Source organism: Pseudomonas sp. Irchel s3f19, from assembly GCF_900187555.1.
In the GTDB taxonomy this organism is placed as follows: Bacteria; Pseudomonadota; Gammaproteobacteria; order Pseudomonadales; family Pseudomonadaceae; genus Aquipseudomonas; species Aquipseudomonas capeferrum.
The window spans coordinates 1-114,364 of the sequence record NZ_FYDW01000017.1 but is presented as its reverse complement, the minus strand read 5'-3'; the positions used below and the strand labels follow the sequence as shown (position 1 = coordinate 114,364).

The window sequence follows — 114,364 nt, the reverse complement described above, 5'->3', positions numbered from 1 at the left end:
CGCTGAGCGAGAAGTGGATCAAGCGGCAGGCACATGTCAGCGTTAAAGATCTGGAGGCGTCGATCGAGTACTACCTGGAAACCTACAACCAGAACCCGAAGCCATTTCGGTGGCACAAGAAGGCCGAGGACATCCTTGCCTCAGTCGCTCGCGCGGCGCGAGCGCTGGGCAAATGATTTTCAGCGGTATTTCTGAAACTCCACACTAGGTTGGGTCCGAAGGTAGACGGTTAAAACGTCATCTTGACCTGCAACCCAGCCGCTAGCGCATTGCCTCTTTGCTTGCCAAAGAAAGCCCCAGGCTCGATGTAGTACTGCACGTCCGGGCGCAGCAGTAGCCACGGTGTTACTTGTGCACCGTAATTGAGTTCCAGTACTTGCTCCCCGCTATCGAGCCCGGTAATGACGGCAGTGTCATCTGAGTAGGCCGCAGCAGCTTCCTGCACACCCCGCGTGCGCGGGTTGATAACGGCGCGGCCATAGCCAAAGGAAATGGAGTCTTGCGGGCGGCTGGCAAACGGCTTTTGTTTAACCAGGCCCAGCGAGTACCAGCGGCGCATTGGCGAGGTCGCGGCGTTGCTGGTGGCTGCTTGCCCGAACAACCTCAGCACACTGGCCGGGTCTTGCTCGTCGCGCCAGATCGCCTGATCCACCAGCAGGTAAGCGCCTGTACGGCTGCTGCTTTTGCCGGTGCCGCCAATCTTGGCGTAATCGGACGTGTCGTAGTACCAGCCAACTTTGTATTGGCCATTGAGGAATGCACGGTTATTGATGATCGCCTCCAGCGGCAAGATAGCGCCCGTCGTGCCGTTGCTGGGCATAGCGAACGCTTTGGAGACGCGCGCGTTGTACCCCGGGTTGACCTGGAACAGTGCCGTTTGCAGCGTCAGCGACGGGTTGACGTCATAGCGCAACTCGCCCCCCCAATGTGCGGTCGGGTAGTTGCCCCAGCCACTGCCGCTGGACATGGTCAGCGGATGCGCACAAAAGCCTGCACTGACAAAGTTGGCGAGGATCGGCATGCCGCCGAAATCGGTGCCCATGACCATGTAACCGAGCTTGGTGGACAGGTCGGGCGAGAACAGCGTGCGCTGGTAACTCAACTCGGTCAGCCGCGTATATTCGCCCCCGTAGACCTCTTGCGCGGACATGCGGTTGCCAATCAGGTCTTCGGTGGCGCTGTGGCCGCGACGATCGTTGAGCAGTACTTGCACGCGCCCGGCATCTGGGGTGTCGAGCAGTTTGCTCAAATCAAACTGAGCGCCCAAACGTATCTGTTGTGCATAGCGAGTACCGCGTTTGATACCGCCATGCAGGTTGGAAATGGTTTCCGAGGTGTAGTCGCCCGTCAGCTTGATACCCTGGTCTTCCAGCCTCTGACGCTGCCCGCCCCAGTTACCGGTGAGTGTAGGTTGGGTCATCAGGTGGGCAGTATCGGCCAATGCGCAGGGCAGTGGCAGAAGGCAAAGCGATAAACCGCTGCACAGGCTGCCGGCCAGCACGGCGCGGAGGGGTAATGACATTTTGCGCGGGTTCCTTGCTTGAGAAGTCGTTGAACAGTTCTGGCTTTTGCGTGATGGGCTGACTGGCGGGAAAAAAAATCCCCGCGAGCGGGGATTTTTCGTAGTGCACCAGAGCCGTTACGGCTTGCTGCCGTCAGGCAATGCGTAAGCGATGATGTAATCGCCCACATCTGGCGAGTGGCTCATGCCGCCAGCGGAAATCACCACATACTGCTTGCCGGTCGTGGGGGACTTGTAGATCAGCGGCGCTGCTACGGCACCTACTGGCAAGCGGGCCTTCCACACTTCTTTGCCGGTTGCCGAGTCGAGCGCACGCAGGTAGTAGTCCTGGGTGCCCGCGAAGAACACCAGGCCGGATGCCGTCGAAGTAGGGCCGCCGAGTGTCGGCATACCCAAAGGGATCTGCAGGTGCGTCTTGATGCCCAGTGGGCCGGTATCCTGAACCGTGCCCAGTGGCACCTGCCACACCAGTTTCTGGGTGTTGAGGTCAATCGCGCTCATGCTGCCAAACGGTGGCGTATTGCACGGTACGCCCAGTGGCGACTGGAGGATGTCGATCTTCACACCGCCATAGATGCCCGCGACCTGCGGCCGAATAGTGCCCATGAAGCCAGGCACCTCATCGGTCGACACTTTGTACTTGCGGGTGTTTTCCTGGGTTACCAACGACATGCGCAGTGGCATACGCATGTCGTTGACGAACATCATGCCGGTGTTTTCATCAATAGAAATGCCACCCCAGTTCATGCCACCCAACAGCCCTGGCCATTCGATGTACGGCTTTTCAGAGGGCGGTGTGAACGGGCCGACATACACCGAGTCCTTGAACATGATCCGGCAGTAGAGCTGGTCGAAAGTGGACACACCCCACATCGATTGCTCGGTCAGCGGGTCCGCGCCAATGACGGGCATACCCGCCGAGTACGGCTGGGTCGGTGACAGGTGTTCGCCTTCTGCGGCCGGTGAAGTGGGAACAGGGCGCTCCTGAACTTCAGTGACCGGCTGGCCAGTGCGGCGATCCAGCACGAAGATATGGCCGGTCTTGGTGGTCTGGATCAGCACCGGGGTCTTGGTGCCTTGGGCGTTTTTCATCTCGTACAGCACGGGTTGCGAAGGCAGGTCGTAGTCCCAGACATCATGATGGACAGTCTGGAAAACCCACTTGGCCTTACCTGTCGATGCATCGACCGCGACAATGGCTGTGCCGAACTTTTCTTTCACCTGGTTACGGTCGCCACCCCAATAGTCAGGTGGGCCATTGCCGGTAGGCAGGTAGACCAGATTCAGTTCTTTATCGTAGGTGGGAATGGTCCATACGTTAGGTGTTTCAAGCGCGAACTGATGGTCAGCCGCCGCAGTGTCGGTACCCTCAGGCGCACCGACATCCCAGGCCCATACCAACGAACCGCTCAGCACATCGAATGCACGCACGGCACCAGAAGGCTCGCCGGCCACGATGTCACGTACCCAGCCCCCCACCACTGTGAGGTGGCCCATGACCACAGGCAGAGACGTCGGGTGGTAGCGCTTGCTGTTTTCCGTTGGCCCCATGCCCTTCTTGAGGTCAACGTAACCGTCCTCGCCGAAGTTGGGGCAAAGGGTGCCGGTGTGTGCATCCAGGGCAAACAGCCGGGCATCGACCGACGATACCAGGATGCGCTGGCGGCATTGCTGGTCGCTGGCGTGAGAGGCTTTTACCTCGGCGCTGAGGCTGTCGTCCCGGTCGATGTCGTAATAGCCCACGCCACGGCAGGTCACATGCTCTTCGCTTTTGGCGTGAGGGTCGAACTTCCAGAGGGGTTTGCCGGTATCGCCATCAAGCGCGGTGATCAGGTTTTCCGGCGTGCACGAGTACAGGACGTTGCCGATCTGCAATGGCGTGTTCTCGTCGACACCCGCACCTGGGCCGCTGGTTCTGCGGCCGGTCCGGTAGGTCCAGGCAACTTGCAGGTCCTTGACGTTTTCCGGGGTGATTTGCGTGTAGGGCGCGAAGCGCGTGCCCGAGGCGCTGCGCCCAAAGAACTCCCAGTTTTCCGGGGCTGTGGAGGCAGCGTCTGGGGTTGTCAGGCTACCTGCTGCGATGGGGTTCGAGATGCCGCCATGTGGGAAGAAGGCGGCGATGAACGTGGCGATCAATGCCAGCAACAGGGCAAACCCGGAGCGATTGGCGGTTCGGCGTGTGCTCGAAGAGGTAGTGGGCAGTGCAGCGCCCACCCACAGGCTCAGGGTCAGGATGATGGCCGGGACCACCAGACGCGGCAGCAGTGGCCAGTAACTAAGTTGCCCCACTTCGTAAAATGCCCAGGCGCAGGTGGCCAGGAATATCAGAATCGAAAGTACAATACTGATACGCTTGCGCAAGCACACGGCTACGGCCAACACGGCGTAGGCAAGCCCCGCCAGCAGGTAGTAACTTGACCCGCCCAGTGCCAATAGTTTGCAACCGCCGTAAATCAAACCCAGCGCCACACACATTACAAGTAGCGCAAATAGCAGTCGAGCGGCACTGCTTAACGAGCGCCTCCCCGCGTTGGAACACGTGTCATCCGTCATGGTTGTGTAAGCTCTGTGGGTATATGCATGGTTGTTCCATCAGGGCGCAAGCACGCCGCCAGAGAAGTCAGGCTGCGCAGCCTGCCAATAGCAAGAATCGCCAAGATCATCAGCGTTGGATGAAAGGTCAGTTATTCAGGCAGGCCGCTAGAACGGCCCTGTTGGCACGAAACTTTGTAAAACGAACAATTATTCAACGTCAGCAACCTGAATACCGAGGTTTGACGTTGCTTAAATGATAAGTCCGACTATCCCCAGGATAAACCAACGCGTCTGCAACAGCTTTTATACGAACCTGTAACAATGACAAAGCCGCGCCATCGCGCGGCTTTGTCATTTCAACTTGGTCAGGCTTTGCAGATCAAGATTGCATCTTCGATACGGCAGCTTTCCTGTTTACCGTCATACCCCCAGTGAATGGAGGGGAGCGGGCCGCTTGCCACAGAACTGCCATCTTCGTTGAACACTTCAATAACCGCGTTCCACAAACTTGTGCGAGGTGTTTCGCTGCCGGGGTCCAGGCATAACAGGTGAGTGATCTGGAAATCACCCTCGTTTTCATAACCCTGATAACCGACCACCATCATCCAGTGGCCACTGCCACCAGGCCAGCGCACCCCGATAATCGGGGCAGACATGCAGTCGATTGAATCCTGGACCTGTTGAACAATGTCTTTTTTACTGCCAGTAACGTACTCAGCGCCCACCCCCACACCACTGAAGCACTCGACCAGCCTCAGCATGTCCTTGTGGTCGGTGCCTTCTGAAACCAGTGCGCCCAAACTACGTATTTCGGAACGAAAACGCCCTTCGCGGCTGTTGCCATGCCAGAGATACATGTTCCTGGCTTCGCCATAACCCATGACGCCCAGGGTAATCAGGGCCATCACCACACTGTATGGGCCACACGCACCGTCCAGTCCACCTTGGCGCAAATGCACCAACTGACCGCCACGAGCATAGGTCAGCGGCCCATCCGGGGAGACCATCAACCAGGGGCTGACTGTCATCTTGTTCATAGCGCGAATCCTTGCATGACGTGAGGTTAAATCGCAGTGAGCGGGGCGGCGGAAGATATCAATCGGCCACCATTCCGTCCACGCAGATCAACCGGCCGGCAAGTTTGCTGAAGATCAACGACCAAGGATTACAGGGTGGTTACGCGCATTTCTGCTTGGCGGGGGTTGTAGAACGTGGTGTCAGCCGGAATATCGCGCATCACCAGCGACATGGCCCCAATCACCACGTTATCGCCAATGCTGATCCGGTCGGCAACAATGCAGCTGCTGGCGCCCAGGCTGACGTTATCGCCAATGCGCAGCGCATACGCCTGCAGCCCAAGGGTCTTGATGCCGATCGAGCAATTCTGCCGAATGAAGAAATTGCGCCCGATGCTCACGTGACGGGTAATCACCACGCCAGGCAGGTGGGCGATGCGCAGCCCGGGCGCGATCTGTGCGCCGATGTCGATGTCTACGGCATACTTCAGATTAAGCCGCTGCTGCATGCGCTTGGCGTGCCGCCGGCCCAGGCCGCCTCGTGCATCCAGATACTGGGCCAGGCGGAAGGCGAAGAGAAAGCGCAGCTTGTTATCCTTGCGGGCGCGGCGCAGCACGTTGAACAACAGGCTGATACGGCGCCCGGGCTTTTTCTTGTTGGAGACTTCCAGTCGCCAGCATTCGAGCAGGTTTGCGAGGTTCATGGCGTGGCTCCACTGCGTACGGCCTGCCATGATGCCGAAACAAAGCCAGCGACGCAGCCTTGCCCTGGCGGCCACTGGCTGGCTAGGCTAGCGGGCCCACTGTAGAGACTTGCCATGTCGGATGCCCGCCCCATCACGCTGGATGAAATCGATCGCCAGCTGATCGCCCTGCTGCAGATCAATGCCCGCGAAAGCGTTGCCACCCTCGCCCGCCTGCTCGGTATCGCGCGCACCACGGTCAACTCGCGCCTGGAGCGGCTGGAGAAGAACAAGGTGATCTCAGGCTACGGCGTGCGCCTTGGCCAGCACGTGATCGGGGGTGGTTTGCAGGCGTATGTCGGGATCAAAGTGCAGCCCCGCTCCGGCAAGGAAGTGGTGCGGCGCTTGAGTGCCATGGGGCAGGTGCAGCAATTGTGCGCGGTGAGTGGCGAATTCGATTATGTGGCCTGGCTGCGGACCGATTCGCCAGAACAACTGGACCAGATGCTCGACCAGATCGGCAGTGTCGACGGGGTGGAAAAAACCACTACGTCGATCATCTTGAGCAGCAAGGTCGACCGCGGGCAGCCGCTCTGAAGTGGCTGGCGATCAGGCTTACTGACTGGCGAGTATGCCTCCTAAACCGTGGATTCTCCCGCCACGCTGGCCTGATTCGTCACAATGACTTTAATTGGATACATTTCGACCAAAACCACTACATTCCTCCAACACTCTGCACCTTAATTACGAACACCCCGCTCCCTAAAATGACCCCCAGGCATCTCCTATACTCAGGCTCCGCCCTCCGCGCAGCCCCTCTGGCAAGGTCACTTCATGAACAACAAGAACCGCCACCCCGCCGACGGCAAAAAACCCATCACCATCTTCGGCCCGGACTTCCCCTTCGCCTTCGATGACTGGCTGGAACACCCGGCTGGCCTGGGCAGCATCCCTGCCCAGCGGCATGGCGAAGAAGTGGCGATCGTGGGTGCCGGTATCGCCGGCCTGGTGGCGGCCTACGAGCTGATGAAGCTGGGCCTCAAACCAGTGGTCTATGAGGCCTCGAAGCTCGGTGGCCGGTTGCGCTCGCAAGCCTTCAACGGCACCGACGGAATCATCGCCGAGCTCGGCGGCATGCGCTTTCCGGTTTCTTCAACGGCCTTCTACCACTATGTGGACAAGCTGGGCCTGGAGACCAAACCCTTCCCCAACCCGCTGACGCCGGCCTCCGGCAGCACGGTGATCGACCTGGAAGGCCAGACCTACTACGCCGAGAAAGTCGCCGACCTGCCTGAGCTGTTCCATGAAGTGGCCAACGCCTGGGCCGACGCGCTGGAGAGCGGCGCTCAATTTGCCGACATCCAGCAGGCGATCCGCGACCGTGATGTACCGCGCCTCAAAGAACTGTGGAACACGCTGGTGCCCCTGTGGGACGACCGCACCTTCTACGACTTCGTCGCCACTTCGCGCTCATTCGCCAAGCTGAGCTTCCAGCACCGGGAGGTGTTCGGCCAGGTCGGCTTCGGCACCGGTGGCTGGGACTCGGACTTCCCCAATTCGATGCTGGAAATCTTCCGCGTGGTGATGACCAACTGCGACGATCACCAGCACCTGGTGGTGGGCGGCGTGGAGCAGGTGCCGCAAGGTATCTGGCGGCATGCGCCAGAGCGCTGCGCCCACTGGCCTGAAGGCACCAGCCTCAGCTCGTTACACGGGGGTGCGCCACGCACCGGGGTCAAACGCATCGCCCGTGCCGCCGATGGCCGGCTTGCGGTCACCGACAACTGGGGTGATACCCGCCATTACGCCGCCGTGCTCGCCACCTGCCAGACCTGGCTGCTGACCACCCAGATCGACTGCGAAGAATCGCTGTTCTCGCAGAAGATGTGGATGGCCCTGGACCGCACCCGCTACATGCAATCGTCGAAAACCTTCGTCATGGTCGACCGCCCGTTCTGGAAGGACAAAGACCCGCAAACCGGCCGCGATCTGATGAGCATGACCCTCACCGACCGCCTCACCCGGGGTACCTATCTGTTCGATAACGGCGACGACAAACCCGGTGTGATCTGCCTGTCCTACGCGTGGATGAGCGATGCGCTGAAAATGCTCCCGCACCCGGTCGAAAAGCGCGTGCAACTGGCCCTCGACGCCTTGAAGAAAATCTACCCGAAGACCGATATCGCCGGGCACATCATCGGCGACCCGATCACCATTTCCTGGGAGGCCGACCCGCACTTCCTCGGCGCCTTCAAGGGCGCGCTGCCGGGCCATTACCGCTACAACCAGCGCATGTACGCGCACTTCATGCAGCAGGACATGCCCGCCGAACAACGCGGCATGTTCATCGCCGGTGACGACGTGTCGTGGACGCCGGCCTGGGTAGAAGGCGCGGTGCAGACTTCGCTCAATGCCGTGTGGGGTATCATGAACCACTTCGGTGGCCAGACCCACCCGGACAACCCAGGCCCAGGCGATGTGTTCGATGAAATCGGCCCTATCGCGCTGGCCGACTGAAACAAGGAGGCGCCATGCGCATCGCTCTGTTCCAAGGCGCACCCAACCCACTGGACGTGCCAGGCAACCTGCAACGGCTGCAGCACCAGGCCCAACTGGCGGCTGAGCGCGGCGCTCAACTGCTGGTGTGCCCGGAGATGTTCCTGACCGGCTACAACATCGGCCTGGCCCAGGTCGAACGCCTGGCCGAGGCCAGTGATGGCCTAGCGGCCATGAATGTGGTGGAAATCGCCCAGGCCCATCGCATCGCGATCGTCTATGGCTACCCGGAGCGGGGCGATGACGGCGCGATCTATAACAGCGTGCAACTGATCGATGCCCAGGGTCGCAGCCTGTGCAACTACCGCAAGACGCATCTGTTCGGGGAGCTTGACCGGTCGATGTTCAGCGCAGGCGCCGATCACTTCCCGGTTGTGGAACTGGATGGCTGGAAAGTCGGCATGCTGATCTGCTATGACATCGAGTTCCCGGAGAACGCCCGGCGCCTGGCGCTGGCGGGCGCGGAACTGATCCTGGTGCCGACGGCGAACATGACGCCCTACGATTTCATCTGCCAGGTGACGGTACGGGCACGCGCACAGGAGAACCAGTGCTACCTGGTGTATGCGAACTACTGCGGGGCCGAGGATGAAATCCAGTATTGCGGGCAGAGCAGCATCATCGGCCCGGATGGCAGCCTGCTGGCCATGGCCGGGCGGGATGAATGCCAGTTGCTGGCGGAGCTTGCGCATGAGCGCGTGATAGAGGGGCGCAAGGCATTTCCCTACCTGACCGATTTGCGCCAGGAGCTGCATCTGAGTAAAGGCTGACCGGAGCCCCTCATGCCTGACGCTACGCGCCACCTCACCCTCGCCAACGGCCTGCAGCTGACCCTGCGCCATGCCCCGCGCCTCAAGCGCGCGGCGGCGGCGTTGCGGGTGCACGCGGGTAGCCACGATGCCCCGGCGCAATGGCCTGGGCTGGCCCACTTCCTTGAACACCTGTTCTTCCTCGGGACCCGTACATTCGCGCAGCAGCATGGGCTGATGCGCTACGTCCAGTCCCTCGGCGGCCAGGTCAACGCCAGCACCCGTGAGCGCACCACCGACTTCTTCTTCGAAGTCCCACCGGCGGCGCTGGCCGGTGGGCTGGAGCGCCTGTGCCAGATGTTGGTCGAGCCCGACCTTGGCATCGAGCGCCAGCGCCAAGAGCGTGAGGTGATTCACGCCGAGTTCATCGCCTGGTCACGTAACCCGCAGGCACAACAGCAGTTCGCCTTGCTGCAGTCGGTTTCGCCGCAGCATCCATTAAGCGGCTTTCATGCCGGCAACCGGTTTACCCTTGCCCTGCAGGACCCCGCGTTCCAACGGGCTCTCGGGATGTTTCACCAACGCTTCTACCAGGGCGGTCAGGTCACCCTGAGCCTGTGCGGCCCACAACCCTTGGATGCACTGGAGCGCCTGGGCCGGCAATTTGGCAGCCTGTTCCCGGCCGGTGGGCGTGTCGAGCAAGCAATGCCGCCGCCGCTGCTGGCGGCCGATCAGCCGTTCATCTTCGCCCATGAAGGCCTGCCCGAAGGTGGCGAACGCGCGCTTGGCTTACTGATCGACCTGCTAGGCGACAGCCGCCCGGGCGGATGGCTGAACGCGCTTCGCCAGCGCGGCTGGCTGCGGGGAGTCAAAGCCGAACCGCTGTATGCTTTCGCCGGGCAGATGCTCTGGCACATCGACTTGCAGCTCGGTACCGACGCCTCTGTCGACGAAGCTATCGCATTGCTGCACGGCTGGTTCGGCTTTATTCGCCAGAGCGACCTGCAGCACCTCAATGCCCAGTTCGGCCAACTGCAACGCAGCCGCGAGCGGGCCGCCAGCCCGCTTGAACTGGCACGACGGGACAGCGCAGACCAGCCTTTCGCAGCACTCGACAAGCAAGCTTTACGCGCACTGGAGGCACTGCTTGCCAGCCTCCCTTACGCCAGCCATGGTCAATGGCAGATACCCGCCGCCGACCCTCTGCTGACGGCCGAGCCGCTCGCCGCAAAGGCACCGTTACCCGCGGCATTGGCCATCAGCGACGCGCTGCCACCGACACGCGAGTACGCGGCGCTGTACCTGCGCTGGCACCTGCCTTCACCTCTTCGACGTGCGCTGTTTCCCATCCTGTGCCAGGCCTTGCGTCCCTTGCAGGAGCGCGCCGAACAGGTGGCGTTGCAACTGCAGTTCAGCGAAGCTGGCGAGTATTGGCAGCTACGTTGCGCCGGCCAACCCTCAGCGGTGCTCCGCGCCGTCGATGAAGCCCTCGCCTTGCTGAACGCGCCCTCACACGATAGCTGGCAAGGTCAGCCGAACCCAGAACCCGCGCAGATCCCGATCAGAGCCCTGCTCAAGCAACTGCCTGACGCCATTCTTGGCAGCAATGCCGAGCCGTTGCCGCCTTGCACACTCGACCAGCCACTGCTTGACCAGGTATGGGCAACTGCCCGCTGGCACGGCCTGGCGCTGGGCTTTGAAGAATTGGCCGCCCTTGGCGCCGTGCTGGGCGCCTGCCCAGGCCAGGGCGCCACAGCGACGCCACTGCCCATTTGGCAGGGCCGTCGCTGGGTTGACACTGCGCTCGCAGGCAGCGAAAACGCCCTGCTGCTGTTCTGCCCGGTGGCGGCCAACCAGCAAGCCAGCGGCCGCCTGCTCGCCCAGTTGTTGCAAGGGCCGGTGTACCAACGCCTACGGGTGGAGCTGCAATTGGGCTACGCCGTTTTCAGCGCCTTCCGTCAGATAGAAGGCTGCAATGGCCTGCTGTTCGGCGTGCAGTCGCCCCATGCCAGCCATGCCGAAATACTCGCTCACCTGCATGCGTTGCTAAGCCAGGGCGTGACACTGGACTGCACCGCCCGGCAAGCCTTGGCCGAGCAGTTCGTCGAATCGGCCATGGCCAATGCCGAGGTGGCCGAGTGGGCATGGCAGGCACACATGGCGATACAATCCGACAGGCTGAATGACCTGCACCGGTCTATCCTGATGACGCAACAGGCCGATCTGGACGTGCTCCTAGGCAGCCTTCTTGCCCACCGCGCCCCTTGGCTCTGCCTGGCCAATGCGGCCGCACCAGGCCCAGCTTGGTGAAGAGCAAAGGCGTATTGTTACGTGAACTGCAAGGGCGCTTTTCCAATAATTAACCTTTCAGTACAAATTTTTCTTGTAAGATAGCGCAATCTCAGTCAAGGGAACCTCCGGCGCCCGGCGGTACCCAACAAGTAGCTGACCAACCCAACCCGTTCGGAAGGAGTCATCCCATGTGGACCAAACCTGCATACACTGATCTGCGTATCGGCTTCGAAGTCACCATGTACTTCGCCAACCGCTAAGCTCTGCTTACGGTTCGACGCCTCGGCCCGCCGGGGCGTTTGTGTTTTTCGGATACGGTTTTCCGGTAGAGAGTGGCCATGTACATCCAGATTCTCGGTTCCGCCGCCGGCGGCGGCTTCCCCCAGTGGAACTGCAACTGCGTCAACTGCAAGGGCTATCGCGACGGCAGCCTGCGTGCCACGGCGCGCACCCAGTCGTCCATCGCGCTGTCCGACGACGGCGAGCACTGGGTCCTGTGCAACGCCTCGCCCGATATCCGCGCCCAGCTTCAGGCCTTTGCGCCGATGCAACCGGCCCGCGCCCTGCGCGATACCGGCATCAATGCCATCGTCTTGCTCGACAGCCAGATCGACCACACCACCGGCCTGCTCAGCCTGCGCGAAGGCTGCCCGCATCAGGTCTGGTGCACCGACATGGTCCACCAGGACCTGACCACCGGCTTCCCGCTGTTCAACATGCTCAGCCACTGGAACGGCGGCCTGCAGTGGAACCGCATCGAGCTGGAAGGCAGCTTCGTCATCGACGCCTGCCCCAACCTCCGGTTCACCCCCTTCCCCCTGCGCAGCGCCGCGCCGCCCTATTCACCGCACCGCTTCGACCCTCACCCGGGCGACAACCTGGGCCTGCTGGTCGAAGACACCCGCACCGGCGGCAAGCTGTTCTACGCCCCAGGCCTTGGCCAGGTCGACGACAAGCTGCTGGCGATGATGCACGGCGCCGACTGCCTGCTGGTCGACGGCACCTTGTGGGAAGACGATGAAATGCAGCGCCGTGGCGTCGGCACCCGCACCGGCCGCGAGATGGGCCACCTGGCGCAGAACGGGCCAGGCGGCATGCTCGAAGTGCTCGATGGCTTCCCGCGCCAGCGCAAGGTACTTATCCACATCAACAACACCAACCCGATTCTCGATGAAGACTCGCCTGAACGGGCCGAGGTCCAGCGTCGGGGCGTTGAAGTCGCCTTCGATGGCATGAGCATCGCGTTGTAAGGAGGCCTGATGAGCGACCCATTGCCGATGTCCCCTGCCGAGTTCGAGCAGGCCCTGCGCGCGAAAGGCGCCTACTACCACATTCATCACCCCTATCACGTGGCGATGTACCAGGGCCGCGCCACCCGCGAGCAAATACAGGGCTGGGTAGCCAACCGCTTCTACTACCAGGTCAACATCCCGATGAAGGATGCCGCGATCCTGGCCAACTGCCCGGACCGCGAAGTGCGCCGCGAGTGGATCCAGCGCCTGCTCGACCACGATGGCGCCCCTGGCGAAGACGGGGGTATCGAAGCCTGGCTGCGCCTTGGCCAGGCCGTTGGCCTGGACCCTGAGCAACTGCGCTCCCAGGAGCTTGTGCTGCCCGGCGTGCGCTTTGCCGTAGACGCCTACGTCAACTTTGCCCGCCGCGCCAGCTGGCAAGAGGCGGCCAGCAGCTCGCTGACCGAGCTGTTCGCCCCGCAGATCCACCAGTCGCGCCTGGACAGCTGGCCACAGCACTACCCCTGGATCGACCCGGCCGGCTACGAATACTTCCGCACCCGCCTGGGCCAGGCCCGGCGTGATGTCGAGCACGGGCTGGCGATTACCTTGCAGCACTACACCACCCGCGCGGGCCAGGAGCGTATGCTGGAGATCCTGCAGTTCAAGCTGGATATCCTCTGGAGCATGCTCGATGCCATGAGCATGGCCTACGAGCTGAACCGCCCGCCTTATCATTCGGTCACCCAGGAACGGGTCTGGCACAAGGGGATCGCCCTATGAGTTTCGATCGCAAGCAGGTGCCGAACTGGCGCCCCGGCTACCGCTTCCAGTACGAGCCGGCCCAGAAAGGCCATGTGCTGCTGTACCCCGAGGGCATGATCAAGCTCAACGACAGCGCCGCGCTGATCGGCGGCCTGATCGACGGCCAACGCGACGTCGCGGCGATCATTGCCGTACTGGCCCAGCAGTTCCCGGATGTCCCGGAAGTGGCCGACGACATCGAGCAGTTCATGGAGGTGGCCCGTGGCGAACACTGGATCGTCCTCGCCTGACCTGCCGGCCACGCCTGAGGTCGGCCTGCCGCTGTGGTTGCTGGCCGAGCTGACCTACCGCTGCCCGCTGCAATGCCCGTACTGCTCCAACCCGCTGGACTTCGCAGCCCAGGGCCAGGAGCTGAGCACCGCGCAGTGGTTCAAGGTGATGGCCGAGGCGCGCGAAATGGGCGCCGCGCAGATCGGCTTTTCCGGTGGCGAACCGCTGGTGCGCCAGGACCTCGCCGCGCTGATCGGCGAGGCGCGCCGGCTGGGCTACTACACCAACCTGATCACCTCGGGCATTGGCCTCACCGAAGCGCGCATCGCCGAGTTCAAGACCGCCGGCCTGGACCACATCCAGATCAGCTTCCAGGCCAGCGACGAGCAGGTCAACAACCTGCTGGCCGGCTCGAAGAAGGCCTTCGCGCAGAAGCTGGAGATGGCCCGTGCCGTAAAAGCCCACGGCTACCCGATGGTGCTCAACTTCGTTACCCATCGGCACAACATCGACAAGATCGACCGCATCATCGAGCTGTGCATTGCGCTCGAGGCCGACTTCGTCGAGCTTGCCACTTGCCAGTTCTATGGCTGGGCGCACCTCAACCGCCTGGGGCTGCTGCCGACTCGCGCACAGCTGCAGCGGGCCGAACGTATCACCAATGAATACCGTGACAAGCTCAAGGCCGAAGGCAACCCGTGCAAGCTGATCTTCGTCACCCCTGACTACTACGAAGAACGCCCCAAGGCCTGCATGAATGGCTGGGGCAACCTGTTCCTCACCATCACCCCGGACGGCACCGCCCTGCCCTGCCACGGCGCCCGCCAACTGCCGGTGCAGTTCCCCAACGTGCGTGACCACGACCTGCACCACATCTGGTACGACTCGTTCGGTTTCAACCGCTTTCGCGGTTACCAATGGATGCCTGAGCCCTGCCGCTCCTGCGACGAGAAGGAAAAGGACTTCGGCGGCTGCCGTTGCCAGGCCTTCATGCTCACCGGCGATGCCAGCAACGCCGACCCGGTGTGCGCAAAATCGGCGGATCACGGCATCATCCTCAAGGCCCGCGAGGAGGCAGAAACCGCCCAACTCGCCATTGAAGAGATGACCTTCCGCAATGATCGAAACTCCCGTGTCATCGCCCGCGGCTGAATTCAGCGCAGCCCAGGCCGTCGCCGCTGGTACCGACTTCGCCGAGCTCAAGGTCGGCCCCACCGGGTTGTTCTGGAACGAGTTTCGCCCGGCCGACGGTGCCTGCCGAATCTGGCACTGGCATCAACACCAGGCCCAGTGCCTGACGCCGGATGGTTTCAGCGTGCGCAGCCGGGTTTACGAATATGGCGGGGGCAGCTTTTGCCTCGGCGGTGAAGGGCTGGTCTTCGTCAACGAGAAAGATCAGCAGCTCTATACCCAGACGCTGGACGGTGCCGTACCCAAGCGGCTTACCGACGACCAGCAGTGCCGCTACGGCGATGTGCACTGGCACGACGGCCAAGTGCTGGCGGTCGAAGAGCGCCATGGGCAAACCGTGGAGCATCGCCTGATTGCCCTGCGCGAAGGCTCGCGCGAGGTGCTGGCTGAAGGCGCCGACTTCTACGCATCACCCACCGTGAGCAGTGATGGGCAGCGCCTGGCCTGGGTCGAATGGGACCGCCCGGCACAACCCTGGACACACACGCGCCTGCTACTTCGCCAACGCGACAGCAGCGGCGCATGGGGGCCTGCGTGTTGCGTGGCAGGCCAGGACGAGTCTCTGCAACAACCGCGTTTCGACGCGCAGGGCCGCTTGTATTGCCTGTCTGATCGCGACGGTTTCTGGCAGCCCTGGGGGGAAGTCGACGGGCACTGGCAGGCCCTGCCCGCCGAACCCGCCGACCATGCCTCGGCGCCCTGGCAACTTGGCGCCAGCAGTTGGCTGGCCCTGGGGCCGCAAAGCTATGTGGCCAGTTGGTTCGAGGGCGGTTTTGGGCAGTTGGGGCTGCGCACCGCCGAGCAACCGGTAGAACGTTTCGCCAGTGCCTACACGCGCTTTCGCAGCCTGGCCATGGATGACGGGCACCTCTATGCCATCGCCGCATCCCCCGTCAGCCCGGCGGCAGTCATTGCCATCGACCGCAGCAATCACGAGGTACGCGTGCTGGCAGGGGGTGCCGAGGTACTGCCCGCCGAAGCCATCAGCATGCCGCAGTCCATTCGCTACACCAGTGGCAACGGCATCGCCCATGGCTTCTTCTACCCGGCCATGCACGCCAAGGCGCCCGCGCCCCTGGTGGTGTTTATCCATGGCGGGCCGACGTCGGCCTGCTACCCGGCGCTCGACCCCCGCATCCAGTACTGGACCCAGCGCGGCTTCGCCGTCGCCGACCTGAATTACCGGGGCAGTACCGGCTATGGCCGGGACTATCGCCAGGCCCTGCACCTGCACTGGGGCGAGCGGGATGTCGAGGATGCTTGCGCGGCGGTCACGCACCTGGCCGGGCTGGGGCTGATCGACCCGCACAAGGCCTTCATCCGCGGTGGCAGCGCGGGCGGTTACACCACGCTGTGCGCCCTGGCGTTCCACGACGTGTTCCGAGCGGGGGCCAGCCTCTACGGGGTCAGTGACCCCATTGCCCTGAGCCGCGCCACGCACAAGTTTGAAGGGGATTACCTGGACTGGTTGATCGGCGACCCACTGCAAGACGCCGAGCGCTATCACGCACGCACGCCACTGCTGCATGCCGCGCAGATCAAGGTGCCGGTGGTTTTCTTCCAGGGTGAACTAGATGCTGTGGTGGTGCCGGAGCAGACGCGCCTGATGCTCGATGCACTGAAGGCAAATGGCATAGAGGCCGAAGGGCACTTTTATGCGGGGGAGCGACACGGGTTCCGACAGGCAGAGAACCTGGCGCATGCGCTGGAAGAGGAGTGGAGGTTCTATTGCCGGGTGTTAGGCCAGGTCCCTCACTGAATCTGGCCTTTCGTCGCTAAAAGGGCCGCAACGCGGCCCCAATGCGTTCATCGCTTGGCGATGATATACACCGCATGCACGATCCCCGGAATGTACCCCAGCAGGGTCAGCAGAATATTCAGCCAGAATGCCCCGCCGAAGCCCACCTGCAGAAACACCCCAAGTGGCGGCAGCAGGATGGCGATGATGATACGAATGAAGTCCATGCGAGTCTCTCCTGAAGGGTCTCAACAAAGACTAGCCGCGCTTCGCAGAGGTTCCACACCCCTGCAATACCGGGCAAAAAAAAACGCCCCTGGCCAAATGAAACAGGCCAAGGGCGATGCGCAGAAACGCCAGACGGTTCGTTGAATTCGGTTACGCCGGCATTTCCCGGCGGGCCTGCTGCTGTGCATGCAGACGAGCAAAGGCGCGGGCCAGGCGCAGGAGCATTTCGTCGATGTTGCCCTTGCTCACGGTCAGCGCGGGCGAGAAGCGCACCACATCGGCCTGCGGGGCATTGAGCAGCAGGCCTTCATGCAGGGCAGCCTTGACCAAGTCCTGAGCGACGCGCTCCTGCAGTTGCAAGGCCCACAGCAGGCCTTGGCCGCGCGCCTCGCCCTGGCCATATCGCCCCGCCAAGCGGCAAAGGCCTTCACGCAGGTGGCGACCGCTGTCCTGTACATGCTCGAAAAAGCCAGGCTCCAGCACGGTATCGAGCACTGCCAGGCCAGCAGCGCTCATCAGCGCGTTGCCATGGTGGCTGCCTTCCAGCTCACCCGGCTCGGCGCAGCAAGCGCTACCGCGCGCCAGCAAGGCCGCCAGCGGCACACCACCACCCAGGCCCTTGCCCAGGGTGATGATGTCGGCCCGCACGCCGTAGCTCTGCTCGGCGAGCAGGGCGCCACAACGGCCGATGCCGGTCTGCACCTCATCGAGGATCAACAGGATGCCCAGCTCGCGGCACAGTGTTTCGACGCCCTTCAGGTACGCCTGCGTGGCCGGAATAACACCTGCCTCGCCCTGGATCGGTTCGAGCATGATCGCGACGGTGCGCGAATCCACTGCTGCATGCAGCGCCGCCAGGTCATTGAACGGCACCTTGCTGAAACCCGGCAGGCCCGGTTCGCAACGATTGCACGGCAGTGGGTCGGAGGCCGACAACGCGCCCAGGCTGCGGCCATGGCAAGCCTGGCTGGCAGTGATGATGTGATAGGCGCCGTTACGGTGTAGCTGGCCCCATTTGCGCGCCAGCTTGATCGCCCCTTCGCAGGCTTCGGCGCCGCTGTTGAGCAGGTAGGCCTGGTCGCTGCCGGTGCTCTGGCACAGGCGTTCGACCAGTGCCAGCAGCGCGCGGCTGTGATAACCGGAACCTGGGTTGATCAGTGCCTGGGCCTGGTTACCCAGTGCCTTGACCAGCACGCTGGGGCTGTGGCCAAGGCTGTTTACCGCACCACCCTGGGTGAAATCCAGGTAGGCATGCCCTTCGCTGTCCCACAACCACGAACCCTGACCACGCACGAACATCTGCGGCGCACGTTCGGTGCTCGGCATCAGGCGCTCGCGGGACAACTGCGGCGCATCCGCCACGGTCACCGGCGCACGCTTGGGCTCGGCGACAGCGGCGGCTGCCGACCGGCGCAGGTTGAACAGGTTCATCAGGGCTCCAACCAATCACGGTAAAGGGCGGCTATGTGCGGTCTGAATGCCGGCACTTGATATTTAGCCTTGCCTATCAAAAGTGTTTTTCATCTGGGGTAACAATCAGCTCAATGACCGCTGTAACCCACTGGAATACGGCGATAGACTAGGCTTCGCGAAGGTTTTCGACCATTTCGTTTTTCCAGCATTTTCGATAAGTGTTACTTATGGATTTCCGCCAACTGCGTTATTTCGTCGCGGTGTACGAAGAAGGCCACGTAGGCCGCGCCGCCGAGCGTCTGTCACTGTCCCAGCCAGCGCTTTCCCAACAGATACGCCAACTGGAACACAGCCTCGACCTGAACCTGTTCGAGCGCAGCAACAAGCGCCTGCTGCCGACCTTGGCCGCACACACGCTGTACAACCATGCCCTGCCGTTGCTCGATGGCTTGCAACGGGCCCATGAGGCCATGCGCAACTTCAAGGGCCAGTCCCTGCGCACCTTGGCCATCGGCGTGCTGCAGACCGTGCGGCCAAGCCTGGTGCCGCAGCTGCTCGAACGCTTGCGCAAGGCACAGCCGCACCTTGTGGTGCAGATCTACGAGCTGTCGGGGCTGGAAATCGAACGGCGTTTGCTCAATGGCAGCCTGGACATCGGCATCAGCTACCTGCCGCCGCGCCAACCTGGGCTGCATGGCCTGCTGCTGTACGAAGATGAACTGCAACTTGTCATCCCCGATACCCACCCCTTGAAGGATTTCAAGAAGGTGTCGATCCGTCAGGCAGCCGAGCTACCCATGCTGATGCTGGGCGAGGAGTTTCAGATTCGCCAGATCTGGCAGGCGCAGTTGGCCAGCCAGGGGCGTCGGCCGCAGGTGCAGGCAGAAATGAACAACATGGCCGGGATTCTCGACAGCCTGGCGCACACGGCGCTGGCCACCATCCTGCCTGGCCGGGCCAAGGACGCGGCCGAGGATGACCAGGGCCTGCTGTGGAAGCCATTGAGCGAGCCGCGGGTGCCGCTCAAGGTTGGGCTGGTGTTCCGCGATGCACAGCGCCAGCAGGCGTCGGTCGAGCTGCTGCGTACAGTGCTGGAAGAAGAGACAGACGCGCGCCACCTGGGAGGCTCGCCACTGGATGTGCTCGGCTGAAAGGATGTGCTCGGCTGCAAAACACGCGCACAAAGAAAACCCCGCCGAAGCGGGGTTTCCCAGACTGTTTCCCTGTGACATCCATATCGCCCCGCCATCCTGGCAGGAAGTCCTTCGTCGTCTTCCTTGATCTGTCCTTTGCGCTTCCTGCGCAACGTCCATGTGGTAAAGATTACCTGTGGATCCAATCTGAGAACAGTGGTGAAAAGTCACCACGTTGTGTAGGAAAAGGCTTACAAAGAGGATTCATTGCTAGTCATACCGGGGATTGGGGGCGCTTCGCCCCCCCAGCATCAACAGATCAGAACTGCTGAGCCTCCAGCAGATACAGCGCCTCGCTCCCCGCCTTGACCGAGGCCACCAATGACTGCACCCGCGGCAACAGACGCGCAAAGTAGAACCGCGCCGTCCCCAGTTTGCCGGAGTAGAAGGCTTCATCCCCCTCGCCAGCCTTGGCCGCCCGCGCCATCAACGCCCACATGTAGCCATAGGCGACGTAACCAAACGCCTGCAGGTACTCGACCGAAGCGGCGCCAATTTCATTGGGGTTACCCTTGGCCTGCTCCAGTACCCACTCGGTCAGCCCGTCCAGCTGGTCAAGGTAAGCACCCAAGGGTTTGGCAAACTCATCCAGTTCACTGTCGGCACCGGCGACAAACCGGCGTATCTCGTCGGAGAACAGCTTGTAGTACGCACCCCCACTGGCCACCACCTTGCGCCCCATCAGGTCGAGGGCCTGGATGCCGTTGGTGCCTTCGTAGATCTGCGTAATTCGCACATCACGTACCAATTGCTCCTGCCCCCACTCCCTGATGTAGCCATGCCCGCCGAACACCTGCTGGCCATGCACGGTGCACTCAAGGCCAAGGTCGGTGAGGAAGGCCTTGGCAACCGGGGTCAACAGCGCCACCAGTTCTTCACTGCGCTTGCGGGTGGTCGGGTCTTCGCTGTACTTGGCACTGTCGAGCTGCATCGCCACGTAGCTGGAGAAGGCGCGTCCGCCTTCGATCAAGGCCTTCATGGTCAACAGCATGCGCCGTACGTCCGGGTGGACGATGATCGGGTCTGCGGCCTTGTCCTTGGCTTGCGGGCCGGTCGGGGCGCGGCTCTGCAGGCGGTCACGGGCATACTCCACGGCGTTCTGGTAGGAACGTTCGGCCGATGCCAGGCCTTGGATGCCTACGCCCAGGCGCTCATAGTTCATCATGGTGAACATGGCCGCCAAACCCTTGTTCGGCTCACCGACAATGTAACCGACCGCTTCGTCGAAGTTCATCACGCAGGTGGCTGATGCCTGGATACCCATCTTGTGTTCGATCGAGCCACAGGTGGCGGGGTTGCGTGCGCCCAGGCTGCCGTCCGGGTTGACCAGGAACTTGGGCACCAGGAACAACGAAATACCTTTGGGCCCGGCCGGGGCATCCGGCAACTTGGCCAGCACCAGGTGGATGATGTTCTCGGTCAGGTCATGCTCGCCACCGGTGATGAAGATCTTGGTGCCACTGACCTTGTAGCTGCCATCGGCCTGGGGCTCCGCCTTGGTGCGGATGATGCCGAGGTCGGTACCGGCATGGGGCTCGGTCAGGCACATGGAGCCCGCCCAGACGCCAGCGTACATGTTGGGCAGGTAGGCTGCCTTGAGTGCTTCACTGGCGTGGGCATTGATCGACAGGCAGGCGCCGGCAGTCAGCATCGGGTACAGGCCGAAGGCCAGGCTCGACGCGTTGACCATTTCCTCGACCTGGGCCGAGATGACCTTGGGCATACCCATGCCGCCGAACAGCGGGTCACCGCCCACACCCACCCAGCCGCCTTCGGCATAAGTGTTGTAAGCGTCGATGAAGCCAGCGGGCGTGCTCACCGCACCGTTGTCCCAGCGGCAGCCCTCTTCATCGGCGGCGCGGCTGAGCGGGGCGATGGTCCGCGCGGTGACCTTGCCGGCTTCCTCCAGCACAGCCAGGGCGGTTTCGGCATCGACCACGTCGGCCAGCGCGGGCAACTGTGCCCATTGCTCGGCCACGTTGAAGACTTCATTCAGAACGAAGCGCATGTCGCGCAGGGGCGCTTTATAGTCGGCCATGACAACCTCTCGCTAGTAGGGTCGGGGCGGTCTCGGAGAACCGCGACACTGGGTTGCTGGCAGTGTAACCGAACAACTTTTACGAGACATAGGGTCATCAGTTGACCGTATGGTCTAATCTGGTCATGCCATTCGCACCGCTCCACGTTGCGATTGTTGCCCATGCACCATGACACAATTGCGCCCCGCCTCTTTGGCGCTATACAGCGCCTGATCGGCAGACTTGAGCACGGCCTCCGGGTTGCGGTGATCGGCTTGGCGCTCGGCAACGCCGATGCTGATGGTTACCGAAACCGTACCGGCGCCGCTGCCACCGCGGCGCTGTCGCCCTGCCGAATCGTCCTGCGGGCGGCTGTTCGGGTCACGCAGTTGCATGGCGTAGTTGGCAATCATCTCGCGCACGGCTTGCACGTGCGGCACACATTCTTCTGCCGTCTTGCCCGCGAAGACCAGTGCAAATTCCTCGCCGCCATAGCGATAGGCCCGACCGCCGCCGGTGACCTTGGACAACCGGCTGGCCACCAGCCGTAGCACCTGGTCGCCGACATCGTGGCCGTGGGTATCGTTGAATTTCTTGAAGTGGTCGACGTCGGTCATGGCGATCACATAGTTGCGCCCTAGCCGTTGCATGCGCTCGTTCAAGGCGCGGCGCCCCGGCAGGCCGGTAAGCTCATCACGAAAGGCCATCTGATAAGCCTCGTGCGCGACGGCAGCGGCGATCATCAACATCACCTGGCTGCACATGATGTTCAGGGTGAAGGGCAGGATGAACGTTTGCGGCAGCATCCAGAAGACGCCGATCAGGCCAATCACCTGCGCCGCGTGCAAGGGCCTGGGCTCGCGCAGGTACTGCACCACCAGCAGGATGAACACCGCGAGGAACAACGGGTAGGCCATCTGGATCAGGCTCATCCACTGGCCATGCAAGGACGGCCAGCGGATCTCCGCCAGCCACGTCAGCAGCGTATCGGGGTAGCTTTGCTCGAGGGCCACAGCGACGCTGGCAACGGCAAACAGCACCGCGAAGCGCGCGACCAGGTCCTGCAGCAGGTGGGTGCGCTCCTGCCAGGCGCCATACAGCGCGAACAGGGCTGGTAGCAGCAGGCACACCAGATGGAAGATCACCGCGGCATCCGCGCGCACGTGGCCGTTGTCGCGGTAGAAGTCGGTCTGGGTGTCGAGCAGATAGTAGGCGATGTACACCGTGACCATCAGAAACAGCTCGCGCTGGCGGCGATAAACGGCGCAGTAGGCACCGCCCAATAGCAGGACCAAGGTGGGCAGCACATTGAACAGCGACGTGAAAAAGACACTGAGGTCTCTTACGTAAGCCGCCGCAAGGCCTGCCAGCAACAGAAACAGCGAAGGCAGGAAGTGGCTTACGCGTACAGCATCAAGACGAAACAAGGGTAATCTCCAACCCGGCAGATCAATAGTGGCATTGTGCCCTTATTTCATCGGCAGCGCGCGTGAACAGTTGAATACCCGCTGGCAATGCCCTGACCCCGAAACGAAAAAACCCGCCTGCCGGTGAGGGCAGGCGGGTTTTTTCTACAGCTTATGGGTCAGTAAGACAGACCGAAGTGCTCTTCTTCCATCGCCATCAGGTTACCTGCACCCGACAGCATCGCCGCCACATGGGTACGGGTACGCGGCAGGATGCGCTGGAAGTAGAAGCGCGCGGTCTGCAGCTTGGCGGTGTAGAACGCCACTTCTTCAGTACCGGCAGCCAGCTTTTCGGCAGCCAGGCGGGCGATGTCAGCCCAGAAGTAGGCCAGGCAGGCATAACCGGAATACATCAGGTAATCGACCGAAGCGGCACCCACTTCTTCGCGATCTTTCATGGCGGCCATACCGACCTTCATGGTCAGCTCGCCCCATTCCTTGTTGATGGCCGCCAGCGGCTCGACGAACTCTTTGACCGCCTCGACGCCTTCTTGCGCCTGGCAGAACTTGTGCACGATCTTGGTAAAGCCCTTCAGCGCTTCACCTTGGGTCATCAGCACCTTGCGGCCGAGCAGGTCGAGGGCCTGGATGCCGGTAGTGCCTTCGTACAGCATGGAGATACGGCTGTCGCGCACGTTCTGTTCCATGCCCCACTCGGCGATGAAACCATGGCCGCCGTAGATCTGCACGCCGTGGTTGGCGGCCTCGAAACCGACTTCGGTCATGAAGGCCTTGGCGATCGGGGTCATGAAAGCCAGCAGCGCGTCAGCTTTCTTGCGCTCTTCTTCGTCCTGGCTGTACTTGACGATGTCGACCTGCTTGGCGGTGAAGTAGACCATGGCGCGGTTGCCTTCAGCGAAGGCTTTCATGGTCAGCAGCATGCGGCGCACGTCCGGGTGGACGATGATCGGGTCGGCCGCCTTTTCAGGGGCTTTAGGGCCGGTCAGCGAGCGCATCTGCAGGCGCTCACGGGCATACTTCAGGCCGCCCTGGAAGGCCACTTCGGCGTGGGCCAGGCCTTGCAGTGCGGTGCCCAGGCGAGCGGTGTTCATGAAGGTGAACATGCAGTTCAGGCCTTTGTTGGCCGGGCCGATCAGGTAGCCGGTTGCGCCGTCGAAGTTCATCACGCAGGTGGCGTTACCGTGGATGCCCATCTTGTGTTCGATCGAGCCACAGCTCACGGCGTTACGCTCGCCGGCAGCGCCTTCGGCGTTGGGCATGAACTTCGGCACGATGAACAGCGAGATGCCTTTGGTACCAGCCGGGGCATCGGGCAGGCGGGCCAGCACGATATGGACGATGTTGTCGGCCATGTCGTGCTCGCCAGCGGAAATGAAGATCTTGGTGCCCGACACTTTGTACGAACCGTCAGCCTGAGGCTCGGCCTTGGTACGCAGCATGCCCAGGTCAGTGCCGCAGTGCGGCTCGGTCAGGCACATAGTGCCGGTCCACTCGCCGGAAACCAGCTTGGTCAGGTAGACCTCTTGCTGCTCAGGCGTGCCGTGCTCGGAAATGGTGTTCATGGCGCCATGGGACAGGCCGGGGTACATGCCCCACGACCAGTTCGACTCACCGACCATCTCACTCAGGGCCAGGCCCAGCGATTCCGGCAGGCCTTGGCCGCCGTGGGCAACGTCATGCGCCAGGCTCGGCCAGCCACCCTCGACAAACTGCTCGTAAGCCGCCTTGAAGCCGGTCGGCGTCTTCACGCCCGACTCGCTCCAGGTGCAGCCTTCCTGGTCGCCAACGCGGTTCAGCGGGGCCAGTACCTGCTCACAGAATTTCGCGCCTTCTTCAAGGATCGCGTCGACCATGTCGGGCGTGGCGTCCTCGCAACCCGGCAGGCTCTGATAATGCGCTTCGTAGCCGAGCAGCTCGTCGCGAACGAAACGGATATCACGCAAGGGGGCTTTGTAATCAGGCATTGCGGTGAACCTCTGTGATGAGTTCGGGGGTGATCGGTACTACCGACAAGCTCTTGGCGGCTTTCGATCAAACAGTTGTTTGAAACTTACGTTTAGCACGCGCGGATGTCAAGGAGGGACGATGGTGCCATTTACGTCACGAAAAATGACGTTTCGGCCATTGCACGACGATCAGTGTCTGAAATGCACAGGCTGCGGGAGCGGGTTTTCCCGCGAACAGGGCCTCCCAGACGATAAAGGTGTCTGATCGGACGCATTCGCGGGTAAACCCGCTCCCACAGTGTTGAAAGGAGGTGTTTTACAGGGGACGCCAGAAATCAGGCGTAGGTGTCGATGATCCGACCGAGCATTTCGTCGGAAGCCTTGACGACTTTTGCGCCAAGCTCCACTTCATGCTTGCCCAGTGCCAGTTGCACGGTACTGGTCGCCATGTCCATTTGCTGGCTGCGATCGACCGCGCGCAGGCGTTCTGCCTGAAAGTCGCTGGACTGGCTGGTGGCAGTGCGCTCGGCACTGTTGTTGGCAATCTGGCTGGTGTTGGCAATCTGGCTGGCGGCTTGATCGACGCGGTTCTGGCCGGTCTGGATTGCGCTCAGGCCCGCGTAGTAGGCGGAGCTACCGGTGATTTCCATGTCAGGACTCCATTGACGCTGGATGACGAACAGGCCTAATTAAAGCAGGCGACGGCAGAAAAGGCCCGTTTAAATCGTTAATGGCCCAGTGCCAGTCGATAGACAGCGGCGGTTAATCGAGCAAATCCAGCTGCAAATGCTCCGCCACCATGTCGGCACTCGCCTGCTTCAACTTGGGCACCCGCCCCAGGCAAGGCGCGGGCAACCGCTCGGCGAGGCTGGCCAGGTTCTCTTCCAGGCGCGACGTGCGCGGTTCGATGATGTTCGCCACCCAGCCCGCCAATTGCAGCCCGTCGCGGGCGATCGCTTCGGCGCTGAGCAGGGCATGGCTGATACAGCCAAGGCGTACCCCCACCACCAGAATCACCGGCAGTTTCAGGGCGATGGCCAGGTCAGACAGGTTGGCCTGGCCCGACAACGGCACGCGCCAGCCACCGGCGCCTTCTATCAAGGTGAAGTCGGCGTTTTGCTGCAGCACGTTGCGCATCGCCGCCAGCAGCTCGGGCACGCCCAGCGTGACGCCAGCCTCACGGGCCGCGACATGGGGTGCGATCGCAGGCTCGAAGGCAAACGGGTTGACCTGTTCGTACGGCAACTTGATCGAGCTTTCATCGATCAGCGCCTGCGCATCGCTGTTGCGCAAACCCTTTGGGGTTACCGTGCAACCGGACGCCACCGGCTTGGCCCCCAAGGTGCTCATGCCTTGCAACCGCGCCGCATGCAGCAGCCCGGCGGCAATGGTGGTCTTGCCGACGTCGGTATCGGTACCGGCAATGAAATAGGCCTGGCTCATCTGACTCCCCTTACCCCTGTGGCTTGCGCAACACACCATAGACCACTTGATAAGTGGCTGGCAGCCCCTGGGGCTGGCGAAATGCCTCATATGCCTGCAACAAGCTTTGCATGCGCGCGCGGCCGGTCAGGCCCGAGGGGCGGCCCGGGTTGATGTTGTGGGCGCCAAGGGCCTTCAGTTCGTGGGTCAGGCTGCGTACATCCGGGTAGTGCAGCACATGCGCACGCTGCTGCAGCGTCACGTGCTGCAAGCCACTGCCTGCGCACAGGCGCTGGTAATCGTCGAAGCGGCGGAAGCGGTTGACGTGCACCAGGCCATCCACCGCCTGCCAACTGGCGCGCAGCTCGTCCAGGGTACCGACGCACAGGCTGCTGAACGCCAGCACACCGCCTGGGCGCAGCACCCGCCGCGCCTCATCCAGCACACTGGCGAACTGCCCGCACCACTGCACTGCAAGGCTGGAGAACACCAGGTCGACGCTGGCCTCACGCAGCGGCAGGCGCTCGGCATCGCCGACCACGTGGTACTGGGCACCGCCCTGCTCATGCCGGGCATGGCGCAGCATGCCTTCGGCGATATCCACCGCCACGCCACTGGCCTGCGCGAAGCGCTCGGCCAGCACCCGGCTGAAGTGTCCGGTGCCGCTGCCCAGGTCAAGCCAGCGCGACGGCGCCAGCCCTGCCGGCAACTGGCCCAGCAGGCTCATGCCAACGTCGCGCTGCAAGGCCGCGACGCTGTCGTAGCTGGCCGCCGCGCGGGAAAACGAGGCCGCCACCTGGCGCTTGTCCGGCAGCGCGCCGGGCAGAATCGGACGGGAAAGGTCAGTCATCGCCACTCTCATGCAGGAAACTCTTGATGCCCGCCGCCAGCTCCTGTGGGTACTCCAGCAGGAAGGCGTGGGAACTCTCTTCGACCAGGCCGACTTCCACGTCCGGCAACAGTTCGCTCAGGGCCTTGGCGGCCTCCGCAGGCACCAGCGCATCGCTACCGGCGAACAGGTGCAGTTGCGGCCCGGCGAAGTGTTGCAGGGCCGCGCGGGTATCCAGTTGCGCCAGCACCTGTAAGCCGGTGGCAAGGTACAGCGGGTCGGTGTCCGGCACCCCTACGCCAAGCTGACGCAGCAACGTACGCGGTTGCAGGGCACCGTCGCTGCACAAGCTGCGAAAGCGCTTGAGCGTCACCTGGGTGTGGCTGCGGCAACCGTCGAGGAAGGTGCCGAAGGTGTCGTCGGCCATGCCGTGGGGCCAGTCCGACCGCGCCACGAAGCTGGGGTTGCTGCCCAGGGTCAGCAGGCCGCAGCAGTGATCACCGCGCCTGCTTGCCAGCTCACTGGCCAACATGCCGCCGAGCGACCAGCCGCCCAGCCACGTATCAGTCGGCAGCTTGCGATCGAGGTGGTCGACCCAGGCCTGCACATCGGCTTCGGCCAGTTCCGGCAGGGGCATCAGCTCGACCTGCAGGCGTGCATCCTGAGCCCTGAGGCTGGCAGCCAGTGGCTCCAGCGCAGCGGTGCCCAGGCCCCAGCCGGGCAATAGAATCAGTCGATTTCGCATCGGCGCTCTCCAGTGGTGTTCTCCAGTTGTGGATAACACTCGGCCAATGCATTCAACAATAGCTGCACCTGCGCCTCACTGTGCGCGGCGCTCAGCGTCACCCGCAGGCGCGCGCTGCCGGCGGGCACGGTGGGTGGGCGGATCGCCGTCACCAGCAAGCCCCGCTCGCGCAACATCTGTGACAGGCGCAGGGCCTGGGCGCTGTCACCGATCATGATCGGCTGAATCGGTGTGGGGCTGTCCATCAGCTCAAGGCCGATCTGCTGGGCGCCCTGGCGGAACTGGCGGATCAACGCGGCCAGGTGCTCGCGGCGCCAGGTTTCGCGGCGCAACAGTTCCAGGCTTTTAAGCGTGGCACAGGCCAGCGCCGGGGGCTGGCTGGTGGTGTAGATGTAAGGCCGGGCGAACTGCACCAGCGCCTCGATCAACGCTTCGCTACCGGCAACAAAAGCGCCGGCCGTGCCGCAGGCTTTGCCCAGGGTGCCGATCAGCACGGGTACATCATCCACACCCAAACCAAAGTGCTCGACGATACCGCCACCCTGGGCCCCCAAGGTCCCCAGGCCATGGGCATCATCGACCATCAGCCAGGCGCCGCGGGCGCGGGCGGCCTTGGCCAGGGCCGGCAAATCGGCAAGGTCGCCATCCATGCTGAACACCCCGTCGGTCACCACCAGGGTATTGCCCACGGCCTTGTCCAGGCGGCTGGCCAGGCTGGCCGGGTCGTTGTGCAGGTAGCGGTTGAAACGGGCACCACTGAGCAGCCCGCCATCCAACAGCGAGGCGTGGTTGAGGCGGTCCTGCAGCACCGTGTCGCCCTGCCCCACCAGCGCAGTGATGGCGCCCAGGTTGGCCATGTAGCCGGTGGAGAACAGCAACGCGCGCGGACGCCCGGTCAGCTCTGCCAACGCCTCTTCGACCTGGTGGTGCGGCGTGCTGTGGCCAATCACCAGGTGCGACGCGCCGCCACCGACACCCCAGCGTTCGGCGCCGGCCTGCCAGGCGGCGATCACCTCCGGGTGATTGGCAAGGCCCAGGTAATCATTGCTGCAAAACGCCAACAGCGGCTGGCCATCGACCACCACTTCAGGCCCCTGCGGGCTCTCCAGCAGTGGCCGCTGCCGATACAGGTCTGCAGCGCGCCGTTCGGCCAGGCGCGCTGCTAGATCAAAGGCCATCTCAGGCCGTTGCTGCGTTGTAGAACATCTCGCTGCTGCGCTGTTCGACCAGCGCCTGCTCGATGGCTGCCTGGTGCACTTCATCGGCGTGCTCTTCGCGGGCCTCAGGCTTGATACCCAGGCGGGCGAACAGCTGCATGTCCTTGTCAGCCTGCGGGTTGGCGGTGGTCAGCAGTTTCTCGCCATAGAAGATCGAGTTGGCGCCCGCCATGAAGGCCAGGGCCTGCATCTGCTCGTTCATCTGCTCACGGCCGGCAGACAGGCGCACATGCGACTTGGGCATCAGCAGGCGGGCCACCGCCAGCATGCGGATGAAGTCGAACGGGTCGACATCTTCTTCTTCGGCCAGCGGCGTGCCCGCCACCTTGACCAACATGTTGATCGGCACCGACTCCGGGTGCTCGGGCAGGTTGGCCAGCTGGATCAGCAGGCCGGCGCGGTCATCCAGCGACTCGCCCATGCCGAGGATGCCGCCAGAGCAGATCTTCATCCCGGCATCACGCACATAGGCCAGGGTTTGCAGGCGTTCGCTGTAGGTGCGGGTGGTGATGATGCTGCCGTAGAACTCGGGCGAGGTGTCGAGGTTGTGGTTGTAATAGTCGAGGCCGGCCTGGGCCAGCGCCTGGGTCTGATCCTGATCGAGCTTGCCGAGGGTCATGCAGGTTTCCAGGCCCATGGCCTTGACCCCTTTGACCATCTCCAGCACGTAGGGCATGTCCTTGGCCGACGGGTGCTTCCACGCCGCGCCCATGCAGAAGCGGGTCGAGCCAATGGCTTTGGCGAGGGCGGCTTCTTCCAGCACCTTCTGCACTTCCATCAGCTTCTGTTTTTCCAGCCCGGTGTTGTAGTGGCCGGACTGCGGACAATATTTGCAATCTTCCGGGCAGGCGCCGGTCTTGATCGACAGCAGGGTCGAGACCTGCACGCGGTTTGCGTCGAAATGCGCGCGGTGCACGGTTTGCGCCTGGAACAGCAGGTCGTTGAATGGTTGCTGGAACAGCGCCTTGACCTCGGCCAGGGTCCAGTCGTGACGTGTTGTTGCAGTTGTGCTGGCGCTCATCGGCGTTTCCTTGTTTAGGCTGTAACTGGCGCCGGGACAGGAATGCCCGCCAGCGCATCACGGATAGCTCGCATAGTCATGGAAGGCCTATGAACTGTCAACCCAACCTGAAAGCACTGGTTTACAAGTGTATAAATATTAACCATTACTGTCTGCTCTGCGACGCCCTTGCCGAACAGGCGTACCCACTGTGTGTCGCCTGCGAACAGGCGTTGCCTTGGTTGCAGGACTACTGCCTGCGCTGCGCCCTGCCTTTGCCCATGGCCAACCTGACCTGCGGCCAGTGCAGCCGCCGGGCGCCGGCGTTCGACCAGGTCATCGCGCTGTGGCATTACGGGTTCCCGGTAGACACGCTGATCAGCCGCTTCAAGCACAAACGCCAGTGGCCGCTGGGGCGGTTGATGGCCGAATTGCTCGGCCAGGGCCTGCAACATCGCTATGCAGAAGGCCTGGCGCAACCTGACCTGCTGTTGCCTGTGCCCTTGGCCAAGCGTCGACTGCGTGAGCGCGGCTTCAACCAGGCCGGCATGCTGGCGCGCTGGTTGGCGTCGCAGTTGGGCATCGATTGCGACGAGAGGCTGCTGCTGCGTACACGCGAAACACAGGCGCAGCAGCACCTGGATGCCAAGGCCAGGCGCCGCAACCTGCGCCAGGCCTTCTGCCTCACCGGGCACAAGGCACTGGCGGGCAGGCATGTAGCGGTGGTCGATGACGTGCTGACTACCGGCACCACCGCCCAGTCGATTGCCCAGGTGTTAACCAAGGCCGGGGCACGCCGGGTCGATGTGTATTGCCTGGCACGCACCCCCAAGCCCGTGTAGGAGCGGCCTTGCGTCGCGAAAGGGCTGCGCAGCGGCCCCCGGATTTCAGCGTCGCTGCTAATCCCGGACTCCAGCGTCGCCGCTAATCCCGGATTCCAGCGTCGCCGCTAAAATCGATGGGGGCTGCTGCGCAGCCCTTTCGCGACGCAAGGCCGCTCCTACACCAATCAGGGCCATGCAACCAATCAGGGCCATGCTATAAAGCAACGACCTTGCATCGACGACTGATTACCCTCCCCATGTCCCTACCCGCCCTGCTCACCCAGCACATCGCCCGCCGCCCGCAACGCATCGCCCTGCTCCAGCACATCGCCGAACAAGGCTCGATCACACGCGCCGCCAAGGCCGCAGGCGTCAGCTACAAAGCCGCCTGGGACGCCATCGACGAGCTCAACAACCTGGCCAGCCAGCCCCTGGTCGAGCGCAGCACCGGCGGGCGTGGCGGCGGCGGCGCACGCCTGTCGGTCGAAGGCGAACGCGTGCTGCGTCTTTATCAACGCCTGCAGGCCCTGCAGGCACAAATCCTGGAAGCGGCCGAAGAGTCCAGCGACCTCGACCTGCTCGGGCGCCTGATGCTGCGCACCAGTGCGCGCAATCAGCTGCAGGGCAAGGTCAGCGGCCTACGCCGTGAAGGCCGGCATGACTGCGTAAGCCTAGCGCTGGGCGGTGGCCTGGAGATCGAGGCGCTGATTACCCACGACAGCACCGCGCGCCTGGAGTTGACCCTGGGGACAATGGTGGTGGCGTTGCTCAAGGCCGGTTGGGTGCAACTGCTGGGGGATGGCGATGACGCCGACGCGGGCAGCAACTGCCTCAAGGCAACGGTGGAACACGTGCTGGCGGACGCTGACGGGCCCAGCGAAGTACGGCTGGCGCTGGGCAATGGGCAGACATTGTGCGCGTTCGCCGAAAAGGCGTGGTTGACGCGCAATCGGATTCAAACGGGCAGCCAGGTACGGGCACAGTTCCATCCTTCTTATGTGCTGCTGGGGGTGCCGGTGTAGCTTGGCCGCACCGTTTGGCAAGGTGGAATGCGTTACCATGGCTGCACGCCGCCTATCCCCGGAGCCACCATGTCACACCCCTTCGTCACCCTCACCCCCGACTTGGTCCTGGACGCCGTGGAAAGCATCGGCTTCCTCAGCGATGCCCGGATCCTGGCGCTGAACAGCTACGAAAACCGCGTCTACCAGGTAGGCATCGAAGACTCACAACCGCTGATCGCCAAGTTTTACCGACCTGGCCGCTGGAGCGATGCGGCGATCGTTGAAGAACACCGCTTCACTGCCGAGCTTGCCGACTGTGAAGTGCCCGTGGTCGCGCCTCTGCAGCACGACGGCCGCACATTGTTCGAGCACCAGGGTTTTCGCTTCACACTGTTCCCCCGCCGTGGCGGCCATGCACCGGAACCCGGCAACCTCGACCAGCTCTATCGCCTCGGCCAGTTGCTCGGCCGCCTGCACGCCGTTGCCGCCACACGGCCGTTCGAGCATCGCGAAGCGTTGGCTGTGGACAACTTCGGCCACGCCTCCCTGCAAACCCTGCTCGAAGGCAACTTCGTCCCGCGCGAATTGCGGCCCGCCTTCGAGTCCGTGGCCCGCGACCTGCTGAAACGGGTCGAGGATATCTACGCCCGCACCCCACACAAGGTGATGCGCCTGCACGGCGACTTGCACCCGGGCAACCTGATGCATCGCGACGAGGTGTATCACGTGGTCGACCTTGACGACTGCCGCATGGGCCCGGCGGTGCAGGACCTGTGGATGATGCTCGCCGGCAGCCGCGAAGAACGCCTCGGCCAACTGGCAGAGCTGATCGACGGCTACAACGAGTTCCACGACTTCGACCCACGCGAGCTGCCCCTGATCGAGCCGCTGCGCGCCTTGCGCCAACTGCACCACAGCGCGTGGCTGGCGCGGCGCTGGGACGACCCGGCATTCCCGCGAAGCTTCCCGTGGTTCGGCCAGCCGCGCTACTGGGGCGACCAGATTCTCGCGCTGCGCGAGCAGATGGCAGCCCTCGATGAACAACCGCTGAAATTGTTCTAGAAGTGCGCTGACCTCTGTCTACAATAGGCGTCGCTTTATTTAGCTACCTAAGCAAGGATTCTGCATGCACGCCGCAAACCCGCAACGCGGGTACATCCTGGGCCTTAGTGCCTACATCATCTGGGGCCTGTTCCCTCTCTACTTCAAAGCGATCCAGAGCGTGCCGGCGGTGGAGATCATCGTCCACCGGGTGCTCTGGTCGGCCTTGTTTGGCTCGCTGCTGTTGCTGGTATGGAAGCACCCCGGCTGGTGGCGCGAACTGCGCGACAACCCGCGCCGGCTGGCCATCCTGGCGCTGAGCGGCGCGCTGATCGCTGGCAACTGGCTGACCTACGTATGGTCGGTGAACAATGGCCGCATGCTCGAAGCCAGCCTTGGCTACTACATAAACCCGCTGATCAACGTGCTGCTGGGCATGCTCATCCTGGGCGAGCGCCTGCGCCGCCTGCAATGGCTGGCAGTGGCCATGGCGGCGGTGGGCGTGGCCCAGCAGGTATGGCAGGTCGGCAGCCTGCCCTGGGTCTCGCTGGTACTGGCGCTGACCTTCGGCTTCTATGGGCTGATCCGCAAACAGGCGCCCGTGGCAGCGTTGCCGGGCCTGGTGGTGGAAACCTGGATGCTGGTGCCCCTGGCCCTCGGCTGGCTGTTGCTGCACCCCGCCGCGATGAGCGCGCAGGGCGCGTTCTATACCAGCAGCGAAGCGTTGTGGTTGATGGCGGCAGGGCCGGTAACGCTGGTGCCGCTGGTGTGCTTCAACGCTGCCGCACGCCATCTGCCGTATACCACGCTGGGCTTCCTGCAGTACCTCGCCCCGACCCTGGTGCTGCTGCAGGCGGTGCTGTTGTTTGACGAGCATTTGTCGTCGAGCACCCTGGTGGCGTTCGTGTTCATCTGGGCGGGTTTGGCGATATACAGCGTCGATGCCTGGCTGAATTTGCGCAAGCGCGCCTGATCAAAAAACGATCAAAACTCTGCAGGGCACGTGGGTCGTGGCCTGCAGAGACATCTCCAGAGGTTATCCACACCCTCGTCCCCGTGCTTTGTGCACAAGCTGCTGAATTCTGGGCGTTTTTTGATCAAACCTTTGCAGGCCTTGATGCGCGTGGGCTGGAGAGGTGCGCCCCCAGGTTATCCACAGGGCCGTACCTGTAAAACGGGGGATAACCCTGAGGCCGCAAAGCGGCCCCAGCCATCGCGGATCACTCTTCCGCCCGCAGCTCCAACTCCACCATCAAATCATCCGCCAGGCTCTCCAACCGCTGCTGCAGTTCGTCCAGCGACAAGGTCAACGGCAGCGCCAACAATGCATTGGCATGAAACAACGGCTCACTGCTCATCGGTGCAGGCCGCACTTCAGTGGTAAAGCGCTCCAGGTTCACCCCAAGCTCGGCCAGCAGCCGGGTGATATCGCGCACGATCCCGGGCCGGTCATTACCCACCAACTCCATGGCGATAGGCTTCCAGGTGCACGACGGCTCGATGCCGCTCTCGGCAATCAATACACGAATATCGTAGCGGGCCAGGGCCTGCAGCGACGCGACCAGTTCTGCATAATTTTCCGCCGGCACCGCCACCCGCAGGATGCCGGCGAACTGCCCGGCCATGCGCGACATGCGGCTTTCCAGCCAGTTACCGCTGTGGTCGGCGATGCATTGGGCAATGCGTTCGACCTGGCCGGCCTTGTCAGGGGCAATCACAGTGAGTACAAGATGATCCACAAGCCCTTCCTCTGTGTCGAACCGCGCTGGGCGGCGATAAACCGGGGGATCGATTGAGTATAGGCAAGGCGCGGCAACCTGCCGCAGGGCAATCGACATGACTAATCGTGTACTGTTTCAAGATTTATCTGGAACAATCCACCTGTTTTTTGCGAACATACCAATTCCCAGCGTGACCATACGCGACCAACGGGTCGCACAACGACGCTTTTAGTCTGATTTTGCCCCGCCTACTGCTTCATGTAGTATCCCGTGGCGCGGACTACAAAACGTCGTTTGGATGTCTGCCAAGGCGCCTGTGAAAATACGCACACTGCCCGCCAGCCCGTCTGGCAGGCCGCACCCAGCCGCCCTCGGGTTCATCCGACCTGGGCACGCACTGGTGCCGTGTTTAGAGAAGCGCTACAGGCTTAATACAGAAGAGCGAAATAGCTGAGCAGAGTGAGGCAAGCAATGACTGGATACGTTCAAGTCGGTGGCCTTCAGGTCGCCAAGGTCCTGTACGACTTCGTGAACAACGAAGCCATCCCCGGGACCGGCATCGTCGCCGAGCAGTTCTGGGCAGGTGCAGAGAAGATCATCAATGACCTCGCTCCAAAGAACAAAGCCCTGCTCGCCAAGCGCGACGAGCTGCAAGCCAAGATCGACGCCTGGCACCAGGCACGCAAAGGCCAGGCCCATGACGCCGTAGCCTACAAAAGCTTCCTCCAGGAAATCGGCTATCTGCTGCCACAAGCCGACGATTTCCAGGCCACCACGCAGAACGTGGACGAAGAAATCGCCCGCATGGCCGGCCCACAGCTGGTAGTGCCGGTGATGAACGCCCGCTTCGCCCTGAACGCCGCCAACGCCCGTTGGGGTTCGCTGTACGACGCCCTGTATGGCACCGATGCCATCAGCGATGAAGGCGGCGCCGAGAAAGGCCAGGGCTACAACAAAGCCCGGGGCGACAAGGTTATTGCCTTTGCCCGCGCCTTCCTCGACGAAGCCGCGCCACTGGCTGCAGGCTCGCATGTCGACTCCACGGCCTACAGCATCAAAGCCGGCAAGCTGGTCGTCGCCCTCAAGGGCGGCAGCAACAGCGGCCTGCGTGACGATGCCCAACTGATCGGCTACGTCGGCGATGCCGCCGCGCCGACCTCCGTGCTGCTCAAGCACAACGGCCTGCACTTCGAAATCCAGGTCGATGCCAGCACCCCGGTTGGCAGCACCGATGCCGCCGGCGTCAAAGACATCCTGATGGAATCGGCACTGACCACCATCATGGACTGCGAAGACTCGGTCGCGGCCGTGGACGCCGATGACAAAGTCATCGTCTACCGCAACTGGCTGGGCCTGATGAAAGGCGACCTGGCCGAAAGCGTGAACAAGGGTGGCAAGACCTTCACCCGCACCATGAACCCAGACCGCGAATATGCCGCGCCAAACGGTGGCACGGTCACCCTGCACGGCCGTTCGCTGCTGTTCGTGCGCAACGTTGGCCACCTGATGACCAACCCGGCGATCCTCGACGCCCAGGGCAATGAAATCCCCGAAGGTATCCAGGACGGTCTGTTCACCAACCTGATCGCCCTGCACAACCTCAACGGCAACACCAGCCGCAAGAACACCCGTACCGGCAGCGTCTACATCGTCAAGCCGAAGATGCACGGCCCGGAAGAAGTGGCCTTCGCCGCTGAAATCTTCAGCCAGGTCGAAGACCTGCTGGGCATGCCGCGCAACACCGTCAAAGTCGGCATCATGGACGAGGAGCGCCGTACCACGGTCAACCTCAAGTCCTGCATCAAGGCCGCTGCCGAGCGCGTGGCGTTCATCAACACCGGCTTCCTCGACCGCACCGGTGACGAAATTCACACCTCCATGGAAGCCGGCGCCGTCGTGCGCAAGGGCGCCATGAAGAACGAGAAGTGGATCGGCGCCTACGAGAACAACAACGTCGACGTCGGCCTGGCCACCGGCCTGCAAGGCCGTGCGCAGATCGGCAAAGGCATGTGGGCCATGCCCGACCTGATGGCTGCCATGCTCGAGCAGAAGATCGCCCACCCGCTGGCCGGTGCCAACACCGCCTGGGTACCTTCGCCGACCGCCGCTACCCTGCATGCCCTGCACTACCACAAGGTCGATGTGCAGGCGCGTCAGCGCGAGCTGGCTACGCGCACCCCGGCTTCGGTCGACGACATCCTGGCCATCCCGCTGGCCGCCGACACCAACTGGTCGGCCGAGGAGATCCGCAACGAGCTGGACAACAACGCCCAGGGCATCCTTGGCTACGTGGTTCGCTGGATCGATCAGGGCGTGGGTTGTTCGAAGGTGCCGGACATCAACAACGTCGGCCTGATGGAAGACCGCGCCACCCTGCGCATCTCGGCCCAGCTGCTGGCCAACTGGCTGCGCCACGGCGTGGTCAACGAGGCGCAGGTGCTGGAAAGCCTCAAGCGCATGGCGGTGGTGGTCGACCAGCAGAACGCTGGCGACCCCCTGTACCAACCGATGGCGCCGAGCTTCGACGACAACGTCGCGTTCCAGGCGGCCGTGGAGCTGGTGATCGAAGGTGGCAAGCAGCCGAACGGTTATACCGAGCCGGTACTGCACCGTCGCCGTCGCGAGTTCAAGGCGCGTAACGGGTTGTAAGTAACATCTGCGTACGGGGGCCGCTTTGCGGCCCCTCTACCCATCACCCAATCTTCAGTTCTTTCTTCACCAGCTCCAGCAGTTTGCCCAGGTCCACCGGCTTGAGCAAAAAGTCGACCACCCCCAGGTGCATCACGTCTACCGCCTCTTTCACATCGGTGTCGCCCGACACCACGATGATCGACAACGCCGCCCGCTCCGACTTACGAATATACCGGATCAGATCCAGGCCATCCTTGGGCTCCATGCGCAGGTCAGTGATCACCAAGGCGATCCTCGGCTCGTAATGCAGCTTGAACATCGCCTCCTGGACCCCGTCGGCCGTCATGCAGTCGATGCCTCTGCTTTTCAGGTACAGGCTCAAGGCCTCGCTGTTCACTCGGTTGTCATCCACCACCAGAACCACAGGCTTGGGCGCAATAGGCGCCACCAGCCGGGCCAGTGCCTCGCGTTCGGCGTCACTCAGGATGTCGTCATGCTCAACCATGGTCGTCTCGTCAAAAAGTCTTGCTCACCGGTAAGACCGCGCTTTGCGATATTGATCACACGCCGCCCATAGACTTACGTCCAATGGGCACCACACCTCAGCCAGCCGACCATGGGGACCGAGAACAACAAGGCCGGCACCTATATATAGATATATATAGTTCGGCGTAGCGATACGGTCAGTGTCATGAGTAAAAAGGACGCCTACAGCCAGGCGGGCAGGACGGCTGTGCTGCAGAACATACAAGGTACGTTGCAGTTTCTGCAGCGCTTCCCACCCTTCAACCAGATGGAGCACAGCCATCTGGCGTATCTGGTCGAGCAGTGCCAGCTGCGTTTCTATGCCAGTGGCGAAAGCATCGTCAAACCCGCCGACGGCCCGGTCGAGCACTTCTACATCGTCAAACAAGGGCGCGTGGTCGGCGAACGCCAGCACCTGGTCAAACCCGGTGTGGAGACCACCTTCGAGATCACCAGCGGCGAGTGCTTCCCCCTGGCCGCCCTGCTTGGCGAGCGCGCCACCCGCACCGAGCACCTGGCCGGTGAGGACACCTTCTGCCTGCAACTGAACAAGGCCGCTTTCATCCGCGTGTTCTCCCTGTCGGAAGCCTTTCGCGACTTTGCCCTGCGCGGGGTCAGCAGCCTGCTCGACCAGGTCAACCAGCAGGTGCGCCAACGCGCCGTGGAAACCCTCGGCACCCAGTACTCGCTGAACACCCCCCTGGGCGAGCTGGCCATGCGTCACCCGGTGGTGTGCAACCCCGACACGCCGCTGCGCGACGCCGTGCGGCTGATGCACGAGCAGCAGGTCGGCAGCATTGTCGTGGTCGACCCCCAGCGCTACCCGATCGGCATCTTCACCCTGCGCGACCTGCGCCAGGTGGTGGCGGGCGCGGATGCCGACCTGGGCGCGCCCATCGACCGGCACATGACCGCCAGGCCGTTCTACCTCAGCCCGCAGGCCAGTGCTTTCGATGCCGCCATGGCCATGACCGAGCGGCATATCGCGCATGTCTGCCTGGTGGACAACCAGCGCCTGTGCGGGGTGGTTTCCGAGCGTGACCTGTTCTCCCTGCAACGTGTCGACCTGGTGCACCTGGCGCGTACCATCCGCCATGCCCCGCGTCTGGACACCCTGGTGTCGCTGCGCGGTGAGATCAGCCAGCTGGTCGAGCGCATGCTCGCCCATGGCGCCTCGTCGACGCAGATCACCCAGATCATCACCTTGCTCAACGACCACACGGTCTGCCGGGTGATCGAACTGGCCATAGCCGAACGCGGCGACCCAGGGGTGCCGTTCAGCTGGCTGTGCTTCGGCAGTGAGGGGCGGCGCGAGCAGACCCTGCACACCGACCAGGACAACGGCATTCTGTTCGAGGCCCGCGACAGCGCCGAAGCCGACGCGATCCGTGCCCGCCTGCTGCCCCTGGCGCAGTACATCAACCAGTGCCTGGCACAGTGCGGCTTTACCCTGTGCAAAGGCAATGTCATGGCCGGCAACCCCGCGCTGTGCCTGTCACGCGGGGAATGGGCGCGGCGCTTCGCAGGATTCATCCGCGAGGCAAGCCCCGAAAACCTGCTGGGTTCGAGCATCTATTTCGACCTGCGCGTGGTCTGGGGTGATGAGCAAGGCTGTGAACAACTGCGCCAGAGCCTGCTGGCCCAGGTCGCCGACAACCGCATTTTCCAGCGCATGATGGCCGACAACGCCCTGCGCCAACGCCCACCGGTGGGGCGCCTGCGCGAATTCGTGCTGACCCGCCAGGGCAACGACAAGGCCGCCACCCTCGACCTCAAGGTGCAGGGCCTGACGCCCTTCGTCGATGGTGCGCGCCTGCTGGCCCTGGCCAACGGCATCGGCGCCTGCAACACCCTCGAACGCCTGCGCCAGCTGGTGCAGAAGGGCATCATCGAACCACTCGACGGTGCGGCTTACGAAGAGGCCTACCACTTCATCCAGCAGACCCGCATGCAGCAGCACCAGCGCCAGACCCGCGATAACCTGCCCTACTCCAACCGCGTCGACCCCGACAGCCTCAACCACCTGGACCGACGCATCCTGCGTGAGTCGCTGCGCCAGGCCCAGCGCCTGCAAAGCAGCCTGGCCTTGCGGTACCAGCTATGAGCCTGTTCGCCTGGCTGCGCCCCAACCTGCCCACGCTGGACGACACCGCGCGCCAACGCCTGGCGCAGTTGCCCAAGCCGGCTGCGCTGGGGGTGTGCACGTTGCGCGAACAGCGCTGGGTGGTGCTGGACCTGGAAACCAGTGGCCTCAACCCCAACCGTGACCAGGTCCTGTCGATCGGTGCCGTGGCCATCGAGGACGGTGCCATCGACTTTGCCCAGCAGTTTGAACGCACTCTGTACCGCCCCTCCCAGAAGACCAACGCCAGTGTGCTGATTCACGGGCTAGGGCCCAGTGCCCTGGCCGCGGGTTGCGACCCGGCCGAGGCGTTGATCGACCTGCTCGACTTCATTGGCGACAGCCCGGTGTTGGCGTTCCATGCGCCTTTCGATCAGCGCATGCTGGCGCGGGCGCTGAAGGAAAGCCTGGGCTATCGCCTGCAGGTGCCGTTCCTGGATGTGGCTGAACTGGCGCCGATGCTCAACCCCGACACGGTACTGCGCGAAGCCGGGCTGGATGACTGGGTCGCCCGCTTTGGCCTGCAGGTTGAAGAGCGCCACCATGCCAGCGCCGATGCCCAGGTCACTGCCGAGCTGGCGTTGATCCTGTTCAGCCAGGCTCGCCGCCAGCAGCTCGACAGCCCGTTGCAACTTGAGCAGCGGTTGCGCGGGTGGCGGCGGCGTGCGGCACAGAGTCACGGTTTGTAGGGCTTGAGTGTTGTTGCGCCGGTGAGATCGAGCGCCGCCCGCGCGGCGCTTCGCGGGGCAAGTCGGATCGCCGCACCGCCGCTCCCACATCTATTTCGGGCCAGTGAGGCCAGTACCTTAGGGGCGTGACCGCCTTGTTGGTCCGATTCGATATCGAGGCGGGCGCCAAGGGGCCGCGCGCCAATGCCTCAGGAATAACTGGCCCGAAACAGATGTGGGAGCGGCGGTGCGGCGATCCGACTTGCCCCGCGATGCGCCGCGCGGGCGGCGCTCGATCTGATAGGCGCTGAATCATCCAGACCATGCGCCTGGAAGCCCCGCATAGTGGCAATCCGATAAGCGTCCATTGCGCCGCGCCCCCCGCCTCTGCAACAATCGCGAATAATTATCGTTAGTTAATGCATTCGTTCCGGGGGGACGCTGCTTGTCTTCTGCACACAGCCCACACGCCGAGCTGGTCGGTGCGCTTTACCGCGATCACCGCAGTTGGCTGCTCGCCTGGCTGCAACGCAGCATGGCCTGCCGCCAACGTGCCGAAGACCTGAGCCAGGACACCTTCGTGCGCCTGCTCGGCCGCGAGCAACTGGACACGCCCCGCGAGCCGCGCGCCTTTCTGGCCGCCGTGGCCAAGGGGCTGCTGTTCGACCACTTCCGCCGCGCCGCACTGGAGCAGGCCTACCTGGCCGAACTCGCCCACCTGCCGGAAGCCGAACAGCCCTCTCCCGAAATCCAGCACCTGATTCTCGAAGACCTCAAGGCCATCGACCGCCTGCTTGGCAAGCTGTCGAGCAAGGCCCGTGCGGCCTTCCTGCACAACCGCCTGGACGGCATGGGCCACGCCGAAATCGCCGAGCGCCTTGGTGTTTCGGTCTCGCGGGTACGCCAGTACATCGCCCAGGGCATGCGCCAGTGCTATGTGGCCTTGTACGGGGAGCCGACGTGAACGGTTCACCGGTCTCGTCGCGGGTGCTGGATGCAGCCATTGCCTGGAAGCTGAGCCTGGACCAGGGCAGCGGCACGCCAGATGAACGCAGTGAGTTCATGCGCTGGCACGCTGCCAGCGAAGAGCATGCCCGCGCCTGGCGCCAGCTGGGTTGCCTTGACCAGCGCGTCAACGCCGCTGCCGGGCCCGCGCGCCAGGCGCTGCTGCAATCGCGTGCCGGCTTGCGCCGGCGCATCGGCAAGGTGGGCGGTGGCCTGGCGGGCATGTTCCTGCTGGGTTCGTTGCTGGCTTGGGTCGGCGCCCCGTCGCTGTCAGCGCACTACTGGCTGGCCGACCAACGCACCGCCACCGGCGAGCTGCGCACCCTGCGCCTGGAAGACGGCACCTTGCTGAGCCTGAACACCCACACAGCAGTGGACATCGACTACGCAGGCGCGCAACGGGTGATCGTGCTGCACCAGGGTGAAATCTCGGTCGAGACCGGCCACCAAGACCCACGCCCGTTGCTGGTACGCACCGACGACGGCCGCCTGCGCCCGCTGGGCACGCGCTTCCTGGTGCGCCGTGAGGCCAACGGAACACGCCTGGAGGTGCTGCAGGCCTCGGTCGCGGCCATGCCGCTGAACAGTGGGGACGAACAGGTATTGCGCGAAGGCCAGCAGGTGCTCATGGATGCCAACGGCCTCGGCCAGGTCGGCACGGTCGACGTCGGTGCCGATGCCTGGACCCGCGGCATGCTGGTGGTGGACAACGTACGCCTGGCTGACTTGGTCGCTGCCCTCGGCAAGTACCGCAGCGGCCACCTCGGGGTGGCAGACGAGGTCGCCGACCTGCGTGTTACCGGCAGCTTCCCGCTGACCGACATCGACCTGGCCCTGGCATCGCTGGTGCCGGCACTGCCGGTGAAGATAGAGCGGCATACCCCGTGGTGGGTAACGGTTCAGCCCCAGTAGTAGCGGCCTGTGGCCGCGCCTGCAAAAAATCTCGCTTTTTTCATGACACCCCCCTGTCACTTTTGAAATCTCGCTCGGCAAGGAAGCAGTAAGCACTTATCCGTCGAGGAGCCGCTGCATGTCCCGTACTGTCGATCGTATCCTGCGCCCCAGCCTGATGGCCCTGGCCATTGGCCTGGCTGCGCCGTTGACCAGCCCTGCCCTGTTCGCCGCCGAGCAATCCGCCCTGCGCGCCTACGACCTGCCCAGCGCCCCCCTGGCCAACACCCTCAACCAGATCGCCAGCCAATCGGGCATCGCCCTGGCCATCGACCCAGCACTGGTCAGCGGCCGCACTTCGGCGCCCGTCACCGGCCAGTACGACGGCATCGGCGCCCTGCAGGCCGCCCTGCGCGGCAGCGGGTTGCAGTTGCAGCAGAGCAGCGTCGGCAGCTACAGCCTGGTGGCCGTCCCGGATGGCACCCTGGCGCTGCCAGAAATCACCGTGAATGCCGCCAGCATCAGCGAAAGCGCGTGGGGCCCGGTAGAGGGCTACCTCGCCAAGCGCAGCGCCGCCGGCACCAAGACCGATACCGCACTGGTCGAAATACCCCGCTCCATTTCCGTCGCCACGCGCCAGCAAATGGCTGACCGCGGCGTGCACAGCCTGGATGATGCGGTGCGCTACATGCCCGGCATCGTCTCTGCCAGTTTCGGCAGCGACACCCGCTATGACTGGATGCGCGTGCGCGGCTTCGAGCCGACCCAATTCCTCGATGGCCTGCCACTGCCACGTGGCGTATACGCCAACCCGAAAGCCGAAACCTGGAACCTGGACCGCCTCGCGCTGCTGCGCGGCCCAGCCTCCTCGCTCTATGGCCAGACCCCACCGGGTGGCCTGCTGGACATGGTCAGCCGCCGCCCACAGGCCGAAAGCAGCCACGAAATCGAAGTGCAGTACGGCAGCGACAATCACCGCCAGATCAACTTCGCCAGCACCGGCAAAATCGATGACCAAGGCCAGTTCCTGTACAGCGTCAGTGGCGTGATTCGCGATGGCGGCACGCAGATCGACCACATCGACGACAAGCGCTACAACATCGCCCCAAGCCTGACCTGGAACATCGACGAAGACACCTCGCTGACCCTTCTGACCCAGTTCACCCGCGACGATACCGGCGCCACCAGCCAGTTCCGGCCCATCCAGGGCACCAAGATCGACATGCCATTCGGCAAGATCTCGCACCACAAGAACCTGGGTGACCCGGACTACGAGTTCTACGACCGTACCTACTACGCGCTGGGCTATGCCTTCGAGCACCGCATCAACGATGTCTGGCAGTTCCGCCAGAACCTGCGCTACACCAAGACCGACCTGGCGTTCCAGACCATCACCCCCGGCAGCTACTACCAGCCCGGCGGCCCCGTGCAGGACGATGGCACCGTCAGCCGCATGTCCACCAACACCGATGAAGACATCAGCCAGTTCGCAGTGGACAACAACTTCCAGGCTGACTTCAGCACCGGGGACATCAGCCACACCCTGCTGATCGGCCTGGACCACCAGCGCGTCAACACCAACTACCTGTCGATCTTCGGCTTCAACGTGCCAGACAGCAACGTCATCAACCCGGTCTACGGGCTGCCGATCACACGCCCGGATCGCTCCACGGCGTTCTACGACTACAACCAGAAAACCCGCCAGACCGGCGTGTACGTCCAGGACCAGATGGCGCTGGGCAACTGGCGCCTGACCTTGGGCGGGCGTGAAGACTGGGTGCACACTGGCACCAAGTTCTTCAACCAGGGCGATGCCACCAGTACCGAGCGTGACAAGAAGTTCAGCGGCAACGCGGCAATCAGCTACGTGTTCGACTCTGGCTTCGTGCCGTACCTTTCCTATGCCGAGTCGTTCCAGCCGTCCAGCAATGCCAGTGTCTCGGCAACGGAGTCGTTCAAGCCGACCGAAGGCGAGCAGTGGGAACTGGGCATCAAATATCAGCCGCCGGGCTCCAGCACCCTGCTGTCGGCCGCCGTGTATGACCTGACGCAGAAAAACGTCTCTGTCACCAACAACGTCGGTGGCATTACCTTCACCAGCCAGACCGGTGAAGTGAAGGTGCGCGGGCTGGAGCTCGAAGCGGTTGCCGACGTTACCGAAAACCTGAAGGTGGTTGCCGCCTACACCCTGGCCAAATCCGAAGTGCAGGACGGCCTGTACAAAGGCAACCGCCTGCAGTTGATACCCAACCAGCAAGCCTCGCTGTGGGCCGACTACACCTGGCACACCGGCGTACTCGACGGCTTCGGCATCGGCGGTGGCGCGCGCTACACCGGCAACACCTACGGCGACCAGGCCAATACCTACCTGGGCAAGGCCAACGCCTACACCGTGTTCGATGCCTCCGTGCACTACGATCTGGGGCGCCTGGACAACAGCCTGAAGGGTGCCTCGGTGGCGGTCAACGCCACCAACGTGTTCAACAAAGACTACATTTCCACGTGTGACAGCTACTACTGCTACTACGGCGATGAGCGCAGCGTGGTCGCCAGCGCCACTTACAAATGGTGATGACCTGACGACAAGCTCGCCGACCAAGCCGCCCCCCAGGGGCGGCTTTGGTCTTTCTGAACGTCGAGAAAGAAAATGAAATGAAAAGCTCAACCATCCGCCGCTGGTCCGCGATCCACACCTGGAGCAGCCTGGTCTGCACCTTGTTCCTGCTGTTGCTGGCGCTGACCGGCCTGCCGCTGATCTTCCACCACGAGCTGGAGCATCTGCTCGGCGATGCCCCCGAGTTGCGCGAGATGCCCGCAGGCACCCCGCACCTCGACCTGCAGCAACTGGTACTCAAGGCCGAGCAGCATCGCCCCGGCGAAGTGATGCAGTACTTCGGCTACGACGAGGACGAACGCAACGGCGTGGTGGCGATCACCGCCGCCACCGCAGGCACCGAGCCCAATTCGTCACACACCTTCATGCTCGACGCCCGCACCGGCGAAGCTGTCGCCATGCCCGCCGCCAACGGCGGCTTCATGATGGTCATGCTGCGCCTGCACGTCGACATGTTCGCCGGGCTGCCCGGCAAGCTGCTGCTGGCGTTCATGGGTGTGCTGTTCGTCGTGGCGATCATCTCTGGCACCGTGCTCTACGCGCCGTTCATGCGCCGCCTGGATTTCGCCACGGTGCGCCACGACAAATCCCGCCGCCTGCGCTGGCTCGACCTGCACAACCTGATTGGCGTGGTGACCCTGGCCTGGGCGCTGACCGTTGGCGTCACCGGGGTGATCAGTGCCTTGTCCGATCTGGTGATCGCCGCCTGGCGCAACGACAGCCTGGCCGCCATGGTCGCGCCCTACCGTGACGCCCCGCCGCTCACCGAGCGCGCCCCAGCCAGCCGCCTGCTGGACATCGCCGGGCAGGCCGCGCCCGGTATGCGCCCGGACTTCATCGCCTTCCCCGGCACGCGCTTCTCCAGCGAGCACCATTACGCCGTGTTCATGAAGGGCGCCACTCACCTGACCTCGCACCTGCTCACCCCCGTGCTGATCGATGCGCGCACCCTGCACGTGACGGCAGTGGGCGAACGCCCGTGGTACATGGACGCCATGGGCCTGTCCCAGCCACTGCACTTCGGTGACTACGGCGGGCGCCCTATGCAGATTCTCTGGGCGGTGCTGGATGTGCTGACCATCATCGTGCTCGGCAGCGGCCTGTACTTGTGGCTAAGCAAGCAGCGCAAAGCCCGGGAGGTGCGGGCATGAGCCACGCCTCTCGATCATCCTGGCGGATCTTCGCCTGGCCGGCCGCCATCAGCGTGCTCGGTGCCGCCGGCCTGTTTGCCGCCTTGCTGGGTGACGGTGCCTGGGACGCCCTGGCCTGGCTGGGCCTCGGCGTGCCCGCCATCCTCAGCCTGCGCGGGCTTTGCAGTCGATAACCGGCTACCGCTCCGGCCCTTGCCCTGGGCCCTAACGTTACGGCTCCCTTAAGAAAGGAGCGCAACATGCTACCGCTGGAACGCATCGAATTCCTCGACCAGCAGATCATCGCCCTGCTGGCGCAATTACCGGCCGCCGACCGGCAACCGCTCAGCCGACAGCAATTGCAGGGCGAACTGGCGGAATACTGGGCCGCCTGCGACACCCAAGGCCGCTCGCGCAGGGTGCGCCTCGGCGATCTGCGCCGCGCCCTGATGCACGCCGAGCTGACACTGCGCCAGGCCGACGGGACCTTGCCCGCCCCCGAGGCCGACGCCCTCAGCCTGTGCCTCGACCTGCCCAACGCCTGGCAACGGAGGCCCCAGCCGGTGGCCACGCGTGCCCAGGTGTACCGCCTGGTCCTCAGCCGTAGCCAGCCCCACAGCCGCGCGGTGCTGCCGGGTATGTTCGTGGTCGTCACCGGCAACGACGAGGCTGCCGAGCTCACCCCAGAGCAGGCCCTGGGCCCGGCCTTGCTGTGCGGCCTGGCCCAGGGCATCGAGGCCTACGCCTCGCTGGCCGACTTGCACCTTGAGCTGTGCGAGCGCCTCGACGACCCACTGCAAGGCCCGCCACTGCTAAGCCTGCTGGTTGATGACGCGCGTATCGGCAACGCCGCCAAGGCCGACCGGCTACGCTACGAATGGTATCCCGATGACCCGGTGCAAGCCCAGGTCGACAGCCTGATCGAAGCGCAGCGCCTGCGTGTCAACCAAGCCTGGGCAAGCGCCCAGGGTGCCCCGGCACCGGCCGTCGAGACGCTGCACAATGCCCTTTCAGTGGCGGCTGAAGCCGGCAAGCAAGCCTTGCTCGACACCCGCTACGGCCTGCTGCTGGAAAAAAACCTGCCCAATTGGTTGAGCAAGGCAGGGCCCCAGGGGCTTACGCATATCATGCAGACGATGCAACAACTGGTGGCCGCCGGCAATCGCGTCGCCGCCCCGGGCATCCTCACCCTGGGGCAGTTCCGCCAGCAGGACAGCCTGCAGGGCTGGGCGCGCGCGCGCGTCGAAGAACGCCTGCGCCACGATCATGGCCTGCGCTACGCAGCCGCAGACATCATGATCCATGTCGTGCACAGCCGGCAGGCAGGCCCGCAGTTGAATCCGTTTCACCCTTCAAGCTACGTTACCTGGCGAGGCTTCCAGCACGTCGGTGGCCAGATGATCGAACTGATCAGAGAGAGCTACCCGCTACACGAGATGGCATTGCGCAACGTGGCCTGGTTCGACTACGACTACTGGCTCACCGCCCGGATAACCCACCGTCACGGCAAGCCATTACCCGAGGCACTGAACCCGGCCTACATCAAGGCGATGATCAGGCACCTGAATGTCGGTGGCAGCTATCATGCCTACCTGAAAACCCAATTGATCGATTCCCCGGTCGGGGGGTGGCGGCTGAACGCCCATGCCCTGGTCAACCGCGCCCGCATGTGCGCCGAGGCGGCCAAGGCGCGCTATGCCGGGCATCTCGCCCGCAACCCCGATGAGCGAGCCTACCGTTGGGTGCGTCAGGTGCTGGACTATCCGCATAACGCGCTTCGCCCCCCGGTGGACGGACAACGCGTCACCGTGCGCCAATTGACGATCCATGGCCATACCTTGCAAGGCGTGTTGCTGATCAATGCCGAGGGCGCCGGCGTGGGGGCGTTCATCCTCTACACGCCGGACGCACCCGACCGCCGCGCCTGGCGGGGGCTGAGCAATGCGCGCGAACTGATGCGCCTACTGCGCAAACAACCCGCCCTGCGCGCCTACGTGGCGGGCCGCTTGCCGTTGCTGGCACCCGCAGGCATCGAGCGGCTGCTGAACAAAGGCCGGCTGAGCCCCGCACTGCGCACCCCGGCGATCGACGACGAGCTGTTTTTCGCCTGCTACAGGGCCGAAGTGCGCGCCTGGCTGGCCAAGGTCGATGCCGACAGCCGTACCACCGGGGAAGCCGACCTCCAGCAGGGCGCCGACCTGGCCTGGCGCCTGCTAGACCTGATCAGCCTGGTACTGCCTGCCCGGGTGCAACTTCCGCTTGCGCTGGGGCGCATGGCCATCGAGATCTGGGGTGGGGTGGATGCCTTTGGCCAAGATGACATCGACGGCGTGCTGACCCATACCTACAACGCCCTGAGCTATGCCAACGATGCCGGCACCAGCATGGTCAGCACCGGCCTGATGCGCCGGATGATGCGTGGCATGCCGACACAACCGCCATTACCATTGCCCTCGCGTTACAGCATCACGCCTGCACTCGATAACCTGCGCTACACCATTGACGGTGTGCACGGCGAAGGCGTTTTCGAGAAAGCATCGGCATTCGAAGGGCTGACCCTGTATTACATCCAGGACGCCCACGGCCGTTATTACAAGGTCGTGTTCGACGGCCGTCGCTGGCGGGTCATCGACCCAACGCAACCCGATGCCTACTTGCAGCAGCCGGTCAAACGCCTGGCCGATGGCAACTGGGTCATCGACTCACCGGTGCTGTGGTACGACGGCCTGCCGGATCTTGCGCAGTTGCTGGCCGACTGCCGCCTGCAATCGCCGCTGGCGGGTGAGGCGGTGGATGCGCTGGCAGGGCTGTACCGAGCAGACGACCAGCTCTACCTGCAAACCGCTGCCGGGCAACTGCCGCTGCGCGCGCACCTGCTCGCCGGGCGCTACCACCTGCTCATCCCCCACGCCCAGCAAGCCGGCGTGGTGCCGTGGGCGATCCTGCGCTGGCAAGACCAACAATGGCGCATCCGTGTGCGCCAGGCCGGGCGCAGCAGCGATTGGCTGGCGCTGCCCGAAGGCTACTCGGCGAGCCGTGGCAGCAACCGGTCGAGGCGCTGATGCAGGGCACAGCTACTCGGCCAGTTGCGCAGCAGCCGCGCCCGGTCACGGGCGTAGGCCGGGGCGAAGCTGAGCCCGGTGGCGTGCTGGCACATGGCGTCGAGGTCGATCAGCGACCATTGGCCGTTGTGCCAGAACAGGTTGTGGCCCTTGAAATCACCATGGCTGATGCGCTCGCGGATCAGTTGCTGCATCACCTTGACCAACGCATCGACCTGCTCTTCAGGCGCCTCGCCGTTTTCCACATAGGGCGCAAAGCACGCGGTCAGGTCCGGGCCATCGACGAATTCGGTGACCAGGTACGCACGGCTGCGCAGCCCCATCACCCGTTGCTCCAGCACCGCCAACGGGCGCGGTGTGGCGATGTCGAGGAACTCCAAGCGGTGGCCTTCGATCCACGAGTGCCAGGCCCGGCTCGGGCGCCAGAAGCGCTTGAACCAGTGCGCGGTGTTCTTGATGTTGTAGCGCTTGAGCACCAACGGGCGGCCATCGACGTCGATGCGAGCCACGCTGGCGGCGCCACCGGTCTTGTACAGGTGGCCGTTGTCGATCAGCGCATCAGCCTGCGCCAGCACCGGCAGCATCGCTTCGACTTCACCACGGCGGATCGCCCGCAGGCCCGAAAGGCTGCGCTCGACACTGAACAGTGTGCACTCGCGGCCGGCCTTTTCCAGGTAGTCCTTCTGGCGCCAGTTGCGCACCTTGTCGATCTGCTTTTGCAGCGCTTCCATCGGCAACGCGTGCTCGGCATTGGCCAGCAGGTAATGCACCAGCAGCTCTTCGATGAAGGGCTCCAGACGCTTGGGCAACTGGGCGAAGAACACCCCGAGGTTTTCCAGCACACGCGGGCGCGACAACTGCTGGCCCGGCGTCTCGGCCTTGATGCCCGCGCCATCGATCAGGTACAGCTTGGCGCCGTGGCGCAGCAGGTTGTCCAGGTGCAGGTCTTCCTGCCACAGGCCCTTGGCGTGCATCTGCGCCACCGCGGTCAGCGCTTCGCCCAGCACCAGGTGCTGTTCGTCGGCCAGTACCGGCAGGTGCTCAACGGCGGCCCAGGCATCGGCCAGGCTTTCTGCGCCATCGAGAAACTCGAACAACAGCCAGCCGCCCTCGCCTTCCTTCAAGCCATCGGCCAACAGCTTCGGCGTGGTCAGGCCTTGCTCGGCCAACAGCTTCACGCCCTGCAACTCGCGCTGGAAATGCCGCGCAGCGTTGCCCCCCACCAGCAACTTGGCCAGCACCGGCGTGCCACGCCAGACACCGGCACCGACATAGCGCTGGCCGGGCAGTACGCGCAGCAGGCTGAACAATTGCAGGTCGGCGCTACCGGCGGCATCGGCCAGGGTGATACTCAAGGGCAATGCCGGGGTGCGCCCGGCAGCTTTCAGTTCAGACAAACGCATCAGCGGGCCTCTTTTTCACGACGGCGTTGCGTCAGCCGTTGCAGCCAGTTGTCGACCAGGGCGCTGTCCGCCGGCTGCGCCAGGTAGGCCGCCAGCAACTGACGCACATCCGCCTCACTCCAGGCACTGGCACGGCGCAGCAACGGCTCCAGGTCCTTGAGCCGGTCACGCATGCCGAACAGCAGCGGCCGGGTCTTTTCCAGGTCGATCAGTTGCGCGTCCCAGCCCTCGCGGCGCTGGCGCAAGAAAATATGCTTGGGGTAGAAGCAGCCATGTACCTGCCCGGCGCTGTGCAGCGTGCGCGCCAACTGGCCGCAGGCTTCAAGGATGCCTTTGCGTTCGGCGTCGCCCAACTGCGGCCACTGGGCCAACAGGCTGTCCAGGTCGGCCCATTCGTCCAGCGCCCGGGTCATGAGGATTGCCCGGTGCTGGCCGGCCTGCTTGCGCTCGCCATAGAACACCGCCTGCAAAGCCGGGATGTGCAGCTTCTGGTAACGGCTGATATTGCGGAATTCGCGGGCGAAGGTCGGTTCGCCGAAGGGCCTGTGCAGGGTGCGGGTGAGGTAGTCGCTCTGGCGCTTGAGGTAGTAGCCTTTGCCTTCGAGCTCCAGGCGGAACACGCTGCTCCAGCCCCCGCGCCCGGTGTTGGGCTCGTCCACGGCATCGAGCTGCAGCGCCCACAGCGCCTCGAAGTCGTTCAAGCCGTGGCGTTTGAGCAGCGCGAGGTCTGCGCTGGCCAGGTAATCGGTCATTCCCTTCCCTCGAAAAAGCTCAGCACCTGGCGGATCCGCTTCTTGTCGCGGGCATTGAGCCGGTCGCGACCGCGGTATTGCAGGTAGAAACGCAGGCGCTGGGTCGCCGACAGGTGGTATTTGGCGACCTTGTCCAGGCACGCCAGGTCTTTGATCATCCGGTGCCGCCACATGAAACCGCGCCAGAAGTCGCCGGTCGGGCAGTCGATGAAGAATAGCGTGCCCTGGTCGTCGACCAGCAAGTTGCGCCACTTCAGGTCGTTGTGGGCGAAACGGTGCTCGTGCATGACCCGAGTGTGGCGCGCCAGCTGTTGGCTGACATGCTCGACCCAGGCCCGGTCAGCCAGGCGTGCATCATTGCGCTCGGCCAGCGCCGACAAGTCTTCGGTGCGCGGCAGTTCACGGGTGATCATCGCCCCCCGGCCAAACGCCAGGCCCTTGCGTTCCAGGCCCCAGGCGACCACTTCGGCGGTGGGGATGCCCCACTTGGCGAACTGCTTGAGGTTCTGCCATTCGGCCTTGATGCGCGGCCTGCCGAGGTAACGGCGCATGTGCTTGCCGGCGCCGGTGTAACGCTTGACGTAGTAATTGACGCCGTCACGCTCGATGCGCACCACCTCGCTGAGCGGGTCGCGGGTCAAGCGTTCGCCCTGGATGGCAAAGACGGCATCAAGGCTGCCGAAATCCGCCGCCAGGTGTTCGTAGCCGGGCGCCAGTGTCCAACCCGACATCAGAGTGCATCCCCATAACGTTGCTTGCGGTCATAGAGTTTCTGCGCCTTGCGTTCCAGCCAGGCAAGCAGCGCGGCCTCTTCGGCAAGCACCTGGCGCAGCGGGCGCTGGAAGTAGCCACGCAGAAAACGCAATTTGTCGCGACGGGTCAGGCCGATGTCCAGCGCCGAGAAATACAGCGCGGCCAGGTCCTTGTCACGCCAGCGGCGGCTGATGCTCGCCCGCGTCTGGGCACGGTGCAGGTCGATGACCGACAGCTTGAAGTCGTCTGCCGTCACCGGGCGGTCGGTGTGCAGCAGGAAGTGGCAGATGTAGCAGTCGCGGTGGTTGACCCCGGCGCGGTGCATGCCACCGGTCATCTTCGCCACTTCGGCGATCAGCGCACGCTTGAGGCGTGGCTCGGGCGCCTGCCTGACCCAATCGATGCTGAAGTCTTCCAGGCTGATGGTCGGCGCCAGCTCTTCGGTGACGATGAACGAGTGCTGGGTGGCCGGGTTGCTGCCGCGCTCGCCATAGGCGACTGCGGTCATGGTCGGCACACCGACCTCGTGCAGACGCTGGATGGCTCGCCATTCCTGGCCGGCACCGAGCACCGGCAGCTTGGCGCTGAACAGGTTCTTGAAAATCTCGCCCCAACCGATGCCCCGGTGGATCTTGACGAAAAAGCCTTTGCCCTCGACCTCCGTGCGCAGAGTGCGGCGGCCTTCCAGCTCGCGGTATACCTCGCCTTGCAGCGCTTCCACGGCCTCGAAGGCATCACGCCCGGCCCACAGGCGCTTGAAGGGTTCGGCCAGTATCAGCTTCATGCGGTCTGCCCCAGGATCACGTCGGCAGCATGCTGCGGCATGCTGTACAGGTCGGCCGTATCGGCAAAGGCCAGGCCATTGCGCGACCAGTCGGCGCGCGCCTGCGGGTCTTCGAGCATGCGTTGCAGGTAGCCATTGAGTTGTTCCTGCTCGAACGGCTCGTCCAGGACCAGGCCGCAGTCGGCCTCGGCAATGTAGTGGGCGTAGCCACACACCTTGGACACCAGCACCGGCAGGCCTGCCACCAGGGCTTCGAGCAGCACGGTGCCGGTGTTTTCGTTGTAGGCCGGGTGAATCAGCAGGTCGGCGCCCAGCAGGAAGCGCGGGATGTCGCTACGCCCCTTGAGGAACTGCACCTGGTCGCCCAAGCCGAGGGTGGCGCTTTGCAGCTGGAACACCTTGGGGTCGTCCTGGCCGATGACCATCAGGCGGGTGCGCTTGCGCAACGCCGACGGCAGTGCGGCCAAGGCCTTGAGGCTACGGTCGACGCCCTTGGTCTTGAACCCCGAACCAATCTGCACCAGCAGCAGGTCATCGTCCGCCAGGTTGAATTCCTTGCGGAACCCGGCGCGGATCTCGGCGGCATTGGCCGGCGCGCGGCGATCCGGGGAAATGCCCGGCGGCAGCAGGTGGAAGCGTTCTGCCGGGGTGCCGTAATGTTTGACGAACAGCGGCTGCTGCACCTCGGAGATCATCAGCACCTCGGTTTTCGCATCCTTGGCGAACACCGCCCGCTCGTACGCGGCAAAGTGCCGGTAGCGGCCCCAGCGCTTGTACAGGCCGCCGCGCAGGGTCTGGGCCTTGTCTTCGAAGCAGCCGTCGGCGGCGTAGTACACGTCCAGCCCCGGCATCTTGTTGAAGCCGATCAGGCGGTCGACCGGGCGCTTGGCAAGGTCGGCGGCCATCCAGGCGCTGAGCTTCTCGTTGCGCCGGTGGTTGAACAGCGCCTTGACCGGCGCCACCAGCACTTCGAAGCCCGGCGGAATATCACCTTCCCAGATCAGCGTGTACACGCGAATCTGATGGCCGCGCTTCTGGCATTCCAGGGCAATGCGCATGAAGTCGCGCTGCAGCCCGCCGAAGGGGAAATATTTGTAAAGCACGAAAGCCAGTTGCATTAACGAACATCCTCAGCCAGCAGCAACGCGCTCAAGCGGCTCGCCACATGCTCGGGATTCAGGCGAGTGAAGCACAGTGGCCACTCGCGTTTGAGATCGAACCGGCGCAGGTCATCGGCGCTCGGTTTGTAGGTGCACTTCTTCTGCAGGCAGGGCGCGCAGGGGAAATCGCTGGCCTGGTGAACCTGGGCGCGGCCATAGGCGCCGGTCAGGCCAGGGTTGGTCGGGCCAAACAGCGAAATGGTCGGCACGTCCAGCGCTGCGGCCAGATGGCCCAGGCCGGTGTCCACGGCCACGCAGGCCTTGGCCGCAGCCAGCACGCGGGCGACGCCGACAAGGTTCAATTTGGGCAGCACCTGGCAGTTGTTCAAGCCCTGGGCGATACGCTCGGCGCGCGCCTTCTCGGCCGGGTTGCCCCAGGGCAGGCGCACTTGCAGCTTGCGCCGGCCCATGCGCTCGGCCAGCTCGCGCCAGTAGGCTTCGGGCCAATGCTTGGTGGCCCAGGTGGTGCCGTGCAGGAATACCACGTAGGGGGCGGCTGGCGGCAATTGCAGGCGATCAAGGTCCAGGCCGTAGTTGCCGATGCCCTCCGGCAGGTCATAGGCCAGGGCCATGGCGAACAGTTGACGCACCCGCTCCACGGCGTGCTGGCCAACCGCGACCGACAGCGGCCGGTCATAGAAGCGGCTGGCCAGGCCTTCGCGGGCCGAGTAGCGGTCCAGCCCGGCCACCGGTGCCTTGACGTATCGGGTCAGCCAGGCCGATTTGACCAGGCCCTGGGCATCGATCACCAGGTCGTACTTGCGCGCGCGAACACGCTGCTTGAACGCCTTCCACTCGCCGCTCTTCAGGGTCTGCCAGAGATGCTTGCGCCAGCGCCGGATCGCCACCGGGATCACCTCGTCGACCGCAGGGTGCCAGCTGGGGATCTCGGCAAAGCCTTCTTCCACCACCCAGTCGAAACGAATGCCCGGTATGGCGTGGGCGGCATCGGTGATTGCCGGCAGGGTATGGATCACATCCCCCAGCGACGAAGTCTTGATGATCAGTACCCGCACTTAGTCGACCTCGGCCACGGTATCGATCAGGTTCGGACCACCCAGGCTGTGCAAGGCGGCGATGACGCGCTGCGGTTCGAGCAGGCGCAGGCAGTTGTAGTGCCCGAAGCGGCAGGTACGGTCGAAACAAGGGCTGCATTCGATGCCGGTGCGCACCACTTCGACGTGCTCGGCCAGCGGCGGCGTGAAGCCCGGCGAGGTCGAGCCATAGACGGCGACCAGCGGGCGGTTCAGCGCGGCAGCCACGTGCATCAGCCCAGAGTCGTTGGACACCACCGAATCGGCGCAGGACATCAAGTCGATGGCCTCGGCCAGCGAGGTTTCACCCGCCAGGTTGTACGATTCTTCACGCAGCCCCGGGATCAGCCGGTCGCGGATCTGCTCACCGACCGGGTGATCGCTTTTCGAGCCGAACAGCCACACCTGCCAGCCCTGGCGGATCATGGCATCGGCCACGGCGGCGTAGTGCTCGGTCGGCCAGCGCTTGGCCTCGCCAAATTCAGCACCAGGGCACAACGCCAGCACCGGGCGGTCCAGCGCCAGGCCGAACTTGGCCAGGGCCAGGTCGCGGCTCTGCGCCTCGATCTGCAGGCTGGGGCGCGGGTAGGGTTGCGGCAGCTCGGCACCCGGCGCATAGGCCAGGGCCATGAAGCGCTCGATCATCAGCGGGTAGCGCGCCTTGTCCAGCTTGCGCACGTCGTTGAGCAGGCCGAAACGCATCTCGCCGCGCCAGCCGGTGCGTTTGGGGATACCGGCAAAAAACGGTACCAACGCCGATTTCAGCGAGTTGGGCAGCAGGATCGCCTGGTCGTACTGGCCGGCCAGGGACTTGCCGATGCGCCGCCGCGTGGCCAGCTCCAGCGCGCCATGGCCGAGCGGGAAGCTCAAGGCCTGACGCACTTCGGGCATGCGTTCGAGGATCGGCCGGCTCCACTCGGGCGCCAGCACGTCGATCACGCAGTCGGGGTGCTGCTGTTTCAGGCACTGGAACAGGGTCTGCGCCATTACCATGTCGCCGACCCAGCTGGGGCCAATGATCAGTATTCTCATGCTTAGTCCAGAAACGCTCGGGGAGGCTGCAGGCTGCGGTACAGCCTGGCCTCCCCTCTTTATATTCAGGCTATGTGGCGGACAGTGTACCACCGGTGGTGGAACATGGGCCTCCAGGCCCCCGGAGCGGCCCTGCCGGGGCGCCGGACCGGTCGGAAAGGGCCGCCAAGCGGCCCCGGCAATCTCAACTCAGCCCAAGCTCGCCCCAGATGCGCCGTACCTCACGACGCTCATCGGCAAACTGCGCCGCATCGATCACCCCGGCCTGCTTCTGCAAGGCCTGGCGGTGGGAGGCAGAACGGAACGCCTTGTACACCTCCCGCAACAGCACCGCGTCACTGGCCGGCATCAAGCCCGCCTGCTCCAGCTCTTCCAGAATGCGGATGTTATCGGTCCATCGAAGTATGGCCGGATGGTCAAAAGACCAGGCCAAAGCGGCGTATTGCACCATAAATTCGATATCGACGATACCGCCGGCATCCTGCTTGATATCGAACGCAACCCCGGCATCGAACGCATTCGCCGCCGTGCCGGCGGCGGTAGCCTTGGTACCGAGATTGCCGCGCATCTTGGCGCGCATTTCACTGACTTCGGTGCGCAATTTCTCAAGGTCACGTGCCTGCCCCAACACCTTGGCGCGTACGCCTTCGAACGCTGCGCCCACCTGCTTGCAGCCGACCAGCACGCGGGCCCGCACCAGGGCCTGGTGCTCCCAGGTCCAGGCTTCGTTCTGCTGATAGCGCTCGAAGGCACCGAGCGAACTCACCAGCAGCCCCGAAGCGCCGGACGGGCGCAGGCGCATGTCCACGTCGTAGAGCTGCCCGGAGTTGGTCTGGGTGGTCAGCAGGTGGATGATGCGCTGGCCCAGGCGGGTGAAAAACTGCGCGCTGTCGATGGGCTTGTCGCCATCGGTTTCGGCCTGCGGGTCACCGTCGTGGATGAACACCAGGTCCAGGTCCGAGCCATGGCCCAGCTCCAGGCCACCGACCTTGCCGTAGCCAATGATGATGAAACCCGGGTCGCACAGGCTGCCATCACTGCGCTTGGGCTGGCCGTGGCGGGCCACGGTCTGGCGCCAGGCCAGCGCCAGCACCTGGTCAAGGATGGCTTCGGCCAGCCAGGTCAGGTAGTCGCTGACTTTCATCAACGGCAGGTTGCCGCTGATTTCCGAGGCGGCCACACGCAAGCTATGGGCCAGCTTGAAGTGGCGCAGCGCCTCCATCTGCTGCTCCAGGTCGTCCTCGGGGATGCGCGTCAAACGCTCGCGCAGTTCGCTGGCCAGCTCCGGCGCCAGTGGCGGGCTGAACAGCCGGCCTTCGTTGAGCAGCTCGTCGAGCAGCAACGGGTAGCGGGCAATCTGTTCGGCGATCCACGGGCTGGCCGCGCACAGGGTCAACAGCCGGCGCAGGGCCCCCGGGTTTTCGGTGAGCAGCACCAGGTAGGCCGAACGCCGCGCGACCGCCTCGACCAGCGGCAGCACCCGCTCAAGCACCAGATCAGGGTCTTGATGCTCGACGGCCTGGGCCAGCAGCCGTGGGATGAAGGCATCCAGGCGCTCGCGGCCAATGCGCTGCATCGACCGCAGCTGCGGGCTGGAGCGCAACCCGGCCAGGCGGCGCAAGGCATCGGCAGGCTGCTTGAAGCCGGCTTCTTCGAGCTGCCGGCAGGCGGCGTCTTCATCCTGCGCCTGCTCCCACAGCGGCGACCACTCGCCACCCACCACCAGCTCACCCTCGCCGTCTTCGTCATCCGGGTCGGCGATCACCTGGCGGAAGTGCCAGTCGACACGGCCACGCCATTGCATCAACTGGTCATGGAAGCCCTGCCAGTCGGCGAAGCCCAGGATATAGGCCACACGCGCCTGGTCTGTCTCGCTGTCTGGCAGCATCTGGGTCTGGCGGTCGGCGATGGCCTGGATGGCGTGCTCGGTATAGCGCAGGAACTCGTAGCCTTCGCGCAGTTCGGCCACCACCGCAGGCGGCAGGTAACCTTGGCCTTCGAGGGTCGCCAGCACCTTGAGCAAGGGCCGTTGCTGCAGGCTCAGGTCACGCCCGCCGTGGATCAGTTGGAAGGCCTGGGCGATGAATTCCACCTCGCGGATGCCGCCGGCACCCAGCTTGATGTTCTCGGACATGCCCTTGCGCCGCACCTCCTGCTGGATCAACTGCTTCATGGTGCGCAGGGCCTCGATGGCCGAGAAGTCCAGGTAACGGCGATAGACGAACGGGCGCAGCATCTCTTGCAACTGGGCGCCTGCCACCTGGTCACCGGCCACTACCCGGGCCTTGATCATGGCGTAGCGTTCCCAGTCACGGCCCTGGTCCTGGTAGTACTGTTCCAGGGCATTGAAGCTCAGTACCAGCGAACCAGCTGAACCGTAGGGGCGCAGGCGCATGTCGACGCGGAACACGAAACCGTCGACGGTGACCGGGTCCAGGGCCTTGATCAGGCGCTGGCCCAGGCGGGTGAAGAACTCCTGGTTGTCCAACGAGCGCTTGACCCCTTCGGTCTCGCCGCCCTCGGGGAAGGCGAAGATCAGGTCGATGTCCGACGACAGGTTCAGCTCTACCGCCCCCAGCTTGCCCATGCCCAGCACCACCATGTGCTGCGGCTGGCCGCTGCGGTGGCCGATGGGCGTGCCGAACTGCTGGCAATGGCGTGGGTACAGCCATTGATAGGCTTCGTCGATGGCGGCGTCGGCAAGGTCGGAGAGGTCGCGGCAGGTTTCACCCAGTTCGGCCTGGCGGGTGATGTCGCGCCAGATGATGCGCACCTGCTGACGGTTGCGCTCGCGGCGCAGGTTACGCGCAAGCGCGTCTTCGCTTTGCGCGGCCTGGGCCACGGCAGCGACCTGCGCGCGCAATTCACCGGGCGCATAGCGCCGCTCGAGTTCCCCACTGGCCATCAGCGCAAACAGCATGGCCGGCTCGCGCTGGGCCTGGCCGAGGACGAAGTCGCTGGCGGCGGCAACCTGGTCGAACTGTTGCCGATGGGCAGGGCTCCAAGCGTTCAGGTCGAGTTCAGGGTGGCCAGCCACGGCATCGCTGAGGAACTGCTGATTACGAGCGACCAGCGGTTGCAGGGTGGCGGGCAGATCGAGCGGCAAAGGCAGGCGCATGGACTATCCTTGATCGGCGTGAAAGAGAGGGGTAAAGGCGGCCAAATGGAAGGCGGACCACGGTTGGACTGTCATACAAAAGTTGGAAATAGCTAAAAAAAACGAATCACTGGCAAAAAACATCAAGAATCACCCGTTCGCGACACACCGCCAACCAACATGAACGTTTTTCCCCACAAGCAGGGGTGCGACCAAAAGCCGCATTTCTGTAGTTTTACTACTACCCCGACTGTCTAAAAGCATGAAATGCGAATGCATTTGTAGTAAAACTACACGGCGCCGGATCACACTCCGGTAATCCAAGAATTCACGACGTCTGCCCATAAGGCCAGTCGCAAACTCAGGCAATCGATTCTGGTTGCCTTTCCGCCCTGGAGCAAGCCATGCAAGACCTCGATCCAATCGAAACCCAGGAATGGCTGGATGCCCTGGAGTCGGTCCTCGACAAAGAAGGCGAAGACCGCGCTCATTACCTGATGACCCGTATGGGCGAGCTGGCCACCCGTAGTGGCTCCCAGCTGCCGTATGCGATCACCACGCCATACCGCAACACCATCCCTGTCACCCACGAAGCACGCATGCCTGGCGACCTGTTCATGGAACGCCGCATTCGCTCGTTGGTGCGTTGGAACGCTCTGGCCATGGTCATGCGCACCAACCTGAAAGACTCGGACCTGGGCGGGCACATCTCCAGCTTCGCCTCCAGTGCCACCCTGTACGACATCGGCTTCAACTACTTTTTCCAGGCCCCGACCGAAGAACACGGCGGCGACCTGGTGTTCTTCCAGGGCCACGCTTCGCCAGGCGTCTACGCCCGTGCCTTCATGGAAGGGCGCATCAGCGAAGACCAGATGAACAACTTCCGTCAGGAAGTGGACGGCAAAGGCCTGTCTTCGTACCCGCACCCTTGGCTGATGCCTGACTTCTGGCAGTTCCCGACCGTTTCGATGGGCCTGGGCCCGATCCAGGCGATCTACCAGGCACGCTTCATGAAGTACCTGGAAGCCCGTGGCTTCATCCCGGCCGGCAAGCAGAAGGTCTGGTGCTTCATGGGCGACGGCGAGTGCGACGAGCCGGAATCCCTGGGCGCGATTGCCCTGGCTGGCCGCGAGAAGCTGGACAACCTGATCTTTGTCATCAACTGCAACCTGCAGCGCCTCGACGGCCCGGTTCGCGGCAACGGCAAGATCATCCAGGAACTCGAAGGCGTGTTCCGTGGCGGTGGCTGGAACGTCAACAAAGTCGTCTGGGGCCGTTTCTGGGACCCACTGCTGGCCAAGGACACCAACGGTGCCCTGCAGCGCCGCATGGACGAAGTCATCGATGGCGAGTACCAGAACTACAAAGCCAAAGACGGCGCCTACGTGCGTGAGAACTTCTTCAACACCCCAGAGCTCAAGGCCATGGTCGAAGACCTGTCCGACGAAGAGATCTGGAAGCTCAACCGTGGCGGCCACGACCCGTACAAGGTCTACGCGGCTTACCACCAGGCGGTGAACCACAAAGAGCAGCCGACTGTCATCCTGGCCAAGACCATCAAGGGTTACGGCACCGGTGCAGGCGAAGCCAAGAACACCGCGCACAACACCAAGAAGGTCGACGTCGACAGCCTGCGTCACTTCCGTGACCGCTTCGACATCCCGGTCAAGGATGCCGACCTCGAGAACCTGCCGTTCTTCAAGCCGGAAGAAGGTTCTGCCGAAGCCAAGTACCTGGCCGAGCGCCGCGCTGCCCTGGGTGGCTTCGTACCTCAGCGCCGCGCCAAGAGCTTCAGCGTACCGACCCCATCCCTGGAAACGCTGAAAGCGATCCTGGACGGCTCGGGCGACCGTGAAATTTCCACCACCATGGCCTTCGTGCGCATCCTGGCGCAGCTGGTCAAGGACAAGGAAATCGGCCAGCGCATCGTCCCGATCATCCCGGACGAAGCCCGTACCTTCGGTATGGAAGGCATGTTCCGCCAGTTGGGCATCTACTCGTCGGTCGGCCAGCTCTACGAGCCAGTCGATAAAGACCAGGTGATGTTCTACCGCGAAGACAAGAAGGGCCAGATCCTCGAGGAAGGCATCAACGAAGCCGGCGCCATGTCGTCGTTCATCGCTGCCGGTACCTCGTACAGCTGCCACAACCAGCCGATGCTGCCGTTCTACATCTTCTACTCGATGTTCGGCTTCCAGCGTATCGGCGACCTGGCTTGGGCCGCTGGCGACAGCCGCACCCGTGGCTTCCTGATCGGCGGTACCGCCGGCCGTACCACCCTCAACGGTGAAGGCCTGCAGCACGAAGACGGTCACAGCCACATGATGGCGGGCACCATCCCGAACTGCCGCACCTATGATCCGACCTACGGCTACGAGCTGGCGGTGATCATCCAGGACGGCATGAAGAAGATGACCGAAGAGCAACAGGACATCTTCTACTACATCACCGTGATGAACGAATCCTACCAGCAGCCAGCCATGCCGGCCGGTGTCGAGGAAGGCATCATCAAGGGCATGTACCTGCTCGAAGAAGACACCCGCGAAGCCGCGCACCACGTTCAGCTGATGGGCTCCGGCACCATCCTGCGCGAAGTCCGCGAAGCGGCGAAGATCCTGCGTGAAGAGTTCAACGTCGGTGCCGACGTGTGGAGCGTCACCAGCTTCAACGAACTGCGTCGTGACGGCCTGGCCGTGGAACGCGCCAACCGCCTCAAGCCTGGCCAGAAGCCTCAGCTGACTTACGTCGAAGAGTGCCTGAACGGTCGCAAAGGCCCAGTCATCGCCTCCACCGACTACATGAAGCTGTTCGCCGAACAGATTCGCCAGTGGGTGCCGAGCAAAGAGTTCAAAGTCCTGGGTACCGATGGTTACGGTCGCAGCGACAGCCGCAAGAAGCTGCGTCACTTCTTCGAAGTCGACCGTCACTTCGTGGTGCTGGCTGCCCTGGAAGCCTTGGCTGACCGTGGCGAGATCGAACCGAAAGTGGTGGCTGACGCTATCGTCAAGTTCGGCATCGATCCGGACAAGCGCAACCCACTGGACTGCTGAGGAGTATTTTTAAGTGAGCGAACTCATTCGCGTACCTGACATCGGCAGCGGTGAAGGTGAAATCATCGAGCTGTTCGTCAAGGTCGGTGACCGTATCGAGGCTGACCAGAGCCTGCTGACCCTGGAGTCCGACAAGGCCTCCATGGAGATCCCGGCCCCCAAGGCCGGCATCGTCAAAGAGCTGAAGGTCAAGCTGGGCGATCGCCTGAAAGAGGGCGACGAGTTGCTGGTTCTGGAAGCCGAGGGCGCTGCTGCGTCCGAGGCCCCAGCCGCCGCACCTGCCCCTGCCGCTGCGCCGGCTGCCGCTGAAAAGCCGGCTGCCGAAGCGGCCCCTGCGCCGGCTGCAGCCCCTGCTGCTGCCAGCGTGCAGGACATCCACGTGCCGGACATCGGCTCGTCGGGCAAGGCCAAGATCATCGAAGTGCTGGTCAAGGTCGGCGACACCGTCGAAGCCGACCAGTCGCTGATTACCCTGGAGTCCGACAAGGCCTCCATGGAAATCCCTTCGCCCGCCGCTGGCGTGGTCAAGGAAGTGATCGCCAAGCTGGACGACGAAGTCGGCACCGGTGACCTGATCATCAAACTGGAAGTCGCGGGCGCCGCCCCGGCTGCTGCGCCAGCGCCTGCCGCTGCTGCACCGGCCAAGGCTGAGGCGGCTGCGGCCGCCGCACCGGCTGCCGCTGCCCCCGCTGCTGCCCCTGCACCGGTCGCTACCGCACCGGCTGCCGGCAACAACGCCAAGGTTCATGCAGGCCCCGCTGTTCGCCAGCTGGCCCGTGAGTTCGGTGTCGAGCTGGGCGCGGTTGCCGCGACCGGCCCGCACGGCCGTATCCTGAAAGAAGACGTGCAGGTTTACGTCAAGGCGATGATGCAGAAGGCCAAAGAAGCACCGGCAGCTGCCGGCGCGACTGGCGGCGCTGGCATCCCGCCGATCCCTGCCGTGGACTTCAGCAAGTTCGGCGAAGTGGAAGAAGTGGCCCTGACCCGCCTGATGCAGGTCGGTGCCGCCAACCTGCACCGCAGCTGGCTGAACGTGCCGCACGTCACCCAGTTCGACTCTGCCGACATCACCGAGCTGGAAGCCTTCCGCGTTGCGCAGAAGGCCGTGGCCGAGAAGGCTGGCGTCAAGCTGACCGTGCTGCCACTGCTGCTCAAGGCCTGCGCCTTCCTGCTCAAGGAACTGCCGGACTTCAACAGCTCGCTGGCACCAAGCGGCAAGGCCATCATCCGCAAGAAGTACGTGAACATCGGCTTTGCCGTGGACACCCCGGACGGCCTGCTGGTCCCTGTGATCAAGAACGTCGACCAGAAAAACCTGCTGCAACTGGCTGCCGAAGCCGCTGCACTGGCCGAGAAGGCGCGCACCAAAAAGCTGTCGGCCGACGACATGCAAGGCGCCTGCTTCACCATCTCCAGCCTCGGCCACATTGGCGGCACCGGCTTCACGCCGATCGTCAATGCGCCAGAGGTGGCGATCCTCGGTGTGTCCAAGGCAACCATGCAGCCGGTGTGGGATGGCAAAGCCTTCCAGCCGAAGCTGATGCTGCCGCTGTCGCTGTCCTACGATCACCGTGTGATCAACGGCGCTGCCGCCGCGCGCTTCACCAAGCGCCTGGGCGACGTGCTGGCGGATATCCGCACCCTGCTGCTGTAAGGCGGCAAGCTGCCCCTCGCAAGAGGGGCAGTACCCTTTTCGAGCTGCCACGCTCGTACCTCAACCCCGTCATTTGACGGGGCTTTTTTTTGTCCGCCGATAGGGTTGTGGCGTCTGTGAGATCGAGCGCCGCGCGGGCGGCGCTCGATCTCACAGACGCCAAAATTCTCAAGGCGAACTAACATTTCCGGCCAAACAGCCGATAACCCGTACACAGCATCACGCATGGCCGCTTGCCAGCCCTCGGGACATGATGCAACCTTGCCAGATACGCCGCCGCCCAGGCCGTGTCACCCTCTTCAAGCGAGTCTTCGATGAAAAGCCAACCCGATGCCGCCAGCCGTGTGGCGGCCGAGGTCGTCACGCAGCTACCCGTGCCCTCGCGGCTCGGCATGCTGCGTTTCGAAAGGCTCAACGAAGCCACCTGGGCAATGCTCTACCTCGACCCTGCCTGCGAGCGCCAGTTCGGCCTGCAGGCCGGCGAACTCTGTGCCCTCGTCGATGCGCCCTATGCCAGCCTGATGGAGCCCGAGGCCCGCTACAGGTTGCACGATGAAATCCAGTCGCAACTGGCCCGGCGCGGCTATTACCGGGTGCGCTACACCTTGCATGGCCCTGGTGCATCGCTGCGCCTGGTGGAAGCCGGCGAGGCCTACAGGCAGCACAATCGCCAACTGCTGCGCGGCTACCTGAGCGTGCTCGACGACCCGCCCGACGACGCCAACGACGCAGACCCCAGCGAGCTGGAGTCACGCAACACCCGCCTGCAGCTGGCCCTGCAACTCAACCAGCGCGCCCAGCAAGAACAGCTTGAACACCTGGAGCGGGTGCGTGGCCAGCAAGACCTCATCCTGCGCCTGGCCCGCCAGCGCTACAGTGCCGGGAACTCGCTGCTCGAAGCTGCCGAGCTGATCACCCAGAGCGCCTGCGAAATCTACAAGGTCGACAGCGCCAGCATCTGGCACCTGGAAGACCAGCGCCTGGAGCCGATCAGCGCCTGGTATCGCCACGAGCAGCAACACCGCCTGCCCGAAGCCATCGATGCCAGCCGCTTTCCCGACTACCTCGACGCCCTGCACGCCAGCCGCGCCATCGACGCCCACAACGCTAGCCACGACCCGCGCACCCGCGCCCTGACGCAAAGCCTGCGCCCCGACAACAAAGCCATGCTCGATGCCAGCGTGCGCGTCGATGGCCAGGTCATCGGCGTGTTGTGCCTGGAGCAGAGCGGCCAGCCGCGGGCCTGGCAGTCTGACGAAATCGCCTTTGCCGGTGAGCTGGCCGACCAGTTCGCCCAGGTCATCACCAACCACAACCGGCGCACGGCAGCCAGTGCCCTGCACCTGTTCCAGCGCGCCGTAGAGCAAAGCGCCAGCGCCTTTTTGCTGGTCAACCGCGATGGCGTGGTGGAGTACGTCAACCCAAGCTTCACCGCGATCACCCAATACAGCACCGACGAAGTCCAGGGCCGCCAACTGGCCGAACTGCCCGCCCTGGAAAACCTCAGCGAGCTGCTGTTCGATTCGCCGTCGAGCCTGGCCATGGGCAACAGTTGGCAGGGCGAATTCAAGAGCCGGCGTAAGAACCTCGAGCCCTACTGGGGCCAGCTGTCGATTTCCAAGGTGTATGGCGACAACCGCGAGCTGACCCACTACATCGGCATCTACGAAGATGTCACCCAGACCAAGCTGGCCCAGCAACGCATCGAACGCCTGGCCTACACCGACAACCTGACCAACCTGGGCAACCGCCCGGCCTTCATCCGCAGCCTCGACGAGCGCTTTGCCCGCAACGACGAGCATTCCATGTGCCTGCTGCTGGTGGACATCGACAACTTCAAGCGCATCAACGACAGCCTCGGCCACCAGACCGGCGACAAGCTGCTGGTCAGCCTCGCCCGCCGGTTGCGCAACAGCCTCAGCGCCGGCGGCATCCTGGCGCGCTTTGCCAGCAACGAGTTTGCCGTGCTGCTCGACGACACCCACCTGGAAGATGGCCAGGGCGTCGCCCAGCAATTGCTGCGCACCCTCGACAAACCGATGTTCGTCGACAACCAGCTGATCAACGTCACCGCCTCGGTGGGCCTGGCCTGCGCGCCATTGCATGGCATCGACCCGGCGAGCCTGATGAAAAACGCAGGCCTGGCCCTGCACAAGGCCAAAGCCAACGGCAAGCACCAGGTGCAGGTGTTTACCGAAGTGCTCAATGCCGAGGCCAGTTACAAGCTGTTCGTCGAGAACAACCTGCGCCGCGCCCTGACTCAGAACGAGCTGGAGGTGTTCTACCAGCCCAAGCTGTGCCTGCGCAGCGGCCGCCTGCTGGGGCTGGAGGCACTGCTGCGCTGGAATCACCCCGAGCGCGGCATGATCCGCCCGGACCAGTTCATCAGCGTGGCCGAGGAAACCGGCCTGATCATCCCCATCGGCAAGTGGGTGGTGCGCCAGGCGTGCCGCATGAGCCAACAGCTGCGCGAGGCCGGCATGGGCAACCTGCACGTGGCCATCAACCTGTCGCCCAAGCAGTTTTCCGACCCTGACCTGGTGGCGTCGATCAGCTCGATCATCAAGGAGGAGGCCCTGCCCCCGCACCTGCTGGAGCTGGAGCTGACCGAAGGCCTGCTGCTGGAAGCGACCGAAGACACCCACCGCCAGCTCGACGAGTTCAAGGCCCTGGGCCTGACTTTGGCCATGGACGACTTCGGCACGGGCTATTCGTCGTTGAGCTACCTGAAGAAGTTTCCGATCGACATCATCAAGATCGACCGCAGCTTCATCAACGAAATCCCCGACAACCAGGACGACATGGAGATCACCTCGGCGGTGGTGGCCATGGCCCATAACCTCAAGCTCAAGGTGGTGGCCGAGGGCATTGAGACCCCGGCGCAATTGGCGTTTCTGCGCCGGCACCGCTGCGATGTGGGCCAGGGCTATCTGTTCGATCGGCCGATTCCGGGGCGTGAGCTGGCCGAGAAACTCAAGCGCTATCCGCGCGGCCCGGTGGCCTGACAGCAGCGCCAACCTCGTGCACTATAGAGTCCATTCGGGCCCTTTCCCGGCCCACACTTATCTATCTGACAAACAGATATCTGAAAAAAAAGAGGAACGGCCATGGTCCTGCGTTCGGAAATCCTGGTGAACAAAAACGTCATGCCAACTGCGGAGCAGGCGCTGCCTGGCCGCGAAACCCCAATGTCCCTGCCCGAGTTCCACTATGTGTTCGAGGGCACGCCCCTGCTCGGCCCGTTCTTCGAAGGTGACATCGACTTCGCCATCTTCGGCCTGGGCTGCTTCTGGGGCGCCGAGCGCCGCTTCTGGCAGCGTGAAGGCGTGGTCAGCACCGTGGTCGGCTATGCCGGCGGCTTCACCCCCAACCCCACCTACGAAGAGGTCTGCTCGGGCCTGACCGGCCACACCGAAGTGGTGCTGGTGGTGTTCGACAAGAACAAGCTCAGCTACCGCGAGTTGCTGGCGATGTTCTGGGAACTGCACAACCCGACACAGGGCATGCGTCAGGGCAACGATGTCGGCACCCAGTACCGCTCGGCCATCTACTGCACCTCGCCGCAGCAGCTCGACGAAGCCAAGGCCAGCCGCAACGCCTTCCAGGCCGAGCTGAACAAGGCCGGTTTCGGCGAGATCACCACCGAGATCGACCAAGCGCCAACCGTGTACTTCGCCGAGGCCTACCACCAGCAGTACCTGGCCAAGAACCCGGGCGGCTACTGCGGTATCGGCGGTACCGGCGTGTGCCTGCCGCCCAGCCTGCAAGGCAACTGAACCATGGCCACGATGACGCTGTTCCACTCGCCGCTGTCGCCCTTCGTGCGCAAGGTCATGGTGGTGCTGCACGAGACCGGCCAGCTTGACCGCGTCACCCTGCAACCGGTGAACATCAGCCCGGTGAGCGGCGACGTGCAACTCAACCAGGGCAACCCGATCGGCAAGATCCCGGCCCTGCGCCTGGACGACGGCACGGTGCTGCACGACAGCCGGGTGATCTGCGAGTACCTGGACCTGCAGCATGTGGGCATGCCGTTGCTGCCGCGTGAAGGCTCGGCGCGCTGGCGGCGCATGACGCTGGTGTCGCAGGCCGATGCGATCATGGATGCGGCGGTGTCGTCGCGCTATGAGAGCTTCCTACGGCCTGAAGGCAAGCGCTGGGACGGCTGGCTTGAAGCGCAGGGCGAGAAGATCCGCCGCAGCCTGGCCAACCTGGAGCAGGAGCACCTCGCGGAGCTGATCTCGGGCTTTGATCTGGCGGCAATCGGTGTGGCGTGCGCACTGGGATACCTGGATTTGCGCCAGCCTGATTTTGGCTGGCGTGAGCGCCAGCCTGGGTTGGCGGCGTGGTATGCCGAGGTGGCCAAGCGGCCTTCGATGGTCGCCACAGCACCGACAGCCTGACAGGGCCATTCGCGGGGCAAGCCCGCTCCCACAGGTCCTTCACAGACCTTGAATACTGTGGGGGTCCTGTGGGAGCGGGCTTGCCCCGCGAATGGGCTGCAAAGCAGCCCCAAGCCTTACTTGGGTATCACAGGAAACAACTGCCCGACCCTGCGGGCCAACCAACGCCCGATTTCTCTATCCTCCCTCATGCCGCCCTCCCCACCCGTGCCCACTCCAGCCGCCGGGTCAGCACCATGAACACGCCCAGCAAGCCAAAGCACAGTAGCGAGCCCATCAGCAGCGCATAGTCCTCGGCGCTGAGCAGCCCATAAAGCATCGCGTACAGCGCTGCCAACCCTGCTGCAAACCCCACCCCACGCCCGAGGCTGTGCAACACGTGGCTCAGGTAGAAGCCAATCAGCAACACACAGGCCGAAGCCGACAGCCCATACGCCGGGCCGAAGCCAATGTGCTCGGACAACGACAGCAACAGCAGGTAGAAGAACGCCAGCGCCACTCCCACCAGGATGTACTGCACCGGGTGCACGCTGAGGTTTTTCAACACCTCGAACAGGAAGAAGCCGGCAAAGGTCAGCGCGATGAACAACAGCGCATATTTGATCGCCCGCTCGCTCTTCAGGTACTGGTCCACTGGGTCGACGAAGCTCACGCCGAAGGTCCGCTCGCTGAAGTCCGTGCACTCCCCCACGCTGGCGCACTGGCGCAGGGCGTCTTCGAGGTTGGTGGCGAAGAACGACGTCTGCCAATGGGCACTGAAGCCCTGGGCATCGATGTCGCGACGGCTGGGCAGGTAGCTGCCGATGAAGCTTGGGTGCGGCCAGTTGGCGCGCAGGTCGACACTGCTGGTGCGGCCCACCGGCAATACCTGCAGCTGGCCAGTGCCCTGCAACGCCAGGTCGAAGCCATAGCTGAACTCGCGCGCCTGCAGGCCATCCAGCCCTGGCAGACTGGCATGCACGCCCGCGCGCATCCAGCTGAGCCCGGTGCCGGCTTCGAACGGCAATTTGCGCTCGTCGAAGGTCAGCTCCAGGCCGTTCTCGATGCCGCGGATGTCGCTGATGCCCACCACCAGGAAGGGTTTGTCGAACTGGTAGTCGTCAAAGTCCTTGTCGATGCCCCACCGCTCGGGCAGTTTGAAGCGGCCACTGATACGGCCCTTGGCGTGAAACAGCCGCGCCTGGTAGATACCGCGTGCGCGCAGCTCGGTCTCGACACCCAGGTCAGCGTCGAAGGTTTCCGGGAGGAAGTACAGGTGGCCGGCGACGGTGCTGGTCTCCTGGGTACGCTCGCCGTCCTTGTCGATCCAGCGCCGTTGGTACTTGCGATAGGGCACCACCAGCAGCGGGCCGCTGAGCTGCTGGTCGAAACTGGCGCTCTGGGCGATGTCCCGCACCACACTGTCACGCAGGCTCTGGCGCTCGTCGATAAGGCCGTTGATCAGCAGCAGGGGGATCAGCAACAGCAACATCAGCAGGGCAATCATGCCGAGCTTGAAACTCAAGGTCTTGTTCATGGGGCCTCCTATGGCAGTGGGCGCAGTGTCTGCGCCTTGCATGGAGGCTTTGGGGAGACTCTATGGAGATTGCGTGTTTTTGCGCGTAGCCCCAGCAACCTCAGCTGATACGCCGCATCGGCAGCCACAACCGCACCCGCACCCCGCCGTCAACGTTATCCACCGCCAACGTGCCGCCATGCAACTGCATCACCTCAGCCACAAAATTCAGCCCCAGCCCGGTACTCTTGCGCCCGCTGCCCGGCCGTGGCAGTGAGTAGAACCGCTCGCTGACCCGCCCGATGGCATACGCCGGGATAGCCTGCCCCTGGTTGAACAGGCTCAATGCCACGCGCCCGCCCTCGCGCTCCAGCTCGAACAACAGCGCCCCGCCCGCCGGGGTAAAGTCCAGCGCGTTATCGAGCAGGTTGGCCAGCGCCTGGCGCATCAGAAACGGATCGCACAACAACCGCAGCCCCACCGGCACCCGCTGTCGCACCTGCAAGCCAGCCCCTTCGATACGTGCCGCATGGGCCAGCAGCAGTTCGTCGACCAGCGATGCCAGCGCCACCTGCTGTTCGTCTTCCAGCGCCTGCATCTGCTCGACCCGCGCCAGGTTGAGCAGGCGCTCGATCATCTGTTGCAAGCGCTCGCTCTCCCGTTCGATGTTGCCCACAAAGCGCGCCCGCTGTTCGGCCGGCATCTCGCCCTGCAGCAACTCGGAAGCACCGCGAATGGCCGCCAGCGGGCTTTTCAGTTCGTGGGTCAGGGTATGCACGTAGCGCTCGACGTACGCTTTGCCTTCCAGTTGCGTACGCATGCGCTCCACCGCATTGGCCAGGTGCGCCAGCTCACCGCCCTTGTAGTGCGGCAGCGCCGCGCGTTCGCCTTCGCTGACGGCCTGGGCGTAGCGGGCCAGCCTGCGCAGCGAGCGCGCCAGCCACCACGACAGCGCGGCACCGATCAACAGGCCCAGGCCGATCAAGCCCAGGCCCAACGTCAGCAAGCGCTGCTCGGAGCGGTCGATGTAGGGTTGCAGCGAGCTGTTGGGCTTGGCCACGGTCACCACGCCGATGATCCGGCCGTCATCGATGATCGGCGCGGCCACGTGCATCACCGAGGTGCTTTCGTCATCAGCGACGCTGCGCGTGGAGCGGGCACCGTATTCGCCGCGCAGGGTGAGGTAGACATCGTTCCACTTCGAATAGTCCTTGCCCAGGCCTTCACCGCTGGAGTCGAGCAGGACGATGCCTTTGGCGTCGGTCACGTAGATGCGGTGGCTGACCTGGTTCTTCGCCAACCCCCAGATCTGCGCGCCCGGGCTACGCGAGCCGTAGGCCTTGAGCACTTCGGGCAGGCGGCTCTGGCCGAGGGTGCCGGCCTTGACGTCATCGTGCAGGATCTCCGCCAGCAGGTTGGCGGTGTCTACCAGGGTTTCCTCGGACGACTGGCGCACCACCGGGCGGATCTGCTCGCGCACTGTGTTCAGCAGAAAGTAGCCCGCCAGCCCGACGAACAGGAAGTACACCAGGAAGATCCGGATGCCCAGGCGCATCAGGCGTGATCCGGGCTGTAGCTGTAGCCCAGGCCGCGGTGGGTCTGGATCGGCTCTGCCGCGCTGGCCACCAGGCGCAACTTGGCGCGCAGGCTCTTGATATGGCTGTCGATGGTGCGCTCGTAGCCCACGTCGGAGGCCACCCCCAGGGCATCGAGCAATTGCTCGCGGCTGAATACCCGTTGGGGCTGCTCCAGCAGGCATTGCAGCAGTCGGAACTCATGGCGGGTCAGGGCCAGCGGCTGGTTGCGGTAGCTGATCTGCATGCGCAGGGTGTCGAGCTGGAACAGCGTTGCCGCAGCAGCAGGCTCAGCCCTTGGCGCCATGCGCTTGAGGATCGCCCGCACGCGCGCGGCCACCTCGCGCGGGCTGAAGGGTTTGACCACATAATCGTCGGCACCGATCTCCAAGCCTACGACTCGGTCGATTTCACCGTCGCGGGCGCTGAGGAACATCACCGGCACTTCGCTGAAGCGGCGTAGCTGGCGGCAGGTTTCGAAGCCACTGATATCGGGCAGGCCGATGTCGAGGATGATCAGGTCGGCCGGGCGCTGGCGTTGCTTATCGAGGGCCGCGCTGCCCAGGGTCACCCATTCGGTGCTGTGGCCATCGGCCTGCAGGGCGTAGACCAGCGTGTCGGCGATGGCGGCTTCGTCTTCGACGATGAGGATATGGGGCATGGTGCGCGGCCTGTGCAAATGTCGATGGCGACGCACTATTGTGTAGGAGCGGCCTTGCGTCGCGATAGGGCTGCGTAGCGGCCCCAGGTTTTCTGTAGTGGCATAAATCGCCGGGGCCGCTACGCAGCCCTACCGCGACGCAAGGCCGCTCCTACAATGGGCCAGTCAGGTTCCAGGTCAGCAGTCCGGTTTGCCAGCGGTAAACTTCTTGGCCGGGTTGACCGCCGCCTTGAACTCACGCAACGCCTTTGACCCGATCAACAGCGGGTAGTTGAAGCTGCTGCGGTCTACCAGGTTCACCTCAACGGTGCGCTTCTCATCACCCAGGCACAACTCCAGGTCCACCACCGGGCGCTTGGAGATTTCCGGCGCATCGCCTTCTTCCTCTTCGTCGGCACGGCCCTTGATCTTGCTGATGCGCGAGACCTTGTGCTCGTAGACCTTGCCGTCGGACTCCTTGGTCGCCAGACGGAAGCGCACCCACTCATCGCCATCGCGGGTGAACAGCTCGATGTCCTTGGCCGACAGCGATGCAGTGAAGGCGCCAGTGTCCATCTTGGCCTTCAGCGTTTCGCCGATTTCCGGCAGGGCAATGTTTTCGTAACGGCCATAAATCGTCGGCTCAGCGGCCATGACCGGCAAGGCAAACAGCGACAACAGGGCAAGCAGTGATTTCACGGGTTACGCTTCCTTGATTGCAGACAGTGCTTAGACTGCACACGTTGAATAGGTTCGTCGTTACAGGGTAATCAACACAATGTGAAACATTTGTACCCGCCGACGGGCACTGGAAATTTGGCGTGGGGCGCATCGCTGCTTATCATTGCCGACCGCGTTTATCTCACAACAAGAGTTTCTTTATGCGTCGCCTGCTGACCGGCATTCTCACAACCCTTCTGTTGCTGCTCAACACCGTGGTGTTGATCTGCCCGCTGCTGGTGTTTGCCCTGCTCAAGCTGGTGCTGCCGGGCCGTGGCCGCGACTACGCATCCGCCGCGGTGATGTGGGTGGCCGAAACCTGGTCGGAGATCGACAAAGCGATCTTTGCCCTGTGCATCCCCACCCAGTGGGACATCCGCGGCGTCGAGCGCCTGCGCAAGGACACCTCGTACCTGGCCGTGAGTAACCACCAGAGCTGGGTCGACATCCCCGCGCTGATCGAAAGCCTCAACCGCCGCACGCCGTTCTTCAAGTTCTTCCTCAAGAAGGAGCTGATCTGGGTACCGCTGCTGGGCCTGGCCTGGTGGGGGCTGGATTACCCGTTCATGAAGCGCTACAGCAAGGCGTTTCTGGACAAGCACCCCGAGCTCAAGGGCAAGGACCTGGAAATCACCAAAGCCGCCTGCGAGCTGTTCAAGCGCCAGCCGGTGACCGTGGTCAACTACCTCGAAGGCACACGCTTCACCGAGGCCAAGCGCCAAGAGCAGCAATCGCCTTACCGTCACCTGCTAAAGCCCAAGGCCGGGGGCGTGGCTTTTGTGCTGGCGGCGCTGGGCGAGCAGCTGGACGCGCTGCTGGACGTGACCATCGTTTACCCCGGCAACAAGGCGCCCGGCTTCTGGGACTTGCTCAATGGCAGCATTAGCCGGGTGATTATCGACATTCGAGTGCGTGAGCTGGACCCGGCATTGTGGGATGGGGATTATGAAAATGACCCGGCCTTCCGGCAGACCGTGCAGGCATGGGTGAACCAGCTGTGGCTGGAGAAGGATCAGCGGATCGAGCAGTTGCGTGGGGAATTGGCTAAGTAGTAAGCCTGGGCCGGCCTCTTCGCGGGGCAAGCCCGCTCCCACGGTCAGTGGTCGGCCTGTGGGAGCGGGCTTGCCCCGCGAAGACGCCCCCCCAGATAAACTCGATTAAAAGCCTGGCTAATAATCAGCATAAGGATTACTTCTTTGTCATCATCCCCATAAGTGGATAAAAATCGATCAAAGCACAATTACAAAAAATGCCTGGATCGATCAATGGCCAACCAACCTAGCTCCGCCCCCGCCCAGCTCCGCCGTGTCCTCGGCCTGCCCGCCCTGGTGTTTTTCGGCCTTGTCTACATGGTCCCGCTGACCATCTTCACCACCTACGGCATCGTCACCGAGCTCACCGGTGGCCGCACCGCTGGCGCCTACCTGGTCACGTTGCTGGCCATGTCGTTTACCGCCACGTCTTACAGCTACATGGTCAAGCGCTTCCCGGTCGCGGGTTCGGCGTACTCCTACACCAACATGGCCTTTGGCCCTAACGTGGGCTTTCTCGCCGGCTGGTCGCTGCTTCTCGATTACCTGTTCATCCCGATGATCAACTACCTGCTCATCGGCCTGTTCCTCAACATCGCCTTCCCCGCCATCCCAGCCTGGTCCCTGATCCTTGCCTCGGTCGCGCTGGTGACCGTGCTCAACGTGATCGGTATCCACTCGGTGGCCAAGGCCAGCAACCTCATCGTCGGCGCGCAGATCGTGTTCATCGGGGTGTTCGTGGGGCTGTCTTGCCAGACCCTGGCCGGCCAGCCGGTGGACTTGCTGTCACCGCTGATGGGTGACGGCACCCAGCCTGGTTTTGGCCCGTTGATGGCCGGTGCTGCGGTACTGTGCCTGTCGTTCCTCGGTTTCGATGCTGTCTCGACCCTGGCCGAAGAATGCCGCGACGCCCGCCGCGACGTGCCACGGGCGATCATCCTGACCACGCTGTTTGCCGGCGTGCTGTTCACCGTACTGGCCTACGTCAGCCAGCTGGTGTTCCCGGGCAGCACCTTCGTCAATGCCGATGCGGCGGCGAACGAGGTGATGCTCAAGGCCGGCGGGCAGTTCCTGGCCAACTTCTTCACGGCTGCGTTCGTTGCCGGCAGCCTGGGTTCGGCGCTGGCCTCGCAGGCGGCGGTGTCGCGCATCCTGTTCACCATGGGGCGTGACAAAGTGCTGCCACAGCGCACATTCGGGTATCTGTCGCCACGCTTCGGCACGCCGGTGTTCGCCATCCTGCTGGTGTCGGCGTTCTCGTTGCTGGCGCTGGTGATCGACCTGGCCACCCTCGCCTCGTTGATCAGCTTTGGCGCGCTGGTGGCGTTTTCGGCGGTGAACCTGGCGGTGGTGAAAACGCACCTGATGAACGACAGCGCGCAGCGCAACCTCAAAGGCTTGCTGTGCTATGGCGCGGTGCCGCTGGTGGGGTTGAGCCTGACATTGTGGCTGTGGACCAGCCTGTCGGCGCTGACGTTGGTGATTGGGCTGTGCTGGTTTGCGTTGGGGCTGGCGTATCTGGCGGTGCTGACGGCTGGCTTCCGCCGCCCGGTGCGCTTGGTGGATTTTTCAGAAGCAGGGGAATCAGAAAGAATGACCTGGTAATTCTGCCAGTTGCTCGATCGCCGACACGACTGCAGGCTTTTAGCACCTCAGGAGTGCTAAAGGCCATGAGCATGAATACCTCATCGAATACCCGCGCCTACACCGTTTATGGATGGACGAACTGCGATCTCCCGGAGGTGCTGCTGGGCTTCAACGGCGAGTACCTCGACCCTCTTACTCACCATTACCCTTTGGGCAAGGGCCACCGTGCATTTTCTCCCAGGTTGATGCGGTTCTACTCACCGGACGTGCTTAGTCCCTTTGATAACGGTGGTCTGAATGCCTATGCCTACTGCGCAGGGGACCCAGCGAATCTTGTAGACCCTACAGGGCTGGCACCGACGACATACCGGTTTCCGGGCATACACTCCGTCACATCTCGAAAGCCTACTGCGCTAACCGCAAAGATCACGGCTGGCCAAAGACGACCCGCGCCAGGTTTGGCTGAAAGAAGGCCGCCTGATTACACCTGGGCTACAGCAAAAAAGCTTCAACAAGATGAGACAATCCCCCCCTACAGCAAAACCCCTAAGGAAAATCAGCGCACATTGAATCTCAACTTGGGACATCATGATACGACAACGCCACTGAGAGAAGCTGAGGCCAAAGAACTTCGACTAAAGCTTACACAGCAGGCGATGGTTGCTGATGAAGCACAGGCCGCCGGTCCGCGTGGTAATGATTACGCTGAATTCGGTGAAACGCTCGTAGCCGTTGAGGCTGTTATCAACTCCGTGGATTTGGGCCGAGTCGCAATAAACCATCGGCTGTACAATACGGCCTCACAGCTCCGGTCTATCAGACGCTAAAAGGGTAGGCTACATGAGGACCATTCAGCGCCTTCTGTTCACACCGACGGCTGGGCCAAGGGGGTAGGGTTAGTCCACAGGCTACCCAAATTCTGCAGCAACGACCCGGCAATCCCCTGCTGCCCCAGGTATTGCAGAATCAGCGGCGCAAACTGCCCGATCATGCCGGTGTCCATCCCAAGCGCCTTGAACGCACTGTCCAGGTCGCCGCGGTTCTCGACGTTGTTACCCAGCGCATTGCTCAGCGCCGAGTGGCTATCGCTGTTCTTGCCCAGCATTTCACCCAGCCCACTCAACCCGCCCAGCGCATTGGCGCCCGACAGCAGGTCCAGCCCAGGCACCGCTTTGGTCAGTTGGCCGTAATCGTCAGCGCTCAGGTTATTGCGCGCCAGCCCCAGCATCGCCCCTGCCCCGCCCACGGCCTGCTCCGGGGTGATGTTCAGTTCGCTGCCCAAAGTGTTGAGCAAATTGGCCTGCGCCTCGGGCGCCTGCACCTGGCCCTGCTGTTTCTGGTTCTGCATGGCCGACACGGCGTTGGCGGCGTCGCTGAGGTTGAAGGCGAACACCGGGCTTGCGGCCAGGGTCATCAGGGTTGCCAGGGTGAGAGCTTTCATCGGGAGGGACCTCGTAGGCCGGAATGGCCTGGGAAACGAGGCATTCGACTGAGAGATTGAAGGTTTGTTCCAGGCCGCAGATCGGGATCCTGTGGGAGCGGGCTTGCCCCGCGAAGGGCCGCACAGCGGCCCCCGCTAACAGACTGGCCCAGTCAGTGCCTTCTGTTCCGAGCAAGCTCGATGTCATCCATGATCGCCTTGGCAAACGCACTCAGGTAATCCGCAGCACCGAGCAGCTTATGGTCATCCTCCATATCCCCTTCGCGCACCAGGTGCTTGATGTACCCCAGCAGTACCGAAACCTGCTCATAGGCATGCTCGAACGGCACACCAGGCATCACCCGGAACAGATGGCTGGGCTGTTCACCAGCCTCGCAGAAGGTCTTGGCGCCAACCGTAACGTTTGCTTGTCTATCGTCGCTCATCGCACTACGCCCTCCTTCACATACGCGCCAGCGCGTGCTCTATCAACGCGTGGGCGGTATCGGCGGAATGGACCGCATTGGCCAGCATGTGCAGGCCCGGCTCACCGGTATGGATGCGGCAGTACTCGTCGACGGTTTCTGAGATACCCAGCAGCATCTCGCTGGCGACAGACAAGGCGTCGAGCGGGAGCAGGTCGGGGTGGATGGAGGAATAGAGGGTGTTGAACAGTTTGAGACGGGGTGGATCGGGGACGATTTTTTTCATGGCAGTTCCTTGTGCAATTGAACTGCTCCCATCCGTTTCCACACGTTAGGGTGGCAGTTGTACGCGGGGTGGAAAACCAGGTCACAAGGAAACCCCGGCAGGCCTTAAGGCCTCCCGCGTACAACCGCCATGAGGCGGCCTTGTGATTACCCGGGTTTCCACACCCGATCGCTGAACCTTACAGCGACCCGGTGAGCCTAGAGGGCGAGGGTTCCATGGGCAATCAGACGCGATTCGACAGACTGCGTAGGGTATTTCCTGCTGATTCAAAGAGTAAGCAGGAAATGACCCGTAGCCACGTAGGCAATTTCCGCATACCTATCATTTTTGCCAGTAGCCGGCCGCTCCACTCCTGACCAATATCCTGTGTTAGCCCCATCAGCAGCAGTGAGTGATAACAGGAGAGCTTCATGAAAAACCAGGCGAACGCTACACAGTTCTTCTACCAGAACGGAAATCTCATCACCGTCAACCAAGGTGAGCAACAGTGCGCGATCTTCCGTACCGGCGAAGTAACACTCGCGGAACGTAACACTCACTTAGCAGCAGGCACTGCCCTGCTGTCTACAGACCAAAGTGGCTCAGTACTCAGTGAATGTCGCGAGGCAGACACAGGCACACTGGTATACACGGCTTATGGGCACGACGTAGCCAACGCTAACGCGCGCTCCATAGTGAAATTTAACGGCCAGCATCCCACAGGGGATGGACACTATCTACTCGGTAATGGCTACCGTCTTTACAAGCCCAACCTGATGCGATTCTATTCGCCGGACAGCCTTAGCCCATTTGAAAAGGGTGGTATAAATGCCTACGCCTATTGCTCTGGCGACCCTGTGAACAATGCCGACCCTAGCGGGCACTTTGGTATTCCACATTTTTTCAGGCGTCTATCTTCAGCCTCCGTGACAGAAAACTCTACTAACCGAATTACTGCCTACAGAGAAATAATTGCGCAGACAAAAAAGTTCGCTTACGACCCATTCGGGGATAATAATCCCGTGAAACCTGGAATGTTAGCTAGATACGAACACGCAAACAAAATAATAAAAAACGCTCAAAAGCACATTGCCAAACATGAAGACAGACTGAATTTATTAGATGCGCCCCAGCCTCCATACAAGCCGACACACACAGTTATAAGTAATAATTTTTATGCGAATCGACCGACCTCTGCAGCCCCTCTCGCCAAAACCTCAAAAGTTCAACCACTGTCTATGAAAGAGAGAAACTCAAGAGCGTCGGGGTTAACCATGGACGAGCAGGCATTTTACGACAGCACGGCGCGTCTGCAGGTTAGCACCGACATATTTTCGGTGACAAGACGGCAAGAACTGAATATCACAGTTGAAGCGCTGAGGTCGTAACTTACACAGACGCCTACGCCTTCTATCATGGGGCTATAACCAGTTGCTGCCTGAACTAACCTCATCGTGGGTAAGACCGCTCCCGCACATCGGCCGTGCATGCCCATGGTTACCGAGCAAACTGGGGCAGTATGGGAGCGGCTCTTGGAGCTGTTCAAAATGGACCCATGAGCCAAAAATTAATCCAGCACGACAAAGGACAGATTAATGAATAGATCATTGAACAATTCGTGCTTCTTCTACCAAGACAGTAGGCTCGTTACCGTGAAGCAGGGTAAACATCATCGCGCCATCTTCCGCAGCGCGGAGATGCCACTGGCCGAGCAGCAGACGGGTGAAATGTCAGGTAACGCGCTACTGGCAACCGATGACAAAGGCTCTGTTCTACAGGTGCAAAGCGAAAGTGACGAAGCCGCGCATAGCTATTCAGCTTATGGACACGCCCCCGCCCTGCTCCCCCGTCGTCACTCGCTCGGTTTCAATGGTGAGCGTATCGAGCCCCAAACCCTAGGCTATCTACTGGGTAACGGCTATCGGCTCTACAGCCCCGAGCTCATGCGCTTTCTTGCACCTGACAATCTCAGCCCTTTCGACGAAGGCGGCATGAACCCTTTCGCCTACTGCCAGGGAGACCCTTTGAACTATACCGACCCTACCGGCCACGTCACAATTCAAGGAATTACTTCAGTATCCAGAAGAAAAATTGAAATTTTCAGCACAATGCCAAAAAAACAACGGCTCAACAATCAAGAAATTTTCAACCAAAGTGGCAACACAGCGAATTTGAGTTTACCACCTAAAACTGCCACCTACACATTGACTCGCACTCATCTTCATTCAATCGAACAACGGAATGGCACGTACCTGTTTCTTGTCGGGGATGACTATGGAAAATTCGCTAGCAACCTGAGTGAAATCGAAAGCCTTCAAGCCGCGCCCAAGCTGTTTGAAAATATCGACCAACGCAAGCTCAACATTCAAATCAATATTTTGGAGCGTCAAAATTCCTTTATGCTCAAGGCTGGAAAAAGACGCCATGATCAGCTACACGATCTGAACGACCATTCAGTGCAGATCCGAAAAGACTATAAACCTATTCGGCCGCAGCTCTAACTGGCCTGCCGGTAAACGAAGCCCCAGGCACGGGGCTTCGTTTATATCCTTCACGCCGCACTAAACGTCTTGTGCGGATCAATCACAAACTTCTTCGGCACACCCGCATCAAACTCGCCATACCCTTCCGGCGCCTGATCCAGGCTGATCACCTGCACGCCAACCACTTCAGCAATATTGATGCGATCCCACATGATCGCCTGCATCAGCTGGCGGTTGTACTTCATGGTGGGGGTCTGGCCGGTGTGGAAGCTGTGCGATTTCGCCCAGCCCAGGCCAAAGCGGATGCTCAGCGCGCCGATCTTGGCAGCGGCATCTACCGCGCCCGGGTCTTCGGTCACGTACAGCCCTGGGATACCGATGTTGCCGGCAACGCGGGTCACTTGCATCAGCGAGTTCAGCACAGTAGCCGGGGCTTCGTGCTTGGCACCTTCGTGGCCATGGCCGCGTGCCTCGAAGCCGACGGCGTCAACGGCGCAGTCCACTTCCGGCTCACCGAGGATATCGACGATCTGCTCGTGCAGCGGGGTGTCCTTGGACAGGTCGACCACTTCGAAGCCCTGCGACTTGGCGTGTGCCAGGCGCAATGGGTTGAGGTCGCCGACGATGACGCAGGCAGCGCCCAGCAGGCGGGCCGAGGCAGCTGCAGCCAGGCCGACCGGGCCGGCACCGGCAACGTAAACGGTACTGCCTGGGCCAACGCCGGCCGTCACAGCACCGTGGTAGCCAGTCGGCAGAATGTCGGAGAGGCAGGTCAGGTCACGGATCTTTTCCATGGCCTTGTCGCGATCCGGCAGTTTCAGCAGGTTGAAGTCAGCGTACGGCACCAGCACGTATTCAGCCTGGCCGCCGGTCCAGTCGCCCATGTCGACATAGCCGTAGGCGCCACCGGCGCGGGCCGGGTTGACGGTGAGGCAGACGCCGGTGTGCATCTCTTTGCACGAGCGGCAGCGGCCGCAGGCGACGTTGAACGGTACCGACACCAGGTCGCCCTTTTTCAGGCGTTCGACGTCACGGCCCAACTCGACGATTTCACCGGTGATTTCGTGGCCCAGCACCAGGCCGACCTGGGCAGTGGTGCGGCCGCGGACCATGTGCTGGTCGGAGCCGCAGATGTTGGTGGAGACCACCTTGAGGATCACGCCGTGCTCGATCTTCTTGCCACGCGGGTCCTGCATTTTCGGGTAGTCGATATTGCGTACTTCGACCTTGCCGGCGCCGAGATATACCACTCCACGATTGCCAGACATGCTCTTACCTCGCTTGGTTTTTATTTATGCAGCGTTGGTTGAAGCGCCGCCATCCATGGGCGGCATGTGTTACTGGAATGCTGGAATTGTGGGCTTGATGGGCATGACGGCGCTGACTGGAAACGACAGAGAGATGCCTTTTTACGGCAGGCGCATTGAGGGAGCCCTTCGCAGGCAAGCTGTCAGCCAACAAGCGCCGACTTGCCAGCAGCTGCAAGTCATTTTTTACAGTCATGCCAAGCGGTTTCAGCGGGGCCACCTGGCATTTCTGCCAGTTGTGCAGCCATTGCGTTGGGACGAAAGTCACTGCTGCCCATTCGCATGCCTGAAACGGTAAGCGGAATGCCCACGGGCTGGCGGCTCCCCCTATAGCTTGGAGTAGCACTCTATGAAAATTGTCGTGAAGACCGATGAAGGTGTTTGTTATCCGAATACCGAACTGGCGCTGCAAATACGCACCGATGATGAAATTCAGGTCGCTTGGACGGACGAACATGCAACACGCTATACGATCGCTCCCGTACAACGGATCATCGTCCCTGAAACGGTTACCCTGGTGACCACCATGAGCCCTGGACGCAGCAGCAGCAAAAGCCAGCCTTTGAATATTGGCGAGCCGCCACTTTCAAACGTGGCACTGCACTTGCGAGCGTCGGACACATGGGAATATGTCCACGACGCGAACGCCATGAAAACGATGGCCACCTTGGCCAATAATGAAAAGTTCGAGTACAAGGGTGAGGCGTACACTGCCTACTTCAGGATTGCCCATCTATGGGTCGACAAAGACTGGTTCGTCTGGCAAATCATCGCTGACAAGCGCTGAATGCCCTGGCTGACAAGTGCAATCGCCGGCTTGCCGGCGATTGAACCCGACGCCACTACAAAACGACAGTCCTGTTGGCGTTCAGGAACACCCGCCGTTCAATGTGATACCCCACCGCCCGCGCCAGCGTCAGGCATTCGATATCCCGTCCCTTGGCAATCAGGTCCTCGGGGTAATGGCTGTGGTCCACCACTTCAACGCCCTGGGCAATGATCGGCCCTTCGTCGAGGTCGTTGTTGATGTAGTGCGCTGTGGCGCCGACCATCTTCACGCCTTTGTTGTACGCCTGGTGGTAAGGCTTGGCGCCCTTGAACCCTGGCAACAGCGAGTGGTGAATATTGATCGCCCAGCCATCCAGGCGTCGGCACAGCTCGGGCGACAGCACCTGCATGTAGCGGGCAAGGATGACCAGCTCAGCGCCGGACGCCTCGATCACCTGCAACACCTTGCGCTCTTGCCCAGCCTTGTCGTTGGGGTCGAGTGCAAAGTGGTAATAGGGGATCTTGTGCCAGTGCGCCAGTGGCTCCAGGTCGGGGTGGTTGGACACCACCGCGACCACGTCCATGCTCAGTTGGCCAATGCGCTGGCGATACAGCAGGTCGTTCAAGCAGTGGTCGGCCTTGGACACCATGATCACCACCTTGGGGCGGTGGTTGGGCGCGGTCAGCTCGAAGGCCATGCCGAACGCTTCACTGCGCTCGGCGAGGCCGGCACGGAAACCGACCTCGTCAAAATCGTCCGGCTGGCGGAATTCGACGCGAATGAAGAAGCGCCCCGACTGCCGGTCATCGAAGGAGTGGTGCTCCGTCACGTAGCAGCGCTGCTCGAAGAGGTAACGCGTCACCACGTCGACGGTACCGAGCATGCTCGGGCAGTCGGCAGTGAGAATCCAGGTATCCGGTGCCCGACTCATGTCTTTCTCCTTAGGCTTCGATGCTCAGGCCGTATTCGGCCGAAGCGTCCTGCAGCCACAGCCACCAGTAATCGGCAAAGCTGCGGCGAATCACCAGTTCCCAGGTGTCTTCGGCGGTGCGGCGGATCACCAGTTGCGACTTGGCGAATACGGTGCCGACAGCCTTGCCCACCGGGAAGTTGTTCGGGTGCACATCATAGCTGGTGGACTTCATCAGCACTTCGCGCACATTCGGGCCGCGCAGTTCCAGCAGGCTCTGCCCACCGCTGACGTTGACCACCTGGATGTGCAGGCCTTCGAGGGCCGCGCGCAGTTTTTGCTCGACGGCGAACTCCTGGCCGCCCGGGACGATCAGCAGCCACTCGTCGGGGCCCATCCACTGCAGCGACATCTCGTTGTTGGCGACCACGGTCAGGGCGACCGGCAGCTCCAGGCCCAAGGCCTTGTGCACGCCTGCGGCAAAGGCCGGATCATGGCCGTCGCCGCGCAGGGTCAGGTGGCCGAGGAATTTCTTTTCACGCAGGGTCACACCTGCGTTCTTGCGGCCCTTGCCAACCAGGCTGGCCAGGTCGGCGTGGTGCAGCGGCGACTGGGCCTTGGCTTCGGCGCCGGGGTTTTGCTGGAAGACGTTGATAGCGCTCATTTCTTACCTGCCTTGAATTCTGTTGTCCGTAAGACCAGAGGTCAGATGCAATGCCCGAATGCTAATGGGGGCCCAGTGGGAGCGGGCTTGTCCCGCGAAGAGGGCGGTGAGGCCACCAGCGCATTCGCGGGGCAAGCCCGCTCCCACAAGGTTTGCATTCCAATTCAGGCCTACCGGTGGGCCTTAGACGTTCTGCCGCTCACCCTTCGGATCGAAGAACACCGAAGACACGATCTCCGCCTCGATCACGCTGCCGTCGGCCTGCGGCGAGAACACACGCTCGCCCATGCGCTTGAGGCCGCCCTTGACCACACCCATGGCGAACGAATAGCCCAGGGAGTTGGCTGCGTAGCTGGAGGTAACGTGGCCGACCATGTCCATCGGGATCGGTTGCTTGGGGTCGAACACCAGCTGAGCACCTTCCGGCAGCCACTGGGTCGGGTCCACAGGCTTGAGGCCGACCAGTTGCTTGCGGTTGTCGCGCAGGCAGTCTTCGCGGTTCATGCCACGCAGGCCGATCCACGAGAACGGCTTGTTGCGGCCCACGCACCAGCTCATGTTGAGGTCGTCCGGGTTCATCGAGCCGTCCGTGTCCTGGCCAACGATGATGAAGCCCTTCTCGGCACGCAGTACGTGCATGGTCTCGGTGCCATACGGGGTCAGGTTGTATTGCTTGCCTGCCTCGATGATCTTTTCCAGTACGCCCATGGCGTAGTTGGCCTGCACGTTGACTTCGTACGACAGCTCACCGGTGAACGAGATACGGAACACCCGGGCCGGTACGCCGCCAACAGTGCCTTCCTTCCAGGTCATGAACGGGAAGGCGTCCTTGTCCAGGTCGATGTCGTCGGTCAGCGCGCTCAGCAGCTTGCGGCTGTTGGGGCCGGACAGGGTCATGGTCGCCCAGTGGTCGGTGACCGAGGTGAAGTACACCTTCATCTCTGGCCATTCGGTCTGGTGGTACAGCTCCAGCCACTGCAGCACACGGGCGGCGCCGCCGGTAGTGGTGGTCATGTAGAAGTGGTTGTCGCCAACGCAGGCGGTGACGCCGTCGTCGAAGACCATACCGTCTTCCTTGCACATCAGGCCGTAACGGGCCTTGCCCACGTCGAGCTTGGTCCAGGCGTTGCTGTAGATGCGGTTGAGGAACTCGCGTGCATCCGGGCCCTGGATGTCGATCTTGCCCAGGGTCGAGGCGTCGAGCAGGCCCACGCTGTCGCGCACAGCCTTGCACTCGCGGGCCACGGCGGCGTGGATGTCTTCACCGGCTTTGGGGAAGTACCACGGGCGCTTCCACTGGCCGACGTCTTCGAACTCGGCGCCGTTCTTCACGTGCCAGCCATGCAGGGCGGTGAAGCGCACAGGCTCGAACAGGTGGCCACAGTGCCGGCCCGCTACCGCACCGAAGGTCACCGGCGTGTAGTTCGGGCGGAACATGGTGGTGCCCATCTCCGGAATGGTAATGCCGATCGAACGGGCGGCGATGGCCAGGCCGTTGATGTTGCCCAGTTTGCCCTGGTCGGTACCGAAGCCCAGCGCGGTGTAGCGCTTGACGTGCTCGACCGACTCGAAGCCTTCACGGGTGGCCAGTTCGATACCGGCGGCGGTCACGTCGTTCTGCTGGTCGACGAACTGCTTCGGCCCCTTGGTGCCCTTGTCGTGCGGCACCTGGAACAGCGCCACGGTGGCCTCTTCCTTGCGTGCCACGGTTTTCGGCAGGGTGCCGGCAGTGGCCTTGAAGCCGGCTTCGGTGGCTGCGCGCACGCCGCCTTCGAAGCCGTCGGCAATCACGTCACCGAGGGCATAGATGCCGTGGATACCGCCGACGCACACGCGTTTCTGCGGTGCATCACCCGGCACGAAGCCGAGGATGTCTTCACGCCATACCGGGCGACCGCCCAGGTGCGAAGCCAGGTGGACGATCGGGCTGTAGCCGCCGGAGGTAGCGATCAGGTCGCACTCAAGGGTTTCGCCAGGGCTGGTGACTTTATGTGCCTGCACGTCGATGGCGGCCACGCGGGCGCCGGTCACGTGCTTGCTGCCCTTGGCCTCGACCACGGCGCTGGAGGTGAGGATGCGGATGCCCTTGGCACGTGCTTCCTCGACCAGCGAACCGCGCGGGTTGTGGCGGGCGTCGGCGATGGCGACCACTTGCAGGCCAGCGTCGTGCCAGTCCAGCGCGGCGCGGTAGGCGTGGTCGTTGTTGGTCGACAGCACCAGCTTGCGGCCCGGGGCCACGCCGTAGCGGCGCACGTAGGTGGAGACAGCACCGGCCAGCATGTTGCCCGGCACGTCGTTGTTGCCGTACACCAGCGGGCGCTCGTGTGCGCCAGCGGCCAGTACCACACGGCCGGCACGCACACGGTGCACGCGGTGACGCACCTGGCCGATCGGGGCGCGGTCACCGAGGTGGTCGGTGAGGCGCTCGTGGATGGTCAGGAAGTTGTGGTCGTGGTAGCCGTTGACCGTGGCGCGTGGCAGCAGGGTCACTTCCGGCAGGCTTTCCAGCTCTTTGACGATGCTGCTCACCCACTCGGCGGCAGGCTTGCCGTCGAGGGTCTCGCGGCTGTCGAGCAGGCTGCCACCGAACTCTTCCTGCTCGTCGGCGAGGATCACCCGCGCACCGCTGCGGGCAGCGGCCAGGGCGGCAGCCAGGCCAGCAGGGCCGGCACCGACGATCAGCACGTCGCAGTGCTGGTTCATGTAGTCGTAGCTGTCCGGGTCGTTCTGCAGCGGTGCACGGCCAAGGCCTGCCGCCTTGCGGATGTACTTCTCGTAAGTCATCCAGAACGATTTCGGGTACATGAAGGTTTTGTAGTAGAAGCCCGGCGGCATCATGCTGCCGCCGACCTTGCCGAGGATGCCCATGACGTCATTGTTGACGTTCGGCCAGCCGTTGGTGCTGGTGGCGACCAGGCCGGCGTACAGCGCCTGCTGGGTGGCACGCACGTTAGGGATCTGGGTGGCTTCGCTGGAGCCGATCTGCAGGATGGCGTTCGGCTCTTCGGTACCGGCGGCGATGATGCCGCGCGGGCGCGAGTACTTGAAGCTGCGGCCGACGATATCGACGCCGTTGGCCAGCAGCGCGGCGGCCAGGCTGTCACCGGCATAACCCTGGTAGGTCTTGCCGTTGAAGGTGAAGTTCAGGACCTTGCTGCGGTCGATACGGCCGCCGCTGGCGAGGCGATAGGTCTGGCTCATACTTTTTCCCCTTGGCCTTTGACGGTCGACGGTGCGCTGTTCTGCTTGCCGTTGGCGGTCACCTGCGGCTTCTCGCCAATCTTGTAGGTTTCCAGAATCTCGTAGGTCACGGTGTCGCGGGTGACGTTGAAGTACTGACGGCAGCCGGCAACGTGGTCCCACAGTTCATGGTGAATACCGCGCGGGTTGTCGCGGAAGAACATGTAGGTGCCCCACTCTTCGTCGGAGCAGGCGGCAGGGTCCAGCGGGCGGGCGATGTGCGCCTGGCCGGAGGCGTGGAACTCTTCTTCGGAGCGCAGCTCGCCGCAGTGGGGACAGAAAATATGCAACATGACGGTGTCTCCGGTTAGTGGGCGACGGCGGCGGCGCCGTGTTCGTCGATCAGTGCGCCGTTGTAGAAACGGTCCATGGAGAACGGCGCAGCCAGCGGGTGCATCTCGCCTTTGGCCAGGCTTGCGGCAAAGACGTTGCCCGAACCCGGGGTCGCCTTGAAGCCGCCGGTGCCCCAGCCGCAGTTGAAGAACATGTTCTTGACCGGGGTCTTGGAGATGATCGGGCAGGCGTCCGGCGAGGTGTCGACGATGCCGCCCCACTGGCGGTTCATGCGTACGCGCGAGAGGTTGGGGAACATCTCGACGATCGCCTGCAGGGTGTGCTCGATCACCGGGTACGAACCGCGCTGGCCGTAGCCGACCCAGCCGTCGATACCGGCGCCGATCACCAGGTCGCCCTTGTCGGACTGGCTGATGTAGCCGTGCACCGCGTTGGACATGATCACGCTGTCGATGATCGGTTTGATCGGCTCGGACACCAGTGCTTGCAGCGGGTGCGATTCCAGCGGCAGACGGAAGCCGGCCAGCTTGGCCATGTGCCCGGAGTTACCGGCAGTGACCACACCGACGCGCTTGGCGCCGATGAAGCCTTTGTTGGTTTCCACGCCGATGACCGCGCCGTTTTCCTTGCGGAAACCGATCACTTCGGTCTGCTGGATCAGGTCGACGCCCAGGGCATCGGCGGCACGGGCGTAACCCCAGGCCACGGCGTCGTGACGGGCGACGCCACCACGGCGCTGAACGGTAGCGCCGAGGATCGGGTAGCGGGTGTTCTTGGAGCAGTCCAGGTACGGGATTTCGGCTGCGACCTGGGCGGTGTTCAGCAGTTCGCCATCGACACCGTTGAGGCGGTTGGCACTGACGCGGCGCTCGGAGTCACGAATGTCCTGCAGGGTGTGGCACAGGTTGTAGACGCCGCGCTGAGAGAACATCACGTTGTAGTTGATGTCCTGGGACAGGCCTTCCCACAGTTTCATGGCGTGCTCGTACAGCTGCGCCGATTCGTCCCACAGGTAGTTGGACCGCACGATGGTGGTGTTACGGGCGGTGTTGCCGCCGCCCAGGTAACCTTTCTCGATCACCGCGACGTTGGTGATGCCGTGTTCCTTGGCCAGGTAGTAGGCCGTGGCCAGACCATGGCCGCCACCGCCGACGATGACCACGTCGTAGACCTTTTTAGGGGTCGGCGTGCGCCACATGCGCTGCCAGTTTTCGTGGTGGCTGAGGGAGTGCTTGAAGAGGCCGAAGCCCGAGTAGCGTTGCATGGTCGTTTACTCCACTCAGCGGTAAACAGGGAAGTCTGCGCACAGGGCGGCGACGTTCTTCGCCACATCGGCTTCAACGTCGGCATCACCGAGGTTGTCGAGGATGTCGCAGATCCAGCCAGCCAGGGCCACACACTGGGCGACTTTGAAGCCGCGGGTGGTGACAGCCGGGGTGCCGATGCGCAGGCCCGAGGTGACGAACGGTGACTGCGGGTCGTTGGGCACGGCGTTCTTGTTGACGGTGATGTGCGCGCGGCCCAGGGCGGCGTCGGCATCTTTACCGGTGAGGCCCTGGCGGATCAGGCTGACCAGGAACAGGTGGTTGTCGGTACCGCCGGACACCACGTCGTAGCCGCGGTCGATGAACACCTGGGCCATGGCCTGGGCGTTTTCGATGACCTGCTGCTGGTAGCGCTTGAACTCAGGCTCCAGCGCTTCCTTGAAGCACACGGCCTTGGCGGCGATGACGTGCATCAGCGGGCCACCCTGGGCGCCTGGGAATACGGCAGCGTTGAGCTTCTTCTCGATCGCTTCGTTGGACTTGGCCAGGATCAGGCCGCCACGTGGACCGCGCAGGGTCTTGTGGGTGGTGGTGGTGACCACGTCGGCGTACGGCAGCGGGTTGGGGTACAGGCCAGCGGCAACCAGGCCGGCGACGTGGGCCATGTCGACGAACAGCAGCGCACCGACCTTGTCGGCGATGGCGCGAAAGCGTGGGAAGTCGAGGGTCTTGGAGTAGGCCGAGAAGCCGGCAACGATCATCTTTGGCTTGTGCTCGACTGCCAGGCGCTCGACTTCGTCGTAGTCGATCAGGCCGGTGTCGGTGTTGATGCCGTACTGCACAGCGTTATACAGCTTGCCCGAAGACGACACCTTGGCGCCGTGGGTCAGGTGGCCGCCGTGGGCCAGGCTCATGCCCAGGATGGTGTCACCGGCCTGCAGCAGGGCCAGGTACACCGCGCCGTTGGCGGAAGAGCCAGAGTGCGGCTGGACGTTGGCGAAGTCGGCACCGAACAGCTGCTTGGCGCGCTCGATGGCCAGCGCTTCGACTTTGTCGACGTGCTCGCAGCCGCCGTAGTAGCGCTTGCCTGGGTAGCCTTCGGCGTATTTGTTGGTCAGGCCGCTGCCCTGGGCCTGCATGACGCGCTTGCTGGTGTAGTTCTCCGAGGCGATCAGCTCGATGTGATCTTCCTGGCGCTGTTCTTCGGCATTCATCGCCGCCAGCAGTGCGTCGTCGTAACCCTGGATCTGGTCTTGCTTGCTGAACATCTTGTTGTCTCCCGGCAGCGATCGTTTCTTGTCTGTAAGGCACTGTGGCCCTTTGTGGCGATGGTATGACTGGCCGGGGTGGGTCAGATGCCTGCGCACGCCTTGCAATGGCGCGTTTACGACATTGGCTTTGTGTTGCTGTTGCCGGCCGCTTCGCGGGGCAAGCCCGCTCCCACATTGATTGCTGTATGCAGGACTATTGTGGAAGCGGGCTTGCCCCGCGAAGAGGCCGACACAGATCCGACTGAAAGCAGGTTGTATAGGCAACTGCTGAATCGATGGTTTAGAGTGCAGTTCTGCGTCGTTCACAGGACCGTGTCATGACAGATAAGAGCCAACAATTCGCCAGCGACAACTATTCCGGCATCTGCCCCGAAGCCTGGGCCGCCATGGCCAAGGCCAACATGGGCCACGACCGCGCCTATGGCGACGACCAGTGGACCGAGCGGGCCGCCCAGTACTTTCGCGAGCTGTTCGAAACTGACTGCGAAGTGTTCTTCGCCTTCAACGGCACCGCCGCCAACTCCTTGGCCCTGGCCTCGCTGTGCCAGAGCTACCACAGCGTGATCTGCTCCGAGACCGCCCACGTCGAGACCGACGAATGCGGCGCGCCAGAGTTTTTCTCCAACGGCTCCAAGCTGCTGACGGCGGCCAGCGTCAACGGCAAGCTGACCCCGCAATCGATTCGTGAGGTCGCCCTCAAGCGCCAGGACATCCACTACCCCAAGCCACGCGTGGTGACCATCACCCAGGCCACCGAAGTGGGCACCGTGTACCGCCCCGATGAGCTCAAGGCGATCAGCGCCACCTGCAAGGAGCTGGGCCTGAACCTGCACATGGATGGCGCGCGCTTTACCAATGCCTGCGCGTTCCTCGGTTGCAGCCCGGCAGAGCTGACCTGGAAGGCCGGCGTCGATGTGCTGTGCTTTGGCGGCACCAAGAACGGCATGGCGGTGGGTGAGGCGATCCTGTTCTTCAATCGCGACCTGGCCGAGGACTTCGACTACCGCTGCAAGCAGGCCGGGCAACTGGCCTCGAAGATGCGCTTCTTGTCAGCGCCCTGGGTCGGGCTGCTGGAAGACGGCGCCTGGCTGCGCCATGGCAACCACGCCAACCACTGCGCACAGTTGCTGGCCTCGCTGGTGAGTGACTTGCCGGGGGTTGAGCTGATGTTCCCGGTGGAGGCCAACGGGGTGTTCCTGCAGATGCCAGAGCCTGCGATCGAGGCGTTGCGCGGCAAGGGCTGGCGCTTCTACACCTTTATTGGTAGCGGCGGGGCGCGGTTCATGTGCTCGTGGGACACCGAAGAGGAACGGGTGCGTGAGCTGGCGGCGGATATTCGCAGCATCATCACCGCCTGACAGGCCGCATTCGCGGGGCAAGCCCGCTCCCACAGCGCTGTACTTGTGGGAGCGGGCTTGCCCCGCGAAGAAGCCAACACCGATCTAGAGCCTGAACCCACCCATCTGCCGCGCCAGGTCATCGGCCAAACCACGCAAAGCCTGGCACTCCTCACGGCACCCTTGCACCTCAGCCGCCGTCTCCCGCGCCAGGTCGGAAATCCCCTGCACCGTGCGGTTGATCTCCTCAGTTACCGCCGACTGCTCTTCAGTCGCGGTGGCCACCTGATGGTTCATGTCACTGATATGTTCCACCTGATCGGTAATCGCCCCCAGTGACGCCCCGGTGCGCTGGCTCGATTCCACGCCACTGCCGGTCGCCTGCTGCCCCGCCTGCATCGAGCTCACCGCCGAACCCGCGCCCTGCTTCAGGCGTTGGATCATCTGCTGCACTTCATCGGTAGACAGCTGCGTGCGCCGCGCCAGCGTTCGCACTTCGTCGGCCACCACGGCAAAGCCGCGCCCCATTTCCCCTGCCCGCGCAGCCTCGATGGCCGCATTCAGCGCCAACAGGTTGGTTTGCTCGGAAATACTACGGATCACTGCTAGAACTTCATCGATCGAGGCGACTTCGTCGGCCAACTGCTCCACCGCATCCGCCGCCTTGCCGATATCCCCCGACATACCCTCGATGCCCTGAATCGAACGGCGCACCACTTCACGCGCCTGCAAGGCCTCATCACGCGCCGACTGCGAGGCCTGCGCCGCATCACCGGCATTGCGGGCAATGTCCTGCACCGTCAGCCCCATTTCGTGCACAGCGGTGGCCACCATCTCGGTCATTTCCTGCTGCCGTCCGGAACGTTCGGCGGTGTTGTCCACCACCTGGGTCACCTGCTCGACGGCCCGATGCAGCCGTTCAGAAGTCTGCAACACCTCGCCAATCAGGCTGCGCTGGCTGTCGAGAAAACGATTGAAGCCCCGCGCCAGGTCACCCAGCTCGTCCTGGCGCGAATCATCCAGGCGATGGCTGAGGTCACCGGCGCCACTGCCGATCTGCACCAGCGCGGCAGTGACCCGGCGGATAGGCCGCACCAGCCCACGTGCCAGCAACACCACCAGCAACAATGACAGCAGCGCCACGCCGCCACCGATCAACGTGGTCAGCCATACCGCCTGACGCATCTGCGCGTAGATCTCGGCCTCCGGCACCTCGGCGACCAAAGTCCAGTTCAGGTCGCGCAGTGGCAGGCCCAACGCCAGATAATCTTCGCCATCGCGCTGGAAGCGGCTGGTGCGCAGGCCCGGCTCACCATTCATCACCGCCTTGGCGGCGTGCGCATCGAGCTGATCGACCAGCTGGCGCTTGCCGCTGAAGGCGTTGTCCGGGTGCACCTGGATCAACCCATCGTTGCGCACCAGAAACACCTTGCCGTGCTCGCCAAAGCTGAAGTCATGGATCAGTTTCGACAGCTCGGCCATGCGCAGGCCCATGCCGGCGACGCCAACCAGCTTGCCGTCCTTTTCCACGCGATAGTCGATGAACAGCGCCAGCTCGCCGGTGGCACCGTCGATGTCGATATTGATCAGGCGCTCGGCGCCACTGTCGATGTAGCCGTAGAACCACTTGTCCTTGGGGTTGGCACGGCTGAGGGTGCGGTCCAGGCCATTCTCGTTGTAGTAATGGCCGGTTTCGGTAGCGGCGAACAACGTGGTGAAGGCCTTGTTGCGCTGTTTGGCGGCGTCGAGGTATTCGATGAAGCGCGGTGCTTGCGCAGGGTCTTCGCCCGCAGCAAGCCAGTCGCGCAGCAGGGTGTTGCCGGCAATGTCGGCCGCAGCCACCAGCGGCTGGCCGAGCATGCGCTCGATGTCGTTACGGATGGCTTCGACACTGGCCGGCAGCGCCGTGTCGACCAGGTAGCGTTCGGTCAGGCGGTTGAACGCCACCGTGAAGATGATCACCACTACCAGGATGCTCGCCAGCAGGGCCGCGCCCATGCTTGCGATCAATTGCCACTGGATGCTTCGCCGCCAGATACGCATGCCCTTGCTCCCCGCCAATTATTGTTTTGCGGGAAGTGTATACACTTACGTATCCAGTTATTCCAGTGATCTGGGACATTGCTTGGGGACCTTGGGGCCGCTGTGCGGCCCCAGGTGCCCATCAGGACTCGGCAATAGTCCGAACGATCGCGTCCACCGTGGCGTCGATCTGCGCCTGGGTGCGCGCAAGCGTCTGCTGATGCTCCTTCTGCAGCTCAACCTGCTTGGAGCACAGGTTCAGGGCAGCCAGCACCAGCAGTTTGTCGCCGATCAAGGTCGGGTACGAACGCTTGGTCTCGGCCAAGGCGGTGTTGAGCATTCGCACCGCCTGCGCCAAGGTTTCTTCCTGACCTTCAGGCGCCTTGATCGAATAGTCGCTGCCAAGGATCGACACGACATTGACCGGCTGCGCATTCAGGCTCATGCGTTGACGACACCCGCACTGGCGCGATCAACCAGCGCCTGGATGCGCGCGGCAGTGGCGCCGTTCTTTTCTTCCTGCTCCATCAGCGACAGCTGCAGGGTTTCGTTTTCTTCCTTGGCCTGGGCCAGTTGCTGGCCGAGGGTGGTGTTCTGCTCGGTGAGTTGAGCGTTTTTATGCATCAGGTCGCTGACCAGTTGCTCGATTTGATTCAGGGAGGCTTCAAGCATGGGGTCTATCTCAGGTTGTTGCAGAGGGCGCACACGATAAAGAAAAGTGTCGGCCCTCGCCATTAAATATCGGATTCTTAAGGTTTCTGCTGCGCAGATTGACAGGGTATCGGCCCGCTTGTTCCGACCTGGGTCAACCGCCGGTCAGGAAAAAGTTAGCGCGCTCACAAATTTCACCGGTCTCGCTCAAGACTGACCAGTCACGACCGATAGCCAGGCAAGTCATATTTCGTCGTGCTGTGTGCGACCCTCCCCTGCCTGGATCCCCCCATGTCCCTACGCAACATGAACATCGCCCCGCGCGCGCTGCTCGGCTTCGCGCTGATCGGCCTGCTGATGCTCGGCCTCGGCATTTTCTCGCTCATGCAGATGGGCAACATCCGCCAGGCGGGCGTCGCCATCGAGAGCATCAGCGTGCCCAGCATCAAGATGCTCGACGAACTTACCGCGCTGAACCTGCGCATGCGCACCCTCTCCTATCGGCTGCTGATCAACCGCGAGCCAGAGACCCAGCGCGACACCCTCAACCTGCTGGACCAACGCAACGCCCAGATCGACCGCGCCCGCCAGGCCTACCAGCCGATGATCGGCGCACCCGACGAGCAAGCGGCCTTCGACCAGTACAGCCAGTTGCTCAGTCAATACCGCCAGCTGGAGGCGCGCATGCGCAGCATGAGCCAGGCGGGCCGCACCGACGAGTTGCGCGACCTGCTCAACCGCGACCTGCTGGCCAACTCCGAGCAGATCAACAAGGTCATGGACACCCTGGTGCGCATCAACACCGACCAGACCCGTGCCACCAACGAAACCGCAGCCAGCCAGTATGCTGCCGCCTTCGCCCTGGTCATCGGCCTGTTGATCGCCGCCACCGTGCTGACGCTGCTGTGCGCGTTCCTGCTGACCCGCAGCATCGTCAAGCCGATCGAAGAAGCGCTGCAATGCGCCGAGCAGGTGGCCGACGGTGACCTGACCCACGTCATCCGTGCCGAAGGCACCGACGAAGCCGCCCGCCTGCTGCGCGCCATGGCCCGCATGCAAGACAAGCTGCGCGACACCCTGCAATTGATTGCCGGCTCCGCCACCCAGCTGGCGTCTGCAGCGGAAGAGCTCAATAGCGTCACCGACGAGAGCGCCCGTGGCCTGCAGCAACAGAACAACGAAATCGAACAGGCCGCCACTGCGGTCACCGAGATGACCAGCGCCGTGGAAGAAGTGGCGCGCAACGCGGTGAGCACCTCGCAGGCCTCGGGTGAAGCTAGCCGTTCGGCGGGCGACGGGCGCGACCTGGTGCTGGAAACCGTCGGCGCCATCGAGCGCATGAGCGGCGATGTGCAAGCCACTGCCACGCTGATCACCCACCTGGCCGAGCAATCGCGCGACATTGGCAAGGTGCTGGATGTGATCCGCGGCTTGGCCGACCAGACCAACCTGCTGGCGCTCAATGCCGCGATCGAAGCAGCCCGTGCCGGTGAGGCCGGCCGTGGCTTCGCCGTGGTGGCGGATGAAGTGCGGGCACTGGCCCATCGCACCCAGCAGTCGACCAGCGAAATCGAGCGGATGATCGGTAGCATCCAGGGCGGTACCGAGGAGGCGGTGGCGTCGATGCGTACCAGCACCGAACGCGCCGAGTCGACCCTGAACATCGCCCGTGGCGCGGGCATGGCGCTGGATACCATCGCCGGCGCGGTGGCGCAGATCAACGAGCGTAACCTGGTGATCGCCAGCGCGGCGGAAGAACAAGCACAGGTGGCGCGCGAGGTGGACCGCAACCTGGTGAATATCAATGATCTGTCGGTACAGAGTGCAACCGGGGCGCATCAGACCAGCGCGGCGAGTGCCGAGCTGTCGCGGTTGGCGGTGGATTTGAACAACCTGGTGGCCCGCTTCCGCACCTGACAGTACTGGGGCCGCTTTGCGGCCCATTCGCACTCTCATGGCCTGCGGATAACCTGTGAGAGCAACTGCCTTGCTCAAAATTCTAAAACAGCCAGCCCCGTGGGAGCGGGCTTGTCCCGCGAACACGGGCGAAGCCCGTGCCATGCTCTGCGGTGCCTGCTTCACGGGACAAGCCCACTCCCACAGGGATCATGCTACGCCTTGAGCCTGTGCTGTACTTCGACGCTTTGGCAACTGCTGTTCTCGCCAGAGCATGCCTGTCCGGATCATCGCGTTAAGCTGCACGCCTTGTACAACGAAGATACAGGCGGCGGTGCGGCGATCCGACTTGCCCCGCGAAAGGGCCAACACTGCCACCCAACATCCAGCAAACATTCCCCGCCGCATGCCACTGCCAGCTCACCTAATGTTCCTCTGAATCTTATTTCAGGGGGCATCACATGGAGCGTGCTCAATCCCATCTTCTGCGCCGTGGCCGTTGCTCTCAGCCTGGTGGGTTGTACTTGCTGACTACGGTAACCCATGAGCGCAAGCGGACCTTCACCCACCTTCATCTCGCCCGTGGCGTGATCCAGCAACTCAGACAGGCTGAGCTCGATGGGCATTGCCAATCCCTCGCGTGGGTGGTCATGCCGGACCATGTGCACTGGCTGATCGAGTTACGAAGCGGCACCTTGTGTCGCCTGATGCGCAGATTCAAGTCACGCAGCAGCCATGCGCTTTATCAGCGGGGCATGCGGCGCGAAAAGATATGGCAGCAGGGCTACCAGGACCGAGCCTTGCGCCGGGAAGAAAGTGTGCTGCAGGTAGCGAGGGACATCGTTGCCAACCCCATCAGAGCAGGATTGGTTGACCGTGCGGGTGATTATCCGCATTGGGATGCAGTCTGGGTCTGATGCCATTCGCGGGGCAAGCCCGCTCCCACAGGCCTGTGGGAGCGGGTTTAGCTGTGAAGAATCCACACTCTTGAAGCTGGATCAGTAATCGATCCGCACATCTCCTTTAGGCACGCTGCAGCACGACAGGATGTAGCCCTCGGCCTCGTCTTCTTCGGTAATACCGCCGTTGTGCTCCATCTCCACTTCGCCGCCCAGCTTGAGCACCTTGCAGGTGCCGCATATGCCCATGCCGCAGGCCTTGGGGATCATCAGCCCGACCTTCGCCGCTGCCGCATGCACGGTCTCGCCCGGGGCAACGCGGATGCTCTTCTCGCTGCCGATGAACTCCACCAGGTTGAGGTCGGAGACATCCACTTCCGGCGCGTCGGCGGCCTGCTCGGCGTGCTCCACTGCATCGGCCTTGGCCTCTGCCGGCGTCGCGCCGAACGACTCCTCATGGTAGTTCTTCATGTCGAAGCCGACGGCTTCAAGCATGCGCTTGACCGCGCTCATGTACGGCGTCGGGCCGCAGCAGAACACCGTGCGCTCCATGTAGTCGGGCGCGATCAGCTCCATCAGCCGCTGGTTCAGGTACCCGCGGTAACCCGCCCAGGGCTCGCCCAGCCCGTGCTTCTCGCAAATGATGTGCAAGCTGAAGTTGGGGATGCGCGAGGCCATCTGCTCCAGCTCGCGGTGGAAGATGATGTCTTTCGGCGAACGGGCGCTGTGCACGAAGACCATGTCGACATTGGCGTTGGTGTCGTAAAACCAGCGCGCCATGGACATCACCGGGGTGATACCCACACCGCCCGAGAGGTACAGCACCTTGCCCGACGGGAAGTCGATGGCGTTGAACAACCCCACCGGGCCGTGCACCGGCAGCTCTGCGCCTTCGTGCATGGTGTCGTGCAGGTGGTTGGAGACATGCCCGCCTGGCACCCGCTTGACCGTGATCGAGAAGCTGTACGGCACCGACGGCGAACTGGAGATGGTATAGGAACGCATCACCGGTTTGCCTTCGATCTCAAGTTCCAGGGTGACGAACTGCCCTGGCTTGAAGAAGAACATGATCGGTTGGTCGGCCATGAAGCAGAACGTGCGCACGTCCCAGGTCTCCTGGATGACCTTGACGCAGCGCACGATGTGGCGGCCGTTGGCCCAGGTCTGGGTGGTGACCGGATTGAGGAAGGTATCGGACATGTTCATCTCCAGCAGCCGACAATTGGCCTTTTTATGGCTGCGATAATGCGCAAGCTGAAGGCGACGTACATTCCTGCCTGCGACATCGGCGTACTTATCGCGACCAGCCCCATGCTACAAGGGCTAGGGCGTCGTAATTCAAATCGGCCATGTCGCCCATGGATACGGTTCATGACGCCTTCGGACGCACACTCCACGGCAAAAGAACACGCTGTTTTTTTTACGACAGCCTTGCGGCACCACAACAATGATTAGCCACCTTTTGCCGGCCGCACGCGGCCCCGAGGACCACACGATGGACGTCACCGCAACCCTGAGCCTGGGCGATCCACTGGAAGCAGCACGCAAGGCTACCGCCGAGATGCTGCAGACCCGCGAGCGAACCTACTCGCTGCCCCAGCCTTTCTACACCGACGAGCGTCTGTTCCAGATCGACATGCAGGAGATCTTCCACAAAGAGTGGCTGATCGCTGGCATGACTTGCGAGATTCCGGCCAAAGGCAACTTCATTACCCTGCAGATCGGCAAGAACCCGATCATCGTCATCCGTGGCGCCGAAGGTAAGGTGCATGCCTTCCACAACGTCTGCCGCCATCGCGGTTCGCGCCTGTGCACCAGCGACAAGGGCAAGGTGGCCAAGCTGGTCTGCCATTACCACCAGTGGACCTACGAGCTGGACGGTCGCCTGCTGTTCGCCGGCACCGAGATGGGCGCCGACTTCGACATGAAGGAATACGGCCTCAAGCCGGTGAACGTGAAGGTTGCGGGTGGTTACATCTTCATCAGCCTGGCGGAAAACCCGCCAGCCATCGACGAGTTCCTGGCCACTTTGGACCATTACATGGAACCGTACGACATGGAGAACACCAAGATCGCGGTGCAGACCCAGTTGCTGGAAAAGGCCAACTGGAAGCTGGTACTGGAAAACAACCGCGAGTGCTACCACTGCAGCGGTTCGCACCCAGAGCTGCTGCAAACCCTGCTGGAGTGGGACGACACCAACGACCCACGCGCCAGCCAGGAATTCAAGGACCACGTGGCCGCCTCTGCCGCCGCCTGGGAAGCCGAGAAGATCCCGTACCTGCACAAGAGCCACGGGCTGCGTAACCGCATCGTGCGCATGCCGCTGCTCAAGGGCACCGTGTCGATGACCATGGACGGCAAGCAGGCCTGCCAGAAGCTGATGGGCCGCATCAAGAACCCGGACCTGGGTTCGATGCGCATCCTGCACCTGCCGCACTCGTGGAACCACTGCATGGGCGACCACCTGATCGTCTTCACCGTGTGGCCGATCAGCGCCCAGGAGACCCTGGTCACCACCAAGTGGCTGGTGCACAAGGATGCCGTCGAAGGCGTCGATTACGACCCGGAGCGCATGCGCAAGGTGTGGGACGCGACCAACGACCAAGACCGCCGCCTGGCCGAAGAGAACCAGCGCGGGATCAACTCCACGGCATACCAGCCAGGGCCTTATTCGAAGACCTATGAATTTGGCGTGGTGAACTTCATCGACTGGTACAGCCAGCGCGTGCTGGAGAACCTGGGGGCGGAGCCTGCGCCGTACTTGAAGGAAGTGCAGGCGCAGTAAGTATCCGTTCACGTGCGGCTAGTGGTGACCCCACTAGCTTGCTCACTGCCTGTTGCGTGTTGCGTCTTGCGTATTGCGTATTGCGCCTTGTCGTATGCTATTTCTCGATTCGGCAGACGGAGAAGCGGCGTCGGACGTCCATCTATTCATCCCGATCATCACAGGGGTACCCTGCAGCCATGGTTTCGCCTGAGCGAGGTCCCAAACCTCCTTTACCGACGTTCCCAGGGAAATCACGGTAAGGGTTGACAATGCCCATGTCTGCCAATCTTTTCCTGGCTCTACCAGGCGACTGATCCCCACTGCGATCCCTGCAACGGCACTGGCGCCACTGACCACCGAAAGCGCCCAATCACTTCGCGATGAGACAGGCAAGAGCCCTACCGTGTCGTTGACAGCGGCTGCTTGTAGGGCCATGCCTCGATGCGCCTGACGTGTTCGCCACATTGATCGAAGCTTCAGACCACTGGTGAAGAAACCCGTTAAGTTGGTAAGAATGCTGAGGATAGGAAACAGGTACTCACTGGCTTCCTGCCCTGTCGGATCGCGGTAGTTGATCGGGTCACCGAGGCAGTATGCATATGCGTTGAACCCACCCGCAGCGAACGGGCTGAGCCGATCTGGCGAGCGAAAGCGCATCAGTTGCGGGCTATAGGCACGATGCCCATTGCCCAGCAGGTAGCAGCCACTGGCTTGATCGAGGTGCGCATCAGAGAATGCCAGCCAAGGTCCAGCATCGGGTTGGAACCCAGCGTAGGGCGTATAGCGTCGATGCGGGGTAGCCTGCCCTCGCAGCACCGAGCGCTGGCGGTCAATTGCCAGCAGTGTGGTACCCGCCATTGCTACGCTCCCCAGGTCATTACCTGCCAGTACGTTAGCAAAGGGTACCTGTAGCGGTAACTGGCAAAAATGTCAGTTGCAGGGCAATGGTTTTCCACAGGCCAGACGCCTACCTCGTCAGATCAATTTTTGATCAAAACTCTGCAAGCCTTGGCAGGCCTGGGCTGCAGCACTTCCCGAACAACTTGCCCACAGGTTGGCCAACAGACTTTGTGAGCAAGTCCGCCAATTCGCTTAAACACCCTGTGGGTAACTACACCAACCCCTTGAATTGCGGTATTTCTGAAAGCGTTTGCTGAAATTGATCATTATTTGTACGTATCGCTGCAAGGCCCGAAGCTATTGCGCTGCAGCGAAGCACGAACACTTTATCCACACCTTGGCGAACAGATTCCGGGGGTAAAACCCGGACCACCTGACATTTTTGCCAGTTTCCTCAAAACCCCGCTCATGATTGATTGAAAGCAATCATGATGGCAGCAGCACGAGGTCACTTATGCACAGTCGCCTGAAAGGCACTGTAAAGTGGTTCCATGAGGTGAATGGAGTAGGTGTAATAACGGCTGAGGACGGCAGTGGGGACTATTTCGTAGCGCGGTGTGCAATTCTGATGGTGGGCAGGGCGCGGCTACTGGAGGGGGAGCGGGTAAGCTTTGAACCCATAATCGATGGACTGGCCTTTTGGGCATTCAATGTTGCCGAGCTACAGCCTTGAAGGGCCTGTGGGCGCGCCACTCCCACAGGGTCCCTGCTGAATCAATGAGATTAAATGCACGTCAGCGTAGAACGCCTTCCTCAACCAGCAGCTTGAGAATCGCCTCGGCGCCTTCTTGCGGCGATACATCCTTGAGCACCTTGCCCCCGCCGCCGCTGGCCTTGGCCGTGGCCGCCTTCATCCGGTCGGCACCGCTCTTGGCCTTGATCACCTTCAGGCGCTTGGGCCGTGGGCGGGCAGGTTGCAGCTCAGCCTCGCCCAGCAGCTCGTCTTCGACAATGGCCACGTCATGCGCCGCCAGCACACCCCGCCGCGCCGGGCCGAAGGCACTCTGGCGCGGCTTGGGCGCTGCGTTATCCACAGTCGCCAGCAATGGCAGGCGGACCTTGAGGCGACGCCGCTGGCCCCGTGGTAGCGCTTGCAGCACCTGGGCGGTGCCGTTTTCGATGGACTCCACCTCTGCCAGGCCGACGATCAACGGCCAGCCCAGCTTCTCGGCCAGCAGAAACGGCAGCATGCCCGACCCTTCACCGGTTTCCGCCTGGCTGCCAGTCAGTACCAGCTGCGCGCCAGCATCGCGTAAATAGTCGCCGAGCACGCCCAATACATCCGCACCCGCCGGCTGTTCCAGCACGTCCAGGTGCTCCAGGCCCATGCCCAGGTAGGCGCGCAGCGCCTCTTCACGAGGGTCGCCGGCATGTACCACCTGCAAGTTATCCCCAGCCAGCTGCAGACCCAGCTCCACTGCACGCGCGTCCTGCTCGGCGCGGCGGGCGCGCCCGGAGCTTGGGTGGGCACCGATCGAAACCAGGCTGATGACTTTCGTACTCATGCTCGTGCCCTTATGCCGCGTCGCGCTGGCCGCCGCTGCGGTAGTTGTCCACAGCCTCGACCAGTGCCAGGAGAATTGCCGAACTGTCGCCAATCACCGACAGATCGGCCCGTTTGATCATGTCGCAGCCCGGGTCCATGTTGATCGCCACCACTTTGTCGCAGGCGCCGATACCCTGCAGGTGCTGGATGGCGCCAGAGATACCCACCGCCACATAAACCCGCGCCGTGACCCAGGTACCGGTAGCCCCCACCTGGCGGTTGCGCGGCATGAAGCCGTCGTCCACCGCCACCCGCGAGGCGCCTTCGGTGGCACCGAGTGCCGCCGTGGCCTTGTGGTACAGGTCCCAGTCCTTGACGCCGTTGCCGCCCGAAACGATGAACTCCGCCTCGGCCATGGCGATGGTGGCCGGGTCGACCGCCACCGAGCCCAGGTCCTCGATACGCGACAGGCTGCGCACCACGCCTGTGGACAACTCCACCGGCAGCGCTTCGTGACGGGTTTCGCTGACCGGCTCGGCACATTCCGCCGCCGCCAGGATCAAGCGCGGCACTGCACGCTGCAGGTCTTGCTGGCCGGCACCGGCGCGGCCGATGCACTGGCCATCCTTGACCTGCCACACCCGCGTCGCCGGGCGCTCGCCCAGGGCAGCGCCCAGGCGCCTGCCCAGCTCACCGCCACCAGTGCGGCTGTCGGGCAGCAGCCAGTGGCGCGGTGTGAACTGGTTATCCACAGCCCGCAAGCCTTGCACCAGTTGCTCTGGCGCGTAGCCTTCGAAAGCTTCGCCCTCGATGACCAGCAAGCGGTCGACACCGGCGTTGGCGAAGTTGCTTTCCTTGTGCTCGCCAAACACGATCGCCAGCACCGCGCCGTCGCTGCCTGCCAGGCTGTGGGCCAGGCCGAGCAAGTCGCGGTCGTGGCTGCCGAGGCGGCCGCCGACCATGTCCGGCACCACGGCGATGTAGTACGCCGGCGCCGGCACCTGGTGCAGCGGCAGTTTCACTTCAGCCGCCGCCGTGCGCCGCCCGCCAACACCGGTGCCCTGCTGGGCGCCGCTGCGGTCGATACGCTTGATGCCAGCGGGGCCGATAAAGCCTGCGGCAATCGCGTGGGGGTTCTTGCGGATGACACCGTTTGGCCCCATCCAAGTGGTTTGTTGCGTCTGCATCGCCGCGTGCAGCGGATGCAGACGGTTACGGGCGATCCACTCGGCGCGTGGGTCGCGGCGGATGATGTCGCTCATCAGTGCACCTCCGCAGGTTCACGTTTGGCCGCTGGCGACTTGGCGTTCGCAGGGGCTTCGTCTTCGATCAGTACATCCGCTACCAACTCGGCCAGGTCCTTGATCTGTGGGCGCGGTTCGACCACACCTTCGAGCATCGCGGTGCACTGTGGGCAACCGACTGCCACCAGCTCGGCCTCGGTCTCACGGATGTCGTCCATGCGCATGTCGGGGATACGTTGCTTGCCCGGGATGTCGGTGATCGGCGCACCGCCGCCACCACCGCAGCAACGGGAACGGAAGCCCGACCGCTGCATCTCGCGCACTTCGATGCCAAGCGCCTTGAGCACATCGCGCGGCGCCTCGTATTCGCCGTTGTAACGGCCCAGGTAGCACGGGTCGTGATAGGTCACGCTGCCGCCCTTGTGCTGGCCGAGGTTGAGCTTGTTGGCCGCGATCAGTTCGGCGATGTAGGTGCTGTGGTGCTGCACCTGGTACTCGCCGCCCAAGGCACCGTACTCGTTCTTCAGCACATGGAAGCTGTGCGGGTCGCAGGTGACGATGCGCTGGAAGCGGTACTTGGCCAGGGTCTGGATGTTGCGTTTGGCCAGTTGCTGGAAGGTCGCTTCATCGCCCAGGCGCCGCGCCACGTCACCGCTGTCGCGTTCTTCCAGGCCGAGCACGGCAAAGTCCACGCCCGAGGCCTTGAGCACTTTGACGAAGGCACGCAGGGTGCGCTGGTTGCGCATGTCGAAGGCACCATCACCGACCCAGAACAGCACCTCGGTGGTGTTCACCTCCGACAGCAGTTTCAGGTTGAGGTCGGCCGCCCAGTTCATCCGCCCGCCAGGGGCGAAGCCGCCAGGGTTGTCGGTGGCGATCAGGTTGTCCAGCACCTCGGCGCCCTTGTTCGGGGTCGCGCCTTTTTCCAGGGTGAGGTGACGGCGCATGTCGACGATGGCATCGACGTGCTCAATCATCATCGGGCACTCCTCGACGCAGGCGCGGCAGGTGGTGCACGACCACAAGGTCTCGGCGTCGACCAGGCCGTTGACGATCGGCTGGTGCGGGTGGCCGCCATGCTCGCCAATAGGTTTGCCCGGGTAAGGGCTACCGGCAAACTTGGCGTCCGTGCCACCGGCCAGGCCGATGACCATGTCCTGGATGAGTTTTTTCGGGTTCAGCGGCTGGCCTGCGGCGTAGGCCGGGCACATGGCTTCACATTTACCGCACTGCACACAGGCATCGAAACCGAGCAGCTGGTTCCAGGTGAAGTCCACCGGTTTTTCCACACCCAGCGGTGCGTTCGGGTCTTCCAGGTCCAGCGGCTTGAGGCCGGTGGAGCGGCCGCCGCCGAAGCGCTCGGCACGGCGGTGCCAGGCCAGGTGCAGGGCACCGGCGAAGGCGTGTTTCATCGGACCGCCCCAGGTCATGCCGAAGAACAGCTCCGACACGCCCCACAGCACACCCAGGCCCAGTACGCCGACCATCACCCAGCCACCGGTGTTGGCGGGCAGGATGCCGGCCACCGGCAAGGTGGCGACGAAGAAGCTCGCGGCGAACACCAACAGGCTTTTCGGCAGCCGCATCCACGGGCCCTTGGACAGGCGCGAAGGCGGGTTGAGGCGGCGTTTGAAGACAAACAACGCGCCTGTGAACATGATCACCGTCGCCACCAGCAAGGCGTAGCCGAGGATCTTGCTCTGCAGGCCGAAGCCGTGTACCAGGATCGCCAAGGCAGCCGACAGCACGAAGCCGCCCGCCGTGGCCACGTGGGTCTTGGACATGTACTTGTCGCGCTCGACCACGTGGTGCAGGTCCACCAGGTAGCGTCGCGGCATGGCCAGCAGGCCGCCGATCAGGTTGACCTTGGACGGCCGGCCACGCCGCCACATGCGCACACGGCGCAGGGCGCCGAGCACCGCCAGGCCAAGGGCAGCGAACAGCAGAATGGGTAGAAGGGTGTTCAACATGGGAGGCTCCCACAAACAGCTGAATTCTTGCGCCCCTCTCAAAGGTGGGCGCGGACCCCTGTAGGAGCGGCCTTGCGTCGCGAAAGGGCTGCGCAGCGGCCCCGGCAATGTGTAGCACTGCTAAATGCCAGGGCCGCTACGCGACCCTTTCGCGACGCAAGGCCGCTCCTACAGGGGGGCCAGTCCCGCCCCTACAGAGGCGGTGCGATCAGAAGTCCTTGCACAGGCGCAAGGCGTCGTAGATCGCCGCATGCACGTTGCGCTGGGCCACGCAGTCGCCGATGCGGTACAGCAGGTAGCCCTCGCCCGGCTGGCTGAGGATCGGCTGCGGCTTGATGGCGAACAGCGCCTCCACATCGATCTGGCCCTTGTTGCGCGAGCCTTCCTTCAGCGCGTAGTACAGTTCTTCATCAGGCCGCACGCCGTTCTCGATCACTACCTGGTCGACCACGCGCTCTTCCTTGGCACCGGTGTACTCGTTCTCCAGCACCGCCACCAGCTTGTCGCCTTCGCGGTAGACCTTTTCCAGCATCATGTCGCCGGTCATGATCACTTCTTTCGGGTACATGCTGCGGTAGTAGGTCGGGAAGGTCGTACCACCCATGGCCACACCCGGCTTGATGTCGTCGGTGACGATCTCGACCTGGCTGCCTTTGTCGGCAATGTAGTCCGCCGCCGACATGCCGGTGAACTCACAGATGGTGTCGTACACCAGCACGTTCTTGCCCGGCGCAACCTTGCCGTCGAGCACGTCCCAGCTGCTGACCACCAGCCCTTCGGCAGCGCCCCAGTGTTCGTTCTGCTCGACGAAAGGATGGCCGCCCACCGCCAGCACGATCACGTCCGGGCGCAGGTCCTGGATGGCGTCCACGCTGGCTGCGGTGCCCAGGCGCAGGTCGACCTTCAGCCGCGCCAGCTCCAGTTGGTACCAGCGGGTGATACCGGCGATCTGGTCACGTTGCGGTGCCTTGGCAGCAATGGTGATCTGCCCGCCGATCTGGTCTTTCTTCTCGAACAGGGTCACATCATGGCCACGCTCGGCAGCCACGCGGGCGGCTTCCATGCCGGCCGGGCCGGCGCCAACCACCACCACCTTGCGTTTGACGCCGGTGGTCTTCTCGATGATGTGCGGCACACCCATGTACTCACGGGAGGTCGCGGCGTTCTGGATGCACAGTACATCCAGGCCCTGGTACTGGCGGTCGATGCAGTAGTTGGCACCGACGCACTGTTTGATCTGGTCGATCTGGCCCATCTTGATCTTGGCGATCAGGTGCGGGTCGGCCATGTGCGCACGGGTCATGCCGACCATGTCCACGTAGCCGCCTTCGAGGATGCGCGTGGCCTGGTTCGGGTCCTTGATATTCTGCGCGTGCAGCACCGGGACCTTGACCACTTCCTTGATGCCGGCCGCCAGGTGCAGGAACGGCTCCGGCGGGTAGCTCATGTTAGGGATGACGTTGGCCAGGGTGTTGTGGGTGTCGCAACCCGAGCCGACCACGCCGATGAAGTCAAGCATGCCGGTGCCATCGTAGTAGGCGGCGATCTGCTTCATGTCCTCGTGGCTGAGGCCATCGGGGTGGAACTCGTCACCACACAGGCGCATGCCCACGCAGAAGTCGTCACCGACCTCGGCGCGCACGGCCTTGAGCACTTCAAGGCCGAATTTCATGCGGCCTTCGAAGGTACCGCCCCATTCGTCGGTACGCTTGTTGACCCGCGGGCTCCAGAACTGGTCGATCATGTGCTGGTGCACGGCCGACAGTTCGACGCCGTCCAGGCCGCCCTCTTTGGCACGCCGCGCGGCCTGCGCGTAGTTGCCGATGACGCGCCAGATCTCTTCCACCTCGATGGTCTTGCAGGTGGCGCGGTGCACCGGTTCACGGATACCCGACGGCGACATCAGGGTGGGCCAGTTGAAGCCGTCCCAGCGCGAGCGACGGCCCATGTGGGTAATCTGGATCATGATCTTGGCGCCATGCTTGTGCATGGCGTCGGCCAGGTTCTGGAAGTGCGGGATGATGCGGTCGGTCGACAGGTTGACCGACGCCCACCACTCCTGCGGGCTGTCGATGGCGACGACGGACGAGCCGCCGCAGATCGCCAGGCCGATGCCGCCCTTGGCCTTCTCTTCGTAATACTTCACATAGCGGTCGGTCGTCATGCCGCCGTCAGTGGCGTAGACCTCGGCGTGCGCGGTGCTGAGCACGCGGTTGCGGATGGTCAGTTTGCCGATCTGGATCGGCTGGAACATTGCTTCGAATGCCATGACGCTATCTCCGGCTTACAACGGCTTTGTAACGAACAGGCCATCTTCGTGGCCTTCTTCCGACCCGCCGTAGACCTGTTCGGCCACGGTGCGGATCTTGCTGCCGCGGGCAGCGAGAATCTGGTCCATTGCACCGGCGAACCAGCCGGTGAACATGTAGTCGACCTTGCGGCCAACCTTGCCGTACACGTACACGAACGCCGAGTGCTTGAGCTTGACGCTGCAGGTGCCTTTGTCCAGGTCGATGTCCTGGATCTCGAACAGGCCCCAGCCACGCTGGGACAGCCGCTTCATGTAATGCTCGAACACCGCCACGCCTTCCAGGCCATGGCATTCGGCTTCTTTCTCGCACCAGTGCCAGGCGGACTTGTAGCCGGCCTTGTAGAGGATCTCGGCATAGGCGTCAGCGCCCAGCACTTCCTCGATGCCGATGTGGTTGTTGACGAAGAAATGGCGTGGCACGTACAGCATCGGCAAGGCGTCGCTGGTCCATACACCGGTCTCGGTGTCGACTTCGATTGGCAATTGCGGGGCGATCTTGGCCATGGAAACTCAACTCCATAAAATTTTTATTGGGATGCCCCGGCGTTGCTGGCAGGGGCTTTCAGGCTTGGAGAGCGGCTTACTCGCCCCAGACATCCTTGAGGACGTTTACCCAGTTCTCGCCCATGATCTTGCGCACCACACGCTCGGAGTGGCCGCGCTTGAGCAAGGTCTCGGTGAGGTTGGGGAACTCCCCGACGGTGCGAATGCCCAGCGGGTTGATGATCTTGCCGAAATTGGTCAGGCGACGGGCATAGCCCTTGTCGTGGGTCAGGTACTCGAAGAAGTCCTGGCCGTGGCCCTGGGTGAAGTCGGTGCCGATGCCGATGGCGTCTTCACCGACGATGTTCATGGTGTATTCGATGGCTTCGGCGTAGTCGTCGATGGTCGAATCGATGCCCTTGGCCAGGAACGGCGCGAACATGGTCACGCCGACGAAACCGCCGTGGTCGGCGATGAACTTCAGCTCTTCGTCCGACTTGTTGCGCGGGTGTTCTTTCAGGCCCGACGGCAGGCAATGGGAGTAGCAGACCGGCTTCTTCGATTCGAGGATGACCTCTTCGGAGGTCTTGGAGCCGACGTGGGACAGGTCGCACATGATGCCGACGCGGTTCATCTCGGCGACGATCTCGCGGCCGAAGCCCGACAGGCCACCGTCACGCTCGTAGCAGCCGGTACCCACCAGGTTCTGGGTGTTGTAGCACATCTGCACGATGCCCACGCCCAGCTGCTTGAACACGTCCACGTAGGCGATCTGGTCTTCGAACGCGTGGGCGTTCTGGAAGCCGAAGAGGATGCCGGTCTTGCCCAGCTCTTTAGCCTTGCGGATGTCGGCGGTGGTGCGCACCGGCATGACCAGGTCACCGTTGTCGCGGATCAGCTTCTGGCTGGCGGCGATCTGGTCGACAGTGGCCTTGAAGCCTTCCCAGACCGACACCGTGCAGTTGGCCGCAGTCAGTCCGCCTTTGCGCATGTCCTCGAACAGTTCGCGATTCCATTTGGCAATGATCAGACCGTCGATGACGATGCTGTCGGCGTGAAGTTCTGCTGGGCTCATCAGGCTGTCCCCTTTTATTGACTGGGTTCTTGAGTGGTCCGCGCCTGAAGCATGTGCCGGCGCTTTGGGGCCAGCATATGCCTGCGGCCCGAGGCGCCCCGATGCAAAAACGACAGGGGGTTTGCCGAAAGCGTCAATGCGCGACAACAGGCGCTCTGCGGCGCTGTCTGGCGATGAGAGACAGTCTCGATAACGACATGTTCGAGGCTTTCATGAACATTTCGTCAGGGAGCTACCACGTCGCCTTCGGCTGAGCGAGAATCCCTGCGATTCGTCAGCCTGTTGAGGAGAAAAGGATGAAATCAATGGCATGGCTGGTACTGCTGGCCGTCGTTTCGGGCGCCCAGGCCGGTGAGGAAGAGAGCACCCCCTGCGACAACGTCGAGACCGACCAGCAGAGCTACGCGTGTGCGGCGTTCAACAAGCAGACCGCCGAGCGTGAGCTGAGGTCGGCTTACGATGACCTGACCCAGCGCATTCGCGACCAGTATGCCGACGAAGCCGACCAGGCCACCGCCTTGGTCGAGCGCATGGAGGCGGCAGAAACGCTGTGGGCACAGCTGCGCGATGCCGATTGCAAGGTCGAGACCTATGCCGAAAAGCCTGGCAGCAAAGCGTTCGAGGCAGCGTGGAATACCTGCGTGGCGCAGCGCAGTGATGACCGGTCGGAGTATTTGCAGTCCATTGGCCAGCAGTAAACCTGCCCCGCGAAAAGGCCGGTATGACAACCCTCAAACCGCCCGGGCCAACCGATCCTCCCGCGGGCAGCGCTGGTACCGCGCGCGGTAACAGCGGGTAAAGTACGACGCCGACTCGAACCCGCACGCCACCCCCACCTCCAGCACGCTCATGTCGGTCTGGCGCAACAGCTGCCGCGCCTTGTCCAGCCGCAAGCGCAGGTAAAAGCCACTGGGCGTGTCATCCAGGTGCAGGCGAAACAGCCGCTCCAACTGGCGCCGCGTCACCTGCACGGTATCGGCCAGCAGTTGGGTATTGAGCGGCTGCTCGGTGTTGCGCTCCATCTCGCCGATCACCTTCACCAGCTTCTTGTTGCTGATGCCATAACGGCTGGCGATCTGCATGCGCTGGTGGTCCTGTCGCGGGCGGATACGCCCGAGCACGAACTGCTCCGACACCTGCACCGCCAACTCACTGCCGTGTGCCTGCCCAATCAGGTCGAGCATCAGGTCGATCGAGGCAGTGCCGCCGGCACAGGTGATACGCCGCCGGTCGATCTCGAACAGCTCCTGGGTCGCCTGCAGGCTCGGGTAGCGCTCCTTGAAGGCTTCCAGCGCCTCCCAGTGCACCGTGGCCCGGTGGCCGTCGAGCAGGCCGGCCTCGGCCAGCACCACCGCACCGGTATCGATACCGCCGAGGATGACCCCCTCGTGATCCAGACGGCGTAGCGCCTGCTGCAGTGGCGGGCCGAAGCAGGCCAACGGCTCGAAACCGGCGACGATCAGCACAATGGCGCCCGCCTCACCAGCGCCCAGCGCCGCGTCGGCGTTCACCGACATCCCATTGCTGGCCTGCACCGCCCCACCGTCCAGGCTGAGCACGCACCAGCGATACAACGGGCCGCGAAAGCGGTTGGCCACGCGCAGCGGCTCCAGGGCACTGATGAAGCCCATCGCCGAGAACCCCGGCAGCAGCAGGAAGTGAACGGTATCCGCCATCGAATGCTCCACAAGAGAGGTGGTCGCCAGGGTGCAAGTGTTGGTCGCCAGGGTGCGATTTTCCACCCCGCCAGCGGCGTAGTTTAAGCAAACGGTCCACAGAGGCCGCCCACCATAACAATATGCACTGCCGATGGAGAGCCACCATGCACAGCTTGATCCGCCGCAGCCTGTTGACCCTTGCCGTGAGCAGCATCGCCTCTACCCCGCTTTTTGCCGCCGAGCCCGCCGCCTGCCAGAACGTGCGCCTGGGCGTGGTCAACTGGACCGACGTCATCGCCACCAGCGCCATGGCCCAGGTGCTGCTCGACGGCCTGGGTTACCAGACCAAGCAGACCAGCGCTTCGCAGCAGATCATCTTTGCCGGTATCCGCGACAAACGCCTGGATATGTTCCTGGGTTACTGGAACCCGATCATGACCCAGACCATCACCCCGTTCATCGACGCCAAGCAGGTGAAGGTGCTCGACAAGCCGAGCCTGGAAGATGCCCGGGCAACCCTGGCAGTGCCCAAATACCTGGCAGACAAGGGTTTGAAGACCTTCGCCGACATCCACAAGTACGAAAAGGAGCTGGGTGGAAAAATCTACGGCATCGAGCCGGGCTCGGGCGCCAATACCCAGATCAAGGCGATGATCGCCAAGAACCAGTTCGGCCTGGGCAAGTTCCAGCTGGTCGAGTCCAGCGAAGCCGGCATGCTCGCTGCGGTCGACCGCGCCGTGCGGCGCAAGGAGGCGGTGGTGTTTTTCGGCTGGGCGCCGCACCCGATGAACGTGAATATCGACATGGCCTACCTGGGTGAGAGCCAAGGCGCCCTCGGCCCTGACGAAGGTCGGGCCACGGTGTGGACGGTGACCGCGCCGGACTACGCCGAGCGCTGCCCCAACGCCCACCGCCTGCTGGCCAACCTGACGTTCAGCGCCGAGGACGAGAGCCGCATGATGCAACCGCTGCTCGACCACAAGGATGCACTGGCGTCGGCCCGCCAGTGGCTCAAGGACCACCCTGAAGACAAGGCCCGCTGGCTTGAGGGTGTGACCACCTTCGACGGCAAGCCGGCGGCGGACAACCTCAAGCTTACTGCCAACTGACAGGCCCATTCGCGGGGCAAGCCCGCTCCCACAGGATGTCCACTGAATCAGGGCCGCGCGCCTCCTGTGGGAGCGGGCTTGCCCCACGAAAAAGCCAACACCGATCTCATAAGGAACCGCCATGAACCACGACGTCATCATCACCTGCGCCCTCACCGGCGCCGGCGACACCGCCTCGAAAAGCCACTTGGTCCCGGTCACCCCCAAACAGATCGCCGAGTCCGCCGTAGAAGCCGCAAAAGCCGGCGCCACCGTGGTCCACTGCCACGTCCGCGACCCGCAAACCGGTCGCTTCAGCCGCGACGTGAACCTCTACCGCGAAGTCATGGAACGCATCCGCGAAGCCGACGTGGACATCATCGTCAACCTCACCGCCGGCATGGGCGGCGACCTGGAAATCGGCTCGGGCGAATCGCCCATGGAGTTTGGCCCTGGCACCGATCTGATCGGCCCGCTGGAACGCCTGGCCCATGTCGAAGCCCTGCTGCCGGAAATCTGCACGCTCGACTGCGGCACGCTCAACTTCGGCGATGGCAATTCCATTTATGTTTCCACCCCTGCGCAGCTGCGCGCTGGGGCCAAGCGCATTACCGAACTGGGGGTGAAGGCCGAACTGGAAATCTTCGACACCGGCCACCTGTGGTTCGCCAAGCAGATGATCAAGGAAGGTCTGCTCCAAGACCCGTTGTTCCAGCTGTGCCTGGGCATCCCGTGGGGTGCACCGGCAGACACCACGACCATGAAGGCCATGGTCGACAACCTGCCCGCCAACGTCACTTGGGCCGGCTTCGGCATCGGCCGCATGCAGATGCCGATGGCGGCCCAGGCCGTGCTGCTCGGCGGCAACGTGCGCGTTGGGCTGGAAGACAACCTGTACCTGGACCGCGGCGTACTGGCCAGCAACGGCCAACTGGTCGAGCGCGCGGTGGAGATCATCTCCCGCCTCGGCGCCCGTGTACTGACCCCGGCCGAGGGCCGGGCAAAAATGAACCTCGAACGCCGCTGACCCCCTCTGGAGACCGATATGCCATTCATCACCAAGATCAACACCTTCGCCGCCCTGGGCAGTGGCGTGATCGGCAGCGGCTGGGTTGCCCGCGCCCTCGCCCACGGGCTCGATGTGGTCGCCTGGGACCCGGCTCCGGGAGCCGAACAGGCCCTGCGCCAACGCATCGCCAACGCCTGGCCGGCGCTGGAAAAACAAGGCCTGGCACCGGGTGCATCGCAAGATCGATTGAAGTTCGTCAGCACCATCGAGGCGTGCGTGCGCGATGCCGATTTCATCCAGGAAAGCGCCCCAGAACGCCTGGACCTCAAGCTCGACCTGCACGCCAAGATCAGCGCGGCGGCCAAGCCGAACGCGATCATCGGCTCCAGTACTTCGGGGCTGCTGCCCAGCGAATTCTATGAGTCCTCGACCCACCCCGAACGTTGCGTGGTCGGCCACCCGTTCAACCCGGTGTACCTGCTGCCATTGGTAGAAATCGTCGGTGGCCGCGACACCGCACCAGAGGCGATCGAGGCGGCGAAAACCATCTACACCGCCCTGGGCATGCGCCCGCTGCATGTGCGCAAGGAAGTGCCCGGTTTTATCGCCGACCGCCTGCTCGAAGCGCTGTGGCGCGAGGCGCTGCACCTGGTCAACGACGGCGTGGCGACCACCGGCGAGATCGACGATGCCATCCGCTTTGGCGCCGGCCTGCGCTGGTCGTTCATGGGCACCTTCCTCACCTACACCCTGGCCGGTGGCGACGCCGGCATGCGTCACTTCATGGCCCAGTTCGGCCCCGCCCTGCAACTGCCGTGGACCTACCTGCCGGCACCGGAGCTGACCGACAAACTGATCGACGATGTAGTGGACGGTACCTCGGAGCAGTTAGGCGAGCGCAGCATCGCCGCGCTGGAGCGCTATCGTGATGACACCCTGCTGGCGGTGCTGGAGGCAGTGAAGACCAGCAAAGCCGCACATGGCATGGCCTTTGGCGATTGAGGAGCAAGCAATGCCCGCACTGATCACCTACCGCACCCCAGTCCAGGAGGACTGGGTCGATTACAACGGGCACCTGCGCGATGCCTATTACCTGTTGATCTTCAGCTATGCCACCGATGCGCTGATGGAGCGTATTGGCCTGGACGCCGATGCGCGAGACCAGAGTGGGCATTCATTGTTCACCCTCGAAGCGCACATCAATTACCTGCATGAGGTAAAGCTCGGCAGCGAAGTGTGGGTGCAGACGCAGATCATCGGCTTCGATAAAAAGCGCCTGCACCTCTATCACAGCCTGCATCGCTCAGGGTTCGACGAGGCGCTGGCAGCCAGCGAACAGATGCTGTTGCATGTGGACCTGGCGGGGCCGAAAGCGGCCCCTTTTGGCGATAACAGCGTTGCTTCACTAGAGACCCTGGTAGGTCAACAACACGATGCCCCCCCTGCTGATTTTGTCGGTAGGGCCATACACTTGTAAGGGCGTTGTTACCGCGAAGGTCGCGGCGTGATTGAAGTGTGGCCTGCCGGACGCGGCGCGTGTGGACTCACTTGGAAGCCCTGCCTTCCAGGAGTTCAATCCGGGTCACTTTGCGCTGCAGGTCATTAGGGTAGGGCACGATGTCCATCCCCTCCGGGACCTCCTGGCCATCCCTAGTGTGGTGTTTCAGAAATACCACTGAAAATCATTTGCCCAGCGCTCGCGCCGCGCGAGCGACTGAGGCAAGGATGTCATCGGCCTTCTTGTGCCACCGAAATGGCTTCGGGTTCTGGTTGTAGGTTTCCAGGTAGTACTCGATCGACGCCTCCAGATCTTTAACGCTGACATGTGCCTGCCGCTTGATCCACTTCTCGCTCAGCG

The 114,364-nt window shown here is 63.0% G+C and carries 96 protein-coding genes and 3 pseudogenes; 47 read left to right on the top strand and 52 right to left on the bottom strand.

Features of this window, described 5'->3' with window-relative positions:
- Positions 1-176 (top strand): annotated as a pseudogene (locus CKW22_RS25400) (IS630 family transposase); the annotation flags it as partial.
- A 53-nt stretch (positions 177-229) separates the two neighbouring features.
- On the opposite strand, the gene CKW22_RS25395 reads toward CKW22_RS25400, so the two are convergent.
- From CKW22_RS25395 to CKW22_RS25380, 4 genes are all read right to left on the bottom strand, one after another.
- Positions 230-1,522 carry a carbohydrate porin gene (locus CKW22_RS25395; protein ID WP_095065471.1) on the bottom strand — a complete coding sequence of 431 codons (1,293 nt, stop codon included), beginning with the start codon at positions 1,520-1,522 and terminating at the stop codon, positions 230-232.
- 117 nt (positions 1,523-1,639) lie between these two features.
- Complete coding sequence (locus tag CKW22_RS25390) at positions 1,640-4,075, bottom strand: membrane-bound PQQ-dependent dehydrogenase, glucose/quinate/shikimate family (protein WP_095065469.1); 2,436 nt, start codon at positions 4,073-4,075, stop codon at positions 1,640-1,642.
- A 347-nt stretch (positions 4,076-4,422) separates the two neighbouring features.
- Entirely contained in the window at positions 4,423-5,094 is a 672-nt protein-coding gene (locus CKW22_RS25385) for a hypothetical protein (protein ID WP_033703068.1), read from the bottom strand.
- A 128-nt stretch (positions 5,095-5,222) separates the two neighbouring features.
- Positions 5,223-5,777 (bottom strand): serine acetyltransferase, encoded by a 555-nt coding sequence (locus tag CKW22_RS25380; RefSeq protein ID WP_095065467.1) that lies wholly within the window; start codon positions 5,775-5,777, stop codon positions 5,223-5,225.
- Positions 5,778-5,891: 114 nt separating this feature from the next.
- Here CKW22_RS25380 and CKW22_RS25375 point away from each other — a divergent pair, with 114 nt between their 5' ends.
- The 10 genes from CKW22_RS25375 (at position 5,892) to CKW22_RS25330 (ending at position 16,570) form a co-directional block, all read left to right on the top strand.
- On the top strand, positions 5,892-6,353 hold the full coding sequence (locus tag CKW22_RS25375) for an Lrp/AsnC family transcriptional regulator (protein WP_033703070.1): 462 nt from the start codon (positions 5,892-5,894) through the stop codon (positions 6,351-6,353).
- A 237-nt stretch (positions 6,354-6,590) separates the two neighbouring features.
- Entirely contained in the window at positions 6,591-8,273 is a 1,683-nt protein-coding gene (locus CKW22_RS25370; RefSeq protein WP_047583699.1) for an NAD(P)/FAD-dependent oxidoreductase, read from the top strand.
- 14 nt (positions 8,274-8,287) lie between these two features.
- The gene (locus CKW22_RS25365; RefSeq protein ID WP_095065465.1) at positions 8,288-9,082 is read left to right on the top strand and encodes a carbon-nitrogen hydrolase family protein; all 795 of its coding nucleotides are present in this window, start codon (positions 8,288-8,290) and stop codon (positions 9,080-9,082) included.
- 12 nt (positions 9,083-9,094) lie between these two features.
- A complete protein-coding gene (pqqF, locus tag CKW22_RS25360) occupies positions 9,095-11,371 on the top strand; it encodes a pyrroloquinoline quinone biosynthesis protein PqqF (protein WP_047583698.1) in 2,277 nt (758 codons plus the stop codon).
- Positions 11,372-11,541: 170 nt separating this feature from the next.
- Positions 11,542-11,613, top strand: a complete 72-nt coding sequence (gene pqqA / locus CKW22_RS25355; RefSeq protein WP_003243383.1) for a pyrroloquinoline quinone precursor peptide PqqA — start codon at positions 11,542-11,544, stop codon at positions 11,611-11,613.
- Between the two features lie 78 nt (positions 11,614-11,691).
- Positions 11,692-12,603: a pyrroloquinoline quinone biosynthesis protein PqqB gene (gene pqqB / locus CKW22_RS25350; RefSeq protein WP_033703075.1), complete on the top strand. Its 912-nt coding sequence runs from the start codon at positions 11,692-11,694 to the stop codon at positions 12,601-12,603.
- A 9-nt stretch (positions 12,604-12,612) separates the two neighbouring features.
- On the top strand, positions 12,613-13,368 hold the full coding sequence (gene pqqC, locus CKW22_RS25345) for a pyrroloquinoline-quinone synthase PqqC (RefSeq protein WP_047583697.1): 756 nt from the start codon (positions 12,613-12,615) through the stop codon (positions 13,366-13,368).
- On the top strand, positions 13,365-13,640 hold the full coding sequence (gene pqqD / locus CKW22_RS25340) for a pyrroloquinoline quinone biosynthesis peptide chaperone PqqD (RefSeq protein ID WP_033703078.1): 276 nt from the start codon (positions 13,365-13,367) through the stop codon (positions 13,638-13,640). The genes pqqC and pqqD overlap by 4 nt, the downstream gene beginning before the upstream one ends.
- On the top strand, positions 13,612-14,772 hold the full coding sequence (gene pqqE / locus CKW22_RS25335) for a pyrroloquinoline quinone biosynthesis protein PqqE (protein ID WP_033703079.1): 1,161 nt from the start codon (positions 13,612-13,614) through the stop codon (positions 14,770-14,772). Before pqqD ends, pqqE begins: the two co-directional genes overlap by 29 nt.
- Positions 14,738-16,570, top strand: a complete 1,833-nt coding sequence (locus tag CKW22_RS25330) for a S9 family peptidase (protein WP_095065463.1) — start codon at positions 14,738-14,740, stop codon at positions 16,568-16,570. Before pqqE ends, CKW22_RS25330 begins: the two co-directional genes overlap by 35 nt.
- 47 nt (positions 16,571-16,617) lie before the next feature.
- Here CKW22_RS25330 and CKW22_RS25325 read toward each other — a convergent pair whose 3' ends face one another.
- Positions 16,618-16,776: a YqaE/Pmp3 family membrane protein gene (locus tag CKW22_RS25325; protein ID WP_003177654.1), complete on the bottom strand. Its 159-nt coding sequence runs from the start codon at positions 16,774-16,776 to the stop codon at positions 16,618-16,620.
- A gap of 151 nt (positions 16,777-16,927) precedes the next feature.
- Positions 16,928-18,208 (bottom strand): aspartate aminotransferase family protein, encoded by a 1,281-nt coding sequence (locus CKW22_RS25320; protein WP_033703082.1) that lies wholly within the window; start codon positions 18,206-18,208, stop codon positions 16,928-16,930.
- 209 nt (positions 18,209-18,417) lie between these two features.
- On the opposite strand from CKW22_RS25320, the gene CKW22_RS25315 reads away from it, so the two are divergent.
- The gene (locus CKW22_RS25315; RefSeq protein ID WP_047583695.1) at positions 18,418-19,341 is read left to right on the top strand and encodes a LysR family transcriptional regulator; all 924 of its coding nucleotides are present in this window, start codon (positions 18,418-18,420) and stop codon (positions 19,339-19,341) included.
- Positions 19,342-19,642: 301 nt separating this feature from the next.
- Here the strand turns inward: CKW22_RS25315 and CKW22_RS25310 are convergent, their stop codons facing one another.
- The 9 genes from CKW22_RS25310 to bioB all read right to left on the bottom strand — a co-directional run bounded on the left by CKW22_RS25310 (position 19,643) and on the right by bioB (position 30,008).
- Complete coding sequence (locus CKW22_RS25310; protein WP_095065461.1) at positions 19,643-21,421, bottom strand: acyl-CoA dehydrogenase C-terminal domain-containing protein; 1,779 nt, start codon at positions 21,419-21,421, stop codon at positions 19,643-19,645.
- 123 nt (positions 21,422-21,544) lie between these two features.
- On the bottom strand, positions 21,545-22,828 hold the full coding sequence (locus tag CKW22_RS25305) for a diguanylate cyclase (protein WP_047583694.1): 1,284 nt from the start codon (positions 22,826-22,828) through the stop codon (positions 21,545-21,547).
- A gap of 158 nt (positions 22,829-22,986) precedes the next feature.
- Positions 22,987-24,792: a phenylacyl-CoA dehydrogenase gene (locus CKW22_RS25300; protein WP_033703087.1), complete on the bottom strand. Its 1,806-nt coding sequence runs from the start codon at positions 24,790-24,792 to the stop codon at positions 22,987-22,989.
- 317 nt (positions 24,793-25,109) lie between these two features.
- Positions 25,110-25,424, bottom strand: coding sequence for a hypothetical protein (locus CKW22_RS25295; protein WP_033703088.1), 315 nt, complete (start codon positions 25,422-25,424; stop codon positions 25,110-25,112).
- Between the two features lie 112 nt (positions 25,425-25,536).
- On the bottom strand, positions 25,537-26,217 hold the full coding sequence (bioD, locus tag CKW22_RS25290) for a dethiobiotin synthase (RefSeq protein WP_033703090.1): 681 nt from the start codon (positions 26,215-26,217) through the stop codon (positions 25,537-25,539).
- Positions 26,218-26,227: 10 nt separating this feature from the next.
- On the bottom strand, positions 26,228-27,046 hold the full coding sequence (bioC, locus tag CKW22_RS25285) for a malonyl-ACP O-methyltransferase BioC (protein WP_033703091.1): 819 nt from the start codon (positions 27,044-27,046) through the stop codon (positions 26,228-26,230).
- A complete protein-coding gene (locus CKW22_RS25280; protein ID WP_033703092.1) occupies positions 27,039-27,770 on the bottom strand; it encodes an alpha/beta fold hydrolase in 732 nt (243 codons plus the stop codon). Before CKW22_RS25280 ends, bioC begins: the two co-directional genes overlap by 8 nt.
- Positions 27,755-28,948 carry an 8-amino-7-oxononanoate synthase gene (gene bioF, locus CKW22_RS25275; protein ID WP_033703094.1) on the bottom strand — a complete coding sequence of 398 codons (1,194 nt, stop codon included), beginning with the start codon at positions 28,946-28,948 and terminating at the stop codon, positions 27,755-27,757. Before bioF ends, CKW22_RS25280 begins: the two co-directional genes overlap by 16 nt.
- Position 28,949: 1 nt before the next feature.
- The gene (bioB, locus tag CKW22_RS25270; RefSeq protein ID WP_095065459.1) at positions 28,950-30,008 is read right to left on the bottom strand and encodes a biotin synthase BioB; all 1,059 of its coding nucleotides are present in this window, start codon (positions 30,006-30,008) and stop codon (positions 28,950-28,952) included.
- Between the two features lie 89 nt (positions 30,009-30,097).
- On the opposite strand from bioB, the gene CKW22_RS25265 reads away from it, so the two are divergent.
- The 4 genes from CKW22_RS25265 to rarD all read left to right on the top strand — a co-directional run bounded on the left by CKW22_RS25265 (position 30,098) and on the right by rarD (position 33,829).
- Positions 30,098-30,829, top strand: a complete 732-nt coding sequence (locus CKW22_RS25265) for a ComF family protein (RefSeq protein WP_047583692.1) — start codon at positions 30,098-30,100, stop codon at positions 30,827-30,829.
- Positions 30,830-31,068: 239 nt separating this feature from the next.
- The gene (locus tag CKW22_RS25260; RefSeq protein ID WP_033703097.1) at positions 31,069-31,833 is read left to right on the top strand and encodes a TOBE domain-containing protein; all 765 of its coding nucleotides are present in this window, start codon (positions 31,069-31,071) and stop codon (positions 31,831-31,833) included.
- A gap of 69 nt (positions 31,834-31,902) precedes the next feature.
- Complete coding sequence (locus tag CKW22_RS25255) at positions 31,903-32,877, top strand: serine/threonine protein kinase (protein WP_095065457.1); 975 nt, start codon at positions 31,903-31,905, stop codon at positions 32,875-32,877.
- 64 nt (positions 32,878-32,941) lie between these two features.
- A complete protein-coding gene (gene rarD / locus CKW22_RS25250) occupies positions 32,942-33,829 on the top strand; it encodes an EamA family transporter RarD (protein ID WP_033703099.1) in 888 nt (295 codons plus the stop codon).
- 247 nt (positions 33,830-34,076) lie between these two features.
- On the opposite strand, the gene CKW22_RS25245 is transcribed toward rarD, so the two are convergent.
- A complete protein-coding gene (locus tag CKW22_RS25245) occupies positions 34,077-34,595 on the bottom strand; it encodes a glycine cleavage system protein R (protein ID WP_033703100.1) in 519 nt (172 codons plus the stop codon).
- A gap of 453 nt (positions 34,596-35,048) precedes the next feature.
- On the opposite strand from CKW22_RS25245, the gene CKW22_RS25240 reads away from it, so the two are divergent.
- Entirely contained in the window at positions 35,049-37,226 is a 2,178-nt protein-coding gene (locus CKW22_RS25240) for a malate synthase G (RefSeq protein ID WP_033703101.1), read from the top strand.
- Positions 37,227-37,269: 43 nt separating this feature from the next.
- On the opposite strand, the gene CKW22_RS25235 is transcribed toward CKW22_RS25240, so the two are convergent.
- Positions 37,270-37,713, bottom strand: a complete 444-nt coding sequence (locus CKW22_RS25235; protein WP_033703102.1) for a response regulator — start codon at positions 37,711-37,713, stop codon at positions 37,270-37,272.
- A 186-nt stretch (positions 37,714-37,899) separates the two neighbouring features.
- Between CKW22_RS25235 and CKW22_RS25230 the strand changes: the two genes are divergently transcribed.
- From CKW22_RS25230 to CKW22_RS25200, 8 genes are all read left to right on the top strand, one after another.
- Positions 37,900-39,837 carry a putative nucleotidyltransferase substrate binding domain-containing protein gene (locus tag CKW22_RS25230; protein ID WP_095065455.1) on the top strand — a complete coding sequence of 646 codons (1,938 nt, stop codon included), beginning with the start codon at positions 37,900-37,902 and terminating at the stop codon, positions 39,835-39,837.
- Positions 39,834-40,544 carry a PolC-type DNA polymerase III gene (locus CKW22_RS25225; RefSeq protein ID WP_033703104.1) on the top strand — a complete coding sequence of 237 codons (711 nt, stop codon included), beginning with the start codon at positions 39,834-39,836 and terminating at the stop codon, positions 40,542-40,544. The genes CKW22_RS25230 and CKW22_RS25225 overlap by 4 nt, the downstream gene beginning before the upstream one ends.
- A gap of 424 nt (positions 40,545-40,968) precedes the next feature.
- Positions 40,969-41,487, top strand: a complete 519-nt coding sequence (locus tag CKW22_RS25220) for an RNA polymerase sigma factor (RefSeq protein WP_047583689.1) — start codon at positions 40,969-40,971, stop codon at positions 41,485-41,487.
- Positions 41,484-42,440, top strand: a complete 957-nt coding sequence (locus CKW22_RS25215; RefSeq protein WP_033703106.1) for a FecR domain-containing protein — start codon at positions 41,484-41,486, stop codon at positions 42,438-42,440. Before CKW22_RS25220 ends, CKW22_RS25215 begins: the two co-directional genes overlap by 4 nt.
- A 118-nt stretch (positions 42,441-42,558) precedes the next feature.
- A complete protein-coding gene (locus CKW22_RS25210; RefSeq protein WP_095065453.1) occupies positions 42,559-44,991 on the top strand; it encodes a TonB-dependent siderophore receptor in 2,433 nt (810 codons plus the stop codon).
- An 80-nt stretch (positions 44,992-45,071) separates the two neighbouring features.
- A complete protein-coding gene (locus tag CKW22_RS25205) occupies positions 45,072-46,184 on the top strand; it encodes a PepSY domain-containing protein (RefSeq protein WP_033703108.1) in 1,113 nt (370 codons plus the stop codon).
- The gene (locus CKW22_RS27640; RefSeq protein WP_077068766.1) at positions 46,181-46,357 is read left to right on the top strand and encodes a hypothetical protein; all 177 of its coding nucleotides are present in this window, start codon (positions 46,181-46,183) and stop codon (positions 46,355-46,357) included. Before CKW22_RS25205 ends, CKW22_RS27640 begins: the two co-directional genes overlap by 4 nt.
- Positions 46,358-46,423: 66 nt before the next feature.
- Positions 46,424-49,225, top strand: coding sequence for a dermonecrotic toxin domain-containing protein (locus CKW22_RS25200; protein ID WP_095065451.1), 2,802 nt, complete (start codon positions 46,424-46,426; stop codon positions 49,223-49,225).
- Here CKW22_RS25200 and CKW22_RS25195 read toward each other — a convergent pair.
- From CKW22_RS25195 to glnE, 8 genes are all read right to left on the bottom strand, one after another.
- Positions 49,186-50,628 (bottom strand): lipopolysaccharide kinase InaA family protein, encoded by a 1,443-nt coding sequence (locus tag CKW22_RS25195; protein ID WP_033703111.1) that lies wholly within the window; start codon positions 50,626-50,628, stop codon positions 49,186-49,188. The genes CKW22_RS25200 and CKW22_RS25195 overlap by 40 nt on opposite strands.
- Positions 50,628-51,380 carry a lipopolysaccharide kinase InaA family protein gene (locus tag CKW22_RS25190; RefSeq protein WP_047583687.1) on the bottom strand — a complete coding sequence of 251 codons (753 nt, stop codon included), beginning with the start codon at positions 51,378-51,380 and terminating at the stop codon, positions 50,628-50,630. Before CKW22_RS25190 ends, CKW22_RS25195 begins: the two co-directional genes overlap by 1 nt.
- Positions 51,377-52,111, bottom strand: coding sequence for a lipopolysaccharide kinase InaA family protein (locus tag CKW22_RS25185; protein WP_033703113.1), 735 nt, complete (start codon positions 52,109-52,111; stop codon positions 51,377-51,379). Before CKW22_RS25185 ends, CKW22_RS25190 begins: the two co-directional genes overlap by 4 nt.
- Complete coding sequence (gene rfaP / locus CKW22_RS25180; RefSeq protein ID WP_033703114.1) at positions 52,111-52,917, bottom strand: lipopolysaccharide core heptose(I) kinase RfaP; 807 nt, start codon at positions 52,915-52,917, stop codon at positions 52,111-52,113. The genes CKW22_RS25185 and rfaP overlap by 1 nt, the downstream gene beginning before the upstream one ends.
- Positions 52,914-54,035: a glycosyltransferase family 4 protein gene (locus CKW22_RS25175; RefSeq protein WP_095065449.1), complete on the bottom strand. Its 1,122-nt coding sequence runs from the start codon at positions 54,033-54,035 to the stop codon at positions 52,914-52,916. Before CKW22_RS25175 ends, rfaP begins: the two co-directional genes overlap by 4 nt.
- The gene (waaC, locus tag CKW22_RS25170) at positions 54,035-55,093 is read right to left on the bottom strand and encodes a lipopolysaccharide heptosyltransferase I (RefSeq protein ID WP_033703116.1); all 1,059 of its coding nucleotides are present in this window, start codon (positions 55,091-55,093) and stop codon (positions 54,035-54,037) included. The genes CKW22_RS25175 and waaC overlap by 1 nt, the downstream gene beginning before the upstream one ends.
- Positions 55,094-56,143, bottom strand: coding sequence for a lipopolysaccharide heptosyltransferase II (gene waaF / locus CKW22_RS25165; protein ID WP_095065447.1), 1,050 nt, complete (start codon positions 56,141-56,143; stop codon positions 55,094-55,096).
- 184 nt (positions 56,144-56,327) lie between these two features.
- Positions 56,328-59,261, bottom strand: coding sequence for a bifunctional [glutamate--ammonia ligase]-adenylyl-L-tyrosine phosphorylase/[glutamate--ammonia-ligase] adenylyltransferase (glnE, locus tag CKW22_RS25160; RefSeq protein ID WP_033703118.1), 2,934 nt, complete (start codon positions 59,259-59,261; stop codon positions 56,328-56,330).
- A 383-nt stretch (positions 59,262-59,644) separates the two neighbouring features.
- Here glnE and aceE point away from each other — a divergent pair, with 383 nt between their 5' ends.
- The 5 genes from aceE to CKW22_RS25135 all read left to right on the top strand — a co-directional run bounded on the left by aceE (position 59,645) and on the right by CKW22_RS25135 (position 68,347).
- Complete coding sequence (gene aceE, locus CKW22_RS25155; RefSeq protein ID WP_033703119.1) at positions 59,645-62,290, top strand: pyruvate dehydrogenase (acetyl-transferring), homodimeric type; 2,646 nt, start codon at positions 59,645-59,647, stop codon at positions 62,288-62,290.
- Positions 62,291-62,303: 13 nt separating this feature from the next.
- The gene (gene aceF, locus CKW22_RS25150; protein ID WP_047583686.1) at positions 62,304-63,944 is read left to right on the top strand and encodes a dihydrolipoyllysine-residue acetyltransferase; all 1,641 of its coding nucleotides are present in this window, start codon (positions 62,304-62,306) and stop codon (positions 63,942-63,944) included.
- 314 nt (positions 63,945-64,258) lie between these two features.
- A complete protein-coding gene (locus CKW22_RS25145) occupies positions 64,259-66,949 on the top strand; it encodes an EAL domain-containing protein (RefSeq protein ID WP_095065445.1) in 2,691 nt (896 codons plus the stop codon).
- Positions 66,950-67,051: 102 nt separating this feature from the next.
- Positions 67,052-67,720, top strand: a complete 669-nt coding sequence (gene msrA, locus CKW22_RS25140; protein WP_033703123.1) for a peptide-methionine (S)-S-oxide reductase MsrA — start codon at positions 67,052-67,054, stop codon at positions 67,718-67,720.
- Positions 67,721-67,723: 3 nt separating this feature from the next.
- A complete protein-coding gene (locus CKW22_RS25135) occupies positions 67,724-68,347 on the top strand; it encodes a glutathione S-transferase (protein ID WP_033703124.1) in 624 nt (207 codons plus the stop codon).
- Between the two features lie 187 nt (positions 68,348-68,534).
- Here CKW22_RS25135 and creD read toward each other — a convergent pair whose 3' ends face one another.
- From creD to CKW22_RS25115, 4 genes are all read right to left on the bottom strand, one after another.
- Positions 68,535-69,863: a cell envelope integrity protein CreD gene (gene creD, locus CKW22_RS25130; protein WP_095065443.1), complete on the bottom strand. Its 1,329-nt coding sequence runs from the start codon at positions 69,861-69,863 to the stop codon at positions 68,535-68,537.
- A 100-nt stretch (positions 69,864-69,963) separates the two neighbouring features.
- Entirely contained in the window at positions 69,964-71,397 is a 1,434-nt protein-coding gene (creC, locus tag CKW22_RS25125; protein WP_033703126.1) for a two-component system sensor histidine kinase CreC, read from the bottom strand.
- Positions 71,397-72,077 carry a two-component system response regulator CreB gene (creB, locus tag CKW22_RS25120; RefSeq protein WP_033703127.1) on the bottom strand — a complete coding sequence of 227 codons (681 nt, stop codon included), beginning with the start codon at positions 72,075-72,077 and terminating at the stop codon, positions 71,397-71,399. Before creB ends, creC begins: the two co-directional genes overlap by 1 nt.
- A gap of 177 nt (positions 72,078-72,254) precedes the next feature.
- Positions 72,255-72,755 carry an ATP-dependent zinc protease gene (locus CKW22_RS25115; protein ID WP_095065441.1) on the bottom strand — a complete coding sequence of 167 codons (501 nt, stop codon included), beginning with the start codon at positions 72,753-72,755 and terminating at the stop codon, positions 72,255-72,257.
- Between the two features lie 182 nt (positions 72,756-72,937).
- Here CKW22_RS25115 and CKW22_RS25110 point away from each other — a divergent pair, with 182 nt between their 5' ends.
- From CKW22_RS25110 to CKW22_RS28250, 3 genes are all read left to right on the top strand, one after another.
- Entirely contained in the window at positions 72,938-73,828 is an 891-nt protein-coding gene (locus CKW22_RS25110; protein ID WP_033703129.1) for an acyltransferase, read from the top strand.
- Between the two features lie 213 nt (positions 73,829-74,041).
- Positions 74,042-75,412, top strand: a complete 1,371-nt coding sequence (locus CKW22_RS25105; protein ID WP_095065439.1) for an APC family permease — start codon at positions 74,042-74,044, stop codon at positions 75,410-75,412.
- 65 nt (positions 75,413-75,477) lie between these two features.
- The gene (locus tag CKW22_RS28250; protein WP_077068767.1) at positions 75,478-76,221 is read left to right on the top strand and encodes an RHS repeat-associated core domain-containing protein; all 744 of its coding nucleotides are present in this window, start codon (positions 75,478-75,480) and stop codon (positions 76,219-76,221) included.
- 38 nt (positions 76,222-76,259) lie between these two features.
- Here CKW22_RS28250 and CKW22_RS25095 read toward each other — a convergent pair whose 3' ends face one another.
- The 3 genes from CKW22_RS25095 to CKW22_RS25085 form a co-directional block, all read right to left on the bottom strand.
- Positions 76,260-76,835, bottom strand: coding sequence for a DUF2780 domain-containing protein (locus CKW22_RS25095; protein ID WP_095065438.1), 576 nt, complete (start codon positions 76,833-76,835; stop codon positions 76,260-76,262).
- Positions 76,836-76,987: 152 nt separating this feature from the next.
- Positions 76,988-77,260 carry a DUF3077 domain-containing protein gene (locus CKW22_RS25090; protein ID WP_033703134.1) on the bottom strand — a complete coding sequence of 91 codons (273 nt, stop codon included), beginning with the start codon at positions 77,258-77,260 and terminating at the stop codon, positions 76,988-76,990.
- Positions 77,261-77,276: 16 nt separating this feature from the next.
- A complete protein-coding gene (locus CKW22_RS25085; RefSeq protein ID WP_047582968.1) occupies positions 77,277-77,525 on the bottom strand; it encodes a hypothetical protein in 249 nt (82 codons plus the stop codon).
- A 410-nt stretch (positions 77,526-77,935) separates the two neighbouring features.
- On the opposite strand from CKW22_RS25085, the gene CKW22_RS25080 reads away from it, so the two are divergent.
- A complete protein-coding gene (locus CKW22_RS25080; RefSeq protein WP_095065436.1) occupies positions 77,936-78,892 on the top strand; it encodes an RHS repeat-associated core domain-containing protein in 957 nt (318 codons plus the stop codon).
- A gap of 207 nt (positions 78,893-79,099) precedes the next feature.
- Positions 79,100-80,005, top strand: coding sequence for an RHS repeat-associated core domain-containing protein (locus CKW22_RS25075; RefSeq protein WP_095065434.1), 906 nt, complete (start codon positions 79,100-79,102; stop codon positions 80,003-80,005).
- A 50-nt stretch (positions 80,006-80,055) separates the two neighbouring features.
- Here the strand turns inward: CKW22_RS25075 and fdhA are convergent, their stop codons facing one another.
- Positions 80,056-81,255, bottom strand: a complete 1,200-nt coding sequence (fdhA, locus tag CKW22_RS25070) for a formaldehyde dehydrogenase, glutathione-independent (RefSeq protein WP_033703138.1) — start codon at positions 81,253-81,255, stop codon at positions 80,056-80,058.
- Between the two features lie 388 nt (positions 81,256-81,643).
- Between fdhA and CKW22_RS25060 the strand changes: the two genes are divergently transcribed.
- Complete coding sequence (locus tag CKW22_RS25060; RefSeq protein ID WP_033703140.1) at positions 81,644-82,081, top strand: hypothetical protein; 438 nt, start codon at positions 81,644-81,646, stop codon at positions 82,079-82,081.
- A 55-nt stretch (positions 82,082-82,136) separates the two neighbouring features.
- Here the strand turns inward: CKW22_RS25060 and purU are convergent, their stop codons facing one another.
- The 6 genes from purU to CKW22_RS25030 all read right to left on the bottom strand — a co-directional run bounded on the left by purU (position 82,137) and on the right by CKW22_RS25030 (position 89,704).
- Complete coding sequence (gene purU, locus CKW22_RS25055) at positions 82,137-82,994, bottom strand: formyltetrahydrofolate deformylase (protein WP_033703141.1); 858 nt, start codon at positions 82,992-82,994, stop codon at positions 82,137-82,139.
- Positions 82,995-83,004: 10 nt separating this feature from the next.
- Positions 83,005-83,637, bottom strand: coding sequence for a sarcosine oxidase subunit gamma (locus CKW22_RS25050; protein ID WP_033703142.1), 633 nt, complete (start codon positions 83,635-83,637; stop codon positions 83,005-83,007).
- Positions 83,638-83,820: 183 nt separating this feature from the next.
- A complete protein-coding gene (locus tag CKW22_RS25045; protein ID WP_033703143.1) occupies positions 83,821-86,838 on the bottom strand; it encodes a sarcosine oxidase subunit alpha in 3,018 nt (1,005 codons plus the stop codon).
- A complete protein-coding gene (locus CKW22_RS25040) occupies positions 86,835-87,170 on the bottom strand; it encodes a sarcosine oxidase subunit delta (RefSeq protein ID WP_027594307.1) in 336 nt (111 codons plus the stop codon). The genes CKW22_RS25045 and CKW22_RS25040 overlap by 4 nt, the downstream gene beginning before the upstream one ends.
- A 14-nt stretch (positions 87,171-87,184) precedes the next feature.
- Entirely contained in the window at positions 87,185-88,435 is a 1,251-nt protein-coding gene (locus CKW22_RS25035) for a sarcosine oxidase subunit beta family protein (protein WP_008089646.1), read from the bottom strand.
- Positions 88,436-88,450: 15 nt separating this feature from the next.
- Positions 88,451-89,704 (bottom strand): serine hydroxymethyltransferase, encoded by a 1,254-nt coding sequence (locus CKW22_RS25030; RefSeq protein ID WP_047582966.1) that lies wholly within the window; start codon positions 89,702-89,704, stop codon positions 88,451-88,453.
- Positions 89,705-90,024: 320 nt separating this feature from the next.
- Here CKW22_RS25030 and CKW22_RS25025 point away from each other — a divergent pair, with 320 nt between their 5' ends.
- A complete protein-coding gene (locus tag CKW22_RS25025) occupies positions 90,025-91,065 on the top strand; it encodes a low specificity L-threonine aldolase (protein ID WP_033703145.1) in 1,041 nt (346 codons plus the stop codon).
- An 84-nt stretch (positions 91,066-91,149) separates the two neighbouring features.
- Here CKW22_RS25025 and CKW22_RS25020 read toward each other — a convergent pair whose 3' ends face one another.
- The 3 genes from CKW22_RS25020 to CKW22_RS25010 form a co-directional block, all read right to left on the bottom strand.
- Positions 91,150-93,087 (bottom strand): methyl-accepting chemotaxis protein, encoded by a 1,938-nt coding sequence (locus CKW22_RS25020; protein ID WP_095065429.1) that lies wholly within the window; start codon positions 93,085-93,087, stop codon positions 91,150-91,152.
- 121 nt (positions 93,088-93,208) lie between these two features.
- Positions 93,209-93,511: a cell division protein ZapA gene (locus CKW22_RS25015; protein ID WP_033703147.1), complete on the bottom strand. Its 303-nt coding sequence runs from the start codon at positions 93,509-93,511 to the stop codon at positions 93,209-93,211.
- Entirely contained in the window at positions 93,508-93,738 is a 231-nt protein-coding gene (locus CKW22_RS25010) for a hypothetical protein (RefSeq protein WP_033703149.1), read from the bottom strand. Before CKW22_RS25010 ends, CKW22_RS25015 begins: the two co-directional genes overlap by 4 nt.
- Positions 93,739-94,008: 270 nt before the next feature.
- On the opposite strand from CKW22_RS25010, the pseudogene CKW22_RS28245 reads away from it, so the two are divergent.
- The 3 genes and pseudogenes from CKW22_RS28245 to CKW22_RS25000 all read left to right on the top strand — a co-directional run.
- Positions 94,009-94,779, top strand: a pseudogene (locus CKW22_RS28245) (MCP four helix bundle domain-containing protein); the annotation flags it as partial.
- On the top strand, positions 94,762-95,634 hold the full coding sequence (locus tag CKW22_RS28240; RefSeq protein WP_371856450.1) for a methyl-accepting chemotaxis protein: 873 nt from the start codon (positions 94,762-94,764) through the stop codon (positions 95,632-95,634). The pseudogene CKW22_RS28245 and the gene CKW22_RS28240, both read left to right, overlap by 18 nt.
- A gap of 440 nt (positions 95,635-96,074) precedes the next feature.
- Positions 96,075-96,530 carry a transposase gene (locus tag CKW22_RS25000; protein ID WP_095065427.1) on the top strand — a complete coding sequence of 152 codons (456 nt, stop codon included), beginning with the start codon at positions 96,075-96,077 and terminating at the stop codon, positions 96,528-96,530.
- Between the two features lie 81 nt (positions 96,531-96,611).
- Here the strand turns inward: CKW22_RS25000 and gbcB are convergent, their stop codons facing one another.
- Positions 96,612-97,712 (bottom strand): glycine-betaine demethylase subunit GbcB, encoded by a 1,101-nt coding sequence (gene gbcB, locus CKW22_RS24995; RefSeq protein WP_033703152.1) that lies wholly within the window; start codon positions 97,710-97,712, stop codon positions 96,612-96,614.
- 295 nt (positions 97,713-98,007) lie between these two features.
- On the opposite strand from gbcB, the gene gbcA reads away from it, so the two are divergent.
- On the top strand, positions 98,008-99,300 hold the full coding sequence (gene gbcA / locus CKW22_RS24985; RefSeq protein WP_047582963.1) for a glycine-betaine demethylase subunit GbcA: 1,293 nt from the start codon (positions 98,008-98,010) through the stop codon (positions 99,298-99,300).
- 42 nt (positions 99,301-99,342) lie between these two features.
- Here gbcA and CKW22_RS24980 read toward each other — a convergent pair whose 3' ends face one another.
- Entirely contained in the window at positions 99,343-100,140 is a 798-nt protein-coding gene (locus tag CKW22_RS24980; protein ID WP_095065423.1) for an RHS repeat-associated core domain-containing protein, read from the bottom strand.
- Positions 100,141-100,636: 496 nt separating this feature from the next.
- On the opposite strand from CKW22_RS24980, the gene CKW22_RS24975 reads away from it, so the two are divergent.
- Positions 100,637-100,855 (top strand): cold shock domain-containing protein, encoded by a 219-nt coding sequence (locus CKW22_RS24975; RefSeq protein ID WP_033703155.1) that lies wholly within the window; start codon positions 100,637-100,639, stop codon positions 100,853-100,855.
- Between the two features lie 61 nt (positions 100,856-100,916).
- Here CKW22_RS24975 and CKW22_RS24970 read toward each other — a convergent pair whose 3' ends face one another.
- From CKW22_RS24970 to CKW22_RS24945, 6 genes are all read right to left on the bottom strand, one after another.
- Positions 100,917-101,687 carry an electron transfer flavoprotein subunit beta gene (locus CKW22_RS24970; RefSeq protein ID WP_033703156.1) on the bottom strand — a complete coding sequence of 257 codons (771 nt, stop codon included), beginning with the start codon at positions 101,685-101,687 and terminating at the stop codon, positions 100,917-100,919.
- A 10-nt stretch (positions 101,688-101,697) separates the two neighbouring features.
- Complete coding sequence (locus CKW22_RS24965; RefSeq protein ID WP_095065421.1) at positions 101,698-102,930, bottom strand: electron transfer flavoprotein subunit alpha/FixB family protein; 1,233 nt, start codon at positions 102,928-102,930, stop codon at positions 101,698-101,700.
- Positions 102,930-104,882 (bottom strand): dimethylglycine demethylation protein DgcB, encoded by a 1,953-nt coding sequence (gene dgcB, locus CKW22_RS24960; RefSeq protein WP_095065419.1) that lies wholly within the window; start codon positions 104,880-104,882, stop codon positions 102,930-102,932. Before dgcB ends, CKW22_RS24965 begins: the two co-directional genes overlap by 1 nt.
- 208 nt (positions 104,883-105,090) lie before the next feature.
- The gene (gene dgcA / locus CKW22_RS24955; RefSeq protein ID WP_033703159.1) at positions 105,091-107,151 is read right to left on the bottom strand and encodes a dimethylglycine demethylation protein DgcA; all 2,061 of its coding nucleotides are present in this window, start codon (positions 107,149-107,151) and stop codon (positions 105,091-105,093) included.
- A 15-nt stretch (positions 107,152-107,166) separates the two neighbouring features.
- Positions 107,167-107,697 carry a DUF5943 domain-containing protein gene (locus CKW22_RS24950; protein ID WP_033703161.1) on the bottom strand — a complete coding sequence of 177 codons (531 nt, stop codon included), beginning with the start codon at positions 107,695-107,697 and terminating at the stop codon, positions 107,167-107,169.
- A 76-nt stretch (positions 107,698-107,773) separates the two neighbouring features.
- The gene (locus tag CKW22_RS24945; RefSeq protein ID WP_033703163.1) at positions 107,774-108,751 is read right to left on the bottom strand and encodes a dipeptidase; all 978 of its coding nucleotides are present in this window, start codon (positions 108,749-108,751) and stop codon (positions 107,774-107,776) included.
- 296 nt (positions 108,752-109,047) lie between these two features.
- Between CKW22_RS24945 and CKW22_RS24940 the strand changes: the two genes are divergently transcribed.
- On the top strand, positions 109,048-109,449 hold the full coding sequence (locus tag CKW22_RS24940; RefSeq protein ID WP_047582961.1) for a lysozyme inhibitor LprI family protein: 402 nt from the start codon (positions 109,048-109,050) through the stop codon (positions 109,447-109,449).
- A gap of 33 nt (positions 109,450-109,482) precedes the next feature.
- Here CKW22_RS24940 and CKW22_RS24935 read toward each other — a convergent pair whose 3' ends face one another.
- Positions 109,483-110,427, bottom strand: coding sequence for a GlxA family transcriptional regulator (locus CKW22_RS24935; RefSeq protein ID WP_033703165.1), 945 nt, complete (start codon positions 110,425-110,427; stop codon positions 109,483-109,485).
- Positions 110,428-110,573: 146 nt separating this feature from the next.
- Between CKW22_RS24935 and choX the strand changes: the two genes are divergently transcribed.
- The 4 genes from choX (at position 110,574) to CKW22_RS24915 (ending at position 113,983) form a co-directional block, all read left to right on the top strand.
- Positions 110,574-111,518 carry a choline ABC transporter substrate-binding protein gene (gene choX, locus CKW22_RS24930; protein ID WP_033703167.1) on the top strand — a complete coding sequence of 315 codons (945 nt, stop codon included), beginning with the start codon at positions 110,574-110,576 and terminating at the stop codon, positions 111,516-111,518.
- A 121-nt stretch (positions 111,519-111,639) separates the two neighbouring features.
- Positions 111,640-112,524 (top strand): 3-keto-5-aminohexanoate cleavage protein, encoded by an 885-nt coding sequence (locus tag CKW22_RS24925; RefSeq protein ID WP_095065417.1) that lies wholly within the window; start codon positions 111,640-111,642, stop codon positions 112,522-112,524.
- Positions 112,525-112,542: 18 nt separating this feature from the next.
- Positions 112,543-113,508: an L-carnitine dehydrogenase gene (locus tag CKW22_RS24920; RefSeq protein WP_033703169.1), complete on the top strand. Its 966-nt coding sequence runs from the start codon at positions 112,543-112,545 to the stop codon at positions 113,506-113,508.
- Between the two features lie 10 nt (positions 113,509-113,518).
- Positions 113,519-113,983: a thioesterase family protein gene (locus CKW22_RS24915; RefSeq protein ID WP_095065415.1), complete on the top strand. Its 465-nt coding sequence runs from the start codon at positions 113,519-113,521 to the stop codon at positions 113,981-113,983.
- A 205-nt stretch (positions 113,984-114,188) separates the two neighbouring features.
- Here CKW22_RS24915 and CKW22_RS24910 read toward each other — a convergent pair.
- Positions 114,189-114,364, bottom strand: a pseudogene (locus CKW22_RS24910) (IS630 family transposase); the annotation flags it as partial.

What these genes read in the sequence shown, in the direction of transcription:
- CKW22_RS25395 (WP_095065471.1), bottom strand. Translation starts at nt 1,522, where the DNA reads ATGTCATTACCCCTCCGCGCCGTGCTGGCCGGCAGCCTGTGCAGCGGT.
- CKW22_RS25390 (WP_095065469.1), bottom strand. Translation starts at nt 4,075, where the DNA reads ATGACGGATGACACGTGTTCCAACGCGGGGAGGCGCTCGTTAAGCAGT.
- CKW22_RS25385 (WP_033703068.1), bottom strand. Translation starts at nt 5,094, where the DNA reads ATGAACAAGATGACAGTCAGCCCCTGGTTGATGGTCTCCCCGGATGGG.
- CKW22_RS25380 (WP_095065467.1), bottom strand. Translation starts at nt 5,777, where the DNA reads ATGAACCTCGCAAACCTGCTCGAATGCTGGCGACTGGAAGTCTCCAAC.
- CKW22_RS25375 (WP_033703070.1), top strand. Translation starts at nt 5,892, where the DNA reads ATGTCGGATGCCCGCCCCATCACGCTGGATGAAATCGATCGCCAGCTG.
- CKW22_RS25370 (WP_047583699.1), top strand. Translation starts at nt 6,591, where the DNA reads ATGAACAACAAGAACCGCCACCCCGCCGACGGCAAAAAACCCATCACC.
- CKW22_RS25365 (WP_095065465.1), top strand. Translation starts at nt 8,288, where the DNA reads ATGCGCATCGCTCTGTTCCAAGGCGCACCCAACCCACTGGACGTGCCA.
- pqqF (WP_047583698.1), top strand. Translation starts at nt 9,095, where the DNA reads ATGCCTGACGCTACGCGCCACCTCACCCTCGCCAACGGCCTGCAGCTG.
- pqqB (WP_033703075.1), top strand. Translation starts at nt 11,692, where the DNA reads ATGTACATCCAGATTCTCGGTTCCGCCGCCGGCGGCGGCTTCCCCCAG.
- pqqC (WP_047583697.1), top strand. Translation starts at nt 12,613, where the DNA reads ATGAGCGACCCATTGCCGATGTCCCCTGCCGAGTTCGAGCAGGCCCTG.
- pqqD (WP_033703078.1), top strand. Translation starts at nt 13,365, where the DNA reads ATGAGTTTCGATCGCAAGCAGGTGCCGAACTGGCGCCCCGGCTACCGC.
- CKW22_RS25330 (WP_095065463.1), top strand. Translation starts at nt 14,738, where the DNA reads ATGATCGAAACTCCCGTGTCATCGCCCGCGGCTGAATTCAGCGCAGCC.
- CKW22_RS25325 (WP_003177654.1), bottom strand. Translation starts at nt 16,776, where the DNA reads ATGGACTTCATTCGTATCATCATCGCCATCCTGCTGCCGCCACTTGGG.
- CKW22_RS25320 (WP_033703082.1), bottom strand. Translation starts at nt 18,208, where the DNA reads ATGAACCTGTTCAACCTGCGCCGGTCGGCAGCCGCCGCTGTCGCCGAG.
- CKW22_RS25315 (WP_047583695.1), top strand. Translation starts at nt 18,418, where the DNA reads ATGGATTTCCGCCAACTGCGTTATTTCGTCGCGGTGTACGAAGAAGGC.
- CKW22_RS25310 (WP_095065461.1), bottom strand. Translation starts at nt 21,421, where the DNA reads ATGGCCGACTATAAAGCGCCCCTGCGCGACATGCGCTTCGTTCTGAAT.
- CKW22_RS25300 (WP_033703087.1), bottom strand. Translation starts at nt 24,792, where the DNA reads ATGCCTGATTACAAAGCCCCCTTGCGTGATATCCGTTTCGTTCGCGAC.
- CKW22_RS25295 (WP_033703088.1), bottom strand. Translation starts at nt 25,424, where the DNA reads ATGGAAATCACCGGTAGCTCCGCCTACTACGCGGGCCTGAGCGCAATC.
- bioD (WP_033703090.1), bottom strand. Translation starts at nt 26,217, where the DNA reads ATGAGCCAGGCCTATTTCATTGCCGGTACCGATACCGACGTCGGCAAG.
- bioC (WP_033703091.1), bottom strand. Translation starts at nt 27,046, where the DNA reads ATGACTGACCTTTCCCGTCCGATTCTGCCCGGCGCGCTGCCGGACAAG.
- CKW22_RS25280 (WP_033703092.1), bottom strand. Translation starts at nt 27,770, where the DNA reads ATGCGAAATCGACTGATTCTATTGCCCGGCTGGGGCCTGGGCACCGCT.
- bioF (WP_033703094.1), bottom strand. Translation starts at nt 28,948, where the DNA reads ATGGCCTTTGATCTAGCAGCGCGCCTGGCCGAACGGCGCGCTGCAGAC.
- bioB (WP_095065459.1), bottom strand. Translation starts at nt 30,008, where the DNA reads ATGAGCGCCAGCACAACTGCAACAACACGTCACGACTGGACCCTGGCC.
- CKW22_RS25265 (WP_047583692.1), top strand. Translation starts at nt 30,098, where the DNA reads ATGAACTGTCAACCCAACCTGAAAGCACTGGTTTACAAGTGTATAAAT.
- CKW22_RS25260 (WP_033703097.1), top strand. Translation starts at nt 31,069, where the DNA reads ATGTCCCTACCCGCCCTGCTCACCCAGCACATCGCCCGCCGCCCGCAA.
- CKW22_RS25255 (WP_095065457.1), top strand. Translation starts at nt 31,903, where the DNA reads ATGTCACACCCCTTCGTCACCCTCACCCCCGACTTGGTCCTGGACGCC.
- rarD (WP_033703099.1), top strand. Translation starts at nt 32,942, where the DNA reads ATGCACGCCGCAAACCCGCAACGCGGGTACATCCTGGGCCTTAGTGCC.
- CKW22_RS25240 (WP_033703101.1), top strand. Translation starts at nt 35,049, where the DNA reads ATGACTGGATACGTTCAAGTCGGTGGCCTTCAGGTCGCCAAGGTCCTG.
- CKW22_RS25235 (WP_033703102.1), bottom strand. Translation starts at nt 37,713, where the DNA reads ATGGTTGAGCATGACGACATCCTGAGTGACGCCGAACGCGAGGCACTG.
- CKW22_RS25230 (WP_095065455.1), top strand. Translation starts at nt 37,900, where the DNA reads ATGAGTAAAAAGGACGCCTACAGCCAGGCGGGCAGGACGGCTGTGCTG.
- CKW22_RS25225 (WP_033703104.1), top strand. Translation starts at nt 39,834, where the DNA reads ATGAGCCTGTTCGCCTGGCTGCGCCCCAACCTGCCCACGCTGGACGAC.
- CKW22_RS25210 (WP_095065453.1), top strand. Translation starts at nt 42,559, where the DNA reads ATGTCCCGTACTGTCGATCGTATCCTGCGCCCCAGCCTGATGGCCCTG.
- CKW22_RS25205 (WP_033703108.1), top strand. Translation starts at nt 45,072, where the DNA reads ATGAAAAGCTCAACCATCCGCCGCTGGTCCGCGATCCACACCTGGAGC.
- CKW22_RS27640 (WP_077068766.1), top strand. Translation starts at nt 46,181, where the DNA reads ATGAGCCACGCCTCTCGATCATCCTGGCGGATCTTCGCCTGGCCGGCC.
- CKW22_RS25200 (WP_095065451.1), top strand. Translation starts at nt 46,424, where the DNA reads ATGCTACCGCTGGAACGCATCGAATTCCTCGACCAGCAGATCATCGCC.
- CKW22_RS25195 (WP_033703111.1), bottom strand. Translation starts at nt 50,628, where the DNA reads ATGCGTTTGTCTGAACTGAAAGCTGCCGGGCGCACCCCGGCATTGCCC.
- CKW22_RS25190 (WP_047583687.1), bottom strand. Translation starts at nt 51,380, where the DNA reads ATGACCGATTACCTGGCCAGCGCAGACCTCGCGCTGCTCAAACGCCAC.
- CKW22_RS25185 (WP_033703113.1), bottom strand. Translation starts at nt 52,111, where the DNA reads ATGTCGGGTTGGACACTGGCGCCCGGCTACGAACACCTGGCGGCGGAT.
- rfaP (WP_033703114.1), bottom strand. Translation starts at nt 52,917, where the DNA reads ATGAAGCTGATACTGGCCGAACCCTTCAAGCGCCTGTGGGCCGGGCGT.
- CKW22_RS25175 (WP_095065449.1), bottom strand. Translation starts at nt 54,035, where the DNA reads ATGCAACTGGCTTTCGTGCTTTACAAATATTTCCCCTTCGGCGGGCTG.
- waaF (WP_095065447.1), bottom strand. Translation starts at nt 56,143, where the DNA reads ATGAGAATACTGATCATTGGCCCCAGCTGGGTCGGCGACATGGTAATG.
- glnE (WP_033703118.1), bottom strand. Translation starts at nt 59,261, where the DNA reads ATGCGCCTGCCTTTGCCGCTCGATCTGCCCGCCACCCTGCAACCGCTG.
- aceE (WP_033703119.1), top strand. Translation starts at nt 59,645, where the DNA reads ATGCAAGACCTCGATCCAATCGAAACCCAGGAATGGCTGGATGCCCTG.
- CKW22_RS25145 (WP_095065445.1), top strand. Translation starts at nt 64,259, where the DNA reads ATGAAAAGCCAACCCGATGCCGCCAGCCGTGTGGCGGCCGAGGTCGTC.
- msrA (WP_033703123.1), top strand. Translation starts at nt 67,052, where the DNA reads ATGGTCCTGCGTTCGGAAATCCTGGTGAACAAAAACGTCATGCCAACT.
- CKW22_RS25135 (WP_033703124.1), top strand. Translation starts at nt 67,724, where the DNA reads ATGGCCACGATGACGCTGTTCCACTCGCCGCTGTCGCCCTTCGTGCGC.
- creD (WP_095065443.1), bottom strand. Translation starts at nt 69,863, where the DNA reads ATGAACAAGACCTTGAGTTTCAAGCTCGGCATGATTGCCCTGCTGATG.
- creC (WP_033703126.1), bottom strand. Translation starts at nt 71,397, where the DNA reads ATGCGCCTGGGCATCCGGATCTTCCTGGTGTACTTCCTGTTCGTCGGG.
- creB (WP_033703127.1), bottom strand. Translation starts at nt 72,077, where the DNA reads ATGCCCCATATCCTCATCGTCGAAGACGAAGCCGCCATCGCCGACACG.
- CKW22_RS25110 (WP_033703129.1), top strand. Translation starts at nt 72,938, where the DNA reads ATGCGTCGCCTGCTGACCGGCATTCTCACAACCCTTCTGTTGCTGCTC.
- CKW22_RS25105 (WP_095065439.1), top strand. Translation starts at nt 74,042, where the DNA reads ATGGCCAACCAACCTAGCTCCGCCCCCGCCCAGCTCCGCCGTGTCCTC.
- CKW22_RS28250 (WP_077068767.1), top strand. Translation starts at nt 75,478, where the DNA reads ATGAGCATGAATACCTCATCGAATACCCGCGCCTACACCGTTTATGGA.
- CKW22_RS25095 (WP_095065438.1), bottom strand. Translation starts at nt 76,835, where the DNA reads ATGAAAGCTCTCACCCTGGCAACCCTGATGACCCTGGCCGCAAGCCCG.
- CKW22_RS25090 (WP_033703134.1), bottom strand. Translation starts at nt 77,260, where the DNA reads ATGAGCGACGATAGACAAGCAAACGTTACGGTTGGCGCCAAGACCTTC.
- CKW22_RS25085 (WP_047582968.1), bottom strand. Translation starts at nt 77,525, where the DNA reads ATGAAAAAAATCGTCCCCGATCCACCCCGTCTCAAACTGTTCAACACC.
- CKW22_RS25080 (WP_095065436.1), top strand. Translation starts at nt 77,936, where the DNA reads ATGAAAAACCAGGCGAACGCTACACAGTTCTTCTACCAGAACGGAAAT.
- CKW22_RS25075 (WP_095065434.1), top strand. Translation starts at nt 79,100, where the DNA reads ATGAATAGATCATTGAACAATTCGTGCTTCTTCTACCAAGACAGTAGG.
- fdhA (WP_033703138.1), bottom strand. Translation starts at nt 81,255, where the DNA reads ATGTCTGGCAATCGTGGAGTGGTATATCTCGGCGCCGGCAAGGTCGAA.
- CKW22_RS25060 (WP_033703140.1), top strand. Translation starts at nt 81,644, where the DNA reads ATGAAAATTGTCGTGAAGACCGATGAAGGTGTTTGTTATCCGAATACC.
- purU (WP_033703141.1), bottom strand. Translation starts at nt 82,994, where the DNA reads ATGAGTCGGGCACCGGATACCTGGATTCTCACTGCCGACTGCCCGAGC.
- CKW22_RS25050 (WP_033703142.1), bottom strand. Translation starts at nt 83,637, where the DNA reads ATGAGCGCTATCAACGTCTTCCAGCAAAACCCCGGCGCCGAAGCCAAG.
- CKW22_RS25045 (WP_033703143.1), bottom strand. Translation starts at nt 86,838, where the DNA reads ATGAGCCAGACCTATCGCCTCGCCAGCGGCGGCCGTATCGACCGCAGC.
- CKW22_RS25040 (WP_027594307.1), bottom strand. Translation starts at nt 87,170, where the DNA reads ATGTTGCATATTTTCTGTCCCCACTGCGGCGAGCTGCGCTCCGAAGAA.
- CKW22_RS25035 (WP_008089646.1), bottom strand. Translation starts at nt 88,435, where the DNA reads ATGCAACGCTACTCGGGCTTCGGCCTCTTCAAGCACTCCCTCAGCCAC.
- CKW22_RS25030 (WP_047582966.1), bottom strand. Translation starts at nt 89,704, where the DNA reads ATGTTCAGCAAGCAAGACCAGATCCAGGGTTACGACGACGCACTGCTG.
- CKW22_RS25025 (WP_033703145.1), top strand. Translation starts at nt 90,025, where the DNA reads ATGACAGATAAGAGCCAACAATTCGCCAGCGACAACTATTCCGGCATC.
- CKW22_RS25020 (WP_095065429.1), bottom strand. Translation starts at nt 93,087, where the DNA reads ATGCGTATCTGGCGGCGAAGCATCCAGTGGCAATTGATCGCAAGCATG.
- CKW22_RS25015 (WP_033703147.1), bottom strand. Translation starts at nt 93,511, where the DNA reads ATGAGCCTGAATGCGCAGCCGGTCAATGTCGTGTCGATCCTTGGCAGC.
- CKW22_RS25010 (WP_033703149.1), bottom strand. Translation starts at nt 93,738, where the DNA reads ATGCTTGAAGCCTCCCTGAATCAAATCGAGCAACTGGTCAGCGACCTG.
- CKW22_RS28240 (WP_371856450.1), top strand. Translation starts at nt 94,762, where the DNA reads ATGGCCCGCATGCAAGACAAGCTGCGCGACACCCTGCAATTGATTGCC.
- CKW22_RS25000 (WP_095065427.1), top strand. Translation starts at nt 96,075, where the DNA reads ATGGAGCGTGCTCAATCCCATCTTCTGCGCCGTGGCCGTTGCTCTCAG.
- gbcB (WP_033703152.1), bottom strand. Translation starts at nt 97,712, where the DNA reads ATGTCCGATACCTTCCTCAATCCGGTCACCACCCAGACCTGGGCCAAC.
- gbcA (WP_047582963.1), top strand. Translation starts at nt 98,008, where the DNA reads ATGGACGTCACCGCAACCCTGAGCCTGGGCGATCCACTGGAAGCAGCA.
- CKW22_RS24980 (WP_095065423.1), bottom strand. Translation starts at nt 100,140, where the DNA reads ATGGCGGGTACCACACTGCTGGCAATTGACCGCCAGCGCTCGGTGCTG.
- CKW22_RS24975 (WP_033703155.1), top strand. Translation starts at nt 100,637, where the DNA reads ATGCACAGTCGCCTGAAAGGCACTGTAAAGTGGTTCCATGAGGTGAAT.
- CKW22_RS24970 (WP_033703156.1), bottom strand. Translation starts at nt 101,687, where the DNA reads ATGAGTACGAAAGTCATCAGCCTGGTTTCGATCGGTGCCCACCCAAGC.
- CKW22_RS24965 (WP_095065421.1), bottom strand. Translation starts at nt 102,930, where the DNA reads ATGAGCGACATCATCCGCCGCGACCCACGCGCCGAGTGGATCGCCCGT.
- dgcB (WP_095065419.1), bottom strand. Translation starts at nt 104,882, where the DNA reads ATGTTGAACACCCTTCTACCCATTCTGCTGTTCGCTGCCCTTGGCCTG.
- dgcA (WP_033703159.1), bottom strand. Translation starts at nt 107,151, where the DNA reads ATGGCATTCGAAGCAATGTTCCAGCCGATCCAGATCGGCAAACTGACC.
- CKW22_RS24950 (WP_033703161.1), bottom strand. Translation starts at nt 107,697, where the DNA reads ATGGCCAAGATCGCCCCGCAATTGCCAATCGAAGTCGACACCGAGACC.
- CKW22_RS24945 (WP_033703163.1), bottom strand. Translation starts at nt 108,751, where the DNA reads ATGAGCCCAGCAGAACTTCACGCCGACAGCATCGTCATCGACGGTCTG.
- CKW22_RS24940 (WP_047582961.1), top strand. Translation starts at nt 109,048, where the DNA reads ATGAAATCAATGGCATGGCTGGTACTGCTGGCCGTCGTTTCGGGCGCC.
- CKW22_RS24935 (WP_033703165.1), bottom strand. Translation starts at nt 110,427, where the DNA reads ATGGCGGATACCGTTCACTTCCTGCTGCTGCCGGGGTTCTCGGCGATG.
- choX (WP_033703167.1), top strand. Translation starts at nt 110,574, where the DNA reads ATGCACAGCTTGATCCGCCGCAGCCTGTTGACCCTTGCCGTGAGCAGC.
- CKW22_RS24925 (WP_095065417.1), top strand. Translation starts at nt 111,640, where the DNA reads ATGAACCACGACGTCATCATCACCTGCGCCCTCACCGGCGCCGGCGAC.
- CKW22_RS24920 (WP_033703169.1), top strand. Translation starts at nt 112,543, where the DNA reads ATGCCATTCATCACCAAGATCAACACCTTCGCCGCCCTGGGCAGTGGC.
- CKW22_RS24915 (WP_095065415.1), top strand. Translation starts at nt 113,519, where the DNA reads ATGCCCGCACTGATCACCTACCGCACCCCAGTCCAGGAGGACTGGGTC.